The organism is Microbulbifer variabilis (genome assembly GCF_052467165.1).
Genome location: NZ_CP174301.1, coordinates 2,436,272 through 2,551,614, shown reverse-complemented (window position 1 = coordinate 2,551,614; position 115,343 = coordinate 2,436,272). Strand labels below are relative to the sequence as shown.

100 protein-coding genes, 1 tRNA gene and 1 pseudogene are annotated in these 115,343 nt (G+C 50.0%); 70 read left to right on the top strand and 32 right to left on the bottom strand.

Going from position 1 to position 115,343, the window contains the following annotated elements:
• Window positions 1-783: 783 nt before the first annotated feature.
• Genes ACJJIP_RS11285 through ACJJIP_RS11270 form a run of 4 tightly spaced genes read left to right on the top strand, consistent with a single transcriptional unit; the run spans window position 784 to window position 2,637 of the window.
• Window positions 784-1,359, top strand: coding sequence for a flavoprotein (locus ACJJIP_RS11285; RefSeq protein ID WP_444945131.1), 576 nt, complete (start codon window positions 784-786; stop codon window positions 1,357-1,359).
• A gap of 13 nt (window positions 1,360-1,372) precedes the next feature.
• The gene (locus ACJJIP_RS11280) at window positions 1,373-1,591 is read left to right on the top strand and encodes a hypothetical protein (protein ID WP_444945130.1); all 219 of its coding nucleotides are present in this window, start codon (window positions 1,373-1,375) and stop codon (window positions 1,589-1,591) included.
• Window positions 1,592-1,600: 9 nt separating this feature from the next.
• Window positions 1,601-2,107: a 2OG-Fe(II) oxygenase gene (locus tag ACJJIP_RS11275; RefSeq protein WP_444945129.1), complete on the top strand. Its 507-nt coding sequence runs from the start codon at window positions 1,601-1,603 to the stop codon at window positions 2,105-2,107.
• Window positions 2,104-2,637, top strand: coding sequence for a 2OG-Fe(II) oxygenase (locus tag ACJJIP_RS11270; protein WP_444945128.1), 534 nt, complete (start codon window positions 2,104-2,106; stop codon window positions 2,635-2,637). The genes ACJJIP_RS11275 and ACJJIP_RS11270 overlap by 4 nt, the downstream gene beginning before the upstream one ends.
• 442 nt (window positions 2,638-3,079) lie before the next feature.
• Here ACJJIP_RS11270 and ACJJIP_RS11265 read toward each other — a convergent pair.
• The 3 genes from ACJJIP_RS11265 to ACJJIP_RS11255 form a co-directional block, all read right to left on the bottom strand.
• Window positions 3,080-3,167: transfer RNA gene (locus ACJJIP_RS11265), tRNA-Ser, on the bottom strand.
• 165 nt (window positions 3,168-3,332) lie between these two features.
• Window positions 3,333-6,350, bottom strand: a complete 3,018-nt coding sequence (rne, locus tag ACJJIP_RS11260) for a ribonuclease E (RefSeq protein WP_444945127.1) — start codon at window positions 6,348-6,350, stop codon at window positions 3,333-3,335.
• 625 nt (window positions 6,351-6,975) lie between these two features.
• Window positions 6,976-7,155 (bottom strand): hypothetical protein, encoded by a 180-nt coding sequence (locus ACJJIP_RS11255; RefSeq protein ID WP_157533707.1) that lies wholly within the window; start codon window positions 7,153-7,155, stop codon window positions 6,976-6,978.
• Between ACJJIP_RS11255 and rluC the strand changes: the two genes are divergently transcribed.
• Entirely contained in the window at window positions 7,154-8,149 is a 996-nt protein-coding gene (gene rluC / locus ACJJIP_RS11250; protein WP_157533708.1) for a 23S rRNA pseudouridine(955/2504/2580) synthase RluC, read from the top strand. The genes ACJJIP_RS11255 and rluC overlap by 2 nt on opposite strands.
• A gap of 13 nt (window positions 8,150-8,162) precedes the next feature.
• A complete protein-coding gene (locus ACJJIP_RS11245) occupies window positions 8,163-8,807 on the top strand; it encodes an HAD-IA family hydrolase (protein ID WP_020415198.1) in 645 nt (214 codons plus the stop codon).
• Here the strand turns inward: ACJJIP_RS11245 and ACJJIP_RS11240 are convergent.
• Window positions 8,782-9,396: a Maf family protein gene (locus tag ACJJIP_RS11240; protein ID WP_020415199.1), complete on the bottom strand. Its 615-nt coding sequence runs from the start codon at window positions 9,394-9,396 to the stop codon at window positions 8,782-8,784. The two genes, ACJJIP_RS11245 and ACJJIP_RS11240, sit on opposite strands and share 26 nt — an antisense overlap.
• A gap of 108 nt (window positions 9,397-9,504) precedes the next feature.
• Here ACJJIP_RS11240 and ACJJIP_RS11235 point away from each other — a divergent pair, with 108 nt between their 5' ends.
• From ACJJIP_RS11235 to ACJJIP_RS11135, 21 genes are all read left to right on the top strand, one after another.
• Complete coding sequence (locus ACJJIP_RS11235) at window positions 9,505-10,047, top strand: YceD family protein (protein WP_444945126.1); 543 nt, start codon at window positions 9,505-9,507, stop codon at window positions 10,045-10,047.
• A 74-nt stretch (window positions 10,048-10,121) separates the two neighbouring features.
• Window positions 10,122-10,316 (top strand): 50S ribosomal protein L32, encoded by a 195-nt coding sequence (gene rpmF / locus ACJJIP_RS11230; RefSeq protein ID WP_020415201.1) that lies wholly within the window; start codon window positions 10,122-10,124, stop codon window positions 10,314-10,316.
• Window positions 10,317-10,319: 3 nt separating this feature from the next.
• Window positions 10,320-11,366 carry a phosphate acyltransferase PlsX gene (gene plsX, locus ACJJIP_RS11225; RefSeq protein WP_282950751.1) on the top strand — a complete coding sequence of 349 codons (1,047 nt, stop codon included), beginning with the start codon at window positions 10,320-10,322 and terminating at the stop codon, window positions 11,364-11,366.
• A 53-nt stretch (window positions 11,367-11,419) separates the two neighbouring features.
• Window positions 11,420-12,364, top strand: a complete 945-nt coding sequence (fabD, locus tag ACJJIP_RS11220) for an ACP S-malonyltransferase (RefSeq protein WP_444945125.1) — start codon at window positions 11,420-11,422, stop codon at window positions 12,362-12,364.
• A gap of 46 nt (window positions 12,365-12,410) precedes the next feature.
• A complete protein-coding gene (gene fabG, locus ACJJIP_RS11215; protein ID WP_020415204.1) occupies window positions 12,411-13,166 on the top strand; it encodes a 3-oxoacyl-ACP reductase FabG in 756 nt (251 codons plus the stop codon).
• A gap of 223 nt (window positions 13,167-13,389) precedes the next feature.
• A complete protein-coding gene (gene acpP, locus ACJJIP_RS11210) occupies window positions 13,390-13,626 on the top strand; it encodes an acyl carrier protein (RefSeq protein WP_020415205.1) in 237 nt (78 codons plus the stop codon).
• Between the two features lie 191 nt (window positions 13,627-13,817).
• A complete protein-coding gene (gene fabF, locus ACJJIP_RS11205) occupies window positions 13,818-15,059 on the top strand; it encodes a beta-ketoacyl-ACP synthase II (protein ID WP_444945124.1) in 1,242 nt (413 codons plus the stop codon).
• A gap of 47 nt (window positions 15,060-15,106) precedes the next feature.
• The gene (locus ACJJIP_RS11200) at window positions 15,107-15,877 is read left to right on the top strand and encodes an aminotransferase class IV (RefSeq protein WP_353375327.1); all 771 of its coding nucleotides are present in this window, start codon (window positions 15,107-15,109) and stop codon (window positions 15,875-15,877) included.
• On the top strand, window positions 15,874-16,935 hold the full coding sequence (mltG, locus tag ACJJIP_RS11195) for an endolytic transglycosylase MltG (protein ID WP_444945123.1): 1,062 nt from the start codon (window positions 15,874-15,876) through the stop codon (window positions 16,933-16,935). The genes ACJJIP_RS11200 and mltG overlap by 4 nt, the downstream gene beginning before the upstream one ends.
• A gap of 5 nt (window positions 16,936-16,940) precedes the next feature.
• The gene (tmk, locus tag ACJJIP_RS11190) at window positions 16,941-17,564 is read left to right on the top strand and encodes a dTMP kinase (RefSeq protein WP_020415209.1); all 624 of its coding nucleotides are present in this window, start codon (window positions 16,941-16,943) and stop codon (window positions 17,562-17,564) included.
• Window positions 17,565-17,642: 78 nt separating this feature from the next.
• Window positions 17,643-18,665 (top strand): DNA polymerase III subunit delta', encoded by a 1,023-nt coding sequence (locus ACJJIP_RS11185; RefSeq protein ID WP_444945122.1) that lies wholly within the window; start codon window positions 17,643-17,645, stop codon window positions 18,663-18,665.
• A 126-nt stretch (window positions 18,666-18,791) separates the two neighbouring features.
• A complete protein-coding gene (locus tag ACJJIP_RS11180; protein WP_020415211.1) occupies window positions 18,792-19,145 on the top strand; it encodes a PilZ domain-containing protein in 354 nt (117 codons plus the stop codon).
• Window positions 19,146-19,152: 7 nt separating this feature from the next.
• A complete protein-coding gene (locus ACJJIP_RS11175; RefSeq protein ID WP_020415212.1) occupies window positions 19,153-19,929 on the top strand; it encodes a TatD family hydrolase in 777 nt (258 codons plus the stop codon).
• A gap of 28 nt (window positions 19,930-19,957) precedes the next feature.
• Window positions 19,958-20,584, top strand: coding sequence for a dUTP diphosphatase (locus ACJJIP_RS11170; RefSeq protein WP_444945121.1), 627 nt, complete (start codon window positions 19,958-19,960; stop codon window positions 20,582-20,584).
• Between the two features lie 131 nt (window positions 20,585-20,715).
• The gene (locus ACJJIP_RS11165; RefSeq protein WP_353375329.1) at window positions 20,716-21,696 is read left to right on the top strand and encodes a malate dehydrogenase; all 981 of its coding nucleotides are present in this window, start codon (window positions 20,716-20,718) and stop codon (window positions 21,694-21,696) included.
• Window positions 21,697-21,869: 173 nt separating this feature from the next.
• Window positions 21,870-22,391 (top strand): DUF2244 domain-containing protein, encoded by a 522-nt coding sequence (locus ACJJIP_RS11160; RefSeq protein WP_040629442.1) that lies wholly within the window; start codon window positions 21,870-21,872, stop codon window positions 22,389-22,391.
• A gap of 85 nt (window positions 22,392-22,476) precedes the next feature.
• Window positions 22,477-22,953, top strand: coding sequence for a thioredoxin-dependent thiol peroxidase (gene bcp / locus ACJJIP_RS11155; protein WP_444945120.1), 477 nt, complete (start codon window positions 22,477-22,479; stop codon window positions 22,951-22,953).
• A gap of 413 nt (window positions 22,954-23,366) precedes the next feature.
• A complete protein-coding gene (locus tag ACJJIP_RS11150; RefSeq protein WP_020415217.1) occupies window positions 23,367-23,813 on the top strand; it encodes a helix-turn-helix domain-containing protein in 447 nt (148 codons plus the stop codon).
• 111 nt (window positions 23,814-23,924) lie between these two features.
• Window positions 23,925-24,257 (top strand): preprotein translocase subunit YajC, encoded by a 333-nt coding sequence (gene yajC, locus ACJJIP_RS11145; protein ID WP_020415218.1) that lies wholly within the window; start codon window positions 23,925-23,927, stop codon window positions 24,255-24,257.
• A 338-nt stretch (window positions 24,258-24,595) separates the two neighbouring features.
• Complete coding sequence (locus ACJJIP_RS11140; protein ID WP_020415220.1) at window positions 24,596-25,621, top strand: D-cysteine desulfhydrase family protein; 1,026 nt, start codon at window positions 24,596-24,598, stop codon at window positions 25,619-25,621.
• A 109-nt stretch (window positions 25,622-25,730) separates the two neighbouring features.
• Complete coding sequence (locus ACJJIP_RS11135; protein WP_020415221.1) at window positions 25,731-27,389, top strand: alanine/glycine:cation symporter family protein; 1,659 nt, start codon at window positions 25,731-25,733, stop codon at window positions 27,387-27,389.
• 113 nt (window positions 27,390-27,502) lie between these two features.
• Here the strand turns inward: ACJJIP_RS11135 and ACJJIP_RS21815 are convergent, their stop codons facing one another.
• The 3 genes from ACJJIP_RS21815 to ACJJIP_RS11125 all read right to left on the bottom strand — a co-directional run bounded on the left by ACJJIP_RS21815 (window position 27,503) and on the right by ACJJIP_RS11125 (window position 31,394).
• Window positions 27,503-28,111, bottom strand: a complete 609-nt coding sequence (locus ACJJIP_RS21815) for a PPC domain-containing protein (protein WP_507015802.1) — start codon at window positions 28,109-28,111, stop codon at window positions 27,503-27,505.
• 14 nt (window positions 28,112-28,125) lie between these two features.
• On the bottom strand, window positions 28,126-29,634 hold the full coding sequence (locus ACJJIP_RS11130; protein WP_507015801.1) for a M4 family metallopeptidase: 1,509 nt from the start codon (window positions 29,632-29,634) through the stop codon (window positions 28,126-28,128).
• 425 nt (window positions 29,635-30,059) lie between these two features.
• A complete protein-coding gene (locus ACJJIP_RS11125; protein ID WP_020415223.1) occupies window positions 30,060-31,394 on the bottom strand; it encodes a glutamine synthetase family protein in 1,335 nt (444 codons plus the stop codon).
• A 228-nt stretch (window positions 31,395-31,622) separates the two neighbouring features.
• On the opposite strand from ACJJIP_RS11125, the gene ACJJIP_RS11120 reads away from it, so the two are divergent.
• The 3 genes from ACJJIP_RS11120 (at window position 31,623) to cysB (ending at window position 35,522) form a co-directional block, all read left to right on the top strand.
• Window positions 31,623-32,912, top strand: coding sequence for an NAD(P)/FAD-dependent oxidoreductase (locus ACJJIP_RS11120; RefSeq protein WP_020415224.1), 1,290 nt, complete (start codon window positions 31,623-31,625; stop codon window positions 32,910-32,912).
• A gap of 527 nt (window positions 32,913-33,439) precedes the next feature.
• Window positions 33,440-34,342 carry a 5'-nucleotidase gene (locus ACJJIP_RS11115; RefSeq protein ID WP_020415226.1) on the top strand — a complete coding sequence of 301 codons (903 nt, stop codon included), beginning with the start codon at window positions 33,440-33,442 and terminating at the stop codon, window positions 34,340-34,342.
• A gap of 208 nt (window positions 34,343-34,550) precedes the next feature.
• On the top strand, window positions 34,551-35,522 hold the full coding sequence (gene cysB, locus ACJJIP_RS11110; RefSeq protein WP_020415227.1) for an HTH-type transcriptional regulator CysB: 972 nt from the start codon (window positions 34,551-34,553) through the stop codon (window positions 35,520-35,522).
• Between the two features lie 37 nt (window positions 35,523-35,559).
• On the opposite strand, the gene ACJJIP_RS11105 is transcribed toward cysB, so the two are convergent.
• The 3 genes from ACJJIP_RS11105 to ppsR all read right to left on the bottom strand — a co-directional run bounded on the left by ACJJIP_RS11105 (window position 35,560) and on the right by ppsR (window position 38,255).
• Complete coding sequence (locus ACJJIP_RS11105; protein WP_020415228.1) at window positions 35,560-35,853, bottom strand: hypothetical protein; 294 nt, start codon at window positions 35,851-35,853, stop codon at window positions 35,560-35,562.
• A gap of 172 nt (window positions 35,854-36,025) precedes the next feature.
• On the bottom strand, window positions 36,026-37,354 hold the full coding sequence (gene pabB, locus ACJJIP_RS11100) for an aminodeoxychorismate synthase component I (RefSeq protein ID WP_444945119.1): 1,329 nt from the start codon (window positions 37,352-37,354) through the stop codon (window positions 36,026-36,028).
• Between the two features lie 73 nt (window positions 37,355-37,427).
• Window positions 37,428-38,255, bottom strand: a complete 828-nt coding sequence (ppsR, locus tag ACJJIP_RS11095) for a phosphoenolpyruvate synthetase regulatory kinase/phosphorylase PpsR (protein ID WP_020415230.1) — start codon at window positions 38,253-38,255, stop codon at window positions 37,428-37,430.
• Between the two features lie 204 nt (window positions 38,256-38,459).
• Here ppsR and ppsA point away from each other — a divergent pair, with 204 nt between their 5' ends.
• The 3 genes from ppsA (at window position 38,460) to rraA (ending at window position 42,435) form a co-directional block, all read left to right on the top strand.
• Complete coding sequence (ppsA, locus tag ACJJIP_RS11090) at window positions 38,460-40,823, top strand: phosphoenolpyruvate synthase (protein WP_020415231.1); 2,364 nt, start codon at window positions 38,460-38,462, stop codon at window positions 40,821-40,823.
• Window positions 40,824-41,253: 430 nt separating this feature from the next.
• On the top strand, window positions 41,254-41,823 hold the full coding sequence (locus ACJJIP_RS11085; RefSeq protein WP_245556727.1) for a L,D-transpeptidase family protein: 570 nt from the start codon (window positions 41,254-41,256) through the stop codon (window positions 41,821-41,823).
• 132 nt (window positions 41,824-41,955) lie between these two features.
• Complete coding sequence (gene rraA, locus ACJJIP_RS11080) at window positions 41,956-42,435, top strand: ribonuclease E activity regulator RraA (RefSeq protein WP_444901673.1); 480 nt, start codon at window positions 41,956-41,958, stop codon at window positions 42,433-42,435.
• 24 nt (window positions 42,436-42,459) lie between these two features.
• On the opposite strand, the gene ACJJIP_RS11075 is transcribed toward rraA, so the two are convergent.
• Window positions 42,460-42,633, bottom strand: a complete 174-nt coding sequence (locus ACJJIP_RS11075; protein ID WP_282950736.1) for a hypothetical protein — start codon at window positions 42,631-42,633, stop codon at window positions 42,460-42,462.
• A 283-nt stretch (window positions 42,634-42,916) separates the two neighbouring features.
• Here ACJJIP_RS11075 and ACJJIP_RS11070 point away from each other — a divergent pair, with 283 nt between their 5' ends.
• Window positions 42,917-45,208, top strand: coding sequence for an acyl-CoA dehydrogenase (locus ACJJIP_RS11070; RefSeq protein ID WP_353056929.1), 2,292 nt, complete (start codon window positions 42,917-42,919; stop codon window positions 45,206-45,208).
• A 6-nt stretch (window positions 45,209-45,214) separates the two neighbouring features.
• Window positions 45,215-47,440, top strand: coding sequence for an acetyl-CoA hydrolase/transferase C-terminal domain-containing protein (locus ACJJIP_RS11065; protein WP_444945118.1), 2,226 nt, complete (start codon window positions 45,215-45,217; stop codon window positions 47,438-47,440).
• A 24-nt stretch (window positions 47,441-47,464) separates the two neighbouring features.
• Here ACJJIP_RS11065 and pta read toward each other — a convergent pair whose 3' ends face one another.
• From pta to ACJJIP_RS11050, 3 genes are all read right to left on the bottom strand, one after another.
• Window positions 47,465-49,630: a phosphate acetyltransferase gene (pta, locus tag ACJJIP_RS11060; RefSeq protein WP_444945117.1), complete on the bottom strand. Its 2,166-nt coding sequence runs from the start codon at window positions 49,628-49,630 to the stop codon at window positions 47,465-47,467.
• 2 nt (window positions 49,631-49,632) lie between these two features.
• Window positions 49,633-50,841 carry an acetate kinase gene (locus tag ACJJIP_RS11055; protein ID WP_020415237.1) on the bottom strand — a complete coding sequence of 403 codons (1,209 nt, stop codon included), beginning with the start codon at window positions 50,839-50,841 and terminating at the stop codon, window positions 49,633-49,635.
• A gap of 259 nt (window positions 50,842-51,100) precedes the next feature.
• Window positions 51,101-52,699 carry an isocitrate lyase gene (locus tag ACJJIP_RS11050; protein ID WP_444945116.1) on the bottom strand — a complete coding sequence of 533 codons (1,599 nt, stop codon included), beginning with the start codon at window positions 52,697-52,699 and terminating at the stop codon, window positions 51,101-51,103.
• Between the two features lie 114 nt (window positions 52,700-52,813).
• Here ACJJIP_RS11050 and ACJJIP_RS11045 point away from each other — a divergent pair, with 114 nt between their 5' ends.
• From ACJJIP_RS11045 to ACJJIP_RS11005, 9 genes and pseudogenes are all read left to right on the top strand, one after another.
• On the top strand, window positions 52,814-53,749 hold the full coding sequence (locus tag ACJJIP_RS11045) for a LysR family transcriptional regulator (RefSeq protein WP_020415240.1): 936 nt from the start codon (window positions 52,814-52,816) through the stop codon (window positions 53,747-53,749).
• 189 nt (window positions 53,750-53,938) lie between these two features.
• Window positions 53,939-56,113: a malate synthase G gene (locus ACJJIP_RS11040; RefSeq protein ID WP_020415241.1), complete on the top strand. Its 2,175-nt coding sequence runs from the start codon at window positions 53,939-53,941 to the stop codon at window positions 56,111-56,113.
• Window positions 56,114-56,953: 840 nt separating this feature from the next.
• A complete protein-coding gene (locus ACJJIP_RS11035; protein ID WP_444945115.1) occupies window positions 56,954-58,486 on the top strand; it encodes a hypothetical protein in 1,533 nt (510 codons plus the stop codon).
• A 384-nt stretch (window positions 58,487-58,870) separates the two neighbouring features.
• Window positions 58,871-59,275: pseudogene (locus ACJJIP_RS11030) on the top strand (transposase); the annotation flags it as partial.
• Complete coding sequence (locus ACJJIP_RS11025; RefSeq protein ID WP_444945114.1) at window positions 59,262-59,648, top strand: hypothetical protein; 387 nt, start codon at window positions 59,262-59,264, stop codon at window positions 59,646-59,648. The pseudogene ACJJIP_RS11030 and the gene ACJJIP_RS11025, both read left to right, overlap by 14 nt.
• 383 nt (window positions 59,649-60,031) lie before the next feature.
• A complete protein-coding gene (locus ACJJIP_RS11020; RefSeq protein WP_444901671.1) occupies window positions 60,032-62,212 on the top strand; it encodes an FUSC family protein in 2,181 nt (726 codons plus the stop codon).
• 17 nt (window positions 62,213-62,229) lie between these two features.
• Complete coding sequence (locus ACJJIP_RS11015) at window positions 62,230-62,442, top strand: DUF1656 domain-containing protein (protein ID WP_169337146.1); 213 nt, start codon at window positions 62,230-62,232, stop codon at window positions 62,440-62,442.
• Window positions 62,443-62,444: 2 nt separating this feature from the next.
• Window positions 62,445-63,566, top strand: coding sequence for an HlyD family secretion protein (locus ACJJIP_RS11010; protein ID WP_444945113.1), 1,122 nt, complete (start codon window positions 62,445-62,447; stop codon window positions 63,564-63,566).
• Window positions 63,544-65,070, top strand: coding sequence for an efflux transporter outer membrane subunit (locus ACJJIP_RS11005; protein ID WP_444945112.1), 1,527 nt, complete (start codon window positions 63,544-63,546; stop codon window positions 65,068-65,070). The genes ACJJIP_RS11010 and ACJJIP_RS11005 overlap by 23 nt, the downstream gene beginning before the upstream one ends.
• A 96-nt stretch (window positions 65,071-65,166) precedes the next feature.
• On the opposite strand, the gene ACJJIP_RS11000 is transcribed toward ACJJIP_RS11005, so the two are convergent.
• Together ACJJIP_RS11000 and ACJJIP_RS10995 are read right to left on the bottom strand one after the other, a co-directional pair.
• Window positions 65,167-66,333 (bottom strand): alpha-hydroxy acid oxidase, encoded by a 1,167-nt coding sequence (locus ACJJIP_RS11000; protein WP_020415248.1) that lies wholly within the window; start codon window positions 66,331-66,333, stop codon window positions 65,167-65,169.
• A gap of 144 nt (window positions 66,334-66,477) precedes the next feature.
• Window positions 66,478-67,434, bottom strand: a complete 957-nt coding sequence (locus tag ACJJIP_RS10995) for a ribonuclease Z (protein ID WP_444945111.1) — start codon at window positions 67,432-67,434, stop codon at window positions 66,478-66,480.
• Window positions 67,435-67,624: 190 nt separating this feature from the next.
• Here ACJJIP_RS10995 and ACJJIP_RS10990 point away from each other — a divergent pair, with 190 nt between their 5' ends.
• The 3 genes from ACJJIP_RS10990 (at window position 67,625) to ACJJIP_RS10980 (ending at window position 70,189) form a co-directional block, all read left to right on the top strand.
• Window positions 67,625-68,512, top strand: coding sequence for an arylamine N-acetyltransferase family protein (locus ACJJIP_RS10990; protein ID WP_020415250.1), 888 nt, complete (start codon window positions 67,625-67,627; stop codon window positions 68,510-68,512).
• The gene (locus ACJJIP_RS10985) at window positions 68,509-69,129 is read left to right on the top strand and encodes a flavodoxin family protein (RefSeq protein ID WP_282950722.1); all 621 of its coding nucleotides are present in this window, start codon (window positions 68,509-68,511) and stop codon (window positions 69,127-69,129) included. The genes ACJJIP_RS10990 and ACJJIP_RS10985 overlap by 4 nt, the downstream gene beginning before the upstream one ends.
• A 451-nt stretch (window positions 69,130-69,580) precedes the next feature.
• The gene (locus tag ACJJIP_RS10980; protein ID WP_083922847.1) at window positions 69,581-70,189 is read left to right on the top strand and encodes a TMEM175 family protein; all 609 of its coding nucleotides are present in this window, start codon (window positions 69,581-69,583) and stop codon (window positions 70,187-70,189) included.
• A gap of 38 nt (window positions 70,190-70,227) precedes the next feature.
• Here ACJJIP_RS10980 and ACJJIP_RS10975 read toward each other — a convergent pair whose 3' ends face one another.
• The 6 genes from ACJJIP_RS10975 to ACJJIP_RS10950 all read right to left on the bottom strand — a co-directional run bounded on the left by ACJJIP_RS10975 (window position 70,228) and on the right by ACJJIP_RS10950 (window position 75,833).
• Window positions 70,228-70,668, bottom strand: coding sequence for a GNAT family N-acetyltransferase (locus ACJJIP_RS10975; protein ID WP_020415253.1), 441 nt, complete (start codon window positions 70,666-70,668; stop codon window positions 70,228-70,230).
• A gap of 1 nt (window position 70,669) precedes the next feature.
• On the bottom strand, window positions 70,670-71,824 hold the full coding sequence (locus ACJJIP_RS10970; RefSeq protein ID WP_020415254.1) for a cupin domain-containing protein: 1,155 nt from the start codon (window positions 71,822-71,824) through the stop codon (window positions 70,670-70,672).
• Between the two features lie 129 nt (window positions 71,825-71,953).
• The gene (purB, locus tag ACJJIP_RS10965) at window positions 71,954-73,327 is read right to left on the bottom strand and encodes an adenylosuccinate lyase (RefSeq protein ID WP_444945110.1); all 1,374 of its coding nucleotides are present in this window, start codon (window positions 73,325-73,327) and stop codon (window positions 71,954-71,956) included.
• A 15-nt stretch (window positions 73,328-73,342) separates the two neighbouring features.
• Window positions 73,343-73,978: a high frequency lysogenization protein HflD gene (hflD, locus tag ACJJIP_RS10960; RefSeq protein WP_020415256.1), complete on the bottom strand. Its 636-nt coding sequence runs from the start codon at window positions 73,976-73,978 to the stop codon at window positions 73,343-73,345.
• 9 nt (window positions 73,979-73,987) lie between these two features.
• On the bottom strand, window positions 73,988-75,133 hold the full coding sequence (gene mnmA, locus ACJJIP_RS10955; RefSeq protein WP_444945109.1) for a tRNA 2-thiouridine(34) synthase MnmA: 1,146 nt from the start codon (window positions 75,131-75,133) through the stop codon (window positions 73,988-73,990).
• Between the two features lie 97 nt (window positions 75,134-75,230).
• Entirely contained in the window at window positions 75,231-75,833 is a 603-nt protein-coding gene (locus tag ACJJIP_RS10950) for a pseudouridine synthase (RefSeq protein ID WP_020415258.1), read from the bottom strand.
• A 149-nt stretch (window positions 75,834-75,982) separates the two neighbouring features.
• Between ACJJIP_RS10950 and icd the strand changes: the two genes are divergently transcribed.
• The gene (gene icd / locus ACJJIP_RS10945; protein ID WP_020415259.1) at window positions 75,983-77,233 is read left to right on the top strand and encodes an NADP-dependent isocitrate dehydrogenase; all 1,251 of its coding nucleotides are present in this window, start codon (window positions 75,983-75,985) and stop codon (window positions 77,231-77,233) included.
• A 106-nt stretch (window positions 77,234-77,339) separates the two neighbouring features.
• Here the strand turns inward: icd and cspD are convergent, their stop codons facing one another.
• On the bottom strand, window positions 77,340-77,642 hold the full coding sequence (cspD, locus tag ACJJIP_RS10940) for a cold shock domain-containing protein CspD (protein WP_444945108.1): 303 nt from the start codon (window positions 77,640-77,642) through the stop codon (window positions 77,340-77,342).
• 280 nt (window positions 77,643-77,922) lie between these two features.
• Here cspD and clpS point away from each other — a divergent pair, with 280 nt between their 5' ends.
• Entirely contained in the window at window positions 77,923-78,303 is a 381-nt protein-coding gene (gene clpS / locus ACJJIP_RS10935; protein WP_020415261.1) for an ATP-dependent Clp protease adapter ClpS, read from the top strand.
• Window positions 78,304-78,437: 134 nt separating this feature from the next.
• Window positions 78,438-80,717 carry an ATP-dependent Clp protease ATP-binding subunit ClpA gene (gene clpA, locus ACJJIP_RS10930; protein WP_020415262.1) on the top strand — a complete coding sequence of 760 codons (2,280 nt, stop codon included), beginning with the start codon at window positions 78,438-78,440 and terminating at the stop codon, window positions 80,715-80,717.
• A 93-nt stretch (window positions 80,718-80,810) separates the two neighbouring features.
• On the opposite strand, the gene infA is transcribed toward clpA, so the two are convergent.
• The 5 genes from infA to ACJJIP_RS10905 all read right to left on the bottom strand — a co-directional run bounded on the left by infA (window position 80,811) and on the right by ACJJIP_RS10905 (window position 84,308).
• Complete coding sequence (infA, locus tag ACJJIP_RS10925) at window positions 80,811-81,029, bottom strand: translation initiation factor IF-1 (RefSeq protein WP_010130378.1); 219 nt, start codon at window positions 81,027-81,029, stop codon at window positions 80,811-80,813.
• Window positions 81,030-81,156: 127 nt separating this feature from the next.
• Window positions 81,157-81,876: an arginyltransferase gene (locus tag ACJJIP_RS10920; protein WP_020415263.1), complete on the bottom strand. Its 720-nt coding sequence runs from the start codon at window positions 81,874-81,876 to the stop codon at window positions 81,157-81,159.
• Window positions 81,869-82,561 (bottom strand): leucyl/phenylalanyl-tRNA--protein transferase, encoded by a 693-nt coding sequence (aat, locus tag ACJJIP_RS10915; RefSeq protein ID WP_444902641.1) that lies wholly within the window; start codon window positions 82,559-82,561, stop codon window positions 81,869-81,871. The genes ACJJIP_RS10920 and aat overlap by 8 nt, the downstream gene beginning before the upstream one ends.
• A 95-nt stretch (window positions 82,562-82,656) precedes the next feature.
• The gene (gene trxB / locus ACJJIP_RS10910) at window positions 82,657-83,601 is read right to left on the bottom strand and encodes a thioredoxin-disulfide reductase (protein WP_444945107.1); all 945 of its coding nucleotides are present in this window, start codon (window positions 83,599-83,601) and stop codon (window positions 82,657-82,659) included.
• Window positions 83,602-84,101: 500 nt separating this feature from the next.
• Entirely contained in the window at window positions 84,102-84,308 is a 207-nt protein-coding gene (locus ACJJIP_RS10905) for a hypothetical protein (protein WP_444945106.1), read from the bottom strand.
• Window positions 84,309-85,041: 733 nt separating this feature from the next.
• On the opposite strand from ACJJIP_RS10905, the gene ACJJIP_RS10900 reads away from it, so the two are divergent.
• From ACJJIP_RS10900 to ACJJIP_RS10870, 7 genes are all read left to right on the top strand, one after another.
• On the top strand, window positions 85,042-87,384 hold the full coding sequence (locus ACJJIP_RS10900) for a DNA translocase FtsK (RefSeq protein ID WP_444945105.1): 2,343 nt from the start codon (window positions 85,042-85,044) through the stop codon (window positions 87,382-87,384).
• 90 nt (window positions 87,385-87,474) lie between these two features.
• On the top strand, window positions 87,475-88,086 hold the full coding sequence (lolA, locus tag ACJJIP_RS10895; RefSeq protein ID WP_020415268.1) for an outer membrane lipoprotein periplasmic chaperone LolA: 612 nt from the start codon (window positions 87,475-87,477) through the stop codon (window positions 88,084-88,086).
• Window positions 88,079-89,422, top strand: a complete 1,344-nt coding sequence (locus tag ACJJIP_RS10890) for a replication-associated recombination protein A (RefSeq protein ID WP_444945104.1) — start codon at window positions 88,079-88,081, stop codon at window positions 89,420-89,422. The genes lolA and ACJJIP_RS10890 overlap by 8 nt, the downstream gene beginning before the upstream one ends.
• Window positions 89,423-89,441: 19 nt before the next feature.
• Window positions 89,442-89,816: a fluoride efflux transporter CrcB gene (gene crcB, locus ACJJIP_RS10885; RefSeq protein ID WP_444945103.1), complete on the top strand. Its 375-nt coding sequence runs from the start codon at window positions 89,442-89,444 to the stop codon at window positions 89,814-89,816.
• Window positions 89,817-89,872: 56 nt separating this feature from the next.
• Window positions 89,873-91,156, top strand: coding sequence for a serine--tRNA ligase (gene serS / locus ACJJIP_RS10880; protein ID WP_282950714.1), 1,284 nt, complete (start codon window positions 89,873-89,875; stop codon window positions 91,154-91,156).
• Between the two features lie 91 nt (window positions 91,157-91,247).
• Entirely contained in the window at window positions 91,248-92,633 is a 1,386-nt protein-coding gene (cysG, locus tag ACJJIP_RS10875; protein WP_020415272.1) for a siroheme synthase CysG, read from the top strand.
• A gap of 92 nt (window positions 92,634-92,725) precedes the next feature.
• Window positions 92,726-92,989, top strand: coding sequence for a hypothetical protein (locus tag ACJJIP_RS10870; protein WP_020415273.1), 264 nt, complete (start codon window positions 92,726-92,728; stop codon window positions 92,987-92,989).
• A gap of 34 nt (window positions 92,990-93,023) precedes the next feature.
• Here ACJJIP_RS10870 and ACJJIP_RS10865 read toward each other — a convergent pair whose 3' ends face one another.
• On the bottom strand, window positions 93,024-95,381 hold the full coding sequence (locus tag ACJJIP_RS10865) for a penicillin acylase family protein (protein ID WP_444945102.1): 2,358 nt from the start codon (window positions 95,379-95,381) through the stop codon (window positions 93,024-93,026).
• A 294-nt stretch (window positions 95,382-95,675) separates the two neighbouring features.
• Between ACJJIP_RS10865 and ACJJIP_RS10860 the strand changes: the two genes are divergently transcribed.
• The 4 genes from ACJJIP_RS10860 (at window position 95,676) to ACJJIP_RS10845 (ending at window position 101,168) form a co-directional block, all read left to right on the top strand.
• On the top strand, window positions 95,676-98,228 hold the full coding sequence (locus tag ACJJIP_RS10860; protein ID WP_444945101.1) for a TonB-dependent receptor: 2,553 nt from the start codon (window positions 95,676-95,678) through the stop codon (window positions 98,226-98,228).
• A gap of 189 nt (window positions 98,229-98,417) precedes the next feature.
• Window positions 98,418-99,701, top strand: a complete 1,284-nt coding sequence (egtB, locus tag ACJJIP_RS10855; protein ID WP_353375351.1) for an ergothioneine biosynthesis protein EgtB — start codon at window positions 98,418-98,420, stop codon at window positions 99,699-99,701.
• A gap of 2 nt (window positions 99,702-99,703) precedes the next feature.
• The gene (gene egtD / locus ACJJIP_RS10850; RefSeq protein WP_444945100.1) at window positions 99,704-100,672 is read left to right on the top strand and encodes an L-histidine N(alpha)-methyltransferase; all 969 of its coding nucleotides are present in this window, start codon (window positions 99,704-99,706) and stop codon (window positions 100,670-100,672) included.
• A complete protein-coding gene (locus ACJJIP_RS10845) occupies window positions 100,656-101,168 on the top strand; it encodes a DUF411 domain-containing protein (RefSeq protein WP_444945099.1) in 513 nt (170 codons plus the stop codon). Before egtD ends, ACJJIP_RS10845 begins: the two co-directional genes overlap by 17 nt.
• Window positions 101,169-101,242: 74 nt before the next feature.
• Here the strand turns inward: ACJJIP_RS10845 and ACJJIP_RS10840 are convergent, their stop codons facing one another.
• Complete coding sequence (locus tag ACJJIP_RS10840; protein ID WP_353375353.1) at window positions 101,243-102,487, bottom strand: SLC13 family permease; 1,245 nt, start codon at window positions 102,485-102,487, stop codon at window positions 101,243-101,245.
• A 114-nt stretch (window positions 102,488-102,601) separates the two neighbouring features.
• Here ACJJIP_RS10840 and ACJJIP_RS10835 point away from each other — a divergent pair, with 114 nt between their 5' ends.
• Window positions 102,602-103,057 carry a hypothetical protein gene (locus tag ACJJIP_RS10835; RefSeq protein ID WP_444945098.1) on the top strand — a complete coding sequence of 152 codons (456 nt, stop codon included), beginning with the start codon at window positions 102,602-102,604 and terminating at the stop codon, window positions 103,055-103,057.
• A gap of 293 nt (window positions 103,058-103,350) precedes the next feature.
• Window positions 103,351-104,340 (top strand): hydrolase, encoded by a 990-nt coding sequence (locus ACJJIP_RS10830; RefSeq protein ID WP_444945097.1) that lies wholly within the window; start codon window positions 103,351-103,353, stop codon window positions 104,338-104,340.
• 73 nt (window positions 104,341-104,413) lie between these two features.
• On the opposite strand, the gene ACJJIP_RS10825 is transcribed toward ACJJIP_RS10830, so the two are convergent.
• Entirely contained in the window at window positions 104,414-105,460 is a 1,047-nt protein-coding gene (locus ACJJIP_RS10825) for a methyltransferase domain-containing protein (RefSeq protein WP_444945096.1), read from the bottom strand.
• Between the two features lie 234 nt (window positions 105,461-105,694).
• On the opposite strand from ACJJIP_RS10825, the gene ACJJIP_RS10820 reads away from it, so the two are divergent.
• The 3 genes from ACJJIP_RS10820 (at window position 105,695) to ACJJIP_RS10810 (ending at window position 106,865) form a co-directional block, all read left to right on the top strand.
• A complete protein-coding gene (locus tag ACJJIP_RS10820) occupies window positions 105,695-106,315 on the top strand; it encodes an RNA polymerase factor sigma-70 (RefSeq protein ID WP_020415282.1) in 621 nt (206 codons plus the stop codon).
• Window positions 106,316-106,319: 4 nt separating this feature from the next.
• On the top strand, window positions 106,320-106,514 hold the full coding sequence (locus ACJJIP_RS10815) for a zf-HC2 domain-containing protein (RefSeq protein WP_020415283.1): 195 nt from the start codon (window positions 106,320-106,322) through the stop codon (window positions 106,512-106,514).
• 174 nt (window positions 106,515-106,688) lie between these two features.
• The gene (locus ACJJIP_RS10810; protein WP_020415284.1) at window positions 106,689-106,865 is read left to right on the top strand and encodes a hypothetical protein; all 177 of its coding nucleotides are present in this window, start codon (window positions 106,689-106,691) and stop codon (window positions 106,863-106,865) included.
• Between the two features lie 180 nt (window positions 106,866-107,045).
• Here the strand turns inward: ACJJIP_RS10810 and ACJJIP_RS10805 are convergent, their stop codons facing one another.
• Window positions 107,046-107,966: a DUF2092 domain-containing protein gene (locus ACJJIP_RS10805; protein ID WP_444946905.1), complete on the bottom strand. Its 921-nt coding sequence runs from the start codon at window positions 107,964-107,966 to the stop codon at window positions 107,046-107,048.
• Window positions 107,967-108,233: 267 nt separating this feature from the next.
• Here ACJJIP_RS10805 and ACJJIP_RS10800 point away from each other — a divergent pair, with 267 nt between their 5' ends.
• The 4 genes from ACJJIP_RS10800 (at window position 108,234) to ACJJIP_RS10785 (ending at window position 114,492) form a co-directional block, all read left to right on the top strand.
• Window positions 108,234-108,656, top strand: coding sequence for a hypothetical protein (locus tag ACJJIP_RS10800; protein WP_157533717.1), 423 nt, complete (start codon window positions 108,234-108,236; stop codon window positions 108,654-108,656).
• 76 nt (window positions 108,657-108,732) lie between these two features.
• Window positions 108,733-110,064 (top strand): TolC family protein, encoded by a 1,332-nt coding sequence (locus ACJJIP_RS10795; RefSeq protein WP_444946904.1) that lies wholly within the window; start codon window positions 108,733-108,735, stop codon window positions 110,062-110,064.
• A gap of 14 nt (window positions 110,065-110,078) precedes the next feature.
• The gene (locus ACJJIP_RS10790) at window positions 110,079-111,332 is read left to right on the top strand and encodes an efflux RND transporter periplasmic adaptor subunit (RefSeq protein WP_020415288.1); all 1,254 of its coding nucleotides are present in this window, start codon (window positions 110,079-110,081) and stop codon (window positions 111,330-111,332) included.
• Between the two features lie 13 nt (window positions 111,333-111,345).
• Complete coding sequence (locus ACJJIP_RS10785) at window positions 111,346-114,492, top strand: efflux RND transporter permease subunit (protein ID WP_444946903.1); 3,147 nt, start codon at window positions 111,346-111,348, stop codon at window positions 114,490-114,492.
• Window positions 114,493-115,343 lie beyond the last annotated feature (851 nt).

The following is a 115,343-nucleotide window of genomic DNA, read 5'->3' as shown; positions in this document are numbered from 1 at the left end:
ACTTGGGTGCCTGATAGTTAATTTAAGGGTTGCTTCTATATGTTTCGATATTTTCGCTGTTATATATCCTTTTGGGAAGCTCTCAAAGACTTACACCCTAGCGGCTTCTAAAGGGTGAATTGAAGGAGCTTCTCTTGACTTCGAGTGAAGAGTGGTAACAACAAGAAAACACAGAGCTTAGGCACATTTATGTAGGTGTATACAATTTTCATTTCTCTTCATTAGTTATGTAATTCTGAACGAACGTGCAAACTGAGTGGATGTACTTGGAAAGCCTCATAAAATTGCTGCTTACCCCTTAGGAAAATCTCTACTGACTATTATTTGAGCAGCAAACAGGGTCGCTAGTCACTCCTCCCCACGCCTGCCGATTTTTGGCATTCTTTTGATTGATGAAATGCAGGGTAGGGCCAAGATGTGAGTTATTGCGGGTTCCACAGCCGACAGTTGTTTCATAGAATGAAAGGTTTTGAAGCGCTCTGAAAAGATATTTCATTAACAGAGCATCAGGTTGCTGGAATCGACTAAAGGAGTAGATGGGCACTTAATTGAACTCTAGAAGGTAAAAGCATGCTGTTTAGCAGTCATATTCTCATGATCAGTTTGGGACTCATGCTACTTTAAAATTAAGAGAGAACATAAATTAATCTTGGGAAAGATGGTAACGAGAAGAGAGCACCGCATTTTTCTCACGATATCTAGTTTGATCTGTATGAATTGACTACATTCTTTATATACTCATAGTGGCCATCTTTTTATATGCGCGCCTATAGGAAAAAATACGTGGCTAGTTCTTACCTTAAGCCAATATCACACGTATTGCTGGGGATTTCTGGAGGAATTGATTGTCTGAACTCCGCCAAGCTTCTAATACAACTATGGAAGGTTGCTGATCGGGTCACGGTGGTCATGACTCCAGCAGCCATGAGGATGATGCCTGCGGATTCACTACGTGCGATTAATAGCACTGAAGTGTTGACTGATCCTCTGACGAATCATATGTCGTTACCTGACTCGATAGATCTGTTCCTTATTGCTCCTGCAACGGCCAACACAATCGCAAAACTTTCGTCAGGTATTGGAGATAATCTTCTGACGACCGCAGCAATAGCACTTTCATGCAGGCGCGTAGTAGCCCCGTCAATGTCGTCTAATATGTGGGAAAATACAATAGTCCAGCGCAATTGCAAATTCCTACAAGACTCTAATTTTCATGTAATCCCACCAACAGTTGGGACCGAAGTCTTAGAACTCAAAGAGTGCTATGGCGCGATGCCTAATGAGAAAATACTTGTGAAGCTTGTGCTAAAGCACCTACGGCAACAAAACACGAAAGAGTTTACAGCATTTCAACCTTAGAGAGAGATAGATTATGAGTGATGCATCAAATTGCGGCGCTGCAGTATTAAGAGCTAACATGCGTGGAAATATCCGATACCGATTTGAACTTCTTGCGGCAATATCCAGAATTTCACGAGAACATGGGGTAGAACTTGACGACGCCACTTTGTCGAACCTTGTGCTTGTTGACTCGTCTGAGGTTGAAGAGGAGCTCATGGGTCCAGACTTGCCAGGTGGAATTAACTGCTAAAACCTAGCAATGGCTAATGGACCTGTTTTATTCAAGTATCTCTTTTTGCCTGAAGAGTGCGCAGACATTGTTTGCGTACTCGAAGATTTGCCTGGTTGGCGATTTGCAGGCGCGGAGTGCGGAGACACTCGCGTAAATAATCTACCGGATAAACACGCAGTTACCAAAGTTCTCGCTCAAAGAATTGAGCAACTTATTCATGACACTTGGAAATTCACGAAACACTCGGTGCGTTTTAGTGAGGCCGCGATAGTGCGATATTGTCTGGGTGCTGTTGTACCTCCTCACTCAGATACTAACCGTACTAAGCGTTTGCGAGCGTATTCTTTCGTTGTTTACCTCACGGATAATTATCAGGGAGGAGAGCTTATCATTCCTAGCTTAAGCTTTCATTGCTCGGGAAAACTTGGACATGTTGTCGTCTTCCCTTCCACTGAGGTCCACTATGCGACTGCTGTAATTGACGGTGATAAGTCAGTGTTGGTGGGTTTTTTAGAGATGGCTACCCACTCATGATCCTAGAGCAATCGATGCCATCCCAGCTGCTTGACAATGTTACGGCAAAGTTGAAAACGAACGAAGATTGGGAGCAAGCGCGGATTTATAGTAGTCGAAATGGACGCCACCTGCTAGATAGAGCTAAACGCGCTGGAGGAGTTGCTTACCCAGCTGGATCTGAGTGGGGTGACGTGAAAGAATTTCTTTGGAAATCAACTGCACCACAGCTTGAAGGTATGTGCGGTATTGCATTAGAGGGACTTTCCGCTATTCAACTGCTCAAGTATGGAGTTGGCGATCACTTTCTGCCTCACCAAGATCTCGGCGGCCATTTTTGCAATGCGCTATTTACTGTTGTTGGTGGGCTCATCGAAGCCGATGTTGGCGGTATACTTAGAATTCATGACCCTACTATGCACTCTTACAAAATGTGTCCAGGGCGTATCGTGGCATTTCCATCCGAAGCTTGGCATGAATCAACGAGAGTGGAAAAAGGAATGAAAGTCGTTTTTGTTACATGGTTTCTTGGTAGAGCATCATTCAGTTGATCATGGATGAAATTTCGTCGAACAAGGGTTTCCAGCTAATGTTTCACTCTGTATTACTGAGGCCAAACGTTATAGTTCAGTGTGATTTCATATGCATAGCTGGTCGTTAATGTCTGAGTAGCTTATTGCTCATCTTCATAGTCGTCATTAGGGTCAATGATCACTCTTCCGCCTTTATCACTCTCACCTGACACTAAGGTATCAGTTTTTTTGATTTTACCTTCGCTTGCCCTCAGCTCTTGAGCCCAGCTTATGCCCACTAATAAATCGGCTGGAAGGGGGGAGTAGGAGGGATGTAAACAAGTGCATTTCTCTCCTCTCTGGCAGTAAGAGATATTTTTGCGTTGTCACTATGTCGACACCTGAACGAAAAAAGGGCGGTACCAAGGAAATTGGTACCGCCCTTTGATGCTTGTAAGTCTATGATTTACAAGACTTTATATGGCGGTGGGGCAGGGATTCGAACCCTGGGACCTGTTACAGTCAACGGTTTTCAAGACCGCCGCTTTCGACCACTCAGCCACCCCACCAAATTGTGCTGCGCATTATACATAGCTTCGTGCTACATACAAGCGCCATTGTGATTTTTTTTAATTAGTTCAATAGGTTAGGTGGTTTATTGACCAGTCCCGACAAATACGTCGGGCATAAATAGCCGCCAGTCCCAGAGGGGCTGGCGGCTCTAGTGGCTTTACTTAGCCAGCTTCTGCAGAATTGCGGTCGCTACCATCCTCGGTGGTTACCCGTGTCGTCTGGCGGGCCAGGCGCGGATCATTGGCCGGGCGGGACAGTGAGCGCGGGCTGTGAGAGATCGCTGCAGGTTGGGCGGTGTCCAGTGGTTGCTGGGAGCCTACCTGGCGGTGCTCAGTCACAATGGCAAGTTCAAGCAGAGGCTTGGGGTTGATGCGAGGGTCATTGCTGGCACGGCCTTGAGCGGCGGGAGTGGTAACTTTTTCAGAAGCTTCAGCTTCTGCGGCCACAACTTCTACCTGGTCCGTAACTTCGCTGGTTTCGCTGTGCTGCTCCAGTATTTCTGCTACCTCATTGGCTTCGGACAATGCGATTTCCTCGGCATCTTCCGGTTCGGCCTGGGTTGCTTCTGCTGCAGTCAGAGTTTCTGCGGTTGGTGTTGCCTCAACTGCCAGTTCTTCTCTGGCTGGAGCTGTGCTTTCTGTTTCTACTTGAGTCGCAGCAGGTCCTTCAGCTGGAACTTTTACTGCAGGTTCTGGCTTGGCAGCGAGAGTTGCTTGTTCTTTTTCCTTTGTGGGTGCCGGAGTCGCTTCCGCTGCAGGGGTAGAAGCCCTTTCAACTTTTGCAGTAAATGCAGCGTAGGGTTCAGCTCGCTTGGGCTCGATAGAGGCTTCCGCTGCGACCTCAGTTTTCACAGGCGCAGGTGAACGCTCAGGGATCTCTACTGCTGGCTTGGGTTGCGCCTGGGTAGATTTTGGTTTTTGTTCCCGGCGCTCGCTCTTGCGCATGGGTGTTTCGCCATGGTTTTCTGCAGTAAATTCCTTGGACTTCCTGGCTTCGCTTTCCGCTTCATCAATGGCTTCATTGACTTCGCGATTCAGCTCTTCCTGGCTCTGGGCTACGGCAGCTGCAGCAGTATTTTCTGTGCGGCGGCCGCGGCGGCGGGCCTGTGGGCGACCGCGTACATTGCTTGGGCGGCGCGCAGGGCGCTGTTCGCCGCTATCACCTGTCTGCTCAAAGGATTCGCTAGTGCTCTCGTTCTCAGCCACTACACTGCGGCTTTCATCCCGGCGGCGATTGTCATTGCTGCGACGACGGCGGCGGCGGCGCTGACTCTCGCCACGCTCGGCGCCGGTTTCGCGATCTTCAAATTGCTTGGTCTGTTGTTTCTCTTCCCGCTGATCTTCACGTTTGGAATCATCACGGCGATCGTCTTTGCGGCGCGTAGGGCGGCCATTGCGGTTACCGCGACCACTGCGTTGGTTGCGATTACGGTTGCGGTCGCGCTGGTAATCCTTGCCGCGGTTTTTAGATTTTTGGTGCTTTTTAGGCTCTGTCTCTTCGCTCTTGAAGAGAGAGGCAATTGCAGTCATCAGGCGGCTGAACAGGCCCGGCTCTGGCTTTTTCTCCGGAGTGGGGGCAGGTGCGGTGTGGGCAATCTGCTGTACGGCCGGCTGGGCTGGAGTGCGCTGCGGCTTCTCATCTTTTTTGGTGATGGTTTCTTCCACAGTACCGGAAATCTTGTAAGAGGTTTCCAGGGTTGCGGTGTCGTCATCACGCAGACGCTGCACTTCAAAGTGCGGGGTCTCGATATCCGCATTGGGTACTACAACTACACGGGTTTTATTGCGGGACTCGATTTGGGAAATAGCCTTGCGTTTTTCGTTGAGCAGGTAGGTGGCGACATTCACAGGGGTGATGGCGCGAATTTCTGCGCTACGCTCCTTTTTGGCTTCTTCTTCCACCAGGCGGAGGATAGAGAGAGCCAGGGATTTGGTGCCACGAATAGTGCCCTGGCCGCTACAGCGGGGGCAGACGCGGAAGGTCGTTTCCCCGAGGGAGGGGCGCAGGCGCTGGCGCGACATTTCCAGGAGGCCAAAGCGGGAGATGCGTCCAACCTGTACTCGGGCGCGATCCATGCTGAGCGCTTTTTCCATGCGCTTTTCAACTTCGCGCTGGTTGGATTTGCTCTGCATATCGATAAAGTCGATAACAACCAAGCCGCCCATATCGCGCAGACGCAGTTGTCGGGCGATTTCGTCTGCTGCTTCCAGGTTAATGCTGCGGGCCGTTTCCTCGATGTCTCCACCTTTGGTGGCACGGGAGGAGTTGATGTCGATGGAAACCAGTGCCTCGGTAACATCGATTACGATAGAGCCGCCGGAAGGTAGTTTCACTTCCCGCTCGAAGGCTGTCTCTATCTGGCTTTCAATCTGATAACGGTTAAAGAGTGGAATGGCATCTTCGTAGTACTTTACTTTATTTGCGTAGTGAGGCATTACCTGGCGGGCAAATTCTGCTGCCAGTTCGAAGGCGCCTTTGTCGTCAACAATCACTTCGCCAATATCGTCACGCATATAGTCGCGAATAGCGCGGATGATGACATTGCTTTCCTGGAAAAGAAAATGCGGTGCTTTGGAGGTGTCCGCCTCTTCTTTTATGGCTACCCACAGTTTCAGTAGGTAGTTGAGGTCCCATTGCAGCTCTTCACCGCTACGACCCACACCTGCGGTGCGCACAATTATGCCCATGCCTGAGGGCACCTCAACGCTGGCCAGGGCATCGCGCAGTTCCGAGCGCTCGTCACCTTCAATGCGGCGGGAGATACCGCCAGCGCGAGGATTGTTTGGCATCAGTACCAGGTAGCGCCCGGCAAGGCTAACGAAGGTAGTTAGGGCGGCGCCTTTGTTGCCGCGCTCTTCCTTGTCTACCTGTACGATAACTTCCATGCCTTCTTTGACGACATCTTTAATCTTGATGCGGCCTTCAATGTCTTTGGGCTGCTTGAGGAAGTATTCGCGGGAAATTTCTTTCAGAGGGAGGAAGCCGTGACGCTCTTCGCCATAATCAACGAATGCGGCTTCGAGAGAAGGTTCTACGCGGGTAATCTTGCCCTTGTAGATATTGGCTTTTTTCTGCTGACGTGTTCGGTTCTCAATATCCAGGTCATACAGCCACTGGCCGTCCACCAGGGCTACACGCAACTCCTCAGGCTGGGTTGCGTTGATTAGCATTCTTTTCATGCGTGTCGTTTTCCTTGCGTTGCGCAAAGGTTTGACACCGTTGTTCGCAGACTTGCTTGTTGGCCGCCTACCGGAGAGGACCGGAAAGCGGGGCAGGGAATTGGGTGGCACTGGCTCTGCCGCAAATTCGATCTACGCGGCTTTTTGAGACGAGTGTTCGCCCATTGTTCTCACTGCAAAAACTCCGGATAAGCCTCACGATGCTGCTATCCGTTGGCGCTATTGGTTAGCACCGTTCTTCCTTAAGTACCTTTTGCTAGTACCGCCCTGTACCTGTGCCATAGGCTTCCATGGCCGGGTTGGGCGCCACCCTTCGGTCAGTTTCTAGCTGGGTGGCAAGGTTTGCGTCATCAATACGGGCTCTGTAGTTCGGCTTTTGGCCGATCTGTGTGTTCTATATTTTGTTCACCGGGCACGTGGAAGCTGGAACACCCGGGTAGCCAGTGCGGTCGCTGGCATTATTTTCTACAAAGCGGGACGCAAGTTTATGAGTCGTCCTTTCAAGCGCTGCGGGTCACGGCCCGTCTTACCTTCGCGATATTTACCCACCTAACAGTGGGCTGTTTTGCTGCTGAGGCCCCCATAGGGTTCTCGTTTTGGGAGGCACTCATCAGCTAAGTTTCTATCAATGACGCGGCATTCCCGCGCACCGGCCGAACAGCGGTATTTTCTCTGAAGCCATGGCTGTCTCTTCATGTGGGAAGTTGCCAGTGGCCGAAAACCAGCGGAATTCAGGCCGGCCGAATATAGCACGGGCAGGAGGGTGCTTCAATTGTCCCTGCTGCGGCGCTATGATGCGCGTCATGCGAAGTATACCTCCCCAAAAACCGGCTGAGGCCGATAGCCCCTCTGATACCTGGAACCCTTCTGGCGGCGTGCAGTTTTTAACTGTGCCGGATGAGTTGGCAGGGCAAAGGATTGACAACTTTTTACAGGCGCGCCTTAAAGGTGTGCCCCGTTCAAGAATCTATCGAATCCTGCGCAAGGGTGAGGTAAGAGTAAATAAAGGACGGGTTAAGGCGGAATACAAGTTGGTGGCGGGGGATGTGGTGCGTGTGCCGCCAATCCGTGCAGCCGAGCAAACTCCGGCCCCTGTTGCAGGAGAGCAGCTGCGCCAGCTGGTGAAAGAATCCATACTATATGATGATAATGGGTTAATGGTGATCAATAAGCCTGCAGGCCTTGCGGTGCATGGCGGCAGTGGCGTGCGCCTCGGCTTGATTGAGGTGTTGCGGCAGATGTATCCGCAGAGTCGCTTTATAGAGTTGGTACACCGTCTCGACCGTGATACTAGTGGTGCCATTATGGTGGCGCGCAAGCGTGCCGTTTTGCAGCATGTGCAGTCAGAATTGCGTAACGGCCAGATAGGCAAGTCTTATCTGGCGCTGGCCGTGGGCAAATGGCCTCGAGGTCGGCGGTTGGTTGAGGCTCCCCTGCGTAAAAACACCCTAAAGAGTGGGGAGCGTATGGTGTCAGTACACCCTGAGGGTAAGCCCTCAGAGACACGCTTTCAGTTGCTTGAACGTTTCAAGGCGGCCACTTTGGTTTCGGCGGTGCCAGTGACCGGGCGTACTCACCAGATCCGGGTTCACGCACAGTTTGTGGGTTGCCCTTTAGCTGGGGATGCTAAATATACCCCAGATGACACAAACCGGGAGTTTCGCTCCCGCGGGCTAAAGCGTCTGTTTCTCCACTCCGCTTCGGTCCGTTGTTCGCTCCCCAGCGGTGAGAGGGTGCATGTTGAAGCGCCCCTGCCCGGCGAGTTAGAGGCGTTGTTGAAGAAGTTGCGGGAAGAATAGGTCTGCTGGTTGTATGTTGGTTATTCTCGATTGGGATGGCACAGTTTGTAATTCTGAGTCGCGTATTGTCGCTTGCATGTTGCGAGCGGCTGAGCGGGTAGGGTTGCCGGTCCTGGCACCTGAGGCGGTAAGCAATATTATCGGACTCGGCCTGCCAGAGGCTGTGGCAACACTTTTCCCTGAAGCTGTAAGTGAGGATAAGCTGGCTTTGCGGCAGTTTTACTCAGAGGAGTGGATGGCTGCGAGGGTGGAACCCTTGCCGCTTTTCAATGGGGTGTTGGATACCCTCGATAAGCTGCTTTGTGCCGGACATCAGCTGGCAGTGGCGACAGGTAAAAGTCGCCGGGGCCTCAATCGCGAGTTCAAAGAGCATGGAATGGGGCATTTGTTTGTCGCTAGTCGCTGTGCCGATGAGACTGCCTCCAAGCCTGATCCACTGATGCTAAGCGAGTTGCTGTCTGAAACCGGCCATAAGGCTGAGGAAGCTGTCATGGTTGGTGATACGGTTTACGATTTGGACATGGCAGCGGCTATTGAGATGCCGTCCATCGGTGTTAGTTATGGCGCCCATTGCCCTACCAGGCTGCAGGAATGTCGGCCCAAGGCCATAATTGATGAGTTCTCAGGCCTGCTTAGCTGGCCGCCTTTGGTTCCCTAGTTGCTGGTGCTAGTGGGCTGATGCCGAATTCACCAAGGAAATCTACCAGGCGAATCAGGGGGAGGCCCACCAGAGTGTTGATATCTGAGCCCTCTAGTTTTTCAAAGAGCGTGATACCTAGCCCTTCAACTTTGAATGAGCCCGCGCAATCGTAGGGCTCCTCCAGATCTATATAGCGCTCTATCTGCTCCATACCGAGCTGGCGGAAGTAAACGGTGTAGATTTCTACTGAGCTCAGTTGTCTCTTGGTCGTACTGTTAAGCACGGATAACCCGGTGAAGAAGGTAACTTTGTTGCCGGAGCAGGCGCGGAGTTGGGTGATTGCCCGTTCGCGGTTACCTGGCTTGCTCAGGATGCGGCCATTGCACTCTGCTACCTGATCGGAGCCAATAATCAGCGATTGAGGGTTCTTTGGCGCCAGTGCGTGAGCTTTTTCCTCAGCGAGCCTCAGGGCTAAAGCGTTGGCACTCTCCCCGGGTTTTGCCTCCTCATTTATCTGGGGTGCAATATGTTCAAAGGAGAGGTGCAATTGCCCTAGTAATGCTCTGCGGTAGGGGGAGCTTGAGGCCAGTATCAGTGAAAGAGACATTCCAGGGGGTGTTTCCGTAATTGATTGGTCGAAGTTTGTGACCGCGCGATACTGCAGCGCCTTAATTGTTTTGACAAGGGTAGAGTGAGTCCATAGAATTGCGCGCTTATGTCGATAGCCCCCTCAAAATCAGTATTACCAAAGAGCATTGATGCTCGGAAATTGGTGCAGCGTGAACAGTATTTAGACGGTATTTTGCCGTGGGAACCACTGGATCGACTGCGTACAGCCGTGGAATCTGTGGATGGGGAGGTCGTGTCTGAATTGCAATTTGGGCGCGATCTGCAAGGTCATCTCACTGTAAACGGCAAAGTGTCGTGTACTGTTGAGCTGCTGTGCCAGCGCTGCCTGCACCCAGTGCGTGAGCAGATTGAGGCACAGTTTTGCTGGGGTATCGTTTGGTCTGAGGAGCAGGGTAAAGCCCTCCCCAAGGATCTGGATCCGGTGATCCAGGAAAGCGAGGAGCTAAACCTGCACCAGATCCTTGAAGATGAAATTTTGCTCAATCTGCCGATGGTGGCTTATCACGATGAGGAATGCGTCTCCAGGGACAGTTTTCATGTCGGTGAGGAGAAAGCGGAGGCGGGTGAGCAACGAGAAAACCCCTTTAAAGTGCTGGGGCAGTTGAAGGGTTCTTCGGGTAAGTCCTAGATTTATCCGAGGAGTTTGGGCTCGCCGGTAGGCGCCCCGGTTCCAGTGAAATTTGTTTATTTTAGGAGCTAGCAATGGCTGTTCAACAAAACAAGAAGACTCGTTCCCGTCGCGGCATGCGCCGTTCTCACGACGCCCTGGGTGCTGGTGCAACTCTCTCTGTGGACCCTACCACCGGTGAGAAGCATCGTCGCCACCACGTGACCAAAGACGGTTTCTACCGCGGTCGCAAGGTGATTGAAATCGGCGGCGGCTCCGAAGAAGAGTAAGCCTTGTCCAGCCAATTGCGATTGGCCGTGGATGCAATGGGCGGGGACTTAGGTCCCCGCTCTGTCGTTCCGGCCTGTATTAGATTTCTTCAAAATTTCCCCAATGCGCAGCTGAAGTTATTTGGCCCTCGCGCGCAGCTTGAGACTCTGATCCTTGAGTTTCACAAAACCCGATTTTCTAACCGTCTTGAAATAGTCGATTGCGCCCAGGTTGTTACGCAAGAGTGTAATCCGCTGCAGGCCGTGCGACGCAAGCGTGGCTCCACTATGGCAGAGGCCTTGAAGGCGGTTGCCAGTGGTGATGCCCAGGCTATGGTTACCTCGGGAAATACCGGCGCGCTGTTGGCCCTGAGTCGTAGCATACTGGGTAATATTGATGGCGTTCGAAAGCCCGCGCTGGGCAAATCGGTCCCTTCCGGCCACGGCTCCTGCTATCTTTTGGACCTCGGTGCGAATGTTGGTTGTAGCGCGGAAGATTTGTTGCAGTTTGCGCGTATGGGTATTGAAGCTCAGCACATTCATACGGCTATCCCCCGCGAGAGTATTGAGGTCGCTTTACTGAATATTGGCTCGGAGGCACACAAAGGGACTGCTGAGATTCGTCGCGCTTCAGAGCTGCTTGAGGCGGATCCAGAGGTCAACTATGTGGGCTTTGTGGAAGGGCACGACATATTTACCGGTTCTGTCGATGTGGTTGTCTGCGATGGGTTGATGGGAAATGTGGCGATGAAGTCCGCTGAGGGTGTGATTCGACTAATGGGTCAAAAAGCGTTCACTATCGAGAAAAAGGGGTGTTTCAAGCGTTTTTTTGGCCAATTAGCCATAAAGCTGTTGCGAAAATGGCGTACACAGGTGGAACCCGCTCGCTATAATGGCGCCAGCTTTGTAGGGGTGAAGGGCAACGTGATCAAAAGTCACGGAGGAGCCAGTAGCGAGGCTTTTTACCGGGCAATGGTGACGGCGAAGGAATGTGCTGATGCCAACCTGGCCGCCAAGGTTGGTGCCGCTATGGCCCAGGCTGGCGAGCGAAACTCAAAGGAAATGGGGTAGGAAGTACGTTCCCCCTCCTACTGAAATTTGCCAAATAGGTTTAAGGATATCTTATGACCAATGCTGCGCTTGCATTTGTCTTTCCGGGGCAGGGATCTCAGAAGATCGGTATGCTTTCTGAGATTGCTCAAGAGGCTCCCGAAATCCAGGCCATTTTCGCCGAAGCTTCAGAGGTTCTTGGTTATGATCTGTGGGATCTCTGCCAGAACGGTGAGCAAGAGGCGATCAATCTCACTCAGCGCACCCAGCCTCTTCTTTTGACTGCCAGTGTAGCCCTGTATCGCCTGTGGCGTGCCCGTGGGGGAGCCCAGCCTGCTCGTATGGCGGGGCATAGCCTGGGGGAGTGGTCTGCCCTGGTTTGTGCTGGAGTGCTGGTCTTTAAAGATGCAGTGCATCTTGTTCGGGAGCGCGGTCGTTTGATGCAGGAAGCGGTTCCTGTGGGTACAGGTGCTATGGCTGCAGTGATAGGTCTCGAAGATGAGGCTGTGGAAGCTGCTTGTGCCAGTGCTGCAGAAGGTGAGGTGGTTTCCGCTGTAAATTACAACTCTCCTGGGCAAATAGTGATTGCCGGCAATAGCGCAGCGGTTGATCGTGCTATAGAGGCCTGCAAGGCTGCCGGCGCTAAGAAAGCAATGTCCCTGCCGGTAAGTGCCCCGTTCCACACAGAGTTGATGCGCCCAGCGGCGGAGAAGCTTGCTCCCCAGATTGAAGCGGCGGAATTTAACACACCTGAAATTCCGGTTGTGCACAATGTGCATGCGGGAGTTGAATCGGATCCTGCCGCAATTAAGGCTCTAATGATTGAGCAAATCTATCGCCCGGTACGCTGGACTGCATGTACCCGCAAGATTATCGCCGATGGCGCTGCGCAGTTGGTTGAGTGTGGGCCAGGCAAGGTGCTGGCTGGATTGACAAAGCGTATTGATCGCAGTGTTGCTTGCCACAACATCGACAGCCCCAGTAATTTCAATGAGGCACTGAGAGCTACAGCGGTCTGAGTAGTGTTTTGGCGACTGCCATTGGTTGAATAAGGATAAAGCGAGTATGAGCCTAATGATTTCCCTGGAGGGCAAAGTAGCCCTGGTTACCGGTGCCAGCCGCGGTATTGGTGCGGCAATTGCAGATATGTTGGGTAGCCTGGGGGCAACAGTGGTCGGCACTGCCACCAGTGAAGGCGGTGCTGAAAAAATTAGCACGCGCTTTGCTGAAAAGGGCATCAAGGGAGCTGGTATGGTGCTTGATGTTACCAGTGCGGAGAGTATTGCCGGACTTCATGCTGCCATAAAGAATGACTTTGACGTGCCAACGATTTTGGTAAATAACGCAGGTATCACTAAAGATAACCTGCTGATGCGCATGAAGGACGATGAGTGGGATTCTGTTGTTGAAACTAACTTATCTGCAGTTTTTCGTATGACCAAAACCTGCTTGCGGGATATGACCAGGGCTCGCTGGGGGCGAATTATTAATATCAGCTCTGTAGTCGGTAGCATGGGTAATGCCGGACAAAGCAATTATGCGGCTACTAAAGCGGGTGTTGCTGGTTTTGCGCGGTCCCTTGCAGCCGAGATTGGTTCTCGTGGAATTACCGTAAATACCGTGGCTCCGGGTTTTATTGATACAGATATGACCAAGGTGTTGCCAGAAGCTCAGCGCGAAGCGCTACTTGGTAAAATCCCCTTGGGCCGTCTTGGTCAGCCCGAAGAAATCGCATCTGTGGTAGCCTTCCTGGCAAGCGATGCCGGAGGATATGTCACTGGTGAGACAATTCATGTCAATGGCGGCATGTACATGACCTGATGTTTGTTTAAAAATACTTCTTTAACTCATTGATTTTAGGAGTATTTTGTTATTTGCTGATGGTGGTGCAGGGCCGTACATTACATCCCTAAAAACTTGGGGTACAATGGCCTCTGAATTATCCAAAAGCTGTGTGAGCCGGTCGTTATCACCGCCAATTAAGTTGGTGAAATAACAATAACGACTAAAACAGATTTTTACCCACTAGGAGTTAAATTGAATCATGAGCAGCATTGAAGAGCGCGTTAAAAAGATCGTTGCTGAACAACTGGGCGTGAAGGAAGAAGACGTAAAGCCTGAAGCCTCTTTTGTTGAAGATCTGGGCGCGGACTCACTCGACACAGTTGAGCTGGTTATGGCTTTGGAAGAGGAATTCGAAACTGAAATCCCTGACGAAGAAGCCGAAAAAATCACTACTGTTCAGCTGGCAATGGATTATATCAAGGACAACCTTGGTTAATTCCTGCTGGGTAGTTTAGGCGCGAACAGCATAGTGTCTGTACGTAGCCAAGCGATTCTGAGAGCCGTTCTATGTTACATAGCGCGGCTCTCTTTTTATGAGCACTATGGAATTGTGACTGCTGGCCGAATGTTGTTTCCCTCACCGTACGGGGGGAGTGCAGCGGCCGCAAGAGTTTCGGGGGGACCGCAGTGTCGCACAGAAGAGTTGTTGTAACCGGAATGGGCGTAGTCAGCCCGTTGGGTAACACCGTAGGAGAAACTTGGTCTGGCATTCTGAAGGGGGCCATTGGCGCAGCTCCGATAGAAACCTTTGATGTTTCAGCTTTCTCAACCCGCTTTGCAGCTACGGTAAAAGATTTCGATCCCACTCCTTATATGCCCGCGAAAGATGCGCGCAAGATGGATACTTTTCTGCAATACGGTTTGATTGCAGGTATCCAGGCTATGCAGGATAGTGGTCTGGAGGTGAGTGGCGAGGGTGCCCAGCGCATGGGGACCTGCATTGGCTCCGGAATGGGTGGCATTATGGCCATCGAAGACAATGCGATGTTAATTGCGGAGAAGGGACCTCGCCGCGTATCGCCTTTCTTTGTGCCTGGTGCCATTATTAATATGGTCGCTGGTAATCTGTCTATTAAGTACGGCCTGCGTGGGCCGAACCTTGCGGTGACCACGGCGTGTACAACAGGCACTCATGCGTTGGGCCTTGGCATGCGTACGATTCAGTATGGTGATGCCGATGTGATGGTGTGTGGTGGTGCAGAAATGGTGACCACTCCTGTCGGGCTCGGTGGATTCTGTGCAGCTAGGGCGCTCTCGACACGTAACGATGATCCCCAAACTGCCAGCCGTCCTTGGGACAAAGGCCGGGATGGTTTTGTTCTGGGTGAGGGGGCTGCAGTACTTGTGCTGGAAGAGTATGAGCATGCCAAAGCACGTGGTGCGAATATCTATGCGGAATTGAGCGGTTTTGGTATGAGTGGTGATGCCCACCACATGACGTCGCCACCGGAAGATGGTGCGGGTGCGGCGCTATCTATGCAGAATGCGCTCAAGGATGCAGGCATGAATGCTGATGAGATCCAGTATATCAATGCCCATGGCACCTCCACTCCTCTGGGGGATAAAGCGGAAATCGAGGCTGTTCAGAAGGTTTTTGCAGGTAACACTGAAAAACTAGCTGTTAGCTCCACTAAGTCTATGACAGGTCACCTTTTGGGCGCTGCCGGTGCGATCGAAGCGGTATTCTCTGTGTTGGCGCTACGTGACCAAATAGCCCCGCCCACGATGAACCTCTATGAACCAGATGAGGCGTGCGCCGATATTAATTTAGTGCCCCAAGAGGCGCAGCCAACAGCCATTGAGTCTGTGTTATCCAACTCCTTCGGGTTTGGTGGCACTAATGGCTCGCTGATTTTTAAGCGAATCTGACCCTGCCTGCCCGCCGTAGGGCGGGCAACTCTCGCCCCGAGGAGAGTATGTCCAAGTTGCCGCAGTTCTACCGAAAAGGGCGCCGGGCTAGCGAACTGGTGCCCGATAGTGACTATGCAAATGGAATCCTCGAAACCATGCGTTGTCACAACGGAAGTCTGCCGCTGTGGTCTCTACACCGATCTCGGCTGGTACGCAGCTCTGCCCTCAGCGCACTGCTTCTTTCTGATATTGACCGCTTTATTAAAAAATTGGCTGCTAAATGTAGTCAAAATGCAGCAGTTGCACGACTTCGTGTAGGGTTTGTCGATGGGCGTGAGTGCTGGGACTTAGCTTTCCTGCCCCTGATGCGCGGTCTTGAAGAGGAGCTTGGTGCTCGCCTGTATCCTTGCCACACTAGGCTGCTCAGCTCGGAAAGTAAGAACTTGGGCTGCAAATTTTTGGATCGCAGTCGATATAATGCTGCGAGAGCCGAGCTGCCTGATGGTGAACGCCTCGACGGTTTGATATTTGATGATTCGGGCCGAGTAATTGAGAGCCTGCGCTGTAATCTCTTGGCGAGATTTGGAAATACTTGGGTAACTCCAAATTTGACCAGGTGTGGTGTTCATGGGGTTATGCTGGATTGGCTTTCCGGTCATATCCGGTGGCAGGAGCAGGATATGAACATCGAGACATTTTGTGAGGCAGATGAAGTGGTCCTGTGCAACAGTGTTCGCGGAGTAATACCTGTTGTCGAGATTATTGGCTATAAAAGTTGGTCGATAGGACCTGGTGCGCGGAGGTTACAGCAGTTGATCGTGGAAGCATTGTGGTGAAGAAAAAGCGGGCCGGCGCCCTCGGTAAGTTATGGAAGGCCTTTTTTGCCAGCGTTCTCCTGGCGTGCGTGCTGGTGGCAGCTTCTGCATGGGTGCTGCAGGCAGCCTTGGCGACACCGCTTCAGCTGCAGGAAAGCGGTTTACAGTTGCAGGTAGAAAAGGGCGGTAGTCTTTCGAAAACCCTCCGGGAGTTGAAGACCGAAGGTGTAATCAACTGGCCGCGCCTGGTTCTCGCCTACGCCTACTGGGAAGGTAAAACCGATATTCACTCCGGGGAATATCTGGTGCCCCACGGTAGCACTGCTATGGATCTGATTGCGCGCCTGAATAGAGGAGAGGTCACCAGTTACCGGGTGACTCTGGTTGAGGGCTGGACGTTTCGACAAGCCCTGGAAAAAATCAGGTCCGGGCGGAATATTGTAAAATCTGAAGCGGGCAGAACTGTCAGCGCTGCAGCTAAAGCACTGGGGCTTGACGAAGGCGCTGTGGAAGGGTGGATCTTCCCGGATACTTATGTTTACCGATCCGGTACTACCGATATCGAACTCCTGCGAGAAGCTTATGAGCGTATGCGGCAGGTTCTTGAGGAAGAGTGGCAGGCTAAAGGGGATGACCTTCCTTACAAGTCCCCCTACGAGGCACTGATTATGGCTTCGCTGATAGAGAAGGAAACCGGGCAGCCTTCCGAGCGCAGCGAGATTGCGGGGGTTTTTGTTCGCCGGTTGCACAAGGGAATGAGGTTGCAGACAGACCCCACCGTGATTTATGGGCTGGGAGAGGATTATGATGGTAATCTCACCCGCGCCCATTTGCGCCAATCGACTCCTTACAATACTTATGTAATCGATGGGCTTCCACCTACACCGATTGCTTTGCCTGGACGTGCAGCTATTAGGGCTGCATTAAACCCGAAGCCGGGCAGGAGTCTTTACTTTGTGGGGAAGGGGGATGGCTCCCATCATTTTTCGACAACTCTGACAGAGCACAACCGTGCAGTGCGAGAGTATCAGCTGAAGCGACGAGCGGATTACCGCTCCAGTCCAGCAAAAGGAAATTAGTTACAGTGTCGCGCGGAAAATTTATAACCCTGGAAGGGGGTGAAGGTGTTGGTAAATCTACCAACCTGAAATTTATTACCCAATGGTTAACAGACCGTAATATTCCGTTTATTCAAACCCGTGAGCCTGGCGGTACGCCTTTGGCAGAACAGTTGAGAGAATTGCTCCTGGCGAAGCGTGAAGAGCCTGTGAATCCGACCGCTGAGCTGCTGATGGTGTTCGCAGCACGTGCCCAACATCTGGCCCAGGTTATCCTACCTGCGCTGGAGCGTGGTGAGTGGGTAATCTGTGATCGCTTTACAGATGCCACTTATGCGTACCAGGGTGGTGGTCGCCAACTGGACCGGCCACTGATTGAACAACTGGAAAATACTGTACAGGGTACATTGCGTCCCGACAAAGTATTGCTTTTGGACCTCGATCCGGAGATTGGCTTGCAACGAGCAGCGAATACCGGTGCTGCCGATCGTTTTGAAAGTGAGCATTTGGGCTTCTTTCAACGAGTGCGTCACGCCTATCGCAAACGTGCCGAGGCTTCACCTTCCCGCTACGCCATCATTGACGCCGGACAGCCCCTGCAGCAGGTCCAGCGGGATCTTGGTCAGGAGCTGGAGCGCCTGCTGATTTGATTCGGATATCCGCTTTCTTTGGCAAAGTGGGCGTGTTCATTTAAAAAAATTTCCTGGATCTAAACTTGGCAATTGTCAGTGTCTGAAACATTTCAACATATACCTATCCCCGAGCTGTTGCCCTGGCAGGCCTTGCAGTGGCAGCGCATTGGAGCCCAGTGGCGGGCAGGGCGCTGCCCACATGCTTTACTGCTAACAGGGCAGGCTGGCCTGGGTAAACGCGCATTTGCTGAAGCTTTTTCTGCGTTGGTGTTGTGTGAACAACCGCAGGGTGGCCAGGCTTGCGGAGGCTGTAAAGATTGCCGCTTGTGGCAGGCTGGTTCCCACCCAGACTTCCTGAGAATAGAACCGGAAAAAGCCGGTTCTCCACTTAAGGTGGAGCAGGTTCGCCAATTGGGTGATTTTGTCTCGCGAACTAGTGGCCGCGGTGGGGCGCGGTTGGTCTGGCTGGCACCGGCGGAAGCGATGAATATCAATGCTGCTAATGCCCTGCTAAAAAATCTTGAAGAACCGGCGGCATCGGTTATTTTTTTGCTGATTAGTGATTCTCCTGCTGGGCTGTTGCCAACGATCTGCAGCCGTTGTCAGTCGATTACTTTTCCCTCTCCAGCAGAGGAAGTGGCTTTGCAATGGCTGCACAATCAAGGCCTGGAAGAACAGCTGGCACGGCGTGCGCTGGCTCTGTCTGGTGGTGCGCCCCTGTTGGCGGCTGAGTTGGCTGAGCCCCAAGCCCGTGAAGTACGTGAAAAGTTCCTGCGGGAGCTCACGTGTATTGCTGAAGGGCGCACCAGTGCTGTTGCAGTTGCCGGGCGTTGGGAGGCTCCTCCGGAGTGCACAGAAATAGAGCAGCTTCTGCAGTTTTGGCAGCAGTGGATCTCGCAAATGGCCCAGGTACGCAGTTGTGATTTGACCGGTGATGCCCAATTAATGGCGCTTTTACAGCGTTTACCTGGTGGTGGGGAGGAGGGTTTGCGTCCTCTCTTTGGGTTCTATGATCACCTACTTCAAGCGCGCAAAGGGTTAAAGAGCGGGGCTAACCCCAATCGTCGCCTGCTGCTTGAGGAGTTGATGATTCGCTGGGCAAGGCTCTTTACTGTCTAGTGCCGCTTTTCAGTAGGTTGCAAATTTATAATTACAGGTGCGAAAAAGATGAAAAAGCGCTGTTTCTGGACAGAATCAGTACGCTCAGATAAGTTAGCGCATCATTGAAGAACATTGAGGTTGAGCATGAAAGCCATGGGAGGCGGTGCCCGCAACGGCATCCTATCGCTGAAGATTCAAGACAAGTCAGTTCTCTACGCGGCTTATATGCCCTTTGTGAAGAATGGTGGCTTATTTATCAGTACCGATAAATCTTACAGTCTTGGCGATGAAGTGTTCCTGCTGCTGAGCCTAATGGATGAGCCGGAAAAGATCCCGGTGGCAGGTAAGGTGATTTGGATTACTCCGAATGGAGCCCAGGGTAACAGAACTCCCGGGATTGGGGTTCAGTTTGGCGATAAAGATAATATTGCGCAAAACAAGATAGAAACCTATTTGGCCGGTACGCTTGAGTCCAGCCGACCCACTCATACGTTGTAACTTACACATGCTCGTAGATTCTCACTGTCACTTGGACAGGTTAAAGCTCGATAAATTTGATGGTGACCTCGATGCGGTGCTTGAATTGGCGCGCGATCGTGGTGTTGGTAAGTTCCTTTGTGTTGGCATCAGCCTCGATAATGCCGACGCAGTTGTTGAAATCGCTTCTCGCTACCGCGATGTTGTCTGTTCGGTAGGTATCCATCCGCTCGATGTGGAATCTGGTTTGGCCGGTGTTGACAAGTTGATAGCAATGGCCGAACGTCCCAATGTGGTAGCGTTGGGAGAGACCGGCCTTGACTACTATTACAGTACAGAAACCAAAGATGTTCAGCAGCAGAGTTTTATCGCCCATTTACAGGCTGCAGGGAGTGCGCAATTACCGGTAATTGTGCATACCCGCGATGCACGTGAAGATACTATCGATTTGATCCGTACACATGGAAACCTGGAAACAGCTGGTGTACTGCACTGTTTCACCGAAAACTGGGAGATGGCAAGATCCGCCTTGGATCTTAACTACTACATCTCTCTGTCTGGTATTGTCACCTTCAAGAATGCTGGGGAGCTGCGCGATGTTGCGCGTAAGCTACCACTGGACCGCTTGCTGGTGGAGACTGATTCTCCTTACTTAGCGCCGGTTCCCTACCGGGGCAAAGCCAATATTCCAGCTTATGTGCGTGAGGTGGCAGAATTTATTGCCGAGTTGCGTGGCATCCCCTACGAACAGCTGGCTGAAATAACTACAGAAAACTTTTTCAGATTATTCCCGCGGGCAGCCTAGCCTGATCCCGACTATAGGAAGTACCCGAATGATGAAGCAGCAGTTGCAGGTCATGCTGACCCTGCAAGATGAAATTAATACCATGGTCAATGAAAATTGGCGGGCCCAGAATTTTGCCTGGTACCGGGCGATCTGGGTAGAGAGTGCAGAGTTACTTGATCACTATGGCTGGAAGTGGTGGAAAAAACAACAGCCGGAAATCGACCAAGTAAAGCTTGAGCTGGTAGATATTTGGCACTTTGGTCTTAGCCTGGAGTTGCAGCAGGGGTCACCTGAGAAAGTGGCTGAAACTATGCTGGGTGAAATAGAAAAGGGATTGCGGGCCCCAGGTGATTTTCGCGAGAACCTGGAGTCTTTCACGCTCAATACTTTGGCCAGTAAGCAGTTCGATCTGGGTGGTTTTGCACAATTACTTGCAGATGTGGCAATGCCCTTTGCTGAACTGTACCAGCGATATGTTGGCAAAAATGTACTCAACCGTTTTCGTCAGGATAACGGTTATAAAGAAGGCACTTATATAAAGAACTGGGCTGGTCGAGAAGACAATGAACACCTGGCAGAAATTGCCGGGCAGCTCGATCCTTCTGCGGCGGATTACAGTGACCAGGTCTATTGCTCTCTACAAGAGCGTTATCGAGAAATTGCACTGGCATAATCGTTCTTTTAATGCGTTGGTTGGACGATAAAGAAATTCACCAAGAAATTGAGCCAGTAATTCTATCGCTTGAGGTGAAATTTGCACACGAGGCCCTATAATGCGGCCGCTTACAAACGAGGAGAACTATCGTGAAAGCACCTGTTCGTGTTGCTGTTACCGGCGCCGCCGGTCAGATCAGCTATTCGCTGCTGTTCCGTATTGCTTCCGGCGAGATGCTGGGTAAAGATCAACCAGTTATTTTGCAGCTGTTGGAAATCACTCCGGCATTGGAAGCGCTAAAAGGCGTTGCCATGGAGCTCGAAGACTGTGCTTTCCCGCTGCTCGCGGGTATTGTACAGAGCGATGACGCTACTGTTGCGTTCAAAGACGCTGACTACGCTCTGCTCGTAGGTGCGCGCCCCCGTGGACCGGGTATGGAGCGTAAGGACTTATTGGAAGCCAACGCTGCAATTTTTTCCGCGCAAGGCAAGGCCCTGAACGATGTTGCCTCTCGCAACGTAAAAGTTCTGGTTGTTGGCAACCCGGCTAATACCAATGCCTTGATTGCCCAGCGCAATGCGCCGGACCTGGATCCACGCAATTTTACCGCTATGACCCGTCTGGACCATAATCGCGCATTGTCGCAACTGGCCAATAAGACTGAGTCCAGTGTTAATGACATTACCCACATGACCATCTGGGGCAACCATTCCTCCACTCAGTATCCAGACCTTCACCAGGTTAAAGTATCTGGCACCCCGGCAATGGATAAAGTGGAGCAAGACTGGTACGAGAACGACTTTATCCCAACCGTGCAGCAGCGCGGTGCCGCTATCATCAAGGCACGCGGTGCATCTTCTGCCGCTTCCGCCGCTAACGCCGCTATTGACCATATGCGCGATTGGGCGTTGGGTACTGCTGAAGGCGATTGGACCAGCATGGCTGTTTACAGCGATGGTTCCTACGGTATTCAAGAAGGTTTGATTTACTCCTTCCCTTGCACCTGTAAAGGCGGCGACTGGGAAATCGCGCAAGGCGTAGAAATCAACGAATTCTCCCGCGAGAAAATGGCTGCTACAGAGCAGGAGCTGGCGGAAGAGCGTGATGCAGTAGCTCACCTGCTGCCATAATCGCAATGAATTGACAGCCTGTCGTTAGACAGGGTGGCATTAAAAACCCGCACAGTTAGTGCGGGTTTTTTTATGGCGTGACTTAAAGGTTGAACCAATGAGTCGCCCGCCGGATGTGGGCTTGGGATGCTGGCACTACACTGATTGTTAAGTGTTTGTCGGAAGCGTTTGCTATGGTCACAGAAGTCGGCCGCCACTCCTCCCGCTGTGCCTGTATTCTCTTACAGCCGAATCAATCCCTGTCGGTTTCCGGCAACTTATGGGTGTTTTTCTCTCTTGTTGCAGTCTCCTTGGGCATTAGCTTTGCCTTTGCCTTTGCTGGAGCCTGGATGATCCTGCCATTTGCCGGCCTTGAGATCCTGCTGTTGGGGGTTTTGTTTGCCTACGTGTGCATGGAGGGAACACGTCGTGAGGTTATACGAATTAATAATGAGCAGGTGGTTTTTGATTGCTGTAAGGGCTTTAGGCAGCAGAGTGTTTACCACCGCGAGTTTTCCCGAGATAAGCTGGCCCTTCTTGTTCGTATGGGGGCGAGCTCCGCTGAACCGGCCAAAGTGAGCTTCAGTGGGCCTGAGGGCTGCCTGGAAGTGGGGGAGTTCCTCACTGATGCGGAGAAGGCTGAGCTGGTACAGAAGCTGGGTCGGATCGGTATCATTGCTCGCAAGGAGCAGGAGTTTCACTTGCGTCAATTCTGATTTCTCAGCAGTACTGGCGTCCTCCCTATCCACTTTTCGATATAATCCCCGACATTATTTGTAACTACTCCCCAGGGGATTTCTTATGGCTTTTCCCAAAATCGGCAATTTAGCACCGGCTTTTACTCTTACCAACCAAAGTGGTGAGAAGGTTTCTCTTAAAGACTTTTGTGACAAAAGTAATGTTGTGCTTTATTTCTACCCGAAAGCTCTGACGCCAGGTTGTACCACCCAAGCCTGTGGTATCCGCGATAGTAGTAGTGACTTTGAAAAACTTAATACTGTGGTTCTCGGAGTCAGCCCGGATCCAGAAGCCAAGCTGCAACGTTTTATCGACAAGCACGAACTCAATTTTGACCTCCTGTCTGATGAAGATCATAAGATCGCGGACAAGTATGGCTGCTGGGGCTTGAAGAAATTTATGGGTAAGGAATACATGGGCTTGATCAGAACTACCTTTATTATTGATCAGACCGGCCGCTTGCGTCATATCATTGATAAAGTCAAAACCAAGACTCACAGCGAGGATGTCCTTAACTGGATTGGGGAGAATCTTGATTAGTTAATTCGGCGCAAGTGATAGTTTAGCGGGTGCTCTGGGTGCCTCTGGGCCCTGCTTTTTGGTGTTTGGCATGGAAAACGAGCACTGCAGCCATGTATTTCTGCCCTATACAGCACAATAAGATGAAAAAAACCGCTGTCGTCCCTTGCATTCTCAATTCTTGGTCTATACTGGTCGTTGTAAAGGAAAGGTGCGCCGGCGAGAGAGTGTGTCTCTGTGGGGTATTGCCGGAGCGGTTAGTTTAAAAATTGTACATCTCTGTGAAGGATTCGATGTCTGTTTTTGGTGCATCCCGCATCGAGTGGTAGCCCGCTGAAGAAGTTGGTGTTGGAGTGGGCAGGGGCAATCGGGATTCGCTTGATGCGGACATAGAAAAATAACTGCGGCTCACGGAACTCAAAAGGAGCAGCTCGATGAACCATACTCAGCCCGACCAGACTTCGCTCTCTGAAGATAAATCCCTTCAGCAGGCTAGGATATCCGGTGATCCGAATATCCTCGACCAGCTGCTGGCTCCCCCCGAGGCTACCAGCTTTGGCATTGCTGCCAGAGTGATCGATGTGCTTGAGCAGCGCATCGGTAAGGCCTCTCTCGCAATTCGCCCCGTTGCTTCCGACTTAAGCATGTCTACCCGGACACTGCAGCGTCGTTTACAAGAGCACAATCTGAGCTTCGCCTCACTGCGCGATCATGTGCGTTTTCGCCATGCAGTGCACTTCCTGAAGGATACTGCGCTCAGTGTTGATGGAATTTCAAGGATTCTGGATTTCTCCGACAGAACCAGCTTTACCAGCGCTTTTAAACGTTGGACCGGTATGTCGCCTACTGGCTATCGACGCCAGGTTCGCCAGCGCTTTTAAGTGGAAATTGGTTTGGCCGATCTTGCTCTGGTCGGCCCGATCCGTTGCCTCGACGGGGTAAACCCGTTAGAGTTGGCGGCAATTTTATAGGCTGACTCTTTGAGGTTTTGCATGAGCTTTTTTATTCCCTCTGCGATGGCACAGCAGGCAGCGCCGGCACCACAAGGTAATCCAATGATTACCTTGCTGATGTTTGCAGGCCTGTTCGCGTTCATGTGGTTTTTTATTATTCGCCCTCAACGCAAGCGTCAAAAGGAGCACCAGGAGCTGGTTGGTGCCCTGAAAAAAGGTGATGAAGTGGTGATGAGCAGTGGTATGCTCGGTCGTGTTGATAAGGTGGATGAGGACTACATTGTTCTGGAAGTTGCGGACAACATGTCCTTGAAATTCCAGAAAGTGGCAGTTCACGCTGTTTTGCCAAAAGGCACAATTAAAAAGATCTGATAGCCTTTTGGCTTGATCTTACAATTGTCCAGTTGAGAAAGCCCGGCGATTGCCGGGCTTTCTCGTTTCTGTGAGATTGATTCTTTGCACTCTATGTTATCCCTTATAGAAAAAATCTTTTGGAAGAGCAGTGCAAGCTAATAGTCAGCGTGAATCGAAGCCCGCGATAATCCAAAAAATAATGGGCTTTTCAGAATTATACAAAATTCAGGTGGGTACTCGAATTATGACGAAGGCTGTTTTCGTCTTTAAGTAACCCTTTCTACGACCGCAATTTTGTAAAAACAGACAGAGCAACGACGCCAATATTAGCCCTGTCCATAGAAAAGGAGTCTCTTGTGCCCAAAAGCCTGCCTGTCGAGTTGCCTGAGCGCCTTTGTCTTGGCAACCTGCCAACACCACTGCAGCCTCTTGATCGAATCAGTGAGCGTTACTCCCTTCCTTTTGGTGGCCCCAGAATCTGGGTAAAAAGGGACGATCTGACTGAATTTGGGATGTCTGGTAACAAGCTGCGAAAGCTGGAGTTTGTAGCGGCAGAGGCACTCAGCCGGGGTTGTGACACTTTGATTACCTGTGGGGGGATTCAATCCAACCACTGTCGAACAACGGCACTTGTCGGTGCGCGCCTAGGGCTTGGAGTACACCTTATTTTGCGGGGAGAGCCTGATACTTTAGTGGATGGGAACTTGCTTCTGGACCATCTCGCTGGTGCAAAAGTATCTATCTATCCGCCCAAAGAATATACAGCTGAACTTGGAAGGAACTTTGCTTATTGGCAAGAGGAATATCTGGGCCTGGGGCATCGCTCCCTTTGTATTCCCACTGGCGCTAGTGACGGGCTGGGGATTTGGGGGTACCTGTCTGCTTCGCAGGAGCTAATAGAGGATTGTCACAGCCAAGGCTTTGAGCCAGAGTATATTGTAAGTGCCACCGGCAGTGGTGGAACTCAGGCAGGTTTGACCCTGGGTTGCCAGTTGCTTCAAGTTAAAACGAAGGTCACCGGGTACGCAGTATGTGATAGTGCAGCCTACTTCGAGGACAAAGTTCGCGAGGATATCTTTCACTGGAGCCGCTTGACGGGAAACGAGATCAATCTTTCATCTCTCGAGGTTGATGTAAATGCGAATTTTATCGGGCCTGGGTATGGAGCAGCCGGTCCTGAGGTCTACCAGACAATCAATGAGGTGGCCAGCCTCGAGGGAATTTTGCTTGACCCCGTCTACACCGGCAAAGCCTTTCACGGGCTTTTACATCAGTTGCGCAATGGTAGCTATGAAGGTTGCAGCAATATAGTTTTTGTTCACACTGGCGGACAATTTGCTTTGTTTCCCTACCGGCAAAACTTTTCATTTCAAACGGTTTAACGCCCCTTTACTGTTCTAGTGCTGCGTAAGCTGCTAACCTGCGCAACAAATTACGGCTGTTGCTGTATATAAAACAATCAGAATTAATTCAGAGGAGTGGGGGGTTAGCTTGGATTCCTTTAATCAACTGCTGCTGTCATTGGACGGCATGCTCGGTTCGGCACCTTGGTTTCCCTGGGTGTTGCTCGGGGTAGGTTTCTTTTTCACCATTTATCTTGGGTTCCCGCAAATTCGCTATTTCGGGCACGCAATCAAGATCGTCCAGGGTAAATACGATAAACCTGGTGATCCGGGTGATACCTCGCACTTCCAGGCTCTGGCTACCGCGCTTTCCGGTACCGTGGGTACCGGTAATATTGGTGGTGTAGGTCTTGCTATTTTCCTGGGTGGTCCGGCCGCACTGTTCTGGATGTGGATGACCGCCTTCCTGGGTATGACAACCAAGTTTGTCGAAGTAACGCTCTCCCATAAGTATCGTATTAAAGCCGCAGATGGCTACTACGCTGGTGGCCCCATGTTCTATATGGAGCGCCGCCTCAATATGAAGTGGCTGGCAGTCTTGTTTGCCATTGCTACAGTGATCTGCTCTTTCGGTACTGGAAGCCTGCCTCAGGTGAATAATATTGCTCAGGCAATGCATGACTCCTTTGGTATTGAAAAAGCCCTGACCGGTGGTGTACTCGCCATCCTGTTGGGTATGGTGATTATTGGCGGCATTACCCGAATCGCCAAGGTGACTTCCACTATTGTTCCTGCAATGGCGCTGATCTATGTGATTGGTGCACTGGGTGTGATTTTCTACAACATAGAAAATATCGTTCCCTCCTTTGTGGCCGTTTTCCGCGATGCCTTTACTGGCAGCGCTGCAGTAGGGGGCTTCTTGGGAGCCAGCTTCGCCTATGCCTTTAACCGTGGTGTAAACCGTGGCCTCTTTTCCAACGAAGCGGGGCAGGGCTCTGCGCCGATTGCTCACGCCGCTGCGCGTGCCGATGAGCCTGTTTCCGAGGGCATGGTCTCCCTGCTCGAGCCATTTATCGATACCATCATTATCTGTACCTTGACCGGCCTGGTAATCTTGTCTTCCGGTGTCTGGAGCGAAAAACATGAAAACCTGTTTGAGGGTGCGGATACTTATGTAGTGGAAGGGCGTTATGACGAAGGTAACCCCGAGGAGGTGAAGCAGTTATTTAACTACCTCAGTAGCCAGCCCAGCGATGTGAAACCCTATAATGGCTCGGTGGTTGTAACCGATGGTCGCCCGCTAAACGCTCAGGATTTTACCTTGATCCATGCGCGCTCTATCGCTGAAGACTTGGATTTCCGGGTGGGTGAAGATGAATTCAGCGGTGTACTTAATGTGGTGGATGGTAAGTTTGCCAATGAAGATGTGGATATTTGGGGGAAATCCCTGGTGCACTCAGTAGCGCTTACCAATAAGGCTTTCCAGCGCGGTTTCTTCGGTGAGTATGGTGGCTTGATTGTTACCCTGGGAATTTTGCTGTTCGCTTTCTCTACCGCAATCGCATGGTCTTACTATGGTGATCGTTCCATGATCTACCTATTTGGCCCCAAAGCGGTTATGCCATACAGAATTGTGTATGTTATCGCCTTCTTCTGGGCGGCAATTGAGGATACGACTGTTATTTGGAATCTATCCGCTGTAGCCATTGTCATAATGACTCTGCCCAACTTGTTCGGTATTACCGTATTGGCGAAAGAGATGAAGAATACGGTGAAGGATTACTGGAAGGATCCCAGCCACAAATAGTGTGGTTCTTAGGGACTCTAACCTGAAGCGAAAAAAGGCAGCCTGATGGCTGCCTTTTTTATTGTTCGGTTCCGCTGGTATGGCAAGGGAATCGAACTCCTCAGCAGATATATTTACTCTGCTTGAGCACTCAGGGTGACACCGGAGTATGACTGATAGCCACGAATGCTGATATGCCAGGTACCGCTTTGCGGGTTGCTGATGCTGCAGCTTTCATCATTGCCCCACTTGTATGGACGGCAATCCCAGGTATTGCGAGTTGGTGCTGAACCATGGCGAACATAGAGATCTGCGTCACCACTACCGCCTGACATCGTTGCATTCAAGGTTGATGCACCACTGCCTACCTCCAGGGTGAAGTGCTGCCATGCATTCGCAGAGCCGGAAAGGTTAGTTTCCTCCCAGCCGTCTGAGTTGCCACCTCCGTCGTCACCTGTGAAGCTGCCTACCAGGCTGACACCGGAGAAGGAACTATAACCGCGTACCATGACGTAATAGGTACCTGCTTGCACGTCTGCATCGTCTATATCACAAGTCTCATTATTGCCCCCGCTGAAAGGACGACAGTCGTAACTGGAAGTAGTTGGAGCAGCGCCGAAGCGTACATAGAGATCTGCATCTCCACTTCCGCCAGACATAGCAAAGCTCAGGCCAGTAGCTCCTGCTGGAACCTCTAGAGTGTAATGAAGTTCATCACCAGAGCTGCCGGATAGGCCATCCACAGACTGACCATTTTCTAATTCACCGGGAGGGGGGGAGGAGTATCGTCACAGGTAACACCGACAGTATTGAAGGCTGCAGTAACGTCAGCCTTGGTGTATCCCAAGTCAACAGCCGCTTGCTCAACGCCACAGGCAGCTTCGTCATAGTCAGAGTTGGTTCCCCAGTACATCTGATTGGCAAGGACGAACACATCAAACGCCGTGCGGGTATTCCAGCCAGAGGTGTTGGCTATCAGGTAGAATGCGCGGTTGTAAACCCCGGAGCTGTAATGCACATCCATGCCGTTATAGTAGTCATCGGCATGGCCGATGGAGCTTCCATCCTGGGTGGGGTCTTCAAAATAACGCAAGGCTCCACTGGACTTGAAAATCTGGGCTCCAACCAGCCAGTCGTTGCTACCGGTCATGAAGTACTCGGCGGCTTCACCTGAAATATCAGAGAAGGCTTCGTTGATACCGCCCGGCTGACCACTGTAAACAAGATTCGAGTTCTGCTCGGTGAAACCGTGGCTGACCTCGTGTGCTGTTACATCCAGGCTGACTAATGGGTAGAAGGTGTTACGGCCATCCCCAAATGTCATTTGGCTGCCATCCCAGAAAGCGTTTTCGTAATTGTTGCCATAGTGCACACGTAAACGCAGCTTCTGGGTCAACGGTGAGGTGTTATACCAATCGTTGAACATATTGAAGACCACACCTCCAAAGAAGTGGGCATCGTTCAGCGGTGAGTAGGCGCCGTTGATTTCCTTGTAATCATTATAAGGGCAGGTGAACTGGTGAACGCTGCCGCCGCTGGTACCGTGGTTCAAATCCACAGTTTCCACGTTAGTGGTATCCATGCGGCAGTTGGCATCCACTTCCATAGAGGGGAAGTCAGTGCCGTATTCATAGCGGCCAGTCTTTTGGTTGCCACCAGGGCCCTGAGCATCCTGGAACGTAAGGCCGTCCCAGTGCTTGATTACTTCGCCAGTCATGGCGTCAATGAAGTAGAAGGGGCGCCTGGGTTCTTCGCCGTATTCAACCCAGTTCACCAGATAAGCGAGACGAGCCTCATCTTGCTCATTAATGTAAACAAACAGCTCTTTTTTCTGGTTCTTGGCTTCCAGCTTCAGAACTGGCAGGGATAACGCTCCCTGCATAATTCCTTGTTGGGCTCGTTGAGTAATCTGGTGGTTCATTGCGCGATCGAGGGCGTTATCACCGTCAATAGATGCGCGGACAGTCGGTACTTCGATTTCCAGTCCTGTCAGAACGTCGCCGTGAACTTCAGTAATTAAACCCTGGCCTGAACTGGTTACGGTCTGTCCCCAAACCGGTATGCCTTTATGTGTCTGCTGATAGCGGGCAACAGTTTTTCCGCTTCCGAGGGTCCGCTCACGGACTTTTACCAGAGCCATATCGGACCCTGCGGCAGCGGTTAGCGTCTGCGGCGAGAGCATATCCGGTGTAGCGGGGATGCGATCGGCAGCCTGGGCACTTATAGCCAAAGCTAAAGTGCAGGTAACTCCTATTAGATGTTTCATTGCTAGCTTTCCCTTTATAACTTTTTATATGAAACCGGACGTCCGGGCCGGGAGATACCCTTATGGGTTACTACAAAAAAATGGCTGGTCGGTACGGGCCGGTCTTTTAGTGCGGTAAGACAGCAGAAGATAACCAGACGTCAGAGGTGGGACCGCACATGCGGTAATGACGTACGCTTTCTCAAACCTGTTACCCGATTTTAACGGGCAACCTGAGATTACCTTGCGTACGCATAGTGGCAACAAAAAGGTGATGATAAACCTATATATTTGAATTGTTTTCGATATTTTTGCTCAGGTAGTCACAAATCAGCAATTAATATCCTGCCGGAGAAATCCGAAAGATACGCCTAATTATTCCTGCTGAATGAGTGGGGTGCCAGTTAAATATTATTTTTAAAAAAATAATGTGATCATTTTTAAGGTTAAACATTTAGAAGGAGGTACTCCCTCTCCCATGAGCTAATTACCCTGTTGAACTCCTCGTATTCATCGCGCTTAATTGCACTCCATGCTTTTACGAATTTCCTGCCAAACATTTCTGCTGCTTCTTCACACTCCAATAAAAGATTTAGGGCATGTTCTTGCGTGCGGGGTAGGGTGATGGGCTCCATGGAGCAGTCGCCCTGGTAAGGTGCGCTGGGTGCCACTTTATTGATCATCCCTAAATAGCCACAGGCGAGAGAGGCGGCAATGGCTAAATATGGATTGCAGTCAGCTCCTGGAAAGCGATTTTCCAGTCTTTTTCCTTGAGGGGAGCTGTCGGGAACTCGCAATCCAGTTGTGCGGTTGTCATAGCCCCAGTGCAGGCTGGTCGGTGCAGCCATTTCCGGAGTAAAACGTCTATAGGAGTTTACATTCGGGGCAAAAAAGCTGATAAATCCAGGTGTATATTTCTGCATGCCGCCAATAAAGTTTAAGAATGTTTCATTTTCTTTTTCATTTTTGTCAGTGAAAATATTTTTTCCGGTTTTTTCATTAATGACGCTTTGATGTAAGTGTAGTGCGCTGCCAGGCTCATCCTCCATCGGTTTCGCCATAAAGGTTGCATAAATTCCATGGCGCAGTGCAGTTTCCCTTACTGTCCGTTTAAAAGTGAAAACCTGGTCAGCGAGTCGTAAAGGGTCTCCATGCAGAAAATTTATCTCCATTTGCGCGGTGCCAGACTCATGGATAAGCGTGTCCACATCCAGGCCTTGTGCCTCACAGAAATCATACATATCCTCAATGATAGGTTCGTATTCGTTGGCCGCATCGATGCTATAAGATTGCCGGGTTTTTTCTGTGCGGCCAGAGCGACCAACGGGTGCGGAAAGTTTTTCATCCGGGTCTAAATTTCGTTTCACCAGGTAGAATTCCACTTCAGGGGCAACAATCGGCTTCCACCCTTTAGCTGAATATTTTTCTAGAACAAATTTGAGAATATTGCGTGTACTAATCGGATGGGGTCGACCATCGCGTGTATAGCAATCATGAATAATTTGAGCAGTGGGATCATTGGCCCAGGGGTTTAGGCGAACTGAATCGGGATCGGGTACCAAAAGCATATCCGTATCGGCCGGGTCTACCAGTTCGTTATGTTCATCGACGTAGTCGCCGGTCACAGTCTGAACCAGAATGCTTTCCGGAAGGCGGCTGTCCTGGGTGAGGAATTTGTCGGTTGGGGTGAACTTTCCTCTGGCATTGCCCGACATATCAGGTACCAGGCACTCCACCTCGGCGATTTGGTGCTCTGCAAGCCAGTTTGTAATCTTCCGCATCTTAGCCCCTTAGGTAAAATGACCTCTCCCTGTGGTGACTTCAGTATACGCTTGGGCGCCTGCTTGCGTTGTTGTGAGCGAGGGCTGGGGAAAGGGCGCTGCAGATTAATGTGTAGGGTTGACTATGATTGTGACAAAAAGCCTGAGTTAGTATTCAGGAGTGTGTTGTTGCTAATCTTATAAGTTAGTGCTTTTCGGGCGCTCTTATCAGCTCAGGGAATTATTTTAATGAAAGTGCTGAGTGGACATACAGAATCGTACTACGCTGCGAGTGCCAATATGGCTCTCGAATACCCCTTGCTAAATGGGGATATAGAGGCGGATGTCTGTGTGATTGGCGCTGGATACACCGGTCTATCTACGGCACTGCACTTGGCTGAGAGAGGCTATAAGGTTGCGGTGCTTGAAGCTGAGCGAATATCCTGGGGCGCTTCTGGGAGAAATGGTGGTCATGTTGGGGTGGGCCAACGCCGCTGCCAAAGTGATCTGGAGGAAATGTTTGGCGCCGATATTGCGGCCCGGCTCTGGAAGTTCAGTATCGAGGCGGTGCAACTAGTTGAGCGGTTAATTGTTAAGCATAATATCCCCTGTGATCTCAAACGCGGCATTATGCACCTGGCAGCCAAGCCCAGTCATGATAACTATCTGCGTAAGGAAGCGGAGCTGTTGCGGGATCGCTATGGCTACCAGGGGGTGCGATACGCGGATGAGCAGGAAGTACAGGAGCTGGTTGGCTCCACGCGTTATCTCGGAGCTCAAATTGATAGCGATTCGTTGCACCTGCACCCACTAAACTATGCACTGGGGTTGGCAGCGGCCTGTGTTGGGATGGGGGTAAAACTTTTTGAACACAGCAGAGTGCTGCGTTATCGAGGTGGAAGTCCCTGTGAGATCGTAACTGCCAAGGGGCGAGTCAGGTCACGCAATGTGGTGCTGGCTTGTAATGCTTACTTAGGTAAACTCGAACCGCGCATGGCAGGCAAGATAATGCCTATCAATAACTTTGTAATCGCCACCGAGCCTTTGCCCGATTCACAGGCACAAGAGTTGATTGCCAACGATCACGCGGTACAGGACACGCTTTTTGTTATCAATTACTGGAAGCTCTCAGGCGATAACCGCTTGATCTTTGGCGGTGGTGAGAATTACACGACTCGCTTCCCAGCTGATATTCGCAAGTTTGTGCGTAAAAACATGCTGAAGGTATATCCGCAGCTGGAGAGGACTCACATTGAGTATGGCTGGGGAGGGGCTTTGGCAATTACTTTGAACCGCATGCCACACATGGGCAGGCTGGAACCCCATATTTATTACAGTCAGGGGTATTCCGGGCATGGGGTCCCCACGGCTACGTTTGCAGGTAAGGTCCTTGCTGAGGCAATTGCTGGGATCGAAGAGCGCTTCGATATTATGGCCAGGATACCAACAGATACCTTTCCTGGCGGCACCCTGTTACGTTGGCCGGGGCTTGTGTTGGGTATGTTCTATCACAGTATGATGGATAGGTTTGGGCGGTAGTTGCTACCTCGGCATTTCGGAGCCTTGTCTTGCCACCAGCGAGGATGACCAGGACAATTATCTCCTTGGTGGATATCTCTATAGTCTTCTGCTCGTGAAATGCCCCTGTATACATCTCGACTCCCGAAGAGATCGGTCTATGTCTCTAACTCTGGCTGTGCTTGTAATGGGGGTTTCCGTAGGCTCTCCCTAGCATTGTTTTTTTCAATAATCATGAGACACTCCATTGCAGGCTTAAGTTATGCGGGATGGAGCTCAATCCTATGAGTTGGATTGGCGGCGCGGCGGGCTGTTTATCGGTCATTTGGTGGAAATTTATCAGCGTATAGAGGCTGCATGCCCACCGAATGAGTTGAACGGTCTTCTAAAGTTTGTTTTGGAAGTTAGCGATGCCCAATTGCTGGTGGCGAGCCAAGAGGTATGTCTAAGTGTACTCTGGAAGATTTACGGCGGGTGCTGGGTGCCCTGCTGGAAAAGTGGTATGGCAACAAAAGGCCCGCTGGGCATGAGTATGTGGAGGGGCCTTGATGGATGCTCGACCCGATAAGTTGGTAATTGCAATTTCTTCGCGTGCATTGTTTAACCTGGGTGAGAGCCACCAGGTATTTGAGGAGCAGGGGTTGCAAGCCTTTTCCCGTTACCAGATTGACCGGGAGAACGATGTGCTGGATAAGGGAGACGCTTTTCCTCTTGTTGAGAAGTTTTTAAAGATTAATGAGCTGCTAGAGGGAGAGCCCCGGGTTGAAGTGATATTACTTTCCCGCAACAGTGCTGATACCGGCTTGAGGGTGTTTAACTCCATCGAGCACTATGGTTTGGATATTACCCGTGCAGCTTTTTGTAATGGCGAGAGCCCTTACCGCTATATCGGCCCCTTTGGCTGTAATCTGTTTCTGTCTACAGATGGGCTGGATGTCCAGCGTGCACTGGAGCAGGGGGTGGCTGCGGCTACCTTGGTGGCAGGTGGGAGTCGCGAGTATCGGGATGACGTGCTGCGTTTTGCATTTGATGGCGACGCCGTTATTTTTTCTGATGAGGCTGAGAGAATTTATAAGCGCGATGGCCTTGCCGCTTTTGCGAAGGCGGAGCGGGCTTCAGCCCAGGAACCACTTGGCGGGGGTCCATTTAAAGGGTTCCTTGAGGCCCTGCAAAAGCTCCAGTCGGAATTCGGCCTGGATTCCTGTCCTATTCGTACTGCCTTGGTTACTGCGCGATCTGCGCCGGCTCATGAGCGAGTGATTCGCACCCTGCGGGCCTGGAATATTCGTGTAGATGAGTCGGTGTTTCTGGGTGGGTTGCCAAAAGGCGAGTTCCTGCGTGCTTTTGGGGCCGATGTCTTTTTTGATGATCAGCCGACACATTGTGCCTCAGCCGCGGAGCATGTTGCCACGGGACATGTGCCCCACGGTATTGCCAATGCTGAAGCCTGATCAAAGAATCCCGCCAGAATGGGATTTATCTCTCAAAGTCGATTGACACTAGCTCCTCTTCACCGGATATTCATCTGTCTGTTGGCCCGGGCTCTAATTCGCTGCTATTCTTTTCGCGCATAACTCAATGTGTTTTTTATAACAAACAATTTATCTGTCAGGGTTGCGCTCGTTCTGGGGCGGGGTGATTGATAGTAAGGGAGGACCTATGAAGCTGCAGCAGTTGCGATATATCTGGGAAGTGGCGCATCACGATCTCAACGTTTCTGCTACTGCGCAGAGTCTCTACACTTCTCAGCCGGGTATCAGTAAACAGATCCGCTTGCTTGAAGATGAGTTAGGTGTCGAAATCTTCGCTCGCAGCGGCAAGCACCTTACAAGGGTCACCCCTGCTGGTGAGGCAATTCTTAAGACGGCCGGCGAAATCATGCGCAAGGTTGAGAATATCAAGCAGGTTGCGCAAGAGTTTAGTAATGACAAGAAGGGCAGTCTGTCTGTTGCCACCACTCACACCCAGGCTCGCTATGCATTGCCCCCGGTTATCAAGCTGTTTATTTCCCGTTATCCGGAAGTGTCCCTCCATATGCATCAGGGCACTCCAATGCAAATTTCAGAAATGGCAGCGGATGGCACTGCGGATTTTGCAATTGCCACTGAAGCGTTGGAATTGTTCAGTGATTTAGTGATGATGCCGGTTTATCGCTGGAATCGCTGTGTACTGGTGCCGAAAGACCACCCCCTGTGCCAGGCCAGCAAACTGGATCTTGAGGAGGTTGCAAAGTACCCAATAGTGACTTATGTATTCGGCTTCACTGGTCGTTCAAAACTAGATGAGGCCTTTCTGGAAAAAGGACTGTCACCGAAAGTCGTATTTACTGCTGCTGATGCGGATGTGATCAAGACCTATGTGCGCCTTGGCTTGGGGATTGGTATTGTGGCGGATATGGCAGTGGATGGAGAGGATGAGGATCTGGTAGCGCTGGATGCCAGCAATTTGTTTGAACCCAGCGTGACAAAGATTGGTTTCCGAAAAGGAATTTTTCTACGCGGTTTTATGTATGAATTTATCCAGCAATTTGCCCCGCATCTAACCCGTGAGCTGGTTGATCAAGCGGCACATGCTGGGAGTCGTGCAGAGGTTGATGCGCTGTTTTCTGGCATGGAACTGCCAGTTTACTAGTCCAGCTATTTAAGAGGCCATGCTTTAAAGGTAGAGGCTAGGAGGCCTCTACCTGAATCATTGGTTGCAGTACTTCTTTGGCGAACTTGAAATAAACGGTATAAATCACCGCTTCCTGGCCTTCCCGCTCAACGACAAAAAAGGGTGCGCGCTCTACTTTGTATTGCTGGGCGATTTTTATTCCGGCGCTCTGTGGGTCGCGCACATCGGCTATCAGCGTCTGGTCGATAAACTTGAGCTGATCATTTCCCTCCAGCTTTTCCTGCACGTCGCGGCACTTGGCGCAGGGAGAGCCATCGGCGAGTACTTTTTTGACCAGTGTGATCTTCACAATAAATTCCTTGATCCGTTATAAGCACCGAAATTGGAGCTATTAACCACGAATTTATCAGAAGGTCTAATAACATTGAAATATCGATCCAGGATAGGGCTATAACCAAAAACTGTAGTCTCACTACAGGAATTGGTGCCAAACGCGGAATTGTCAGCTTCCCATAATCCTATTAGCGTAAAAACTGCTCAGTGGTATCTAAAAGCAGGCGCACCTTGGCTAAGCATTCGCGATGTTCTGCCGCAGGATCCGAGTCTGCGACAATGCCACCGCCCGCTGCGCAGGTTATGCGCCCATTGCTAGCACTGAAAGTGCGGATAGCAATATTGGTGTCAGCTCGGCCACAGCTACTGACGTAGCCGATGCTACCGCAATAAATGCCACGGGGACTGGACTCAAGCTCGCGGATGACTTCCATCGAGCGCCTTTTAGGTGCTCCGGTAATCGAGCCTCCAGGGAAGCAAGCTGCGAGGAGGTCACTGTAAGCAGAGTCCTCTGGCATCTCGCCGGTAACAACACTAACGAGGTGGTGAACATTCGCGAAGCTGGCTAGCTGAAACAACTCTGGTACACGCACACTGCCTTTACGACACAACTTACTAAAATCATTGCGGAGTAGATCTACGATCATTAGGTTCTCGGCGCGATCCTTGGGGCTCCTCTGCAGGGTGAAGGCTGCTCTCTGGTCCGCTAGCGGGTCGGCAACCCGGGCAGCAGTGCCTTTGATTGGTTCTGTGCGCAAGCTGTCGCCATCTGCGCGGATAAAACGCTCCGGCGACATGCTCAGTAGGCTTCCCTGAGCTAGTTCCATATAGGCAGAAAAGGGACCCGCGACCCGTGTGCGTAGGGCCAGGTAGGCACTGAAGGGGTCGCCTTCATAGGGGGCGCAAAACCTTTGCGTGAAGTTTGCCTGGTAGACATCTCCTGCGGCGATATATTCGAGAATGCGTTCAATCCGAGCGCGATATTCCTCAGCGCTGAACTCATGTTCAAATGGGGCCAGCAGGCGGAACTCCGCCGTGTTCAAAGGCTTTTCCCAGGTTATCGAGTTAAAACGCTCGGTCAATTCTTGCACTTGTCGAGGTGGGCAGGCTGGGTGGAATACCAGGTGGCAGCTGCCTAATTGGTGGTCTGCGATATAAGCCCAGCCATAGAGACCAAAAAAGCCTGCCGGTAAATCGGTAGGGCGGGTGTCCGATGGAAGATAGTTGCCCTCTACCCCAAGTTCATATCCCGCATAGCCGATCACTCCGCCGCAAAAAGGCAATTGCGAGTCCCGCTCCTGTGGGCACAGCTCGCAGGTCAAGTCATCCAGCTGTGAAAAGGGGGCTGGGCTATTTGCATGCAACTCGAGGGTGCTGAGGGGGTCGGCGCTGATGATGTCATAGCGGCCTCCACCAATGGGTCGGCCACTGTCGAGCCATACCGGTGCGGGTAGGTCGGCCACTGCGGCAAAGGCCGCTGCTGTGTTCAGGGAATAGGGCAGGGAGACAATTTGCATATCAAAACATGGCTGTCCGGAAGACGGCGCACACTACACATTTTGTGGCGGCGTGAAAAGTCCGCGTGGTTCTTTAGTCAATTCTGCGTTCGATACCGGCTTGTGACATTAAGCGCGTCGCAAGCTCCTCCACTGAAAGCTGTGTGGCATTGAGAAAAGGCACTTGTGCCCTTCGCAACATCTGCTCCACTTGGCGCACTTCGAATTCACATTGCTCCTTAGAAGCGTAGCGGCTATTGGCGCGTCTTTCCTGCCTAATTTGCATCAGGCGCTTGGGATCTATGGTCAGACCAAATAACTTGCGGCGATAAGGGCGCAAAATCTTTGGCAGTGTGGTGGAGTCCATGTCCTCCTCGGTAATGGGGTAGTTGGCAGCACGTAGCCCAAACTGCAGTGCCAGGTACAAGCAGGTGGGCGTTTTGCCGGACCGGGATACGCCGAGCAGTATCACGTCAGCCTGCTCAAACTCACTAACCCTGCGTCCATCATCGTTGTCGATAGCAAAGTGCACCGCATCAATGCGCTCACTATAGCGGCGGTTGTCGGCAATGCCGTGGGAGACATTGACGGTCTGTGCCGGGTCTCTACCGAACAGGTTGGCTAATGGTGTCAGGTAGTTTTCGAAAACATCCAGCATCAAGGCGGGACTTTGGTGTAACTGATCGCGGATCTGGTCAGAAACGATACTGGTAATAATGATCGGTTGGAGGCCCGATTCTTTAGCAGCTTTTTCAATCCGCTGAAGTGCTAGCTGTACCTTCTCGTTAGAGTCGATATAAGGCAGGGTTACCTGTTCCACATGCTGGTCCTGGAACTGGGCCAGAAGGCTGTGACCGATAGCTTCCACAGTGAGACCGGTTCCGTCGGAAATGAAAAAAGCGGTGCGCTTGTCTTTTGCCATGATTCTTCTCTATCTGTTGGCAGGTTGCCGGGCGGCGAAAAGGCGCCCAGTATAAAAGGGGTGGGACAAAAGGTCTTTTATTCCGTGATACTGAAATTTTTGTAGAAAATTTACAACATTTTCAACGTATTTTACGGGCTATTTTTTACAAGACTCATCCTTATAATCAGCGCCCACTAATACCTGATTTCAGAGGGGCTTCACTTGACGAACTTCACCATCGACTTCGCAAAACTGGGTATGGACGATGTCGACAAGGTCGGCGGTAAAAACGCATCACTCGGTGAGATGATCTCTTCACTTGCCGGTGCCGGCGTGAGTGTACCGGGCGGCTTTGCAACTACCGCGGAGGCCTTCCAGGCTTTCCTCGCCCACGAACAGTTAGAGCAGCGAATCGCCGAGCGTTTGAAAGGGCTGGACGTTGGTGATGTTGTGGAACTGGCGAAGGCCGGCGACGAAATTCGGAACTGGATTCTGCAAACGCCATTCCCCGCTCAGCTTGAAAAAGAGATTCGTGATGGATACGAGGCTTTGGGCGGTGGTGAGACGGCTGTCGCTGTGCGCTCCTCCGCAACAGCAGAAGACTTGCCGGATGCCTCTTTCGCAGGCCAGCAGGAGACTTTCCTAAACATCCGCGGAGTTGATGCGGTTTTGCAGGCGGTTAAGGAAGTTTTTGCTTCTCTCTATAACGATCGCGCTATTGCTTACCGGGTACATACGGGTTATGCGGATGTGGGGGTAGCCCTGTCTGCTGGTATTCAGCACATGGTGCGCAGTGAAACTGGTGCTGCCGGTGTAATGTTTACCCTGGATACAGAGAGCGGTTTCCGCGATGTAATCTTTATCACTGCTGCCTTCGGTTTGGGCGAGACAGTGGTGCAGGGTGCGGTAAACCCTGATGAATTTTATCTGTACAAGCCTGCCTTGGATACTGGTCGCCCTGCGATTTTGCGCCGCAACCGCGGTAGTAAAGCAATCAAGATGGTATACGACCAAAGTGGTGAGTGCGGCCGTTCTGTTAAAACTGTTGAGGTGGCAGAAGAAGATCGCCAGCGTTTTGCTCTGAATGATGAAGAGTTGACCAGCCTGGCTGTGCAAGCTCGCAAGATTGAAGAGCACTATGGTCGGCCGATGGATATCGAGTGGGCCAAAGACGGTGACACCGGTGAGTTGTTTATTGTTCAGGCTCGTCCAGAGACAGTTCGTTCTCGCGATCAGGGTACCAGTATTGAGCGTTACAGCCTGCAGGAGCGTGGAGAGGTATTGTGTGAGGGCCGCGCGATTGGCCAGCGCATTGGCGCCGGCCGGGTGCGTAAGCTGAAGTCTGTTGAAGATATGGCGGCGATGCAGGATGGTGAAGTCCTGGTGACGGATATGACCGATCCAGACTGGGAGCCAGTGCTGAAGAAGGCCAGTGCGATCGTTACCAATCGTGGCGGCCGTACCTGTCACGCGGCCATTATTGCTCGTGAGCTGGGTATTCCCGCGGTGGTCGGCTGTGGCAATGCTACCGAGCTGCTGGAAAGCGGCACTCCGGTGACCGTATCCTGTGCTGAGGGGGATACTGGTTTCGTTATGTCTGGAGAGCTGGATTTCCAGCGTGAGGAAACTGAAGTTTCCGAAATGCCGGATCTGCCATTTAAGATTATGCTCAATGTAGGCAACCCGGATCGCGCATTTGCTTTCAGCCACCTGCCCAATCAGGGCGTAGGTCTTGCACGCTTAGAGTTCATCCTCAACCGCATGATCGGCATTCACCCAAAAGCTCTGCTGGAGCTGGACAGCCTGCCGGAGGACCTGCAACAGAATATCCGTGAGCGCATTGGTGGCTATGCTTCTCCTGAAGACTTTATTGTTGAGAAGCTGGTTGAAGGTATCGCCACCTTGGCCGCTGCTTTCGCGCCTAACCGTGTCATTGTGCGTTTGTCAGATTTTAAATCCAATGAATACGCACACCTGGTTGGCGGCCAGTTGTATGAGCCTAGTGAAGAAAATCCGATGCTTGGCTTCCGCGGTGCTGCCCGTTATCGCTCTGAAGATTTCCGCCAATGCTTCGCTCTCGAATGTCGCGCATTGAAAAAAGTACGCGATGAGATGGGGCTGACCAATGTTGAAATTATGGTGCCCTTCGTACGTACACCGGAAGAGGCTGAGGAAGTTGTTGGCCTGCTTGCAGAGAATGGCCTGCGCCGCGGGGAAGGTGGACTCAAAGTCATTATGATGTGTGAGCTGCCTTCAAATGCCCTGCTGGCTGAGGAGTTCCTGCAGCATTTCGATGGTTTCTCTATCGGTTCAAATGACCTGACTCAGCTCACCTTGGGACTGGACCGAGACTCCGGCCTGGTGGCTGATCTATTCGATGAGCGCAATCCGGCAGTAAAGGCTCTGCTGTCCCGCGCTATCCAGGCTTGTAAGAAAGCCGGCAAATATGTGGGCATTTGCGGTCAGGGCCCTTCTGACCACAAAGACTTTGCCCGCTGGTTGATGGATGAAGGGATAGACAGTGTTTCCCTCAACCCGGATACCGCTGTAGATACCTGGCTATTCCTGGCGAACGAGGAAGCCTAATTTCCTCGCCGATGCGGCCCTTATTGGGCCGCTTTTCTATTTTTCAGTCTAAAACCTGGCTAAAATTTTTTTGCACAAACGCAAAGCGCCCCTGGCCAAAAATTAGGCTTCTGTTGCTGCTTCTCTCGATATCCTCGAAATTTGTCCTGTATTCTTTGTGTGAGACTTGCAGATCACACGCTACCTAAAAAATTCAAACCTCTATGCTTTTTCACCCAGAGAATTATTCATTCTAAGGCTTTGTATTTACCTCAATAGAATCGGAAGAGTCCTGAGGCAGCGCGTTAACCGGAAAAATTCGCGTATTTTGCTTTAGCACTGATTCACCAAATTGGGGATTATCCCCGGGTTGAGCTTGAAAGTGGATTCGGTTGGGCTGTTTCCCTTTCCATCCACTTCAGCAAAGCAGATAAAGTTGTTGAGGTGAGCTATGCAGTTAAGCAGACAATTAAAGATCCCCATTTTGCACATCTTCCTGATGTTATGTCTTTTGACATTGTTGGCGGTGCCCCCTGCAATAGCGAAGCCACGTGGTGGTAACTGGTTTGATGACCGAGCTGCCGCGAGGGGAGGAAGCCCGTCAATCAGGATTGATTTAAGTGAACAGCGAGCTTACTTGTACAAAGGTGGCAAGTTAGTAGGGGTATCCAGGATATCCTCAGGTAAACGCGGTTATAGCACACGCCCTGGACACTTCCGCGTTCTTTCCAAGCACCCCTATCACCGATCTTCGATTTACGGTAGTTATGTCGACAGGCGCTCGGGCCGCGTAGTGCGGTCTAATGTTAATACCCGTAAGCATCGTCGTCCTGCAGGTACTGTGTATCGTGGGGCCAGAATGAATAATTATATTCGTTTTAATGGTGGAATCGGCTTGCACGCCTCAGGCAGTGTACCCAGATACCCGGCATCCCATGGCTGTGTGCGTATGCCCCCGCATATGGCGAGAAAGTTTTATCGGCATGTGCGTGTTGGTACTCCGGTTAGGGTAACCCACTAGATGAATTTGTAACAGCGAAGGCTTGGCCGGGTATTATCAACAGTGGTGATACCCGGTATTTTTTTGTTTCCCTGCCAGCATTGCCCCAGTATCGCTATCATTCCTCTTTTCCCAATAACTGTGAGATAGCTGATGCCAATTTCTACTCCTGATCTGTGCGATGCCCATGGCGACGAGGTGCGAGTGGTTGAGCCGATGTTTGTAAATTACGGAGGCCGAGAGCGTTTCGGTGGAAAAATTGTAACCATTAAGTGTTTCGAGGATAACTCATTGGTGCGTGAACTGGTGACGGAGCCGGGCCAGGGAAAAGTATTGGTGGTGGATGCGGGAGGTTCTATGCGTAGAGCCTGTTTGGGGGATATGTTGGCAGAGAAGGCCGTGGCAAATGGCTGGGAAGGGATAGTGATGTATGGGTGTATCCGAGATGTCGATGAAATATCTGCGTTGGACCTGGGTGTTCAGGCCCTGGGAACCCACCCGATGAAAACTGAAAAGAAAGGTATTGGCGAAAGAGATCTTGCAGTTACTTTTGGCGGCGCTACCTTCCACCCTGGAGAATATCTCTATGCTGATAATAACGGCATTATCATTGCCGGTAAGTCACTAACCTGAAGTCAGATTCTCTGATTGAGCAAGTTACACAGCGGCGTTATAGGCAACGATTGGCGATATGTGTAGCCCTTTTTCTGTGGGAAAGGCAATTGCCTGCACTGGAGAGCGTGTCCTAGCGACTATCGGCCTGGTCTGCATGGAGTTTTGGGGGAATACGAGCCCTACACTGATAGGTGTTGTTGTCACAATAACTTCCATAAGAACTTCCTAAATCTACTTTTTGTTATCGGTCTTTGGCGCACAAATATATATCCTTTTGGTGAACTTTTTTTTCGCGGAACTTGTTGAATTGTTTGTTTGCCAGGGTTGCTCACCCCGTTTAGAGCGACTGAAGGATAGGTAGACTTTCCTGAACAATGGTGTCAGCTGGCGCATATCTTTACCTCCCTGCTTTCAACGTTCTCCGGCGGGTCATCCATTTCCTCAGGGCGTGGCTCCCCAGCGGAAAACGTCACCTATCATTGTGCTTTGGTAATCCTCGATATCCCGTTGGAAATGGCAGGGTATTTCGCCGTTACTGCCAGTATGGAAGGTAAAAATGAGTGAATGGCGTAAGAAGTTCTTTACCAGGCCTCTTCTCAAAGTCATTAAGCGGGTTCTTCCGCCAATTTCCGAGACTGAGCGCGAGGCGATGGAAGCCGGTGAGGTTTGGTGGGATGCCGAACTTTTATCGGGAAAGCCTGATTGGAAGCAGCTGCTGGACATGGGGCCGCCAGAGCTGAGTGAGGAAGAGAAGGCATTCCTGGATGGCCCCACAGAAGAACTCTGCCAAATGGTAAATGACTGGCAGATCAGCTTTGTCGATCACAATATCCCGGAGCATGTTTGGGACTTCCTTAGAAAAAATCGCTTTTTTGGCATTATCATTCCCAAGAAATACGGTGGTCTTGGGTTCTCCCCCACAGCACATGCCGAGATAGTCACCAAAATTTCCACCCGCAGCAATTGTGTGGGAGTGACGGTGATGGTGCCAAATTCCCTGGGCCCGGGAGAATTACTGTTATCCCATGGTACTCAGGAACAGAAAGACTATTATCTGCCTCGACTTGCGGACGGGACAGATATCCCATGTTTCGCCTTGACCAGCCCCCAGGCAGGCTCAGATGCTGCAGCCATGGTTGACCGGGGTGAGGTTTGTTATGGGGAGTATAAGGGCGAGAAAGTCCTCGGCATGCGTGTGAACTGGCACAAGCGGTATATTACCTTGGGACCGGTAGCCACGGTATTGGGACTAGCTTTCAAACTCTACGATCCAGAGCACATTTTGGGAGACAAGGAAGCGCTGGGAATTACCGTTGCACTAGTACCCACCGATACTCCCGGAATCACAATTGGACAGCGTCATTTACCAGCCATGCAATCTTTCCAGAACGGACCTAATTGGGGAAAGGATGTTTTTATTCCCATGGATTGGATTATTGGTGGCGAGGAAAATGTCGGGAAGGGTTGGGAAATGCTGATGAGTGCCCTGGCTGCAGGGCGCGGTATTTCTTTACCCTCACTGTCTACTGGCGGGGCCAAGATGGCGGCGCGTACCACAGGTGCCTATGCGCGTATTAGAGAACAGTTCAATGTGCCAGTTGGGCGTTTTGAAGGAGTACAGCGACGCCTGGCAGAGATTGCTTCTATCGCCTTCGTGCTCGATAGTGCCCATAAAACCACAACCCGAGCCCTTGACCATGGACGAAAGCCAGCGGTAATTACAGCCATAATGAAGGCTAATGCCACCTCTGGATTGCGTCATGCAGTTAATGATGCAATGGATATCCATGCTGGCAAGGCGATAATGGATGGCCCCCTGAATTACCTGGGGAATGCCTACCGTGCCGTACCGGTAGCGATCACTGTAGAGGGTGCAAATCTACTGACCCGCAGCCTGATGATTTTTGGTCAGGGTGCAGTTCGTTGTCACCCCTACTTACTGGATGAAATGTTAGCGGCGGAGAATCCAGATGAAGAAGAGGGCTTGGACCAGCTGGATAAGTTATTGCCCAAGCATATGTGGTTCCAGGTAAAGACTCTGTTACGAGGGTTTTTCCATGGCTGGACAGTAGGGCTTTTCGCCAGCAGTCCTCGCAATGTCGGCGGGGCAGCAAAATACTATCGACAATTGAATCGCTATTCGGCAGTGCTCACTTTAGTAACAGAAATTTCTTTGATGAGCCTGGGTGGAGAGTTGAAAAGAAAAGAACTGATTTCCTCGCGCTTGGGAGATGTTCTCAGCCAGCTCTATTTACTCAGCTGCACTTTGAAGCGCTTCTACGACGACGGAAACCCCAAGGATGATTTACCCCTGTTGGAATACTCCATGCGTGATGGACTACACAAGATAGAGGTGAATCTTCTTGAAGTTTTTCAGAATTTTCCTCGACCATTCCTCGGCCAGGTGATGCATTTTCTAACCATGCCCTGGGGACACAGTGTACATACCGCATCAGATCGCCAGGCTCATGCTTGCGCGGAATTATTGCTGACTCCCTCTAAAACCCGGGATCGTCTCACTAGAGGTGTATTCCTGGGCAACCCTGGTGATGGGGTGGATATTGTCGAGCAGGCATTTATAAAAGTTTGCGCGTCAGAGAGAGCTAGGGAAAAGCTCAAGAAAGGGGGAGTGCGTACCCTGAGCCGTGAGAGTGTGGATGAGGGCTTGCAGCGTAATTTGATTAGTGATGAAGAGGCTGATGCTTTGCGTGATGCTGCTGATGCCGTGGATAAGGCAATCCAGGTCGACCACTTTGAGCATTTGGGGGAGGAGTCTGGAAAGATAGAATAACGCTACGTGGAACAAAAAAAGTCCATGGAAGGCTCTTCCAAAGAGGCTCCAAGACGCTTCGCCAGTGTCGAGGAGTGTATTGATGCTCTGTTGGCAAAAGTTGGCAAGAAGGTTGTACTGGGTTTACCTCTTGGACTTGGTAAGGCCAACCATTTTGCCAACGCTCTTTATGCCCGCGCTGTTGCCGATCCCTCAATTTCCCTGACCATATTTACGGCTCTCACACTGGAACGGCCTCAGGGGGACAGCGATATCAGTCGTCGTTTTATCCAGCCATTACTGGATCGTTTATACAGTAGTTACCAGGACCTGGGGTATGTCTCACCACGCAGAAAGGAACATCTACCAAAAAATATTAATGTTATTGAATTCTTTATGGAGCCAGGTGCACTGTTGGGAAATCACTATGCCCAGCGACATTATGTAAGTGCGAATTACACCCAGGTGCCTGAAGATCTTCTGCGCTTTGGAGTGAATGTTATTGCCCAGATGGTGGCACCGATGGAGGGGGGAGGGCGTTACAGCTTGAGCTGTAATCCCGATTTGACTTTACCTTTGTTGAAACTGACAGCCAATCGGAAAGATCATCGGTTGTTCTTAGTGGGGGAGGTCAATCCGCAGCTGCCTTATATGACCGGTAGCAGTGAATTGGAAGAGAGTGAGTTTGACCTGCTGCTAGAAGGAGAGGTTTTTGATACCCCTTTATTCGCGGCCCCGGCTATCCCGGTCAGCTTTACCGAATACAGTATCGCATTCCATATTGCTAGCATGGTCGCCGATGGAGGAACCTTGCAAGTGGGTATTGGGGCTTTGGGAGATGCGGTCTGCCATGCACTGCGTTTGCGGCATAAAGAAAATGCCCATTACAGAAGTATCATTGAAAAGCTGGTTGATCGTGAATCACTCCATTACCGGAAAGATCTTCCGCTGCTTTTGGAAAGTTTTAAGCAGGGTTTGTATGGCGCAAGTGAAATGGTGCCCCATGGTTTTCTGCACTTGCGCAGGGCGGGGGTTTTGTCCCGGGAGGTTTATCAGGATGCTGGGCTGCAACAGTTGTTGGATGGGGATGAAATCACCCATACCGTAAATGAGGAAACCTTGCTCGGATTGAAGAATGCAGGTCGTATCAGTTGTCCTCTCACTCCCGAAGATACAGAATTCTTACAACGCTTTGGTATAGTCGACCCCAGCTACAGTTGGCGCGGGCACAAGCTATTAACGCCTGACGGTGAGGAAGAAGAGTGTGACCTGCACAGCGAGCATGGCCGCAGACGTCTGATTGGCAGCTGCCTGAATAAGAAACTGCGCGGCGGGATCTGGTTGCATGGAGGTTTCTACTTGGGGCCGGAATTAATGTATCGGGAGCTGCGGGATCTTTCTCCTGATGAGCGCGCGGGAATTGATATGACCGCCATTGACTTCACCAATGATCTGCAGTCCCAGGGAGAACTGAAGCGCGCCCAACGTAAACAGGCTCGCTTTATCAATTCCGCCATGATGGTCACGCTGGGGGGCGCAGTGGTTTCAGATGCGCTGGTGGACAACCAGGTCGTCAGTGGCGTGGGTGGCCAGTACAATTTTGTTGCTCAGGCATTTGCGTTGCCGGGAGCACGCTCGGTGATTGCATTACCCAGCACTCGTGTGCGCGGTGGTATATGCGAGAGCAATATTGTATGGGAGTACCCCCATGCCACTATTCCCCGGCACCTTCGCGATGTAGTGGTTACTGAATATGGCGCAGTGGACCTGCGCGGAAAAACCGATCGGGACGTAATGGTTTCCATGCTGAGTATTTGTGATAGCCGTTTCCAGGCAGTATTGTTGGAGCAGGCAAAATTCGCCGGCAAAATCGAAAAGAGTTTTGTCATCCCGCAGTCTTTTAATAACAACACCCCGGAACATATCACTGAAATTTTCTCCGTCGAAAGCACACTGGCGATATTGCCTTATTATCCCCTGGGTACAGATTTCACTGATGAGGAGGCCCTGCTTGCAGTCTCATTGCAGCAGTTGCGTGCGGCGGATCGCAGCTGGTGGCGAATGCTGATGGCAGTGATCCAGGGACGTAAAGTGTGGCATGACAAGTCGACAGGCACTGAGTGGTTACAGCGTTGTTTGGCGCGAATGGGTTACGATCATACCGAAACTTACGAGCACCGCCTGGAAGCTTACATTGTTGCCGCTGCATTACGGAATCACATCGACAGGCGCCGCCCACTGCGTTGGGAGTAAGTCGTTGCCTGCTTAGTATTGTTTTTAACCCTGATAATCACGTTGTTGCGCCTGAATTGCCGTGAGTGCGATGGTGTAGACAATATCGTCGACCAGGGCACCGCGGGATAAATCATTCACCGGTTTGCGCAACCCCTGCAGCATGGGGCCAATACTGACCAAGTCCGCACTGCGCTGCACAGCTTTATAGGTTGTGTTGCCTGTATTCAAGTCGGGAAAAATAAATACCGTTGCACGTCCAGCAACAGGGCTATGTGGTGCTTTCTGAGCGGCTACATTTTCGGTAACGGCCGCATCGTATTGTAGGGGGCCATCGATGATCAGCTTGGGCCTTTTGCGTTTGGCAATTTCGGTTGCTTCGCGAACCTTGTCTACATCTGAGCCACTGCCTGAGGTTCCTGTAGAGTAGCTGATCATGGCCACACGAGGCTCTACGCCAAATGCTTTCGCTGAATCGGCGGACTGAATAGCAATCGCTGCCAGTTGCTCTGCGTTTGGGTCGGGGTTAATCGCGCAGTCCCCATAAACCAAAACTTGTTCGGGCAGCAGCATAAAAAATATAGAGGAAACCAGCTCTTCACCCGGTGCGGCTTTTATTAGCTGCAGAGCGGGACGGATGGTATTGGCGGTGGTGTGAATAGCCCCGGATACCAGTCCATCGACCTCATCCAGAGCCAGCATCATAGTGCCGAGTACTACATTGTCATGGAGCTGCTCCTTTGCGACCACTTCTGTCAGGCCCTTGCTCCTACGCAATTCCACCATGGGCTCAATATAATTGTCACGCACAGTTTCCGGATCGGTAATGTGAATTTTGTCAGAGAGTGTTAGACCTTGCTGCTCTGCGACCCTGGCAATGGTTTTTGTATTGCCGAGCAGAATAGGTTCGGCAATATCGCGCTCGGTGCAAATCAATGCTGCCCTGATGGTGCGTGGCTCTTCACCTTCGGGAAGTACAATACGCTTTTTTTTTCGGCGGGCCAGTTCCGTCAGATGATATCGGAAGGCTGGAGGGGAAAGTCTCCGGGGGCGGTTGGAAACCTGGCTCAAAGAATTCACCCAGTTTTCATCCAGGTGACTGGCAAAAAAATCTTGCACCCGGTTCACCCGCTCACGGTCATCTGCCGGTGTACGCAGGTTGAAGGTCTGTAAGTCCACTACAGTGCGCCAAGTATTGCCACTTACCAGCATTACTGGCAGGCCGGTCTCCATTGCTGGTGTGCAGAGTTTATGGACTTCACGATCCAGCCGATAACCCCCAGTTAGCAGCAGGCATCCGATTTTTACCCCGTTCATAGCTGCCAAGCAGGCCGCGGTGACTACATCAGGTCTATCGGCAGAAGTAACTAACAAAGCCCCGGGCTGAAATCGCCTGAGCATATTGGGGAGTGAACGGGAGCAGAAAGTTACATTGTGTAATCTCCGGGTCTCCAATTCTCCCCGGTTGATAAGTTGAGCATCGAAATGCCGCACCAGATCTAATGCGCGGGGAGCCAGAAGATCTGCATTCCAGGGTATACAGCCGACAATACGTAGAGGGGTTTGCCGGTAGAGGGATTCCCTGGTGATTGTGACTTTGTTTTCTGCGGGATCTTCACGTCCGGCACGCATACCTGCCGGTTGAGCACCGGGAGTATCAGTTTGCTCTTCAGGGGCTCCAACCTTATTGATAATGCAGCCCACTACACGGTTGGATTTTTCTCCGCCGAAGGAGTGAACAGCGAACTGTAACCGCTCTCGCAATTGCCTGATATCTCCACCATGAGGGCAGGCTACCAGTACTACTTCCGCATCCAGTGTCTTGGCAATCTGGTAATTGAGTTGGTTGGCAAACTGATTTTCACTGCTGGGTAGTACGCCTTCGATGACGGTCACGTCTGCATGCTGGCCGCCGCTTTGATATCGGGCCAGTATTTCTTCTAACAGATCTGGCATTTTCCCTGTAGAGACCATGGACTCAACATGTTTGGCACTGAAGGAGCGTGGAATATCCAGGTTGGAAACCTGCCGCAATATTTCGTTGGTCCGTTCAATGGTACCGTCTGGAGGCGGCGGCTCGGCCACAGGCTTGTAGAATTTAACTTCCACCTGGATACGCTCCAATGCCCGAATTAAGCCCAGGCTTACGGAAGTAATTCCGACTCCAGCGGCAAGGGGAACGAGCATCAGTGTGCGAGTGCGATGAGACATTTCTAGCGCACCTCAGATGCGAGCCTTGCGGCATCCCTGGCGATTACCCAATCCTCCCTGGTTGGGATTACAAAGATATCCAGCGTACCCGCCTTGGATATGAGCCCCTCGGCACCGAAGCGGGTTGCCTCATTGCGCTCCTGATTCAGTTGATAGCCGAGTGCGCTAAGCCAGCTAATGGTCCTATGGCGTACCCAGGAGGAGTTTTCTCCAATGCCCCCGGTAAATGCCAGGGCGCTGACCCTGCGCAAGGGCACAGTGTAGGCAGCGATATATTTAGCCAATCTATAACAGAATACCTCCAGGGCCAGGCGGGCTCCCTCGTGGCCGTTTTCCATTGCCTCTTCCAGTTCGCGACAGTCATTACTCAAACCGGATAGGCCGAGCAGGCCGCTCTCTCTATTCAGCAGCTGTTCCAGCTCGGCCAGGGAATAGTCCAGGGATTCTCCAAGGTGCAATAGCAGGCCTGGGTCCAGGTCGCCACAGCGGCTACCCATTACCAGTCCTTCGAGGGGCGTGAGTCCCATACTTGTATCCACACTGTGCCCGCCTTTGATAGCGGCAATGGAAGCGCCGTTACCCAGGTGTGCGGAAATTACGTTGGCCTCAGTAGTTGGTTTTCCCAATAGCTCGGCGCTGCGCTCGGCAATATAGCGGTGGCTGCTCCCATGCATGCCGTAACGTCGAATATGGTGATCCTGGTATAGCCGGTAGGGCAGTGCGTAGAGGTAGGCATAGTCCGGCATACCCTGGTGAAATGCTGTATCGAACACGGCAGCTTGGGGTACTTGGGGAAAAGCGATCAGGGCAGTCTGGATCCCTTGCAGAGCAGCCGGGTTGTGCAGTGGTGCCAATTCGCAGCAGGAGCGAATTGCGGTCAGGACCTGCTGGTCTATCAATACTGAATCTGCGAATAACTCGCCGCCGTGGACCACCCGGTGGCCAATGGCGAGCAGACGGGCTTTTAGTCCGAGCCAAGTCCCATCAAACCGCTCAACCAGCCAACCAATCACACTTTCGCAGTCATCGCTTGGGGAGAGCGGCTGGCTGTTGTCCTCACTGCAATAACGCCAATTGAGAACTGCCCCGGAACTTCCCAGGGCATCGGCTTGACCTGATAAGTATTCCTCTCCACTGAATGGATCGAGTGCGGCAAACTTCAGTGAGGAGCTGCCACAGTTCAGAATTAGTACTAAGCCGGGGTTGGGCATAGGATGGGTGTCCCTGCGTATATACCCTAAGGCTAGCCAAGTTGGCGCAAAAGTCTTTTGAAAACATGGCTGGGGGTGAGAATAAAAAAGGGCCGCGATTGCGGCCCAAATTTAAAATGCAGAGATTAAAGCGCAGTTTGCTTCAACTGTACTTCTTCAGCAGAAACTTAACTCTCAGGCTGAGAGAAATCGTCAGCTTTTATCAGAAGAAGGCGGCTGGCGCCGCCTTAAACATACCTTTTGGGTATATAAAGAGGGCTTAGCCGAACTGGTTCATGGTGTTGTCTTTACCAGCAGCCTTCAGGGCAGCTTCACCAGCGAAGTACTCTTTGTGGTCGTCACCGATGTCAGAACCTGCCATGTTCTGGTGCTTAACACAGGCAATGCCCTGACGGATTTCTTTACGCTGAACGCCTTTCACGTAGCCCAGCATGCCTTGCTCACCGAAGTACTCCTTGGCCAGGTTGTCGGTAGACAGGGCTGCAGTGTGGTAAGTTGGCAGGGTGATCAGATGGTGGAAGATGCCTGCTTCGCGAGCCGCGTCGGCTTGGAAAGTACGGATCTTCTCATCAGCTGCTGCAGAAAGGTCAGAGTCGTCGTACTCGGCGCTCATCAGGTTGGCGCGGTCGTAAGCGGATACGTCTTTGCCTTCTTCACTCCAGGTATCAAAAACCTGCTGACGGAAGTTCAGTGTCCAGTTAAAGGATGGGCTGTTGTTGTAAACCAGTTTCGCATCGGGAACGACTTTACGGATTTCATCCATCATGCCGCCAATCTGGCCGATATGGGGCTTCTCGGTTTCGATCCAAATCAGGTCAGCACCATTTTGCAAGGAAGTGATGCTGTCCAGGATGCAGCGAGCTTCGCCGGTACCTTTGCGGAACTGGAAAAGGTTGGAAGCCAGGCGCTTAGGACGCAAAAGTTTGCCTTCGCGGTTGATTACAACGTCACCGTTAGCCAGTTCAGAAGCGTCGATTTCTTCGCAGTCCAGGAAAGCGTTGTACTGATCGCCCAGGTCGCCAGGCTCTTTGGTCACAGCGATCTGCTTGGTCAGGCCGGCACCCAGGGAGTCGGTACGGGCAACAATAACTCCGTTATCTACGCCCAACTCCAGGAACGCGTAACGAACAGCCCGGATCTTGGCCAGGAAGTCCTCGTGAGGAACGGTCACTTTACCGTCCTGGTGGCCACATTGCTTTTCGTCGGAAACCTGGTTCTCGATCTGGATACAGCAAGCACCCGCTTCGATCATTTGCTTGGCCATCAGGTAAGTGGCTTCCGCGTTACCAAAACCGGCATCGATGTCAGCGATGATTGGTACAACGTGGGTTTTATGGGTGTCGATCTTGTCCTGTACAGCCTTCTCGGCAGCCTTGTTACCGGCCTCGCGGGCAGCATCCAATTCGCGAAACAGGTCGTTCAGCTCGCGAGCATCTGCTTGACGCAGGAAGGTGTACAGCTCATTGATCAGGTGTGCAACAGAGGTTTTCTCGTGCATGGACTGGTCGGGCAGCGGACCAAATTCACTGCGCAGTGCAGCTACCATCCAGCCGGACAGGTACAGATAGCGGCGGTCAGTATTGCCTTCGAAATGCTTCTTTATAGAAATCATCTTCTGCTGGCCGATGAAACCGTGCCAGCAACCCAGAGACTGAGTGTACTTGGAGGTGTCCTTGTCGTAATTCTCCATGTCAGCGCGCATGATATTGGCAGTGTACTTGGCAATATCCAGGCCGTTCTTGAATTTGTTCTGGGCGCGCATACGGGCAACAGATTCGGGATTGATAGCGTCCCAAGTGCCGCTTTTGCTGTCACGGAGCTTAGCTACCGCGTCGATGTCTTGAGTGTAGGTGGACATGACAGTGTTTCCTTAAAACGGTGACTGCGATTAGGTGTTGAGTATCTTAGGAGGAGTGGCATAATTTGCCTAATTTATTGATTTTATTTTCACTATCGATCTGGCGAATGATGTATGCAACTGGAAAGAGCTGACCTGAACCTGCTGGTGTATCTTGATGTACTGCTGCGAGAACGTAATGTAACCCGTGCGGCAAACTATCTAGGCCTATCCCAGCCAGCTATGAGTAACGGCCTTAAGCGTCTGCGAGAGCTGTTCGATGACCCCCTTCTGGTACGCACTCGCGAGGGCATGATGCCCACCGAGCGTGCCCTGGAGTTGCAGCCGATGGTGCGAGAAGCCCTGTCCAGTATCGATCGGGTGATTCAGCCTAATCGGGATTTTGATCCGGCGAATACACGCCGAACATTTCGAATCATGGCCAGTGACTATGCAGAATCCACTTTGATTCCGCCGCTACTCAAGCAGCTGCGTGATGATGCTCCTGGAATCAGCCTGGATATCATGACCCCCAGTGATGTGAGTTTCGTTGATGTGGAGCAGGGCAAAGTGGATATGGTAATCAACCGCTTTGACAGCATGCCGCAGAGCTTCCATCAGGCTACTGTGTGGCGAGACAGTTTCTCCTGTGTGATGCGGGCAGATAACCCCATGCTTGAAGACTACAATCTGCAAAGCTATTTGAAGGCCCAGCACATCTGGGTCAGTAAAACGGGCATGGGGGTTGGGGTAGGGGTAAACCCAGAGGATGTTCAGAGGCTAGGCTGGGTGGATGAGGCTATCGGGCGCTTGGGGGAAAAGCGCGATATTTCCGTGTTTACACGCCACTATCAGGTAGCCATGCTATTGGCAGAACAGAGCGATTTGATAGTGACAGTTCCCACCCGGCTGGCGCAGCTGGCCAGCGATAATCCGAGGGTTGTGCGAAGGGATCCCCCCCTGGATATTCCACCTCTGGAACTGAAAATGGCTTGGAGCCCCTTATTGCAGCAGAGTGCGCCGCACCGCTGGTTACGCCGCCTGATCTTGGATATCGGTCGGGCTCTGTAAGTGACTGGTGAGTAAGGAAGCATGCGCCTTGTAGGTGAATGCGTAGTTTTACTGGTAAGGTTTCACGCGCCAACCGCATTCATAAAAATTTGATCTATGAATAGTGGAAATTGCGCCTATAAATTAGCGGTATGTCGAAATGGCTGTTTAGAATGCCGTAATTCCAACAATTAGCGAGAGGCCCAGGGTATGACGGAACGAGTCCAAATCGGTAATCTGCAAATCGCACCGGAACTATACAATCTGGTTAGCGAGGAGGTGATTCCAGGAACCGGGGTCGATGCCGATAAATTCTGGGGTGGGCTCGATGCCATCGTCCGTGATCTGGCGCCAGTTAACCGCGAATTACTGCAAAAGCGTGATGAACTCCAGGAAACCCTGGATCGTTGGTACACAGAGAACCCCGAGGGTGTTCGCGACCTGGAAGGGTATCGTGAATACTTGCGTGAAATTGGCTACCTGGTAGATGAGCCTGCTGATTTTGCCGCTACTACCGAAAATGTCGACGAAGAGATTGCCACTCTTGCGGGGCCACAGTTGGTGGTGCCGGTGATGAATGCCCGTTACGCACTCAATGCAGCCAATGCCCGCTGGGGCAGCTTGTATGATGCCCTGTACGGAACTGACGTGATCAGCGAAGAGGGCGGTGCGGAAAAAGGCACCGAATACAACCCTGTACGGGGTGCCAAAGTTATTGAGTTTGCTCGCAACTTCCTGGATCAGTCTGCTCCACTTACCTGCGGCAGCCACAAAGATGCTGTGCAGTACCGCGTAAATGGCTCCCTGCTGGAAGTGGTACTGGCGAATGGTGATATCGCCACCGTCAAAGATGGTAAACAGTTTGTCGGTTATCGCGGTGACAGCGAAGAGCCCAGTTGTATTCTGCTTAAACAGCACGGCTTGCACTTTGAAGTTCAGGTAGATCGGGAAAGCCCTGTCGGTAAGACTGACGATGCTGGTGTAAAAGATGTGCTGCTGGAATCTGCTTTGACCACCATTATGGACTGCGAAGATTCCGTTGCCGCGGTCGATGCCGAGGATAAGGTTGTCGTTTATCGTAACTGGCTCGGCCTTATGCGAGGAGACCTGAAAGAAACCATTAATAAAGGTGGCAAGACCTTTGAGCGTAATTTGAATGCCGACCGTGAGTACACTACTCCAAATGGCAATCAGTTAACTTTGCCAGGTCGCAGCCTCATGTTTGTACGCAATGTCGGCCACCTGATGACTAATGATGCTGTTTTATTTGGTGATGGCCAGGAGATTCCTGAAGGCATCCTTGATGGCATGATTACCAGCCTGATCGCGCTACACGATCTACGCGGCGATGGAGAGATTAAGAACTCCCGTACCGGTAGTATCTATATCGTGAAACCAAAGATGCATGGTCCGGAAGAAGTGGCTTTTGCCAACATCCTGTTCAATCGTATTGAAGATGTCCTTGGCCTACCGCGTTTCACTGTAAAAATGGGCATTATGGATGAGGAGCGTCGTACCACGGTAAACCTGAAATCCTGTATTGCCGAAGCTAAAGAGCGTGTGGTATTTATCAATACCGGCTTCCTCGATCGCACTGGCGATGAAATCCATACCTCAATGCTTGCTGGTCCGATGATTCGTAAAGGCGATATGAAACAGTCTACCTGGATCAATGCCTATGAAGAGTGGAATGTAGATGTTGGTTTAAACTGCGGCTTAAAGGGCCGGGCTCAAATCGGTAAGGGAATGTGGCCAATACCTGACCAAATGTCAGCTATGATGCACGCCAAGCTTGCCCATCCCATGGCCGGTGCCAATACTGCCTGGGTTCCCTCTCCAACTGCCGCGACACTGCACGCATTGCATTACCACAAGGTAGATGTAAACCGCCGTCAAGAAGAAATCCAGCATCGCCATCACGCCAAGCTGGAAGATATCCTTACCGTACCCGTGGCTAATAATACCAATTGGAGCGCCAAAGAGATTCAGCTAGAGCTGGATAATAACGCCCAGGGGATACTTGGTTATGTTGTACGTTGGGTAGAACAGGGTGTAGGTTGTTCCAAAGTACCGGATATCAACGATGTTGGCCTGATGGAAGACCGCGCAACTCTGCGTATTTCCTCCCAACATATTGCCAACTGGTTGAAACATGGCATCGTGAGTGAGAAGCAGGTGCGAGAAACCATGGAGCGTATGGCAGCGATAGTAGATCGCCAAAATGCGGGTGATTCCAACTACAATAATATGGCCCCTGACTTCGATAAAAGCATTGCCTTTCAAGCTGCTTGTGAATTGGTTTTCGAGGGTTGTGCGCAGCCTAATGGTTATACTGAGCCGGTTCTGCATCGTCGCAGGCGGGAATTTAAGGCTCTAAATGCATGATGATTTTGCTGCAAGACCCCTTAAGGGGTCTTTTTACTGGTCAAATCATTATGAAATCAAATCTAGCGCATACTTTAACGAGCTAAGGCGGTCGTCAGTACCCTCCTCTCTATGGGGAAGTTGATAAGAAATACCTACTAGACAAGGAAAGGGGTGCAGAGGTAATTGACGTAAGATCGTATATCCCGGGAATCTAGCAATTAGCCTTCCGGGAGACATTTACTAAAATACTGAATGAATTAGTATTTTATTTGACATATATAGATCTTGGAGACAGTGATTATAAGTTGGGTAAGATATAGTTATTCTATAATTTTGGGATAAAAACAGTTCCGTAATTTTAAAACACCCAAATAATAAGAGAGCCTTCAATTTATTTATCTGTAATATATACATATAGAATACCTGCTAACCGAAAAAATCACATTTCATTAAGGTCAGCTGAATTAGAGTTACGAAATAGTTTCCAACAATATCAGTTTAAAAAATGATATCTATCAAAGTTGGTGTGTTGTTCAAGACACCAAGTAATCTTTAATGAAATGCTTTAAGCTATCAAGTATTATGAAAAGCTTAAGGAGCTACTTGTAGAGAATAATAACCAGGACTATATAATCTTTCACATTGAATTCAAGTGGTTTTCTTTATAGTATATTTCAGTTTCTGTTGCAAAAAGAGGGGCGCCTCTATAAGTTGCACTTTCCCTAAATTTAGTTTCCTCGTAATATTGGCTAGAGGATGCTCGAGCAATATTTTGTAGAGAAGCCAAGCCTTAAGGAGGGGTTTCGGAGTTCTTAGTGTTTTATTTTCCCTGCTTTATAGTTAGGTGTTTAATTAAACATGGAGGATGTTTTGATGTTTCCTGGATTGATTCGGTGTTTAAGAACCGCATTTTTAATTAATTTTTTTTCTGCATCTATTTTTTTCAATATAGCAATTGCGGAGTCGATTATTGATCCACCAAAGAACCTATTCTTGGCTGATTCTCCCTGGCCGATGAGCCATAGAAATCCCTACAACCAGGGGTCTTCATATTTAAAAGGTATAGAGTTAGATGATATTGCAAGCCTTCAAAAGGAGCTCTCTGAAACGATACCTGTTCCAATTATCCTTGCTTACTCTCCAATCTATGAAGTAAATGGTAAGAGAGTGGTTTGGGGAAGTACACTTGGATCTGTTTTTAAAATGGACATGAGTGGAAACCAGATAAATAGGATTGATACAAAGTTAAAAGATGAAATGACAGGAGGGCTCTCTGGTGCATATGTCCTTGTGGATAAAGATTACAAATTTTATGTGCCGGATGGCTCAAGTTTGTTGGTTTATGGGGATGCAATAAAGGGCGACCCAGGATCGGGTATAAATCTATATAAAAAGTTTGATATACCTGAGGAGCTTTTGACTGCTGAGAGTGAAGTAATTGTTGGGGTGAATATGACTTACGATGGTTATATTTGTCTCGCAACTTCCAAAGGGTTGGTATTGGTAATCAATAGAAGCCTAGATAAGTTCTATCATACAAAGGTTGATGAAGGTGAGGAGGTATCAAACTCAATCTCTATAGATGAAGAAGGAGGTATCTATGTTGTTTCCAGTAAAAAGATGTATCGATTTCAGTGGTCTGGAGATAGGGTGAGCGCCGACGAAGGAAAAGGAGCCTGGAAGGCAGCCTATGAAGCTGGGGGAGAGACACCTTGGCCGGGTCGACTGGGAATTGGTTCCGGCTCCACGCCCACATTAATGAATGCGGGTAATGATAAGCTGGTAGTGTTTACTGATGGTCAGGAGCTTATGAATCTGGTGGTGATGTGGCGAGACCAGATACCGATGGATTGGAAACCGATTTCTGAAGAGAAAGATAGAAGAATTGCAGCGGAAATTCCTATTACTTTTGGTAATCCCAATGCGACAAGGAGTATATCTGAGCAATCGGTCTTGGTTCGAGGTGATCGAGCATTTGTTGTTAATAATGACTATGGCTGGGATTTTTCGCGATTGCCGGGTGTTCCCCAAAGGCTTACGGTGTTGTTTTCTAATTTCCCTGAAAATGCCCCCTATGGTATCGAGCAATTTCATTGGAATTCTTACAGTCGCAGTTTGAGTAGTCTTTGGGCGAATAAAGAAATAAGCTGTCCTAATGGCGTGCCGACCATGAGCGAATCCTCTAATTTAGTTTACTGTTGGGGGCAGCGACAGGGTATATGGACACTAGAGGCTGTGAATTGGGATACGGGTGACAGTGTGTTTCATATTCCGTTAGGATATCGAGAGAAATATAATAGTGTTTATTCGGCTGCTCAAATTGGGGGTAAGGGCGAAATAATATCGGGTACTTTTGGAGGTGTAGTTCGTCTGCAAACTTCTAATTATTAAAGTGCTGATCAGCCCCACTTCCTCTTAAAGTAAGTAGGGTTGATCTTATCTCGTAAATACACATTTATGTAGATAAAGCTGGCCTTAATATCACATTCCCATTAAGTATAGTGGTTTAGAGTTGATCTGACATTTATCGGTTTTTCAGGAAGTGCTCTGTCAGGCCAAATTCAGTTTACAACCCTCTCCCCAGATGCTTTTCCACCTTCAAGTGTGGCTATCGGTATGCGGCCATTACACTTTTTACTCTGGTAGTGCAATCATTATAATAATGTACTAGAGGCTGCTTCATAACTAGCAATCGACTATTTTCGCACACTCTCGGAGTAAAAAGACGAGTAGTTGTGAGCCGATTCAAGTCAGAGTTGGCCCGACGATCAGTGGAAAGTGATTCATCCTTGCCTTCCCCAGCTAAAACGTGGGAAGGGTGGCCCGAAACCCATTGATAACCGAGCCTGTTTTGAAGATATTTTATGGGTTTTGAGCTTAAGCGCAAGAAGGAAAGAGCCTCCCTCTTATTATCTATCATCGAATGCTTGCTGGAGATGGCTTCAATTTTGGGAAGAGCAAGTAGCTTGGTTGCAAGCCTTGAGCCAGCAACACTTGGCCGGTGTATTTTCCATTAGTCTAAGGATTGTGCAGAGATTAGAGAAGACCGAAAGTGCTTCCCGGGGGTCAGAAAAATCCATAGCTTCGGCATTTTCCATGACGCCAGAAAGTATTCTTTTGGTTGAGAAGGAAAAAGAGCCTGATAAGGAAAAGAGAACGAGGATTGGTGGGTGTATATAAGCATATAGAAATTGCTATTGTGGTTGTTATGTCGACATTTGTATATGCATTATTTAGCACTGCATCACCTATGGTGCTAAAAGTAGATACAATCCCCAATGGTGCTAAATTGGCCTCTTTACACCTGCTAAATGAAGGGGATGTAGAAAGTGAAATACATTTAGATAAATTAATTAAGCTCCAATTATTAGAAGAACAAACACCTGAAGGCCAGCTTCGTGTAGTCGCAAGTATATATGAGTATCAAGAAAGTAATGGCTATGTGAATTTGGCGACTCCTACACTAATTACCTCTTATAATGCCCCGGCAGAAGTTAAGTTTATAGATTCTAGTGGCATACCATTTAAGGTGGTAATTACGCCGGAGATCTGAGCTGAAAAAGGGGAATATATATTTTGAATGGGTTTAGTCGTCATTGTATTTTAATTTCTCTCATCCCATTGCCTAAGAGTTATATGTCCAATGTTTGCTCTCAGGATTGCATGTCATTATTTATATTGGCATACCTTTTCACCAATCAGTCATAGAGTATTGAAGTATAAAATTCTGACGCTCTTTGATGACAATCAACCCCCATTGACACTTTATAATACAGTCCATACTCGCCATATCTATTTATAAATCCCTGATTTTATTGCTTCCTTATATGCCATACTTCTTCCTGTCAAATAAACAATCCCGTAGTTAATTAGTATTTTGGCGTCATTGAATAAAAAGGCGTAACCGCTATATCGTGAAAATTCTCGGAGATAAAGTTGCACCTGTCTCGTAATGCGAAAGAGTCGATAAAAATTGCGCTGGCTCTGGTAATTGTTTATGCCATTGCAATGGGTATTAATTGGGAGAAACCTTTTTGGGGTGGATTTGCAGTTATTGTGTGTAGCCAAGCAAATCTTGGGCAATCCTTAAATCGCGCCATTTTGTGGATCTTGGGGACTCTTTTTGCGCTATTAGGCGGCTGGATAATCGTTGCGTTGTTTCCCCAGGATCGCTGGCTCTTTATGATTGCCCTTTCTACTTGGGTTGCAAGCTGCGTATATTTTCTGCAGAGATCAAAGCACCAATATTTTTGGATGACTTGTGGCTATGTCATCTTATTGTTATGGGATGCGACAGGAGGTGACTTATCAATTTCCTATGAGGAAGGCATTTTACGTATCCAGGAGTCATTGCTTGGTATTATCGTCTATGGCCTAGTCGCTGTGCTGATATGGCCGAATTGTAGCCGTGAAGAACTACATCAAGCCGCGGTTTCCCTACTAGATGCTCACCGCGCATTTGCAGATAGGTGTTTTACAAGGATTCTAGATCGAAAAAAGGTGAAAATTCGTAGAGAAAAGAGAGTTGAACTGTTAAAAGCAGATGCACGCTTACGTACTGCAATTAATGATGCCAGTTCTGACAGTTACGAAATCTGGGAATGCCGTAGGCAGTGGAATCATTTGGGATGTCGTGCAACAGCGGTTACCCAGTCGTTGCTTAAATTAGAAGAAGGTCTGGCTCTATCCAGTGATCTGGGAATAATGAAGTTTCTTCTGGGAATGAAAGACTATTTGGAGGATATGAAGAGCCGATTTAAGAGGTTGCGCTTCGCCATTGCTGAAGACCAGTTAGCAGGCAGTGCTCAGGAGAGAGTGATTAGAGGAAATATTGATAAGGTAAAGGAGCTATCAACCTCAGAGACCGCGGCAATAGCCGTGACACGACGTTCATTAAATGATCTAGAGGTTGAAACTCGAGCACTAATAAGCTCTGTCAATGATATTAAAAGTTTAGGGAGTTCGTATTTGAAATTCCCTGGTGAAGAGGGCGCATATTGGTTTGGTTTGCTGATGCCTGATCCGGATAGGCTTGCCAATGTTGTTCGTGTGCTTGTTGGTATATGGATTTCCTATCTGGCTTATTTGTTTGTTCCGGATATGATTGGCGGATTGCTAGTTGTATTGTTGATTACAATCATAGCAATCATTGCTGCTGTTAGTCCACAAATTAGATTGTTTGAAACTTGTGCCTACACGATTCTAGTTTGTTTAATGTCTGCGCCATTGTACTTTTTTTTAATGCCCAAGCTTCCTGGGTATTATGCTTTGGGGTCGATGATCTTTGTCTGGACTTTTGTTATCTCTTACTTTGCGAATAAGTATTTTGGCGCTCAATCTATGATAAGGACTTTGGTTCTTATTTTTCCGCAGATCATATTCAATTTTAATAATGATCAAGTTTATAGTTTTGTTGTATATACAAACTATATATTTGTCTTGGCGATAATTTTTTGCATACTAGCTATATCAAGAAATATTCCCTTTTCCTCACACCCAGAGAGAAACTTCAAGAAAAATATAGATAGGCTTCTTGATAGTGCTGCTCGTCTCGTGGTTGAGGGCGATATACAACGTTTAAAAGATCGGTCGATATTCCATCGGCTATATGTCTTATATCATCTTAATATCGTTATGATTTCACATAAGAATATCCTCTATTGGAAAGAGGGAATCAATGAAAAGGCTATTAAGGGTATGTCTACTGATCAAATGCGGAGGATTATTGATTTGCTTATGCTGGTCGCCAATCAAGTAAAAATTTTATATGGAATTGATAGGTCAAAAATGAATTTAGTGGCGACAAAAAGAATGCTCCGAGAAGCATTCATATGGCGGTGTCTAGCAGGAAAAATATTTTTTTATTTGTCAGGTAGAAAACGAAGGATTCATATCGACTCATTAAAGAGAGGGTATAGGCGGATATTTGATAGGGCCAACGTCGATGTCGGCGAACTAATGGAGCTTAGAGAGTGTAGCGAACAGTCAAAAGAAGGAGTGTCTAATTTCTTGTATTTTTTGGGTGTTACGCATTGTATAAATAACTATCTGGCTGAATTTTTTCGTTTGTCAGAATCAGTGGACTGGAAATACTTCTGTGAAGAGAGATGCCTCTGAACCGAATAGGTAAAAGTATGGAAAAGGTACCTCATGATGTATCTATAGGTGGGTTTTTTATTTCTCCTGTTCTGGTTGCAGGCGTACTTGGAGTTATGGCGGCATTACTTACTGCTAGGGTTCTGGATCGTTATCGTCTCTCTAGATACTTTGCAAATCCGCCAATTGTAGTTATTTCGTTGAGCATAATTTACTCAGTCTTTATTGGGTCGGTATTTGTGGGTATATGAGGGTGAAAAAGCATAGAAAATACATACTGACGGGAGGTATGGTTTTCCTTGCTTTATTTTCGTTGGTTCTCCAGTTCTGGAAATACCTTAATAATCCGTGGACAAGAGATGGGAAAGTCCAAGCGGATATAATTCAGGTTACTCCCAGAGTTTCTGGTCAAGTAGTAGAATTACCAATTCGAGATAACCAGTTTGTCAATGCTGGCGAACTCCTATTCCAAATAGATCCAAGAATCTATGAGGCTGCCTTGGCGGAAGCCCGGGCTCAATATGAAGAGGCAATTGATACCTATAACGCACAAAGGGAAAATATTCTGGCTTATGAAGCCAGACTGCGGGAATCCTCTGCAGCAATAGACCTGGCTCAGAGTAATATCAATGCTCTGGATGCGGAAATCATGAAATCCAGAGCAGAGTTTGAGCGTCAACAGGAATTACTTCCTCAACGTGCCACTTCGGTGCGGTCCCTTCAGGCTGCGCAAGCTGATTATGAATCCTCTGTGGAGTATCGTGCGGGTGCAGAGGCCAGCCTCGCTGAGTCCTTAGCTGTTTTAGAGCAGTCACAAGCAGATTTGGCGAGAGTCCGGGCGCAACTTGGTGCTCTTGGAGCGGATAATCCAGGTGTGCGTGCAGCTCTTGCGATGGTGCGACAAGCTGAACTCAATCTTGAGTACACAACTGTTACTGCGCCAGTTTCGGGTTATGTAACAAATCTGGACTTTCGCTATGGTGATCAAGCTGTAGCGAACCAACCGGCACTATCAATAGTAGATGTTAGTACTTACCGAATAGAGGGCTATTTTCGAGAGACCTTTATCCGTCGAATTTCGCCAGGGGATAAGGCAATTGTAACATTGATGGCTTATCCCCATAGGCCCCTCAAGGGTTATGTAGAGAGTATTGGCTGGGGGATAGCGCAGGATGATGGAACTTCTGGTAATGACTTGCTGCCAAGGGTAAACCCAACATTTGAATGGATTCGTCTAGCACAGCGGATTCCTGTGAGAGTTCACTTGACGGAAAGGCCTGAGTCTGTTGATCTTCGTGTTGGGTTTACCAGTTCAGTGCTCATATTGAGCGATACTGCGAGCGCCGAACAAGATGAAGCGGCGCACTCTCCATAACTCCAGCTATATAAGCTCTATAAGCCAACGATTGGCTCTGGGCATTATTTATCTATTTATTGGCAGCGGCTGTATGCTGGGCCCAGACTATGTACCACCCCCCGTAACCATTGAGGATTCATGGGTTTACCAAAATGATAAACGCCTAGATATCCTGGAGGCGGTCAATCCCTTTTGGTGGCAATCGGCTTTCTCTGACCCGGTACTGGATGAGCTTGTAGCCCAAGCAATAGAAAATAATCTGGAGTTAAGATCTGCTGCTCTCAGGGCACTGCAAGCGCAACAGCTTTTGGCTATCGCAATTGGAGATCAATATCCACAAATACAGCAAATTGAAGGGCTTGTGGATCGTTCAAAATACGTTCGCTCGGGAATAACTGGAAACCTACAAAGTGAATATTATCTTAACTTTAATTTAACTTGGGAGTTGGATATGTGGGGGCAGCTGAGGCGTTTGGTGAACTCGGCTGCAGCGGATCTTGAAGCTAGTATGGCTGAATATGATGGGCTACTCATTTCTATCATTGCGCAAGTAGCTCAGACATATATCAATATACGCACCGTCAAGCGTCGAATTGAAGTAGCAAGAGAAAATATTCGTATACAGAGAGAAGGTTTAAGAATTGCAGAAGTGAAATTTCAAGCAGGTGAAGTTAGTGCATTGGATGCTGAACAAGCACAAACTTTACTGAGTAATACAGAAGCTACTGTTCCCGGATTGGAAATTATTCTCCAGCAACTAAAAAATACCTTGGCAATACTGCTTGGTATGCCTCCGCATAGTCTGAACGATATACTTTCCGTATCGCCAACGGTACCTCATGTACCCGCAATCACAGCTATTGGTATGCCTCAAGATCTCTTAAGGCAGCGCCCGGATATCCGACAGGCAGAGCGCCTACTTGCTGCTCAGGGGGAACTGATTGGCGTTGCGAGAGCTGAGCTTTACCCAAACTTTTCGATTGGGGGGTTGATCGGAGCGATCGATATCAGAGGGGGGCAGCTTAATGGTAGTAGCGATGCATGGGATATATTTTTGGAATTTGATTGGAATATCTTTAATTATGGACGACTGCGTAATAATGTCCGGTTACAGGATGCAACCTTCCAACAGCTTGTTTCAGACTACCAACAAGTTGTTTTACAAGCGCAGGTGGATGTAGAAAATGCAATAGTTGCTTATCTTAAATCACAAGAGCAACAGGTTTTCTATGAAACGGCTGCTCAGGCATCGAGGGAATCTGTAGACCTCTCATTTACACAATATATAGGTGGAGAGATAGAATTTAATACGGTCATTACAACCTTGGTTTCCAACCTTAATCAGCAGGATATACTTGTTGTCGCACAGGGTGCAGTGGCAACAAGTCTGGTGCAGGTATATTTGTCTCTTGGGGGAGGGTGGCAAATAAATGATGGACTTATGCCTTTAGAATTACTACCAGAGGAAACTATAGAGGATATGCTTAGACGTACTCATTACTGGGATAAGCTTTTAGATTAACTCATTACTATTAATCCAGATTCAGTTGTTTGATTATTCAATTGAGAATGGGCTCACTAACTTTAAAATATAAGATATGTATTCTTGATTATTAATTTAGAAATTTTTAAGCTTGGCTTTTCCGGGTAGTTCTGAGATTTTTTTTGCTCCGACCTGTTGCATTATCTGTGTTAGCTGTGCTTTCAATAGGTAAATTGCATGATCTGCTCCCTCTTTACCTAGTGCACAAACACTGTACATAAAAAAACGACCCAGAAAGCTGAATTGTGCTCCAAGAGAAAGGGCACTTGCTACATCTGCGCCCGACCTAAGCCCACTGTCTATAAGAAGTGGAATCTTACTCTGGTATGTCGTTTTAAGCTCCTGAACTAAGGGTAATGTAGCTTCTCCTTGGTCTAGTTGACGTGCGCCATGATTCGAAATAATCACTCCATCGACACCTAATGCGATTGCTTTATCAACATCGGGTTTGCTCATAATACCTTTGATGATTAGTTTGTGTGGCCAACGATCTCGAATACTTTTTAAACTGTCAAAATCCAGTGGCCCCATAGTAGCTGTATTCATAAACTCAGTGAGTTCCAATTTCTTGCTCTCTTTGCTCATATATGGAGTAAGGTTCTTGAACTGGGGCAGCCCGTGCACGAGAGTGGCTAAACTCCAATGAGGCCGGATGGCTGCTTGATAGATGTTTTTTAGTGTAAGCTTTGGAGGCATAGCAAGACCATTGTGGAAGTCCCGCGGCCTTAAACCGAAGGTGGGTACATCAACGGTAATTGCTAGATTTTGATATTGAGCTCTCTCCAAGCGCTTGAGAAGATCGGTTAGGATGGAAGGTTCAGTGGGATTATATAGTTGGTACCACGCCATTCCCTGGGTTACTTCCGCTATGCGTTCTAGTGATTCAGAGGATACGGTACTGAGAATGTAAGGAATTTCATGTCTATAGGCAGCATCTGCCAGTATGACAGGAGCATCTGGCCACATTAGTCCCTGGAGACCTACGGGTGCAATTCCAAATGGTGCGCTGTAATGGTAATCAAACAGTTTGCAGCTTATATCCGGCTCAGTCGGCCGCTTGATGTATTGCGGTGTGAATTCGACAGATTTAAAGGGAATTCGATTTCGGCTAAGGCCTATATCATCCATACAGCCTTCAGTGAGGTAGTCATAGGCAAACTTCGGAATTTTCTTTTTAGCTTTCTTCCTTAATCTTTGGCTGCTTGCGAAGTGCCGATTAAATAGTTCATTGATTTGTACCATTTGGTATTTCCTGCCCGGTTATTTCCTTCAGGTTAGCAGTTGAAGTGTGAAGTATTAGTTCTTATTGAATTGCAGGAATCTTGGAGAGTATTAATTGTATCCAGGCTTCCTGTTCTGCTTTCGGTGAAAACATAGAGCATAACTTTAAATGTGCGACCTCAGTTTTCCAGTTTTATCTAACTCGAACCGTTTAAAGTCAGAAGCTAGCTGTAGATTGCCTCTGTATACAGATTGAGCTTCGAGGTATATGTCATTAATTGAGGGAGTTATATCAGCTCTTGATTGGTATCGCGGACTGAAATGGGTCAAAATCAGGTTGGGTACAGTTGCTTGCTCTGCAAAAGATGCCACCTGCTTGGCACAGCTGTGTCCGACCTTTACAGCTTTTTCAGCCATATCATCAGTAAAAGTAGACTCATGAACGAGAAGGTCACACTCTACGCAGGCTTTTTTTAACAATTCTGGGCTGTCATTATCTCCACAGATCACAATTTTTCTTGGCTTTTGCTTTCGGTGAAGAAACTCTGTAGAAGAGTATTCCCGGCCATTATGGATAATATTAATTCCGGCTCTCAGTTTGCCCCATAAGGGCCCTTGGGGGATGCCTGCTACACACAATTTTTCGATATCTAAGGAAGCCCGTATTTTTCTCTCGGTAAAACTGTAAGCGTACGAGGGCACCCTGTGGGAAAGTTTAGTCAGGGAAATCATAAACTGTCCTTGGTCCAAGGTAGGTAATTTCTCCGAAGGAAAAAAATTCAACTCAAATGGTAGGTAGAGTTCAGTGCATGCCTGCGTAGATATAAGCCAGTCACGTATAGCCTTTGGTGCTACTACAGTCAGTGGTTTAGCTCTGCCTTGCATCCCCGCACTTGCCAATAGCCCTGGTAGTCCATAGCAATGATCACCATGGACATGGGTGATGAAAATTGCGCTTAGAGAGTTTAAGGACAGGGGAGTATGAAGGATTTGATGTTGAGTTCCTTCACCGCAGTCGATCAGGTACCAGCTTTTACCTTGACTTTCTATTAATGCGACAGCGCTTACGTTTCTGTCCTTTGTGGGAGTACCGGACGATGTACCCAAAAACAATAGTTCCAATGAGCATTTACCTCTGTTGTTGCCCCCCCCCAATCATACACACGATGCCAAGTCGGGAAGAGGGAGTCATAGTTAGTATATTTGGCGATATCACAGTAACCAAGAAGCTGGGTAATCGGTGTTGACCTAAAGTAAAGTTGAGGTATTAAACTACTTTGCAAAATTGATTGGCAAAGAGGAAATGAGACAAATGACCGCAGAAACACAAAGAATCAACTTGCGAGGTTACTTGGAGCGTATCGGCTATAACCGCATGCCTGCTGTTGATTTACCGACGCTCAAGGGTCTCTTATCCCATCATGTGCGGACAATTCCTTTTGAGAATGTGACATCTTTTTTAGGGGGGGCAGTAGATATTGAAATTTCCGCTATCGAGGATAAGCTCGTACGCCACTTGAGGGGGGGATACTGTTTCGAGCAGAATGCTCTCTTGCGCGCTGCTTTGCAGCAGATAGGCTTTGCAGTTATCGGCCTTGCCGCGCGTGTCCTTTGGCAAACCCCTGTGGGACATCAACCTGCACAATCACACATGATACTGTTGGTAGAAGTAGATGAAGTCCCTTACTTGTTGGATGCAGGGTTTGGCAGTAATACACTCACTGCGCCGATGCGTTTGGATTCCACAGATCTCCAGACTACTCCCCACGGCACTTATCGTTTGACCCGAACAGATAATAGAGATTACCTGTTACAGGTAAAGGTCGAGGGGGTTTGGCAAGCTATGTATAGCTTTGATTTGAGCCCCCGTACGGCTGGTGATTATAAAATCGCCAATTGGTATTGCTGCACCCACCGGGAATCCCGCTTTGTAGAACACTTGATTGCAGCGCGGGCATTTTCCGAGGGGCGACATGCTTTGATCAATCGTCAATTGAGCTACCAGCCGATTATTGGCCCCAAAAGCGTAATAATGCTCGCCAATGTTAAGGAGCTTCGCCAAACTTTGTTGGATGTATTTGGTATTGAGGTGCCGACAGGTGCCGAAGTTGATCGGAGGCTGGCCAGTATTTTTCAGGGGCAGCCTTTCCATCAAGGTACAAAAAACGTCGGTGCAACAATCAGCAGAGTAGCCTCATGATTAAGGTGGGAGTTGTTTACCATTCAGTTTGCGGCACTACCAAGGCACTCGCAGAAGCTGTTGTAAAGGGGGTTAATAATCTAACCGGGTGTGAGGGGATAGCCTTGGCTGTTGAGGGACAGCATATACGGGCAGGGCGCTTCGATAACCAAAGAATAATGGCTCAGTTGGACGAGTGTGAGGCGATTGTGCTGGGTTCGCCAACTTTTATGGGGAATGTTTCAGCGCAATTTAAGTCATTTATAGATGCTGCCAGTGATCGTTACAGTGAGCTTAAATGGGCGGACAAGTTGGCTGCGGGTTTTACTATTGGCAGCAACTACAGTGGAGATCAGCTTAATACCATCCAGGCCCTGCAGATATTTTCCTCCCAAATGGGAATGCTCTGGGTCCCTCTCGATATCTTACCTAGTCGGGATATACAAGGGAGAAATCGAGGTGGTTGCCAGTTGGGTTTGATTGCCGTAGAGGAGAGTGGGGGTGGTATTCATGAGCTGGATCGGCTAACTGCAGTATATTTGGGAGAGCGGGTCGGGCGTGTTGTCTCTAGAGGAAATTATACCGCCAGTATTTCTACGGTCGCTACCCTGCAAAGAGAGGAGGTGGAGAGAGTTTAGAGCCAATTAATTTGGCAGTCTTCTCCTGGGAGTAGTGCTTGAATTTTGGCTACTTGTTACTCATCTATCGACCTACCAAGTGCGAAGGGTTCGTAAATACCTGTGGCGCCATATGCAATTGCAAGTGAACAGCAACCTTTCGCTGCTGGATGCTTCTCCCGCAGCGAAAGGGCTGGGAATCGATTGACCCACCAATAGCATTAGCATCAAGTCTTTTATCTTTTGAATACAGCTTGGGGACTGCATATTTAGCCAACAGTAAATGTAAAAACTATACACTTACAAAGTCGTTATCATATTGTTTAACTAATTAATTTAAAAATCCGAGTATTCGGTAATCAGAAGGTAAGGTTGAAATTATATAGCGAACAAAGGGCGACTATTTGCGCTAGCAGCGGCTAAAAGAAGGGTTTGGACTTAACTTAGTAATAGCTAGCTTTGCGCGATAGAAATGATGCAACACAAGTCCTTTTTGTCTAGTCGTATCAATGCACTCAGTGATGGCGTTTTTGCTATCGCCATGACCCTGCTGGTGTTTAACATTCAAATTCCTGACTTGGTAGATATTAAGCCGGGCGAGGATTTTCAAACCAAAATGCAGCAACAGATTCCTCATATATTTTCCTGGCTATTGAGTGTTGCAATCCTTTGTCGTTTATGGCTCAACCACAATCACTTGATGGCTGATCATGAGTCTAAGTCTGTGGGCTTTACCAGCCTTAACTTTCTATTACTTGGTGCGGTTGCTTTTATTCCTTTTCCATCGGCTTTGTTGGGAGAGTATCCAGATCAAGCCTGGTCGGTAATTTTATTGTCCATCAGTTACGCAGTTGCTGCGCTGGCAATTGCAGGAATGTGGTTTATTGCTCCAAATAGAGCGAGTGTGAGTGGGAAAAGGGTGCTATTAGTGAGCATGGTCATGTTGCTGACCAGCATTTTGGCATGTCTCTTAACAATCTTTAATCCCTATTGGGGATTGGCGCTTTGGATAACGTACGTTGTGGGTATAGCTCCATTAGCTTACCTAATGGAGCGTTATGTCTTTGTCGAGGCTGATTAGTCTCTGATGGGAAAGGCCTGTACAGTGTAATACTACGGTTAACTCTTTTGTAAGGGGCAGCCGAACTCTTGCAACATTTTAATATGAGGGATTCCGGCTTCATAAAAAACAGGCCCCTCCGTTGTAAAACCAGCTTTAGCATAAAAGCCTTTGGCATGTTGTTGGGCGTGAAGGTAGACTTTGCGATAACCATGCTGTTTAGCATGATTACAGATTGCTATTAGTAGTTGAGCACCGAGTCCCAGGCCACGGGCAGCTTTGCTAATCGCCATGCGGCCAATCTTACCATCTGTTGTCAACCGACCAGTGCCAACTGGAATGCCTGTACGAAAAACCAGGAAGTGTTGTGCGCTTTCTTCTTGATCATCCCACTCCAATTCCATGGGAACATTTTGTTCTCGCACAAATACGGCTTCTCGAATTGCCCGAATTCTCTCCCTTTCACTATTCCATTCAGCTGGGCGAATGAGAGTGTCCATTTCAGAAGTCCTCAGGTGGATAGATCAATGTGCCCTGTGCAACCAGTTGATCGAGAAGGCCGCTGACTTCGGCTATTTCCGGGAAAGCTTCGATATCATTCCAGGTTACTTCATGGGAGTCAGCGAACTGTTCGGCAAATACCAGTGGGCAGGGGAAGGCCTCACCATCAACAAACAAAGTGGCTGGTTCGCGGCAAAAGGCAGCGCGGGAGGCGGGGTTTAATACCAGTTGTACTCCCTTGGGCATCTGCTCGCGCCAATCTACTGCGTCATCTGCATCCAATGCCACTGTGTCCGGGTATTTTGCTTCAGTCATAACCGCGCCAAACCACTGGGCGATTTTTTCCGGTTGCTGCAGCCACTCGCCGAGCTGTTGTTGCAGGCGGGCAACAGAGGCGGGATCAATTTCCGCTGGGTTTTTCGCCACTTCAGCACCGGCATCGGTGTAGCGCTGGCTGTCCGGTAAATCCATAGCGATTTCAGCGGCGAGATCTTCGAGGATCGCGGCGGCGGAAGGGGCGCGGAAACCAATGGAAATTGTGGTGCATCCGCCTTCGGCTATTCCCCAGTGGCTGTATTGGGGCGGCAAGTAAAGCATATCGCCGGGCTCTAGTACCCAGCTGTTTTCTGCTTCGAATTCTTTCAGGATATTGAGGGACGTTCCTTCAAGGCGAGGATTGCTTTCATCCACCTTGGGGCCTTGTTGCCACAAACGCTTGCCTTCGGCCTGGAGAAGAAACACATCGTAGTGATCGTAGTGGGGACCAACGCTGCCCTTATCGGCGGCGTAACTGATCATCACATCATCCAGGCGCCAGTCGGGGATAAAGCGGAAGAAATCTTTCAGTTCAGCAATTTCTGACATCCACTGATCGACAGCTTGTACCAGCAGGGTCCAGTGGGTTTTAGGGAGGGAAAGAAAATCTTCTTCAGTGAATGGACCTGTGCGCAGCTCCCAGGGACCGCTCTTGCCATTCTCCAATACCAAGCGAGATTCGACCGCTTCCTCCAGGGCCATACCTGCGAGTTCTTCCCCGGAAATGGGCGACTCAAAATTGGCGAAAGCATTGCGTATCAGCAGGGGTTTCTGCTGCCAATAGTCACGCATAAAAACTTCGATGGGCATGTCGCCAAGGTGGGTAAGGGGGCTGGCCACGGTAACTCTCACTGTCAGAAGGCTGGGGTTTGTGTCTGGATATTCTGAGGCTCGGAAACTATCCAGCGTACTTTTGTATTTTTTAAAAGATGACCAGCCGCACCAGGTGCGGCTGGTAGCCGGACTCGTTTAAATTTTACGAGCCTGTTCCACGGCATTACCGATATAGGATGCCGGAGTCATTTCCAGCAGATCGCTCTTGGCCTCTGCGGGAATCTCCAGGTTCTCGATAAATACTTTCAGGGTTTCACGGGTGATACCCTGGCCACGGGTGAGGGCCTTCAGTTTCTCGTAAGGCTCTTCAATGTTGTAGCGACGCATAACCGTTTGGATCGGCTCTGCCAATACTTCCCATGAATTATCCAGGTCTTCCGCCAGGCGCTCGCGGTTGATTTCCAGTTTGCCCAGGCCTTTCATGGTGGCGGCATAGGCAATGGCGGAATAGCCCGCACCCACCCCCATATTGCGCAGTACGGTGGAGTCTGTCAGGTCGCGCTGCCAGCGGGATACTGGAAGTTTGGCTGCCAGGTGCTGGAATACGGCGTTGGCGATACCCAGGTTGCCTTCGGAGTTTTCGAAGTCAATGGGGTTAACTTTGTGCGGCATGGTGGAGGAGCCAACTTCACCGGCAACGACTTTTTGCTTGAAGTAACCCAGGGAGATATAGCCCCACACATCGCGGTCAAAATCGATCAGGATGGTGTTAAAGCGGGCAACAGCGTCGAACAGCTCAGCAATGTAGTCGTGGGGCTCGATCTGGGTGGTGTAGGGGTTCCAGGTAAGGCCCAGGGAAGAAATGAATTCTTCAGCATTTTGCTCCCAATCAATATTGGGATAGGCGGACAGGTGAGCGTTGTAATTACCTACCGCGCCGTTAATTTTACCCAGTAGCGGTACCGCTTTAATCTGTGCTACCTGGCGGCGCAGGCGCGCGGCCACGTTGGCAAGTTCTTTACCAACAGTAGACGGGCTGGCTGTCTGGCCGTGAGTACGGGACAGCATGGGTACGTCGGCAAAGTCCTGGGCCAGGTCTACGATAGCGTCAATCAGGGCTTCCATCGCAGGCAACATGACGTTGTCGCGACCGGCGCGAAGCATCAGGGCGTGGGACAGGTTGTTAATGTCCTCAGAGGTGCAGGCAAAGTGTACGAATTCGCTCACTGTTGCCAGCTGGGCATTGCTGCTGATTTTATCCTTGAGGAAGTATTCAACCGCTTTTACATCGTGGTTGGTGGTGCGCTCGATTTCCTTGATGCGCTCAGCATCTTCCAGGGAGAAGTCGGCCACAATGCTATCGAGCAGCTTGTTGGCAGCTTCGTCAAACTGCTCAACTTCGGCGATCTCTTTATGTGCGGAAAGTTTTTGCAGCCAGCGTACTTCCACTTCAACGCGGGCGCGGATCAGGCCGTATTCACTGAAAATTTCACGCAGGGGGGCAGTCTTGCTCTCGTAGCGACCATCAATAGGGGATACCGCTGTGAGTGCGGAAAGCTCAACTGTCATAGTAAATCTCCGGGATTAGTGTTCTATAGATTCGATATGTGCGATCCATTCGTCGGTCGCACGCAAAAGCTTTTTGCGTTGGAACAACAGGTGTAGGCGACGCCCACCCAGCTGTCGCCATAGTGTCGCCGAGCGAACACCGGCAAACAGCATTGAGCGAATTTGATTGGCGATACGTTGCTGTTGCAGGTAGTTAAAATCGCCAAGAACCTGAATACGAAAGCGGAAGGTGCCGAGGGTGTCACTATAGGTGCTGGCCAGATTGGAAAAGATATTTTCGTGAGTCAGTGAAAAGTGTTCGGCTTGACCCTTGGCTTTCTCCAGGCGGCTGCCGATAACGGAAAGCAGGTCCTTTTTCTTGCTCAATTGTCGTTGCAAGTAGAGGACGGAGAGTGTGTAGCGCAGGCAATCTGTGTACTCGGGATGTTGCCGGGACTGCAATATTTGTTTGGAGACCTTAAGGCCGGGCAGCAGGTGCTTTGCCCCTGCAAAAATATCCTCAGTGCGGTCGGGGTTAATCTGGAAGAGGCTGTACACCCCCGTTTCCAGTTGCGCCTGGGGCGCCGTGCCAGTTTTGGCAAGGCGCTCCACCAGAGTTGCGGATTGAAAAATTCCGGCCAGTGCCAATGCCTGATCCCGCCAGTTATTCAAAATTGCTCCTTAGTGCTTCTTGTATTTTTCCGGTATGGCGGAGCCGATGCCTGTGGCTCGCTCAATAACCGCGCCACCGAGGCAAACCTCGCCATCATACAGTACCAGGGATTGACCTGGCGTGATGGCACGCTGTGGCTCATCAAACGCTACGACCAAGCTCCCATTTTCCTGTACATGCACTGTGCAGTCCTGGTCTGGTTGGCGGTAGCGGGTTTTAGCCTGGCAGCGGAATGTTTCACCTGGTGCGGCTGCGTTAATCCAGTGCGTCTGGCTAGCCTCTAAGCCAGTTGCGTATAGCAGGGGATGATGTGCGCCTTGTGCGACAATTAATACATTGCGCTCCAGGTCCTTACCCACAACATACCAGGGTTCTTCACCGGCGCCTTTTACGCCGCCGATACCCAGGCCTTGGCGCTGGCCAATGGTGTGGTACATCAGGCCCGCATGACGCCCCATTGTTTCACCTTCCGGCGTTTCCATATCCCCGGGTTGTGCGGGCAGATATTGCTCAAGAAAGTCCTTGAAGCGACGCTCACCGATAAAACAGATACCGGTGCTGTCCTTTTTATTGTGAGTAATAAAGCCATTTTCCTCGGCAATACGTCGGACTTCCGGTTTCTCCAGCTCCCCCAGCGGAAAAAGGGAGCGGGCAAACTCTTCTTCTCCAACGGCGTGCAGGAAATAGCTTTGATCCTTGTTGCCATCGAGTCCTTTGAGTAGATAGGTGCGGCCATCTATATCACGGCGGCGAGTGTAGTGCCCGGTAGCAATCGCATCAGCCCCGAGAACCTCGGCATATTCAAGGAAAACCTTAAATTTGATCTCCCGGTTACAAAGGATATCCGGGTTGGGGGTGCGTCCTTCTTTATACTCTGCCAGGAAATATTCGAATACGTGGTCCCAGTACTCTGCGGCAAAGTTAGCGGTATGTAATTTGATACCAAGCTTTTCACAGACTGCCTGGGCATCCGCCAGGTCTGCCTTGGCGGTGCAGTATTCTGTGCCGTCATCTTCATCCCAGTTTTTCATGAACAGGCCTTCCACCTGGTAGCCTTGCTGGATCAGCAGGTGTGCGGCTACAGAGGAATCCACACCGCCGGACATACCGACGATGATGCGCTTTAGCTGTTTGTTGAGGGTGGAATCAGGCATAAGAAGAACAGTCACTACTTCACTGGCATGAAAGGGGGGCGAATTTTACCTGCGAACGCCCCATTTGACCAAGACCGCTTTGATCTTCCGTTATAGATTATCGCTTTCGGCGCGGTCGATTGCGGTTGAGTGCTGGTTTTGTTCGGGGTTTGGGGGCGCCAAAAACCTCTTCTGTTCGATACTCGCCAGGCTTTAATGAGTCGAGCTTCCAGCTGCCTATCGCCACCCGGATTAGCCGCAGGGTAGGGAAGCCGACCGCTGCAGTCATCCGCCTTACCTGGCGATTCCGCCCCTCGGAAATAGTCAGCTCCAGCCAGCTGGTTGGAATCGACTTGCGTTCGCGAATTGGCGGTGTGCGGGGCCAGGGCTCCATATCAGGCAGGCGCCTGGCCTTGGCAGGTGCGGTTCGGCCATCCTTCAGGTCTACCCCTTGCCTGAGCATATAAAGAGCATCATCAGTAATTTCACCCTCCACCTGGGCCCAATAGGTCTTGGGCATCTTCCGCTTGGGGTGGCTGATTTGATGTTGTAGCGCTCCATCATCAGTCAGCAGTAGTAAACCTTCAGAATCGTAGTCCAGGCGGCCCGCCGCATAGAATCCCTTGTGCTGGATATAGTTAGCCAGAGTGGCGCGATCCTGATCATCTGTAAATTGGCTTAATACGCCAAAAGGCTTGTTGAGGAGAATAATCTTTGCCATAAGAAAAATTGAGTATTGTAATCCAACTACAAAAATTAACCGAGGCTGCTATAATCCCGCCGTTTTTTATCCCCGCCCAATGGTCCCGGGGGAGCGGTGCAAGCAACGCTGGACCTAAAAAGTCATAGAATTTTGGGAGTTTACGCAATATGGGTCATATCCAAGTGCCGGCAGACGGCGAAAAAGTTACAGTCAATTCCGACGGTTCGCTGAATGTTCCGAATCGCCCGGTTATTCCTTTCATCGAGGGTGACGGCATCGGTGTGGATATCACCCCGGTAATGCGCAAGGTGATCGACGCGTCTGTAGAAAAAGCTTTCGGCGGCGAAAAGAAAATCGAGTGGATGGAAATCTACTGCGGTGAGAAAGCGGCAGAGACTTACGCTGGCGACTGGTTCCCGGCTGAAACCCTCGAAGCGATCAAAGACTACGTTGTTAGCATTAAAGGCCCTCTGACCACTCCAGTAGGTGGAGGCTTCCGTTCCCTGAACGTTGCCCTGCGTCAGGAGCTGGATCTGTACGTATGTCAGCGCCCGGTGCGCTGGTTCAGCGGTGTACCTTCTCCGGTTAAAGAGCCGAACAAGGTAGACATGGTTATCTTCCGTGAAAACTCCGAAGATATCTACGCTGGTATCGAGTGGAAAGCCGACACTGACGAAGCTAAGAAAGTTATCAAGTTCCTGCAGGACGAGATGGGTGTTAAGAAGATCCGTTTCCCTGAGAACTGTGGTATCGGTGTTAAGCCGGTTTCTGCAGAAGGTACCAAGCGTCTCGTGCGCAAGGCTATCCAGTACGCTGTGGACCAGGATCGCGATTCTGTAACCCTGGTACACAAAGGCAACATCATGAAGTTTACCGAAGGTGCCTTCGCTGATTGGGGTTACGAGCTGGCTCGCGACGAGTTTGGCGCTCAGCCGCTGGACGGCGGCCCCTGGCACAGCTTCAAGAACCCGAAGACTGGCAAGGAAATCGTTGTTAAGGACGTAATTGCTGACGCAATGCTGCAGCAGATCCTGCTGCGTCCGGCGGAGTACGACGTAATTGCTACCCTGAACCTGAACGGTGACTACCTGTCTGACGCACTGGCTGCACAGGTTGGTGGTATTGGTATCGCTCCGGGCGCAAACCTGTCCGACGACGTTGCCCTGTTCGAAGCGACTCACGGTACTGCGCCCAAGTACGCTGGCCAGGATAAAGTTAACCCGGGCTCCCTGATTCTTTCCGCTGAGATGATGCTGCGTCACCTGGGCTGGAACGAAGCTGCTGACCTGGTAATCAAGGGTATGGAAGGTGCTATCGAAGCCAAAACTGTAACCTACGATTTCGAGCGTCTGATGGACGGTGCTGAGCTGAAGTCCTGTTCTGCGTTTGGTGACGAAGTTATCAAGCACATGGCATAAGGTGCCAAATTGGATGCCGGGCTTTGAGGCTCAGCTCCGATAGTAAAAAGGCCCTTCACTGTGCAGTGAAGGGCCTTTTTTTGCGTGCGAACTTGCCGCAATAAGGCTAGTCGAGAGCCTCCGCTTCCTTTTCTCTCACGCTCTCGGCATAGGCCGGTTCGGAGTTTGGAATGGAAGGTTTGCTGGCAGTGGGCATATCGCCCGAGGGCACAGTAGAAATATTGGCGGCGTGGTAGCCTTTATCGCCCCTGACGATATCAAAGGTGACTTGCTGACCAGCTTTCAGGGTTCGGTAGCCTTCCATCTGAATGGCGGAATAGTGCGCGAACAGATCCTCCCCTCCTTCATCTGCAAGAATAAACCCATATCCCTTTGCGTTGTTGAACCACTTCACGGTACCGGTAGGCATAACGAATTCCCTCTAATTGCCTGAGTGACCAGTTGGCCACCTTACAGAGTTTTTATATTTATTTGACCTGCGGATTAATCGACTGCGATCCTATCTGCGATTAACGGCTGTGAACGTGCAGGCACTAACTCTTGTAGTCAACTGGTATGGGAATGTCAAGAAACGCAGGTGGACTCTGTGATGTCTCTGTGTCGTTGGTCAAATAAGGTTACAATGGCAGGTTGTTGATGGTTGCGCAGGTTGCAACATCGAGGCTTTAAAAAATTCATTGATAATTGTTATGAGTATTCCGCAGATCATTACACTAAGCTCCGATATGTCAGAGGGAGACAGTTACGACTTGGAGGATTCCGATGGCGGGCTTGCACTGGAGGAGGCGCCACCCAAGTTAAAGCAGCCTCCCATGTATAAGGTCATTATGCTCAACGATGACTACACCCCCATGGACTTTGTTGTAGAGACTTTGGAACTGTTTTTTTCAGTCAACCGGGAGCGCGCCACGCAGTTGATGCTGCAAGTACACACGCGGGGAAAAGCAGTGTGCGGTGTCTATACTCGGGATATAGCGGAGACAAAGGCCGCGCAGGTCAATCAATTCGCCCAGGAGAATGAGCACCCCCTGTTATGCGAAATTGAGGCGGATGAAAGTAAAGAAGATTGATCTTGAATAGAGCTGCTTTTAAACAAGGGTCCCGTCACCTGAAGGGAATCAGCCAGGATATAGACGCCGGCAAAGGGTGCGCGCCTACCAGCGGAGTCGGCGGGAAATATTGGCGATTAGGGTTTGAGGTTTAGATGCTCAGCAAGGACTTAGAGGTAACGCTTAATCTGGCGTTCAAGGGTGCGCGCGCTAAACGGCACGAATTCATGACCGTAGAGCACCTATTGCTGGCGCTTTTGGACAATGAATCTGCGGCTGATGTGTTGCATGCCTGTGGAGCCGATCTAAGCGCGTTGCGACGTGAGTTGCTGGAGTTCGTAGACTCCACAACGCCATTAATTCCAGAGGCTGATACAGACCGTGAGACTCAGCCCACACTCGGGTTCCAGAGGGTCCTGCAAAGGGCCGTTTTCCATGTCCAGTCATCCGGTAAAAAGGAAGTCACAGGGGCTAATGTCCTCGTTGCTATTTTTTGTGAGCAGGAAAGTCAGGCTGTTTACTATCTGAAACAGCAGAGTGTTGCTCGTATTGATGTGGTGAACTACATCACCCATGGCATTTCCCGCGTAGGATCCAGTGGTAATAATCACCACCATGGCTCCGATACGACGCCTGAACAGGTTGATGAAGAGATCAGCGGGGGTGCAGAGCCAGGTGGCTCCGATCCACTGGAAAGTTATGCGACCAACCTGAACCAAGAGGCTATCCTCGGCCGCATTGACCCCCTGGTAGGGCGTGGGCCCGAAGTGGAACGGGTAACCCAGGTTCTGGCCAGGCGCCGCAAAAACAACCCGCTGCTTGTTGGTGAGTCTGGTGTTGGTAAGACCGCCATTGCTGAGGGGCTTGCTCGCCGTATAGTGGACGAAGATATTCCTGAACCGCTCAAAGACAGCACTATTTATTCCCTTGATCTTGGCTCCCTTCTGGCCGGGACAAAATACCGGGGAGATTTTGAAAAGCGCTTTAAAGCATTGTTGGCTGAATTAAAAAAGCGCGAGCACGCAGTACTGTTTATTGACGAAATTCACACGATTATCGGTGCGGGTGCGGCTTCCGGTGGAGTGATGGATGCCTCCAATCTGCTTAAGCCACTGCTTTCCAGTGGCCAGCTGCGCTGTATAGGCTCAACGACATTTACTGAGTACCGTGGGATTTTCGAAAAAGATCGGGCACTTTCCAGGCGCTTCCAGAAAATTGATGTCAGTGAGCCTTCGGTTGAAGAAACCATCCAAATCCTGCAGGGGTTACGGAGTTGTTTCGAAGACCACCACAAGGTGCGTTTTACCGATGCGGCCCTGGATGCCGCGGCACAGCTTTCCAGTCGCCATATCACCGAGCGATTCCTGCCGGATAAAGCAATTGACGTTATTGATGAGGCCGGCGCCTACCAATCCCTGCTACCTGCGGAGACTCGGAAGGAAGTAATTGGAGTTGGTGAAATTGAGTCCGTGATTGCGAAAATGGCCCGGATTCCAGCCAAGAGCGTATCGGCATCGGATAAGGAACAGTTATCCAAATTGGACGACAACCTGAAGATGGTTGTGTTTGGCCAGGATAGTGCCATTGAGGCGCTGAGTACGGCGATCAAGCTTAGCAGGGCGGGTCTCGGTGCGGAGGAGAAGCCCATAGGTTCCTTCCTCTTCTCGGGCCCAACCGGTGTCGGGAAGACTGAGCTGTGTCGCCAGTTGGCTAAAGTGATGGGAATCGAGTTGATTCGTTTCGATATGTCCGAGTATATGGAGCGCCATACGGTTTCCCGTCTGATTGGTGCTCCGCCGGGCTATGTCGGTTTTGATCAGGGCGGACTGCTGACTGATTCTGTGACCAAGCATCCCCACAGTGTTGTGTTACTGGATGAAATTGAGAAAGCACATCCAGAGGTGTTTAACCTGTTATTGCAGGTGATGGATCACGGTACTCTGACTGACAATAACGGCCGCAAGGCTGATTTCCGCAACGTTATTCTCATCATGACCACCAATGCAGGTGCTGAGCTGATGAGTCGGCGTTCTATTGGCTTTTCAAATCAGGATCACTCCACCGACGGCATGGAGGAGATCAAGAAAATGTTCACGCCGGAATTCCGCAATCGCTTGGATAGCATTATCCAGTTCGGGTCATTGCCGCTGGATGTGGTGAAGACGGTGGTGGACAAGTTTATTGTTGAGCTGCAGGCGCAACTTGATGATTCCCGCGTAACCTTGGCTGTAGATGATGAGGCCCGCGAGTGGCTGGCAATTCGTGGTTATGATGAAAAAATGGGTGCGCGTCCAATGTCACGCCTGATTCGTGACAAGCTGCGCAAGCCCCTGGCCGAAGCTGTGTTGTTCGGTGAATTGGCAGAAGAGGGTGGGCGTGTTGCGGTCACTATCGAGGGTGATGAGCTGGCGATAAAAACTGCGGTTCCAGCCTGACTTTACCTCAGGTTCAACCGAAAAAAGCCACCTTGCGGTGGCTTTTTTTTGTCTGGACAAGCGGCCCGTAAGGCACTTCCCCAGGCGAGCAGTTTAACGGGCGCGGTAAGTAATGCGGCCCTTGCTCAGGTCGTAAGGGGTGAGTTCCACCTTGACCTTATCGCCAGTGAGGATACGAATGTAGTTTTTGCGCATTTTTCCAGAGATGTGCGCAATTACCACGTGTCCGTTTTCCAGCTTTACGCGGAAAGTGGTATTTGGCAGGGTGTCAATCACCTCGCCTTCCATTTCAATATAATCGTCTTTTGCCATGCGGCAGCAACCTTCAAATAACTTGATCAGACCATTTACCCCGGTGGCGCTTTGGCCTAGCCGCGGCTTGACGGGCGAGCATTTTGCACGAAAAGGCTGAATAGAGCAAAGGGCGTGTGCTAGTGCTTTAGAGAGACTTCAGGCTCCAGCGGTTTTCCTTAAGCATTTCAATCGGTCGAAACTGGCTTTTGTAGGCCATTTTGTGGCACTGCTCTATCCAGTAACCCAGGTAGAGATTGGGGAGTCCGAGTCGCCTGGCCCATTCAATCTGGTAGAGAATGCAGTAACTGCCCAAGCTGCGCTTGTCCTCATCCGGGTCGAAGAAAGTATAGATGGCAGAGAGGCCAGCAGTGAGCAGGTCAGTAACAGCTACTGCAACCAGCTTGCCCCTAGCGCGCAACTCAATATAGCGGGTGGCTCCCCAAGCCTGGCTCAGGAAACTTCGGTATTGCTCCCGGCTGGGTGGATACATCTCTCCGTCGGCATGGCGTTGCTCAATGTAGCGAGCATACAACTCGTAGTGCTCGTCAGTATCAATAGACTCGATGTGGAAGATATCCAGGTCTCGATTGCGTTTCCAGCAGCGGCGCTGGTTGCGATCTGGTACAAACAGGTTCACCGGCACCCTTGCCGGAATGCAAGCCCTACATGTGGCACATTGTGGGCGGTATAGGTAGGCGCCACTGCGGCGGAAACCCAGCTCGGACAGACGGTTGTACAGGCGTTGGTCCACCTCTGTCTGGGGGTCCACAAATACCGTGGTGGCCTCCCGGTCCGGCAGGTAGCCGCAGGGGTGGGGCAGCGTGGCCAGCAAGCGTACAGAATCCAGTTGCGAATATTTACCCATAAGTCCAACAAAGCTTCCAAGGCTGTGGAAATGCGGGCTGTCTAATTCCGCTTTCCAGCAATTGTTCGAAATCCCTACGGCACAATTCAATGGCCCCCAGGCTGGTCAGGTGCGGGTTACTAACCTGGCAGTCGACGAGCGGGCAGCCCCACAATTCTAATTGCCGAATGAGGTGGACAAAAGCGACTTTGGAAGCGTCTGTTTCTCTGTGAAACATCGACTCGCCAAAGAACACTTTGCCAATGGCCAGTCCATAGAGTCCTCCAACAAGCTTGCCCTCTCGCCACACCTCTACAGAGTGGGCATGGCCGAGATGATGCATATCTACGTAGGCCTGGCACATCTCATCAGTGATCCAGGTGCCATCTTCGCCGGACCTGGGCGCGCGGCAGGCATCGATGACCTCCTCGAATGCCTGGTCAAATGTAACCTGAAAGGCTCCGCGGCGCAGTACTTTGCGAAGGCTTCGCCCGATCTTAAAGTCGTGGGGAATAACTACACAGCGTGGTGAGGGGCTCCACCAGAGAATGGGTTGCTCGTCGGAGTACCAGGGGAATATCCCGCGTCGGTACGCTGCGAGCAGCCAGTCTGGTGATAGGTCACCGCCAACTGCGAGCAAACCGTTGGGATCATCCAATGCCGCTCTAGTAGGGGGGAAGTCGATATGGTTTTCATCGAGCCACATCAAGCGGCTTTGGGTATTCCTTGCCACAAGCTGACTCCTGTCCGAGGAGATGGCGGGGGTCCGGGCGGAGAGATTCCACCCGGAGTGGGAGGGTGTTACTGGGCGTCCAGGAAGCGCTCGGCGTCCAGGGCTGCCATACAGCCGGTGCCGGCAGAAGTTACAGCCTGACGGTAGATATGATCAGAGACGTCACCGGCTGCAAATACGCCGGGAATGGATGTTTGGGTGGCATTACCCTCCAGGCCGCTTTGAACGATGATATAGCCACCATTCATTTCCAGCTGACCTTCAAAGATGCCGGTATTTGGCTTATGGCCAATGGCGATAAATACACCGGACACATCCAGCTCTTTGGTGGAGTCGTCCTGGGTGCTACGAACCCGCAGTCCCGTTACGCCGTTGTCATCGCCCAAAACCTCGTCCAGAGTGTGGTGCCAGCAAACCTTGATGTTGCCGTTTTCCACTTTTTCCATCAGGCGGTCCTGCAGAATTTTCTCCGCACGCAGTTCATTGCGGCGGTGAATCAGGGTTACTTCACTGGCGATATTGGACAGGTAAAGCGCCTCTTCAACGGCGGTGTTACCACCACCTACAACTGCTACTTTTTGATCGCGGTAGAAGAAACCATCGCAAGTTGCACAGGCGCTCACACCGCGCCCCTGAAAGGCTTCCTCGGACGGAAGACCTAAGTACTGGGCTGAGGCGCCAGTAGCGATGATCAGTGAGTCACAAGTGTAAGTCTCATTGCCCTTGAGGGTGAATGGGCGCTGGTTGAGGTCAACAGATTCAATGTGATCGAAAATGACCTGGGTGTCGAAACGCTCTGCGTGTTGCTGCATTTGTACCATCAAATCTGGGCCCTGTAGATCAGGGATGCCGCCCGGCCAGTTTTCAACTTCGGTTGTGGTGGTCAGCTGCCCACCTTGCTGCATACCGGTGATAACTACAGGATTCAGGTTAGCGCGGGCAGCGTAAATGGCGGCAGTGTAGCCTGCGGGGCCCGAGCCGAGAATGATCAGTCGATGATGATTTTTGCTCATGAAATTCTCTTTAAGACTGTCGGTGTGCAAAGTTTCCCAGGCGAACCGGGTTTCACAAGTCTGGCTACTTTTTGATCAGCCGAGACTATCAAGTTGGCGGATATAATAGGCGATAGTTACAAATGGGCGAAATAGTTTGCCTTAATTTGTTCCATTGGAAAGTGCTATCTGTGAGAGAGGTGTGTGACAGAGGCTCCCCCGACAGTGGTTAAATGATGACAGATCATGTGAATAAATTACCTTAGAAAGATAAGCTAATTCATTGATATATATGAAATTATATTTAATCAAAGTTAATTCTTGGAACGGAACAAGGTTGTGCCTAAAGGTTAGGCGCCAGCCAGTTTTATATTGGTTCAGATGTTGCCCTTGGATTTTAGGTAGAGGCAGGTGGGGGCCTGAGACTGTCAGCAGCAGGATAGGGCACCCCGCCCTTATTTCAGTTTGAATGAGGCAGTCCAGACCTTCGCATCAGTGAGAGATAGTGGATGACGTTTTTTCTATCCGGCCACTTTTTGTTTTGAAGCCCAGTGGACACCATCGTGCAAGCCAGCACGACCACCGGACTTGGCGGAGATCGTATCGCTCAGCCTTAAAGCCAGGTGCGATATTGTTGCGGATGGGTACAATGTCTGCACTGTGGATGTTCTTGGCGCCACAAAGATTTCCCCGGAAGTGTTGAAGTCTTCGTTAAAGACGCCAGGCATTGCCCTCCAAAAGGGATCTTTTGATGCGGTGGTGCACAAAATGGGCTTGCACTAGGTGATTAGTGTTGATCAGCCAATAGTCATTCAGGGGGCTTATTGAGATTGAAGCCTGGAGGACGGCTCATAGTTTGGGGGTTATTGCCTGGTACTGGCATTCTGCAGGCTGCTTTTATAGATTTTGTACAAAAATTCAGCATGCCAGTTCATTGTGAGTGCCAGGCGTTTGATCGCTAATTTCTCTGAGAGAATCAGTTGCTATGGCACTTCAAGAGTGCTGACTTTGATGAAGTAGTACAAGTTTCTGTACTGTCTATCGTTTTAGTATGGAAGCCATACTGGGTGCTGAATTGGCCGAAGACCGCAGTAAATTGGTTGCTTTGAACCGGTTTGCGCGAAATAGGATACCGGTGAGCTTAAGACATGGGGCATCCTGGAAGGAAAGTGGGGAGGATCCATCTATCAAGGTATCTACTGCTTCTTTCGCGCATATAAGCCAAGTTGGCGAAAAACAAATGTGCACAATCCGCGAGCGAACTAACTGAATGTTACTCATAAAAAGACTAGGGTAGAGAGCTGGATAGAAAACTGGGTCAAAGTTAGATGGTAAGGCTGGCCCCAGCTGAGCTGAAAAGCTTTATATTTAGCCAATCTTCAAAAAATCGGCATAAATTTTAGACAGGTGCCGGTTTTGCTAATCATTCTACAAACAACAAATTAGTATTGAGGTAAGCCATTGAAGGCCGAAAGTGCTACTGAAGAGACCTCTGACAAGAGCGGTGCTTTGCCGGATTCACTGATCGCCCGTTTGATTCGCGAAGGCGCATTGATCAGTTTACTAGCTGGGGCGTTATTACTCGCGATCAGTCTGCTGAGTTACGACTCTCAGGATCCCGGTTGGTCCCATACCGGGCAGTCCAGTCAAATTCACAATGCTATCGGCCCAGCTGGCGCTTGGCTTGCGGATGTATGTTTGTCATTGCTTGGTTGGATGGCTTACATATTTCCATTGCTGATCGGCTTGCGCGCATACCGTATTTTGCGTGATCGCAATGCTCGCTTCCATGGTCCTCTCTTTGCCCTCAGGGTTTTTGGATTAATCCTGGTGTTGGTCAGTGGCGCAGCGTTGGCGACATTATGTTTTGCTCCAGCGGACAACCCGTTACCGTTTTCCAATGGTGGAATTATAGGTGCAGCGCTTTCCAGTGCTACCGGTGCAAGCCTTGGTTATGTGGGAGCCACAATTTTATTACTGGCGATATTTGCTATTGGCATTACCGTGTTTACAGGCTTGTCCTGGCTAAAATTGGCGGAATCTATTGGGCGCAACGTGCTGGGATTGTTTGCTCTGCTCATTAGTTTTTATAAGCGCTGGCGCCAAAAACGAACCGAGGTGCGGGTAGCGCGTGAGGCCATAGTGGTGCGCAAAGCTGCGGTAGAAGAAGAAAAGCAACGTACAGCGAAGCGAATCCCGCCGAAGATTGAAGCCACAGCACCCAAGCCCAAGCAAAGCCCGCGTGCAGCCAAAGAGAAACAGGGAGAGCTTTTTAAAAGTGGTCCTGTTACCGGTACTTTGCCGCCTCTGGGATTATTGGACCCTGCCGACCAAAACAAGAAAGCAGGCTTCTCACGAGAGTCTTTGGAGGCCCTATCCCGGCTGCTTGAGTTAAAGCTAAAGGATTTCGGAGTGGTCGCTGAGGTGGTATCTGTTTTACCTGGTCCGGTGGTAACTCGCTTTGAAATCCAGCCAGCTCCAGGAGTGAAAGTCAGTAAAATTTCCAACCTGGCCAAAGACTTGGCGCGCTCCCTGGCGGTGATTAGTGTGCGCGTTGTGGAGGTAATTCCTGGCAAGTCAGTGGTGGGAATTGAGATTCCTAATGAGAATCGCCAGATGGTGCGTCTTAGTGAGGTGTTATCGGCAGATGTTTACGATAATGCCAAGTCGCCATTAACCCTGGCCCTGGGCCACGATATTTCCGGGCAGCCTGTAGTGGCTGATCTTGCGAAGATGCCACACCTTCTTGTAGCCGGGACTACCGGCTCCGGTAAGTCGGTCGGCATCAATGTAATGTTGCTCAGTCTGCTCTACAAGTCGACTCCTGAAGAGGTCCGCCTGATTTTGGTAGATCCAAAGATGTTGGAGTTGTCTGTTTATGAGGGTATCCCCCACCTTCTTACACCGGTTATTACTGATATGAATGATGCAGCCAATGGTCTGCGCTGGTGTGTTGGTGAAATGGAGCGCCGCTATAAGCTGATGGCTGCGATGGGTGTGCGCAACCTGGCAGGTTTTAACCGCAAGGTGAAGGAGGCGGAAGAAACTGGGGAGCCACTTCTCGACCCATTGTGGCAACCGGATCCTGCTCTGAGCGTGCCCGAAGAGGATCAGACCGCTCCAGCGCTGAAATCGCTTCCCGCTATCGTGGTGGTTATCGATGAATTTGCCGACATGATGATGATTGTCGGTAAAAAAGTGGAGCAGTTGATTGCGCGCATCGCGCAGAAGGCCCGTGCCGCAGGAATTCACTTGCTACTCGCGACCCAGCGCCCCTCAGTAGATGTGATTACTGGTTTGATCAAGGCAAATGTGCCTACCCGTATTGGTTTCCAGGTTTCTTCTAAAGTGGATTCTCGCACTATTCTCGATCAGGGTGGTGCTGAGCAGCTACTCGGGCACGGTGATATGTTGTACCTGCCCCCCGGCAGTGGTGTGCCTGTGCGGGTACATGGTGCTTTCGTGGATGACCATGAGGTGCATAAGGTAGTTGCAGATTGGGGGCGTCGCGGACAGCCAGATTATATTGATGGCATCATTGATGACAGCAATAACAGTATCCCAGTACCCGGCCTGCAATCTGAGGGAGGGGAGGATGAAGACCCAGAGGCTGATGCCCTCTATGATGAGGCGGTAGCCTTTGTAACAAAATCCCGGAAAGCCTCTATATCTTCTGTGCAGCGCCAATTGCGTATCGGCTACAATCGGGCCGCGCGAATTATCGACGCCATGGAGGCTGCTGGTGTTGTTTCCCCTGCGGGGCATAATGGCAACCGAGAGGTATTGGCACCGCCTCCCGCTTAAGCTGAAGAGTCCAAGGGGAGGTGGGGGTTAAGCTACAGTTCACTTGGCTGCGGCTAACCTTTAAGGAAATCAACACACTGGAATTCAATTATGAAAAGTGTTCTGCGCAACTTATTACTAAGTTTGACCGTTGCGACCAGTGCCGCCTGGGCCGATGCTACCGATGATCTCAGCAAACAGTTGCAGCCACTGGCGGCGCTGTCTGGAAACTTCAAGCAGACCCTTATTGATGAGCGCGGGAAGGTAACCCAGGAGAGCAACGGTAACTTCTCTGTGCAACGGCCGGGAAAGCTCCGCTGGAAAACAGGGGAACCCTATGCGCAATTGTTGGTTACCAACAATAAAACCCTGTGGCTTTACGACCCGGACCTGGAGCAGGTAACCGTGCGGCCGGTTGACACCCGCATTAAGGAAACTCCGGCGTTGTTGCTTGGAGGCAAAGTAGAAGAGATCCGTAAATCCTTTGATGTAAATCTCAAAGATGGTGTTTATCACCTGACTCCCAAAAACCCCAAAGCCCCTTTTAAGGCAATGGAAATCCACTTTGCTAAGGATGGCTTGCCTGATTCCATGACTGTGCGTGATGGAATGGGGCAGACCACCAAAATTAAATTTAGCGGTATGAAGGCAAACCCGAAATTGTCCGATTCTATATTTAACTTTAAACCGCCAGCTGGTACCGACATTATCAAAGATGAGTGATCTGTTTCATTCCCCTCAAAGACACCAACCCCTGGCTGCTCGTATGCGGCCTAACTCTCTGGCCTCTTATGTGGGCCAGTCGCATTTATTGGGGGAGGGAAAACCGTTGCGCGAGGCGGTGGAGCGTGGTCAGCTGCACTCAATGATTCTTTGGGGGCCACCGGGAGTGGGTAAAACTACTTTCGCCCGATTACTCGCCCAGGAGTGTGATGCTCGCTTTGCCACACTTTCTGCCGTACTGGCTGGAGTAAAGGATATTCGCCAGGCAGTAGCGGAGGCCGAGCAACACAGGATGCAATCCAGCCGCGGCACTATCCTTTTTGTGGATGAGGTTCATCGTTTCAATAAGGCCCAGCAGGATGCGTTTCTTCCCTATGTGGAGGAGGGCACTGTAACTTTCGTTGGCGCCACCACCGAGAACCCCGCTTTCGAGTTAAATAATGCGCTCCTATCGAGGTGCCGAGTTTATCTGTTACGCAGCATTCCCGAAGATGATCTAGCGGGCCTTTTGCAGCGTGCATTGAGAACCGATCAACAGTTGCTCGACCGCAATACCTGTGTACCAGATGAGTTGTTGCTCAAGATTGCGCGTGCGGCCGATGGCGATGCGCGCAGTGCGCTCAATCTACTCGAGGTGGCCTGTGACCTCGCCAAAGAGCAGTCGGGACAGTTGGTTGTCGATGAAAGTGTACTTGCTGAAGTGCTCAGCGCTGATGTGCGTCGTTTCGATAAAGGTGGTGATTATTTTTACGATCAGATTTCTGCCATGCATAAGTCTGTACGTGGTTCCGATCCAGATGCTGCACTTTATTGGTTTATACGGATGCTGGATGGTGGTTGTGATCCACTTTACGTCGCCCGCAGAGTGGTGCGTATGGCCAGTGAGGACATAGGCAACGCAGACCCGCGCGCATTACAGTTAGCTCTCAACGCCTGGGATGTGCAGGAGAGACTTGGCAGCCCAGAGGGGGAATTGGCAATCGCCCAGGCGATTACGTATCTCGCTGTGGCAGCGAAAAGCAATGCAGTCTATTCGGCTTATAAGCGCGCAGTTGCAGATGTACGTCGCGAGCCTAGCTACGATGTGCCGGTCCACTTGCGCAACGCGCCCACCAAGCTGGCAAAAAGCTTGTCCCATGGAGCTGAGTATCGCTATGCACATGACGAGCCCGATGCCTTTGCCGCGGGAGAAAACTATTTTCCAGAAGAAATTGCGGATCGCCAGTATTACCAGCCTGTCCCGCGGGGGCTGGAATTGAAGATCGCTGAAAAATTGCAGATGCTGCGCCGTCTCAATAGCGAGAGTGGCCAGCAGCGCTACAAATTCAAGCCATAGGTATTAGGGGGAAGCAGTAATGCAGTGGCTGGCTATTGCCGTTGGCGGTGCTCTCGGGGCAATCTTTCGCCACTTGGTTACTATATGGTGCTATCCGGTATTCAACGGTAAATTCCCCCTGGGTACCTTGGTGGTTAACCTTGTCGGTTCATTTTTAATCGGAATTGCCTATATATTGATCACTCACCGTGCAATGCTCGGGGAGGAATGGCGACTCCTGTTAATGACCGGGTTGTTTGGTGCCCTAACTACCTTTTCCACTTTCTCCCTAGAAAGCTTGATACTGTGGCACAATGGCCAGCCATTGGTGGCAATTGGCTATGTTGTCGGCAGCCTGGTGAGTTGTCTGTTAGCCACTGGAGCCGCTGTCGCCTTGGCGACACGCTATTTTTAACCCAAGTTTATTTAATTTTAAGTTGTAGGAGCCTGATAGCAGGCGAACTGGAAACGATGCTCGATCCCAAACTGATTCGCACGGATATGGACCAAGTGGCCGCAGCTCTAAAAAAGCGTGGTGTAGAACTGGATACTGCCAAACTGGAAGCCCTTGAGGAGCGCCGCAAAGAATTGCAGGTGCGCACTGAGAGCTTGCAAAGCGAGCGCAATAGTAAATCGAAAAATATTGGCCGTGCTAAGGCCAATGGTGAAGATATTGCGCCCTTGCTGAAAGAAGTGGAGTCCCTTGGGGGGGAGCTGCAAAATGCCAAGCATGCATTGACTGAGTTACAGGAAGAACTCGATGCGATCCTGTCGGCAATCCCGAACCTGCCAGATGCATCTGTGCCTGAGGGCGAGAACGAAGATGATAACGTTGAGGTTCGTCGCTGGGGGCAGCCACGCGCATTCGGCTTCGAAGTTAAGGATCATGTGGATCTTGGAACCCAGTTGGGTGGCTTAGATTTCGAAATGGCCGCAAAGCTGACAGGCTCACGTTTTGCCGTAATGTCTGGCGAGGTCGCACGTCTGCACCGAGCCTTGGCGCAATTCATGCTGGATACCCATATCGAAGAGCATGGTTACCAGGAAACTAATGTACCGGTAGTTGTGAACAGTGACTCCCTCTACGGTACTTCTCAGCTACCCAAGTTTGAAGAAGACCTGTTCAAGCTTAAAGATGAACGTGGTTTCTACCTGATTCCAACTGCGGAAGTCCCACTAACCAATATGTACAGAGATCATATTGTTGAGGATGCAGAAACCCTGCCGCACAAACTGGTTGCTCACACGACTTGTTTTCGGTCTGAAGCAGGCTCCCACGGTCGTGACACCCGCGGCATGATTCGCCAGCACCAGTTTGAAAAAGTGGAACTGGTTTGGGTAACACGTCCGGAACAATCTGAAGAGGCTCTGGAAACCCTTACACAGAATGCAGAAACCATTCTGCAAAAACTCAATCTGCCATATCGCACTGTAGTGTTGTGCGGTGGCGATATTGGCTTCGCCGCCCGCAAGACCTACGATATCGAAGTTTGGATACCTTCCCAGGATAAATACCGCGAGATTTCCTCCTGTTCTCTAGTAGGTGATTTTCAGGCCCGCCGTATGAAAGCCCGCTGGCGCAATCCGGAAACTGGTAAACCGGAGCTGGTGCATACCCTGAATGGATCAGGGCTCGCAGTGGGACGAACCCTGATCGCGGTTTTGGAAAACTACCAGCGCGAGGATGGCAGCATTGAGATTCCTGAAGTGCTGCGTCCCTATATGCGCGGCCAGGAAGTTATCTCAGCTTCCTAAGGGCAGTTATCTGAAAGGGTGGGCTTTGTGCTTGCCCTTTTTTGTTGCCGGAACTTATTTTGCTCCGCCTGCTATTTGATGGAATAAAAAGTTGCGCTATTTACCCCTCGCATTTGATGTCAGACAACGCCCCTGCCTAATAGTTGGCGGTGGTTCTATTGCCACCCGTAAAGCGCGTTTGCTCAGTAAAGCTGGTGCGCGCTTGTTAGTGGTTTCCCCAGATATTACCGATGAGCTTCGCCAACTGGTGACAGATTCAGCTGGGGAATGGTTTGAGGCTGGTTATTCTGCTGAATATTTGCAGCGAACAGAACTGGTTGTGGCGGCATCTGACAGTACGGAAGTCAATGCGCAGGTTTCTGCCGATGCGCAGGCCGTACGCTTACCCGTTAATGCAGTGGATGCTCCGGATCTGTGTACTTTCACTTTCCCGGCAATTGTGGAGCGCGGGGATCTATCTATAGGGATCAGCAGCGGAGGAGCTGCCCCGGTCCTGGCACGAAGAATTCGTGCCCAGCTTGAGGCCTTGCTATCGCCGAGTGTCGCGTCCTTGGTGGACTTAGCTTCCCGGATGCGCGCTAAAGTTAAAGCGGCACTGCCAGAAAGCCGGCGTAAGAATTTCTGGGAGTGGGTATTTGCCGGGCCCGTCGCCAGTCGAATGGAAGCAGGCCAGCTGGCAGATGCAGAGAGAGAGCTACTTGAAGCGTTACAAGAGTGGCAAGGCAGCCCCAACCCAGTAGGAGAAGTTTACTTAGTGGGTGGGGGACCAGGAGATCCCGATCTTCTTACTTTTCGTGCATTGCGCCTGATGCAGCAGGCGGATGTTGTACTTTACGATCGTTTAGTATCTCCAGAGGTACTTGAGTTGGTACGTCGGGACGCCGAACGCATTTACGTTGGAAAAAGGAAGGCGTTTCACTCGGTGCCCCAGGATGATATCAACCAGCTACTGGTTGACTTGGCGAGTAAGGGGAAAAAGGTGTTGCGCCTGAAAGGCGGGGACCCCTTTATCTTTGGTCGCGGCGGCGAAGAGATCGATAGGCTGGCTGGAGCGGGAATCCCATTCCAGGTAGTACCGGGTATTACTGCGGCTGCGGGTTGTGCGAGCTATGCGGGTATTCCCTTGACGCATCGAGATCATGCCCAGTCGGTACGATTTGTCACCGGACATTTAAAGGAGGGCAATCTCGACCTGCCTTGGAGTGATTTGGCGTCGCCAGGCCAAACATTGGTTTTCTACATGGGCCTGACAGGGCTGCAGACAATTTGTACCGAGCTGACCCGTCATGGGTTGCCACCTGAAACACCTGCAGCTCTGATTGAAAAGGGGACTACGCGGGCGCAGAGAGTGACTGTGGGAGACCTCTCCACATTGCCAGCGCTGGCAGAAGAAAAAGCTGTGCGCGCCCCAACCCTGACCATTATCGGTGGAGTCGTCAGTTTGCATGAGAAGCTGAACTGGTACCAGCCTGGCTGAGAAAGTAGCCTGGAAGACCTGCGTGGGTTAGGGTCCAGCTGAGTTTGGCACAGAACCTATACTGAGAGTAATTTTTCAGTGGGGTTTGTGGCATGCTGCTGGCGATCCTTTGCTTTTATTGCACTAATATTGTGCGCTTTTTCCTTCCGCAACAGCGGGAGTTTCCATTAGTTGATCCAGCTGACTACTATTCCCGCCGTTACACTTATCATTACCGGCAAAAGAAAGAGTTGGTGAAATGGCTGTGGATAGGGGTTTCACTGGTGATGCTATGTTTCCCACTATTGCCTTTGGTGCTTGGGCTCAGCTTCTTCACCCTTTTCCTGTCTTTTGCCATTCTCGATGAAACGGCGTGACACCCCTGTAAGAGGTGTCCTTGCAATTTTTACTTTAGTGAAGTGTGAGCTTGTAGTGGGTTTCCTGTTCAATCAGGGGGGAAGGGTTTCCCTCTACCCAGTCACGATGTCCGCTGTCGAAAAATGGGGAGAGGGGATGGCCACTCTGCCCGGTTGCCATATGGAATATTCCCAAGTCTTCACGTCCAGGTGAAATCACCATGCGCTCAGATGCCCCATGAGTGGGCGACTGGAACCGGGGCATATGTGTATCCCCCGCCAGTGCATCGCTGGGCATTGCAGCAAACCAGTTTATGGCAGGGATAGCTCTTGCAAGTGGGTGGCGAATAGTAGCCGTATTTTGAGCGCCCCAGGTTTGCTGCTGTAAAGGGCTTCCTGTTGCAGCCATTTTATCCAAGACCTGGTTCAGTGCTGCGAGTTTGAGGGCTGTCCAGGATTCAAAATCTGGATTAAGCAATTGCTGTGGTTCCTGCTGAGCCAGTGCCCAGATAGGATACTCAAATTGTCTTTTTAATTGGCCAAAAGAAAACTTGGGGTCAAACTTGCGCATGTAGGCCAGGATAGGAGCAGTGCTAAGTTCCATAAATTTAAGGCGGTAATTGCGCACAATTCGGTAGCCCACTGAATCGGCACTGGCGCGAGCGCCCCAATCCTGAACCTGCTGGTAAACTTCGCTATAGCCCTCCTGATTTTTTAAAAAACCAGCCAGGTGCTCTTGCCACCGTTGCAGGAATATAGCGCGGTCATCGAGTTGGATATTTAGTAAGCTTTGTTCGTCGAACTGCTCAAGAGCGAGCAACCCATCGCGAATTTGCTGCTGGCGGGCACCGAGGGCATAGCCGTGGTCACCCATCAATTTCAACCAGTCTCCGTCGGTTGTGCGGGCATTGGCGGTCCAGATACGGTGAGTGGGTGGATTGTAAATGCGTGGCTGCTCTTCGGTTGAAAGGTATCCATTCCAGTAGGCTTCTCCATCAGCCCAGCTGACTGAGCGACTACCATCAAAGCCAACACGACGGGGGATAGCCCCAGCCACAGTCCAGCCGATATTGCCATCCCGGTCACCGACAACAAAATTCTGGTGGGGAATGCCAATTTCTGGTCCAAGATCCAGAGCCTGTTGTGTGGTGGTGGCTGACTCAATGCGCAACAGGTTCATGTTGCCACCTCGAATATCATGGGCTATCCAGCGGTAGGCCAGCGGGACTCCACGATAGTTTTGGCCGATGACCGGCCCCCAGATTGTTTTGCGGACCTCTAGTGTCTCATCCTCTTTACCCTTAATTGCAATAGTTTCTTTCTCGAAGGTGAAGTCCCGCCAGCCATCCGGGGTTCGATATTTGGTAGCGCCCTCATTTAACTCCAGTGGGATAAGATCGCCCCAGTCACCGCCGGTATTGGTGAACCCCCAGGCTACCGCACCGTTACTGCCAGCCACAATAATTGGGCCGCCGGGTAGGGTGACGCCGCGTATTTTTCTATCGCTCCTGGGAATATTCCAACCGGCGCGATACCAGATGTTCGGAACACTTAACCCTAGATGCATATCATTGGCTAAGATGGCACTGCCATGCTCGGTCAATTTTCCACCAACTACCCAATTGTTACTGCCGTAAACTTTATCGTCGCTCTCCATCTCCTGATAAACAATAGGATCGTCCGCTTTCAGCAGTGTAGATATGGGGGTTTGGGGAACAGGGATCTCGGCTTCATTTGGGCCGAAAAGAGGGGCATCCCAAGTCCCGCCTGCAGGGAAAAAGAAAGCGTATAGGTCTTCAGGCAGGAGTTCGGCTAGCGCAGTATCGCGACGTTCAAAATTTCCTTCCTCACTTTGTAACGTCAAGTACATGCTGTAAGTTGCCAGCAAGCTGTCGGCGGCATTCCAAGGGCGGGGTTCTTGTCCCAGTAATAAATACTCCCAAGGTTTTGCTCCGAGTTGAGTCAAGCCGAAATTGACCCCTTGTACATAGTGATCGAGCAACTCACGTTGATCAGAGGGCATGACAGCAATATTTCGCTCTGCCCGCTTGCGAAATTGGTGCCTTCTCACCTTTCTATCTTTTTTCAAGGCGGCTTGGCCCAGTAACTCGGATAGTTCACCTGCGGAGTTGCGGCGCAACAAGTCCATCTGGAAAAAGCGCTCCTGTGCATGCAGAAAACCCAGGGCGAAGGCGGAGCTGTTTCGGTCCTGGGACTGAATCATGACCACCCCTTGGGCATCGCGCTGGATTACGACGGGCTCCTCAAGTGAGCCAGTTTCAATTTCGCCACTCAGAATTGGCAGGCTTGATCGCCACCAGGCCCAAATGGAAACTGCAGCCAGAACAAAAATGACTGCCAAAATAATTGGTAAGCGGAACTTCCAGCTTTTTAGATAGGACGTGCGCGCCATAATTCTTCCTGCAAAATATTATTTTATTGGGTCTTGGCCATATCGGGTTAGATTACCATTCGACTTGTGCGAGTTACTACAGAACACACATTGGTAACTTTTCGTGACGTTACTTTGTACACAATTTCCCACATTAACCTGTCTTTTCGCACATTCCTTCGCAAAACTGACCAGTCACCAGAAAAAGGTCATATCGGGGTTTTAAATCCGAAAATGCGATCGTAAGATGGCGTGGAATAACAAAAATAATAAACCGAGATCATCACGCTGTATAACAATAAACGCGAGGACGCGATGATGCACGATGTTGGTAGAACCGCAAAAACCCGTCAATTTAATCTATCTATCCTCTCTGGAGCCGTTGCCTTCATTACCGCTGTCAGTGGTAATGTGCAGGCTGCTGAAATTGAAGAGGTAGTAGTTACTGCCCAGAAGCGCGCGGAAAATCTACAGGAAGTTCCAATCGCGATTACCGCTTTTACTGGAGATAATATAAAAGAGTCAGGTGTCAAAAATCTGACTGACCTGGGGAGATATACGCCAGGCGTTGAAATGCACAATGATACTGCGCTGCAGCCTACTTACAGTGTGCGTGGCATCCAAACCAATGACTGGACCGTGGGATCAGATCCCGCTGTTGCTGTTTATGTGGACGGAGTTTATACCGGTCGTGGAGCTGGTGCCGAAATACCCCTAACCGATATCGAGAGGGTTGAAGTACTTAAAGGGCCACAGGGTACTTTATTTGGTCGCAATGCAACCGGCGGTGCGATCCATATCATCACCACTAAGCCGCAGGCAGATGACTCCACACAATTGAGTCTCACTGCAGGTAATTATGGGCGCCAGTCATCGGACTTACTGGTGAACCGCCAATTTACAGATAATCTGTATGGGCGCTTTTCTGCGTCGACCAATCGCCGAGATCCTTTTGCAGACAACTTAGCTGGCGGCTTCTCCGTAGGTGACCAGGATACCCAGACCTACCGGGCTTCTGTGTTATGGGAGCCTACTCAAGATACTGAAGTGTTGTGGCGTGCTGACTATGGCGTGATGGATCAGGGCAGTGCTTTACGTACGACTATAGTGCCCAGTCTACAGGGTGAAACAGACGTATTTGGCGATTTTGCCCTGGATACACCAACTATTGAGGATCGTGACTCTTTTGGTACCTCGCTGACAGTCACAAGCAATTTCGACAACTTCACTTTTACTTCGATCACAGCATATCGTGATTTCGATGCGCACCTCCAGCAGGACGAAGACGGCACTGCAAACCCGGATTATATGTTTGGCTCGGCCAATACGGACGATCAGAGCCAGTTCTCCCAGGAATTCAGGTTGAATGGAGCCACAGACAACATTAAGTGGACTTTGGGTGCTTCTTATTCCCAGGAGGAGGTAGACCATACAACTTATGCTTACTTCACCACCGGTTCAGTAGAATCCTTTGCTGTGTATGAGGGCGTTAAGGCCGCTTATCCTGACCTCACTCAAACAGAGCAAGAGGATATGGCGGTTATTACACGTCAACTTCTTCAGCAAGCTGGGCGTGAAGGTGTTGCCAGTGCCACTTTTGTGTATGACTTGATGCTCCAAACTGGGCAAGTAGATGCTCTACTTGCCGCCCTAGGAGCACCGAGTACGGTAACGGGAAGTATGCTGCAGGCTGATGCCGTAGTGGCGCAAATGATGGCTGGCTTTCAGCCTTGGGTTGCTTCAGATACGCCATGGAATGAGAGTGTTCGTAACACCGGGGATTATCGCTCAAGTGCCATATATGGAGATATGACTTGGAGTATCACCGACAAAATGGACCTTACGGTAGGTGCACGTTATACCTACGATCAAAAGGATTTCACGATTGAAACAGCCTATGGCAACAGTATTCCACTGTCACTTTCTGGTGGGCCAGTGCCCCTAGTCGATGGTGATGGAAATGTTATCGATGTAATCACGTTCCCAGAAATAGACCTGGGCTCTCAGCTATTTGGTATCGCCTTCTTTAATAATGGCCAGCCAGTTCTAGACTCCAAGTTGAGTGATAGCTGGAGTGATATTTCCGGTCGTATCGTGCTGGATTATCGTTGGACTGAGGAGATGATGACCTATATCTCTCTGGCTGATGGCTTTAAGGCCGGTGGGTTTAACAGCCTCAATTTTGGACCGGGCGTTGAACCCTCTTTTGATCAGGAGGATGTTGTTAACCTGGAGGTGGGTCTTAAGAGCAGCCTGTTTGACAATCGGGTACGCCTGAATGCTTCACTGTATAGCTATGAATACAAAAACTTACAGGAACTGGACCTGGTCGGTACTCCCATTCCCAGTTATAACCTGAGGAACTCCGATGCGGAGGGTACAGGTGCTGAGATAGAAGTGCAGTGGGCTGCGACAGACAACCTGTTCATTGCCGGTAATTACTCTTACTTGGATACCGAATTCACTGATTATCAAATCATCGAGGCTATTGGTGAAACGGAAGAAGACTCAAAAGTGGGTCAGGCAAGGGTTTCCACTCCAGAGAATAAATTTAATCTAATGGCAGAGTACACCGTAAACCTTGCCAGCGGGGGAGAATTTATTTTCCGTGGTGATTACAACTGGACCGATGAGCGGATTGGTTCGATTACTGATCGCACTCGTATCGTTGATGATTACCAGTTGTTTAACTTGCGAGCCGCCTGGAATAGTGCTTCGGATAATTATTCTGTAGCTCTCTGGGTACAGAACCTTACCGATGAGGAGATTGCCGGTGGCTATGGCGGCACAGGTGCGGCCATTGGCGCCAGTCCAGCGTGGCGATTTATGCCGAGAATGTATGGGGCTGATTTCACTGCACGATTTTAATTGAATATTTAATGTTAACATGATGAGAGTGCGGGCCGGTTTTACCGGCCCTTTTTTTTGCATAGTTCTGTTTCTGTAAACAAACTGGCGTGATTTCATTCATGTAGGCCTGCAAGCTCGTGGGAATACACCTAAAACTGCGTATGATGATTTCAATAGAACAGAAATGTGGTGTAACCGATTATTGATATGGCAATTTTTGCAGGCGAAGTATCTTTAGAAGAAGTACAGCAGCAAATTCTTACAGCATATCGAAGAGTTCGGGGGGAGACAGAGCGTCTTGCTGAGCCTTTGTCCGCTGAGGATATGCAGCTCCAATCCATGCCGGATGCCAGCCCTACAAAGTGGCATTTGGCCCATACCAGTTGGTTTTTTGAGACCTTTGTGCTTAATTCCCGTCTACCGGGATACAGGACTTTCGATCAACACTTTCATCATCTTTTTAACTCCTATTACAACAGCTTGGGAACACCATTCACGCGATCGCAGCGCGGCTTGATTTCCCGTCCGGATATTGATCGAGTTTACGCCTATCGCAAGTCTGTAGATACTGGGATTGAGAAGCTGTTAAAAGATTCCCCGTGCTCATCAAACTTGGCGTCACTCATAGCTCTGGGCCTCAATCATGAGCAGCAGCATCAGGAGCTTTTACTAACAGATATTAAGCACGCTCTGTCGCTGAACCCTTTGGCTCCTGCTTATAGTGATGGGATACCGGAAGAGGAATCTGCAACTGCTGAGCCACTGCGCTGGTTGGAGATTCCAGGTGGCTGCTATGGCATTGGTAGTGAGGGTGAGGACTTTTTCTTTGATAACGAGGGTCCTGCCCATCAGCAGCTTGTACAGGAATTTTCCATAGCATCCCGCCTGGTAACTAATGGGGAATACCTCGCATTTATTGAAGATGGTGGTTATCAGCAACATCGCTTGTGGTTGTCGGACGGCTGGGCTTTGGTTCAACAAAATCAGCACAGACATCCTTTGTATTGGAGGGAAACTGAGAACGGTTGGCAACAGTTTAGCTTACACGGATTACAGCCATTGAATGAGGCAGAGCCTGTACATCATTTGTCGTTCTATGAGGCTGATGCTTTTGCCACATGGGCCGGTAAGCGCCTACCCACAGAATTTGAGTGGGAGGCTGCTGCTTGTCACTTGCGCCAGCTTGATCAACTTGCTACTGCCAATCTGCTGGAAAAACGCTTCCTCAAACCTCTGCCTGCCCGTCGAGGGCAAACCCAATTCCTGGGGGATCTATGGGAGTGGACTTCCAGCTCCTACCTGCCGTATCACGGTTTTAAGGCTCGTGAAGATGCTGTAGGTGAATATAACGGCAAGTTTATGTGTAATCAGAAAGTTCTTCGAGGCGGTTCATTTGCTACGCCATCGGATCATATCAGAATCAGCTATAGAAATTTCTTTTATCCACATCAAGCGTGGCAATTTACCGGGGTCCGTTTAGCAGGAGACTAAATGTGAAAGCAGCCTTATCGTCCGTTCCAGAAAAGCAGCAACAGGATAGCGAATTTCTCAGGGATGTTCTGGAGGGGTTGGGAGGAAAAAGAAAAACATTGCCCTGTAAGTATTTGTATGACGAAGTAGGCTCTCGCCTTTTCGAGGACATCTGTGAGGTTTCGGATTATTACCTGACCCGTACAGAGGCAAGTATATTTGCCACTAATCTTAAGGATATAGCCGATAAAATTGGACCTGAAGCGCTGCTAATCGAACCCGGTGCAGGTAATTGTGAAAAAATCGAAGCACTACTTGCTCAATTGGAATCCCCAAAAGGTTACTACCCGATTGATATATCCCCAGAGATACTTCTAAATGCTGAGCGTAGAATCAAGGCGAATCAACCCGAGATGCAAGTCTGGAGTGCGGTTGGTGATTTCACTCAGCCGGATGTATGGGACCAGTTAACCCAGCTTCCCTCTCGCAAGAGAGTCGTCTTCTTCCCTGGGTCAACAATTGGAAACTTCGAGCCGGATAAGGCTGAGCAGCTACTGGAACTATTTGCTGCGAACTTAGGAGTCGGTGATGGGTTGCTTATTGGTACTGATTTGGTCAAGGATTCGGTGAGGCTTGAGCGAGCCTACCATGACAGCGAACATGTTACCGAGAGGTTCAATAAAAACCTTCTAAATCGTATCAATACAGAGCTTGAGGCAGATTTTGACCTTTCCCTGTTTGCCCACCGTGCTTTCTACCACCAACTTCGCAAACGGGTTGAAATGCACTTAGTTAGCCTGAAGGATCACAGTGTATCAGTAGCTGGAACGCGTGTGGACTTTTCCGAGGGGGAAACAATACATACGGAAAATAGCCACAAGTATTCCATCAGTGATTTTAACCAGCTGCTTGCCAGGGGTGGATTCAGGCCAATCTGTCACTGGAAAGATGCTGCTGCATCTTATGCGATTCACTATGCCCAGGCCATTTAACGTTCTGGTAAAGGTTTTTTCATTATTTGTAGTAACAGCCCTCTTTGTCAGTGCTGCTATCGCTGAGCAGGACGATGATAAAATCATCGTCTATAAGCATCCGCTCTGCTTTTGCTGCAAAAAGTGGGTTAGCCATCTGAGAGAGAATCAATTGCAGGCATCATCTGTCTTCAAAGTAGATATGCAAGCAGTAAAAAAGCAATGGGGAGTACCCAAAGGTATGGAGGGGTGTCATACGGCTGTGTGGCAAGGGCGGTATGTATTCGAGGGGCATGTGCCCGCGCAATTCATACAAAAGTTCCTGACATCGCCCCCTAAAGATAGTGTTGGCCTGATGGTGCCGGGGATGCCGATAGGCAGCCCCGGTATGGAAGCCAAAGATAAATTTGAGCCTTACAACATCTACTTGTTGTTGCAAGATGGGGATTACCGGCTCTATGCGCGCATAGAGGACCCGAGAGCTATTCAGTTAATGGATAGTAAACCTGCAGAATAAATGTCTAGATGTTTTTCCTTGGTTGTTTAAAGCCTTTCCAGATATTTAATATAATTATTTTATTGCAGCTTACTTTATTTGGATGCGTACCATAGAATCCAAAAATAGCTAATCAGTACACTGGAAATGCTCACCGGCAGCATTAAGAAGAAGAACTGCCAAAAGTTAAATGCCTTGATGCCAAATTTCTCAGCCTGTTGCAGCACAATAACATTACTTGCGGCACTGATGATAAATAGATTGCCAGCTACAGTGGAAATTGCAGAAAGTATCATTAGTGTTTGGGTTTCATGTTTGTGCAATAAATTGAGGTATATCTCAACTACAGGTACATTGGAAAACAATTGGCTGGCAAAAAAGCTAACAAAAGCAACAGTTTCTGGTTCAGCCAGATTGATGCCGCTTTCTTTAAGGAAAAACTGTAGTGACCCTGATTTTAAAAGAGAGCCTGTAACCACAAACATCGAAATAAAGAAGAAGAGGGTGGGCCAGTCGACTTCGCGTAAGATTTGCCGTCTTTTCCTGCTGGTTATGTAAATAGGTAGGCATGCAGCCAATCCGACCTGGCCTATAGTAGGGTGGTAAATGCCTTCCACATTATGCAGTACACTTCCCAAAACAATAAATACTAATAGCAGCACAGCAGATAATAGAGCGGGCCACTTTTGAGTGATCTTATTCTCCTCCCGGTACTCCCTGCTTGCCTCATAGTTGGCGATATCACTGGTTCTAAGAAAGCGTTTAAGCCATAGCATAGAGGTTAGCAGGGTTATAGCTGCAGGGATCAATATCCATTGGGCAAAGACAATAAACATATTATCGAAATTACCCGCACCGGCAATCAATATATTTTGTGGATTTCCTACTGGCGAGATCATACTGCCAATCGTTACCGTAGCACATAGAATAATAAGCAGTGGAATCAACCCCCAGTTCATATTGCGTGCCAGCATAATTGCAATAGGAACACCGATCACTGCGGCTGCGTCGTTAGTGAGTATTGCTGCACATATCGCCATGGTGATGACATAAGCTGCTAGCACCATATTGGGACTCTGAAAAGACAGGATACGCTTGCTGATTTGGGTGGATATTCCCGTGTCGTACAAAGCGGAGGCAATTGAAAAAACTGAAAACAGGTAAAGAATAAGATCCCAATCTATGGCAAAAAAAGCTTCCCGTAGGGTGATTTGCCGCATCAATAGCAGTGCTACAGCGCCAAGGGTCATGATATGCCAAATGCGAATAATAGATGGAAGCCACTGACGTGCGGCAATCAATAGAAAAATGATTGCTGAGACAAAGAGGCTTATCGACATGAGTACGGGTCCGGGCTTAGCCCCTTATAGTTGCTACGCTGGAGTCGATACTCGCCATTTTCGACAGTTCCAAAGCACCAGTCCAGGCGAAAGATTTATAAATAAGACTTAATTATGAGTTTAAACAAACCTCTTCTCTTTACGAATTTCTTCGCAGGAGATGTGGTTGCTGGTTATTTGCTTTCTGCCATACATTGGAAGGCTGGTGAAACAGGTATTGTCCTAGAGATAGGCGGGATTACCATTGTACTTCTACAAACACCTGCTGGTGCTTTTATTGATAGCACTCGTTTCAAGTATGGACTGGTTGCTAGTTGCGGCATAATTATTACTGCTGTGTCAGTTTTAATTGTCATGCTGATCAGCCGTAAACCGATTATTTACACGTCCCAGATTTTGATGGGAGTCGCGATAGCTTTTGTTGCGCGCTCAACTGTGGCGATTACTTTGGAGGTTTGCACAGAAAAGACATTTGCCCTGCAAACCAGGCGGCCAATCATGATGGTAATATTTGCGCTGCTGCAACTGCAGCTGTATAGGCATCGCCGCTGGCGCAGCTATTTTTTGTAATTTTTGTTCCAGAAACCATGCGCAAATCAGCTAAGTGCTAGTGGGTGAATGACAGCCTTAACCTCATAGATTGTCTCAATGGTAGCCGAGTCTTGACGCGCAACACCACTCCTCAAGCAGTCGTCGGTAGTTATATACTGAAAGTACCCGTATAACCTTTGTACGATACCCAAGGCGCTCAAGGCCTGATCTGATGTCGGAGGCGGTGAATTCCCGCCAGGGCCAGGGTTAGCCACTATGGATAGTGAGTTAAAAGTGTGTGGGGGATTCATTCCGCCAGTTGGACCTGATGTATGACTGAAAAGTTTACGCCTGCAACAGGCCTTGGGAACTGCCACCTTCAAACTGTATTTGGCCGCCTGCACCGGCCTTCCCCGTGGATTAATACCAGCCGTCGCTGGTATGAAACCCCTGATGGCGACTGCCTCGCTATGCACTATCCTCGTCCACTGGTGGATGATCCAGATCTTCCTTTGGTTCTGATACTCCACGGCTTGGAGGGGTCAGTAGCCTCTCCTTATGTGCAGGGGCTGATGCAATCTTTGTTGGAGCGGCACTACCAGGTAGCGGTAATGCACTTTCGCGGTTGTGGAGGTATTCCTAATCGATTGCCTCGAGCCTATCACAGTGGTGATAGTGAAGATCCTCGTTGGATGGTAGAGCAGCTGAGAGGGCAGTTGCCATCTACCCCGATTCTTGTGGTCGGTTATTCACTTGGTGGTAATGTGTTGCTGAAGATGCTGGGGGAGGACGGTATCTGCAGTCCGGTGATAGGTGCAGTAGCTGTATCTTCCCCAATGGATCTACATGCGTGTAGCCGCAGAATCAACACTGGCCTATCCAAGCTTTACCAGCGGCACTTGCTCAGTTGTCTGCGCCTCACTCTTAAGCAAAAGGCGGAAGACCCTGGTATGGCAGCTGCTTTACCGAATTTGGACGATGCTACTTACTTTGTAAACTTTCGCCGGTTTGACAATACATTTACCGCACCCCTGCATGGCTTCCGTGATGTCGATGACTATTACACCCGAGCTTCCAGCAAACGGCTGCTCAAAGAAATTCGGGTGCCAACAATGATTATTAATGCTGTAGACGACCCATTTGTGTGTCCGACTGCAATCCCACAGCAGGGTGAAGTCAGTGCGATGGTCAATCTTGAAATCAGTGAGCACGGTGGGCATGTAGGGTTTGTCGGGGGGACACTATGGAATCCGAATTATTGGCTGGAGCAAAAAATTCCCGCCTTTTTGGACTCTGCCCTAGGGCGTGGCAGATCTGGCTAAGGTTGCCGGCCCCCTATTCATTTTTAGATGTTTAGGAATACCGGCCAAATTCGGATTAGCGAATTAAGTACCCCTAGCAGCATTGTCCCTTGTTTTCGTTGCTTTGCAGCGCACGAGTAGAAAATGGCATCTCACGGCCACAGCCGGGAAATAGGCCGAAATGTTGGGAAAAGTCGCCAATATACTCAAAGTGGGGTGCCATTCGCGTCTCTGCCAGCATTCTCCATGTATTTCCACAGACAGGGAAAACGCGGCCTTTCTCAATCACGTGATGCCCATCCAAGATAAATTCGTGTGGGCAACTTGGGATGGTGCCTTTGTATACAACTGCTTGGCCATAGTCTTCACAATCCTTTTCCAGCTGTGCCAGCTTGAACAGACGGTAGGTTGCGGAATAAAAGCGCACAGAACCACAGCGTGCGGAGAGGGTCGTATTTGTAACCTCCAGCGGGCGGCTTTCCATCAAGCGACTATCGCGAAATCCACTGCTTTTTGCCAGTTCCAGGAAGTCATTCCAGTAGAGGGCGCCACCGAGACACTCTCCCACTAGCTCGGGATCGGTGCGCAGGGTGTCTGGTACACGGCGGTCTGCGTAGACGTCGGAAAAATAAAACTCCCCGCCATCCTTGAGTAGCCGGTGGAGGCCGCGCAGTACGGCTCCTTTATCAGTGGACAGGTTCACAACACAGTTCGACACAATCACATCAAAACTGCCGGGCTCCAGATTAAGGTTTTCTAACTGCTCAATGTAACCATGCAGGAAGGTGACGTTGTCATAGCCAAATTTCTCCGAGTGGTAACTCTGGTGTTCGCGGGCAATTTGTAGTTGCTCATCAGTCATATCGACACCGACTACTTCGCCGCTTGGTCCAACCAATTGAGATAGTAGGTAGACATCGCGGCCGGAACCGCAGCCCAGGTCCAGCACCCGGCATCCCTCCAGCAGGGGTGGGCACACAAGCCCACAACCGTAATAGCGCGATAGGACCTCCGGGTGAATATTGGCCAGTAAAGGCTTCAACCACTCCGGGACAGTGCTGGCATCGCAGCAGGCATCAGTCTTCAAGTCCGATGAGCTTTTCAGTTGACGTCCGTAGTAGTCCTGTACAATGTCGTGCATCGGATTTTTACCTTTCGCAGAGTTGTTTTCCTATATGGCACCAAAGCGCCTTCGCTGGGATCTTTTTACCTGTGTAAGAAGTCTGTAACAAGTGCAGGATTCGCGCGACCAAGTATTAGTAACTGGCAAATGGTTAAAGTTGCCTTTTGATGTCAGTGGGAGCTGGTTGTTAGATAATCTCTGCTTTTTGGTTAATATCCCCAGTTTCCGCGTTGACATTATGAGGGAACGTAATTGAGCGATTACCTTGTCCCGGGCGCCTCCACAGAAGAAGGTGCTGAAGACTCCCTGCAAAATTCACAGTTTCTTGTGGATTTGCGCCAGCAAATGCTTCGTTTTGCCAGTTTGCAGCTGCAGGATACCCAGCTAGCTGAAGATGCTGTACAGGAGGCCCTGATGGGGGCCCTGAAAAACTCTCGCAGTTTTAATGGCCGTTCAGCACTCAAGACCTGGGTTTTTGCCATCTTGAAAAACAAGATCGCCGATGTACTACGCCAGCGTCAGCGCTTTGTGGATGCAGACCAGCTTGTACACGGCGACAGGGAGGAACATGATCATGATGAGTTATTCGATCAGACAGGTCACTGGCAGAAGGATGAGCGCCCCAAGAAGTGGGCTGATCCCGAGTCGGCGATTCACGATAAGCATTTCTGGCGAATCTTTGAAGCCTGCCTTAATTACCTGCCATCCCGCCAGGCCCAGCTATTTATGATGCGCGAGTTCATAGAGCTGGAAAGCCACGAGATTTGTGCCGCTGCCGAAGTGTCGGTGAGCAACTTGAATGTGACATTGCACCGAGCGCGCCTGCGCTTGCGTGAATGTCTGGAAGATCACTGGTTTGGCGTGGAGGGGTGAGCTGATGAAATCGTGCCGGGAAGCTACACGCCTGATGTCCGAATCCCAGGAGCGAAACCTGAATTTACGCGAGCAGGCGAGCCTAAAATTACACTTGGCAATGTGTACGCCTTGCAGGAATTTTGGCAAGCAAATGCAAGTTCTTCGTCGTATTAGCAAATCTTATGCTGAAGGCGGGCCGGAGAAATCGGAAGATTAGCCCCACCATATATTTATGGTGGGGCCCTTCCAAACTACCTGACAATTGCCCGCCTTGGGGGGGGTACATGTCGGTAGGCAATATGACCAGCCACAAAATGGGGCTGATACCAGTAGGCCCCGCAGTGCTCATAGGTCACAATACCAATTGTCACCCTTACACAGCTGGGTGGTAATGTGTACAGCCAACCGCCTACTCCAACCGCAGTCACACCCCAATATGCCGGCCCTGGGTAGGGCCAGTGACGTGGCCGCCAGGGTGGAGGATAGGGCCGGTGATGAGGGTGTATCGGTCGTACTGGGTGAAATGGTGGATGATTGGGAAACCTGCGCTCAAATTCCCCGGCCCTGAAATCGCCGTGAAAACGACCTTCAGGCATTGGTCTAAAGGTATTGAAATGCCCACCTACATTAAAATGAGCCCCAGCCCCACCAAAGTGACCGCGCGCCTCTGCGGGGGTGCTGAGTGCCGACATGAACAACCCGCCCGATAGGAGTAGCAGTGCCGCCAGCCTCGCAAAGTTAACACTGATCATTGTGCACCCTCCATTTGCTTATTTGGCTCCGCCTTCTTCAGTGGGATCTTCTTAAGTTTCTCCGTAGCTGGCTTGTACTTGCCTGTTGCCCCTGGCTTGGCCTCCATCCACTTTAAAGTGGCGAGGAAGCGGGGCTTGGATGGGTCCCGGGTATTCACTGTGGAGATACGCAGGGGTAGAGGCTGATCTCCAACCCTTATCCAGATTTCCCAGTCGAGGTTCTCCGACCGAAAAGCCCAGTGTTTGGTGCGCTGGCCATTTACCATAGGTGAGTTCACCAGAAATCCCTCTTTGATTCCGGCCCAGGCATCTGGCTTGCGTCCCCACTCAAGTAAATCGGCGAATGGTATTTCAATGCCGTAGTCCTTGGCTGCCTGGGTGAGCACCTCCGGTGTCGGTTGGGAGGCCTCTATTTCGGCAAAATAGCCATTACGAGGAGCCAGCATCGTGAACTTATTGTCGCTATGGAAGAATTGACGGGTTATTGAATCGGTGGTCAGGTCGACACGTAACTGATCGGGAGGTGTCGCCATATACATGACTTTACCGCCAATTAAGAGCTTCTGCTTATTATCCAGTACCACTTCAGTGAATATGCGGGCATTGAACATCAGCGTTTTCATACTTGCCAGGTATTTCCCCATTTGCTGCAAAGCCTCCATGGCCTTGGGGTCAATCGATTGGTTGGACTCGGCACTCTCCATTTGATTGGTTGGTGTCTGTGGCGAGTCTTTCTGACCTGGTGGCGGAGAGGGCTTGGGCACCGAGCCATTGGGTTCGGTTGTTTGGCTCTGGCTCTCTGCAGTTTCTGATGGGGGGGGGGGAGAGGGCTGGGCGGTTGCGGCAGGAACAGATATTACCAGCACTGCAAGGATCAGGGCACGAGTTAGGCCACCTAAAGGTTTCGGAGCGAGCATTTACCGGTACCTCTCAAGTCATACTCATGGCATTTAAATCAGTGTAGAGGACTTACCGGGTGGCGCAGAAAGGTGTGCTATGAGGCTGACAGGTGCAGGAGTAGCAGTGGCCTAATTTGAAAAAACGTACCAGTCAGTTTGATGGGCAGCTTTAATAAAGTGACCCATTAGGCATTTTATCCTTAAAAATGAATAGCTTGGGACGAGCCTATTTGAGCTATCCTGACTTGTTTGCTAGAGTCGAGCGTAAGATTATCCAGTTTCTTTATGTCCATGAATGTTGTTCGACTGTCTTTTTTGCTGATTGCACTGCTGGTCTTCCAGACCGCAGGTGCTTTCTATGACAGTCACGATGAACTCCAGGATATCGCCAGTCACCTGCCTCTTCATCATGATGTGGACCATGAAGAGGCCTCAGGGAAGATTCCATTTCCCAGTGCTCCAAGCAACCCCGCTCTTGATAGAGATACCCTGGTATCTCAAGCCGGGGAAGAGCCTGACCAATCTGCTCCGCTGCTGGATTTTTGTAATCACTGTTGCCACTGCCATGGGAGCTCTATCACCGGGCTACTTGGCCAGGCATTCCAATCAATTTTAACGGGCAGTATCACATACCGGGAGTTGGCAAGCGCCGCGGTTCCCAGTGGTTACTTCTCACCTTTACTACGCCCACCTATAACCCAAGTCTGACCTTTCTATTGCTGCGCGAGTAAAGAGAGTCGAAAGACCCAACTCGCGTGTACGAGATGTGACTTGGGAGATATCCATGGATTTGTTTCACACGCTCATTGCGAGTGTGGTTTGTCGCCGTGCCGCCTGGCCATTGGCGGTGGCGATATTGTGTTTACCTACGCAGTCAGTATTTGCGCAGAAGGGGGAGTTGCTGACACTACCAAATGCGGTTGGGCTTACGCTCGCGCAGAACCCAGAACTTGCAATTTTTCCATTACAAAAAAGAGGGCTGGACGGTGCCGGGCAGACCGCAGCCCTAAAACCGGAGATGGAGCTGGGTGTCGAGACTGAGTACAAGCACTTCAATAACGGTGACTCGGATAATGCTCCAGATCCGGAAGACGATGCTGATAATGAGTTTGAACTGACGGTAACTCTCTCTTCTGTTGTGGAGCTGGGGAATAAGCGGCAGGCTCGAATAGATGTTGTCAATGCGCAGCGGGACCTGCTCATCGCTGATGAGCAGGCGATGGCCTTAGATCTGCTGGCGGAAGTTATCCGCCGCTATGCCCAGGTATTGGCTGCTCAGGAACTGGTGGTCTTGGCGGAGGAGAAAGTCTCGCTTGCACGTGAGGCATTGAGTGCCGTTAGTGCGCGGGTCAGCGCTGCGGCCAGTCCTGTGTCAGAGCGAATGCGTGCGGAGTCCTCCCTGGAAAAAGCCATCCTCGCCGAACAGACCGATCAAAGTATGTTGGTGTATTACAAACATGCACTCTCGGCGCTATGGGGGCAGCCGGCCCAGAACTATTGGGTGGATTCCGCCGAGCTTTATCGCTTTGAGTCGGGTGCCAGTTTTGAAGTGTTGTATGAAAGAGCCCAGGAAAACCCTGTGATTGCACGCTTTGCCTCTGAAGAGCGTTTGCAGGCTTCAAGGCTACGGTTGACCCAGGCTAATTCAAGGCCGGATGTTGGTTGGTATGCTGGCCTTCGTGTGAATCCGGCAGTGAACGAAACTGCTGTCCTGGCAGGCTTCAACGTTCCACTTTTAACAGCCAAGCGCAACCGCGGTGCCGAACTAGAGGCAGTGGCAGAGCTAGATCAAGTCATGCTGCGCCGTGAGGCTGCCCTGTTGCAGCTCTATCCTCAGCTTTTTCTTGCCGTGACCAGCCGTGAGCAGGCTCTCGGCACTGTCTCCACATTGCAGGACTTTATTATTCCCAAACTTCGCCAGGCTTTGAATGAAGTGGATCGCGCTTACCGTCGCGGTAGGGATTCTTATGTAGACCTTATTTCCGCAAGAGAAGAATTGCTAAATGCCAAGCGTGCGCGAATTGAAGCAGCGCGATCTGTACTTCTTTTTGGCGCAGAGATCGAACAATTGACCGCCAGGCCCCTGGGGCCCATGGGCGCCGATAGCAGTAAATAATTTTGGATTGAGAAATGAGTAAATCAACTTATGTGATTCGGTTGGCAATACTATTCTTTTCCCTCATTTTTTCGGGGGTTTGGCTGGTATCCCAAAGCTATGCAAGCGGCAGTCATGGTGATAGCCATGGAGGACACGAAGAGCACGAAGAAGCAAAAGGCCCAAACGGAGGCCGATTATTAGAAAAGGGCGATCTCACAGTAGAGCTCCTGATTTACGAAAGCGGTGTTCATCCGGAATTCCGTGCTTGGGTTACCCGTAATGGTAACTCTCTGGAAAATGCCAGCCTTTCCGTTGAGCTGGAAAGGCTTGGCGGCCAAGTGGATCAAATCTCTTTTAGCTGGGACTCCAGCACAGCGTTCTATCGTGGTGAGGGTATGGTAAAAGAACCGCACTCTTTCGATGTTTTAGTTTCTGTTTTCCTCAATGGTGAGCGTACCGAGTGGAAATATGAATCCCATGAAGGCCGCGTACAGATCTCTGAGCAAATAGCAAAAAAGGCTGGTATTAAAACCGCAGTTGCTGGTCCAGGCTCTATTAAAGAAAGCGTCACCTTATATGGTAAAACTGCGATTGATCATCGTAGCCTAAGCCATGTGCGGGCCCGCTATCCGGGAACCGTAATTACCATAAAAAAAGCGCTTGGTGACTTGGTAGAGAAAGGGGAAGAACTCGCTACTATCGAATCCAATGATAGCTTACAAACTTATCCATTGGTTGCACCGATTAGTGGCCAGATTATCGACAAGCAGGCCAGCCGCGGTGAATTCAGTGGTGAGCGAGTGCTGTTTACCATAGCAAACTATGATCAACTGTGGGCCGAGCTCCAGGTGTTTCCCACTCGTCGCGGCCAGATTAGCCGTGGCCAGAAAGTTTCCATTACTGCTGGTGACCGCACTTTCGAGTCAACGATTACCAGTCTTGCTCCCGGTGGTAATGGCCAGCCCTTCGCGATTGCAAGGGCAGTGATTGAAAACTCAAATGATCTCTGGACAACAGATCTGATGGTGCAGGGGCAAGTTGTAACCAGTGAAAATCCTGTGCCTCTAGTGGTTGAAAACCAGGCCTTGCAGCCTTTGCGCAATTGGACAGTGGTATTTGTCAAAGTAGGGCAAGCCTACGAAGTTCGTCCGCTCAAGCTTGGACGTACGGATGGCAAGGTGACAGAGGTGCTGAGTGGCCTCAATGTGGGTGATCGCTATGTCACGGAGAACAGCTACCTGATTAAAGCGGATATCGAAAAATCCGGTGCTGCGCATAACCACTAATTGAGGCGAGAAGATGATTGAAAGCATCCTGCGCTTCTCAATTGAGCGGCGCTACTTCATTCTATCCCTGATTTTTGTGTTGGTGGGGCTAGGGATTTGGAGTTACCAGAAGTTACCGATTGATGCGGTCCCCGACATTACCAATGTTCAGGTTCAGATTAATACCGAGGCTCCTGGTTACTCGCCATTGGAGGCAGAACAACGGATTACTTATCCTGTGGAGGCGGCACTCGCCGGCCTTCCCAACCTGGAATACACCCGTTCGATTTCCCGCTACGGACTTTCCCAGGTCACTGTAGTTTTTAGAGAGGGCACAGATCTCTATTTTGCGCGTAATTTAATTAACAGTCGCCTTGGTGCGATTAAAAGCAAATTACCACCTGAGCTGGAACCAGAGATGGGGCCCATTGCCACCGGGCTTGGTGAGATTTTTATATACACCGTGGAGGCAATGCCCGGTGCCACCCAGCCAAATGGGCAGCCCTACGACGCCACAGCATTACGGGAAATCCAGGACTGGATTATTAAACCACAACTGTCTTTGGTGCCCGGTGTTACTGAAGTGAATACCATTGGCGGCTATAACAAGCAGTATCATGTCACTCCAGATCCTCGGCAGATGCTCAATTTCGGCGTATCCATGGAGGATATTGCTGAGGCTCTACGTCGCAATAACGAAAGTCGCGGTGCCGGCTACCTGGAGACTAACGGTCGCCAACTGCTGGTGCGCTCACCGGGGCAGCTGCAGAATATTGCCGAAATTGAAGGTGTGGTGATTACCAGCCGCGCTGGGGTGCCGGTCAAAATTTCGGATGTGGCCGAAGTAGCTATCGGTAAAGAACTGCGTACCGGTGCCGCCACTCGCGATGGCGAAGAAACCGTACTGGGCACCGCGATGATGCTGGTGGGGGAAAACTCCCGCGAAGTGGCCCTTAATGTTGCGGATGCTTTGGAGCGTGTAAAATCTACGGTGCCAGAAGGTATCAAGGTGGAGGCGGTTTACGATCGTACAACACTGGTAGATAAAGCCATCGCTACAGTGCAGAAAAACCTTATCGAAGGGGCTCTGCTGGTTATCGTCGTGCTGTTTCTTTTGCTGGGGAATATTCGAGCGGCCTTTATTACTGCAGCAGTGATTCCGCTTTCCATGCTTGCCACCATTTTCGGCATGGTGCAAACCGGTGTTTCTGCCAACCTGATGAGTCTCGGCGCACTCGATTTCGGCCTGATTGTCGATGGGGCCGTGATTATCGTGGAGAATGCCATTCGCAGGCTTGCGGAAGCTCAGAATCGCAAAGGTGGCAAGCTGCCCTTGCAGGAGCGGCTGGAGCTGGTATTTCAAGCCACTAATGAAGTGATTCGCCCCAGCTTATTTGGTGTGCTGATTATCACTGTAGTGTATATACCGCTGTTCACACTGACCGGCGTGGAAGGCAAGATGTTCCACCCCATGGCTGCCACTGTGGTGATGGCCTTGCTGGCCGCATTGGTGCTTTCACTGACTGTTGTGCCCGCAGCGGTTGCTGTTTTCCTTACCGGCAAAATCAGTGAGAAAGAAAACAAGGTAATCGTTGTTACCAAGTCTCTGTATAAGCCACTGCTAATCGCTTCGATGAAAGTGCGCTGGCTGGTGCTTTCCGGTGCTCTTGCGCTGGTACTTTTTTGTAGCTGGCTCGCCACTACCTTGGGCTCGGAATTTATTCCTCAGTTGAATGAGGGAGACATCGCACTGCACGCTTTGCGGGTTCCTGGCACCGGTTTGGAGCAATCGATCGAGATGCAGCGCTTGCTGGAACAGCGGATTAAGGAGTTTCCCCAGGTAGATAAAGTATTTGCAAAAATTGGTACCCCGGAAGTGGCGACGGATCCAATGCCGCCTAATGTAGCCGATAATTTTGTAATCCTGAAATCCAGGGATCAATGGCCCAACCCGAAACTGTCCCAGGAACTATTGGTGGCGGAAATTGAGGAAGCTGTACGTGAGTTGCCGGGTAACAACTACGAGTTTACCCAGCCAATCCAGATGCGCTTTAATGAGCTGATTTCTGGTGTGCGTGCAGACTTAGGTATTAAAGTGTTCGGTGATGATTTGGATCAGCTGGTGACCTCCGCCAATGAAATCCTCGGCGTACTGAATGGGATAGAGGGTGTTGCCGATGCGCGAGTAGAGCAGGTGGAGGGGCTGCCAGTTCTCTCCATATTGCCGAAGCGTATTGCGCTAGCGCGCTACGGCATAGACCTACAAACCTTGCAGGATCTGGTTTCCACCGCTATTGGGGGTGAAGAGGCCGGATTGATTTACGAAGGCGACCGCCGTTTCCAATTGGTTGTACGCTTACCGGAAGAGCTACGCAGGGACTACAAGAATCTCGGTGATTTGCCTGTACCTTTACCTGCAGGCAGCCCATTGGGTAGTTACGTCCCCTTGTCTGAAGTCGCCAGTCTGGAAATGACTCCAGCCCCAAACCAGATCAGTCGTGAAAACGGCAAACGCCGTATAGTAGTAACAGCAAACGTACGTGACCGTGATCTGGGGTCTTTCGTCGAAGAGGCGAGGGCAGGTATTGAGCAGCAGGTCTCCCTGCCTGCGGGCTACTGGTTAGTATATGGAGGCACTTTCGAACAACTGGAGTCCGCGAGCACCCGTCTTTCTATCGTGGTCCCGTTAACACTCTTGGTAATCCTCGGTTTACTGGTAATGGCCTTCGGCTCGTTTAAGGATGCTTTGATTATCTTTACCGGAGTCCCTTTGGCATTGACTGGAGGTGTTTTGGCTCTATGGCTGCGGGATATGCCGTTGTCAATATCTGCCGGAGTCGGTTTTATCGCACTTTCCGGTGTGGCAGTCTTGAATGGCTTGGTAATGCTCTCCTTTATACGGCAACTGCGCCAGCAAGGAGGAGAGCTGCTTACCTCCATCATTGATGGCGCTATGATCAGACTACGCCCTGTTTTGATGACTGCACTGGTTGCTAGTCTTGGCTTTGTGCCTATGGCACTGAACGTGGGCACCGGGGCTGAAGTCCAAAGACCGCTAGCTACTGTGGTGATTGGGGGAATTATCTCTTCGACACTGCTAACTCTATTTGTATTGCCGTTACTTTATCGGATTGTGCATGGGAGAGAAGAGGTCATTAAAGAAAGTATAAAGTTGACTTAATTTTTCGTGTATCTGCCTACTTCACCTAATAAGTGGGAGGTAGGCAGAGCATTCTTGGAAGAATCTATTTTTTCTCCAAGGTTCTTCTCATGTGCCATTCTGATTAATACTTAGACTGGTATTGATATAGACTAGGAAATTGTGACCGGGATATACACTCTTAAACTGCATATAATCATTGATCATATTCTTCACAGATGTATTTATTAGAGTGTTAAAAATAAATTTGGGTATTTAACCCTATGTCTGATTGCTAAAATTCAGATATCATGTCTAATAAATACCATTAATAATTTTAAAAGTGGTTTAAATGTGAGGTGGTATATTAGACAGCTTTCTGTTGGTACTTATTGTTAGATGTAAAATGGCTTTCTGAGTGGTTTAATTTCTGGATCTCAGTGTCAAATATATTTTGGTGTGCTAAAAGTAGGCTTGTATCTTCTTTACTATGCCCCTCTAATCGATATTCTACTTCTTGTCATTGCGGTCGTTGATGTTAGAACTGCTGTAGCACCAACTTTCTTCTATAGTCTTACTGTAGCTTCTATTGGAGTTTTAGTTGTTTTGGTCATGATCTGATTCGCTGGGTGGATACTTAATTCGCTTATTATTTTACAGGTAGATTTAAGCCGGCCAATCCTGGCTTAATTTGAGATGTGGACTTATTGTGTTCTTAAAAGCGGTATTGGCCTGTGTTATTTCTCTGGTACGCGCTATTTGGGTGGTAGAGGATATGAAAAAAGCCTTGCCACTTTCTGTGGGAATATACTGTAAAAATATTGGCATCCTTTTGATCCTGGCTGGAGTTTATTAGTTTGTCAAAAGGGAAAGAAAATCCTGTCATTAGGATC

Coding starts and splice junctions, on each gene's coding strand:
- ACJJIP_RS11280 (WP_444945130.1), top strand. CDS start 1,373: ATGAGTGATGCATCAAATTGCGGCGCTGCAGTATTAAGAGCTAACATG.
- ACJJIP_RS11275 (WP_444945129.1), top strand. CDS start 1,601: ATGGCTAATGGACCTGTTTTATTCAAGTATCTCTTTTTGCCTGAAGAG.
- ACJJIP_RS11270 (WP_444945128.1), top strand. CDS start 2,104: ATGATCCTAGAGCAATCGATGCCATCCCAGCTGCTTGACAATGTTACG.
- rne (WP_444945127.1), bottom strand. CDS start 6,350: ATGAAAAGAATGCTAATCAACGCAACCCAGCCTGAGGAGTTGCGTGTA.
- rluC (WP_157533708.1), top strand. CDS start 7,154: ATGCGAAGTATACCTCCCCAAAAACCGGCTGAGGCCGATAGCCCCTCT.
- ACJJIP_RS11255 (WP_157533707.1), bottom strand. CDS start 7,155: ATGACGCGCATCATAGCGCCGCAGCAGGGACAATTGAAGCACCCTCCT.
- ACJJIP_RS11245 (WP_020415198.1), top strand. CDS start 8,163: ATGTTGGTTATTCTCGATTGGGATGGCACAGTTTGTAATTCTGAGTCG.
- ACJJIP_RS11240 (WP_020415199.1), bottom strand. CDS start 9,396: ATGTCTCTTTCACTGATACTGGCCTCAAGCTCCCCCTACCGCAGAGCA.
- ACJJIP_RS11235 (WP_444945126.1), top strand. CDS start 9,505: ATGTCGATAGCCCCCTCAAAATCAGTATTACCAAAGAGCATTGATGCT.
- rpmF (WP_020415201.1), top strand. CDS start 10,122: ATGGCTGTTCAACAAAACAAGAAGACTCGTTCCCGTCGCGGCATGCGC.
- fabD (WP_444945125.1), top strand. CDS start 11,420: ATGACCAATGCTGCGCTTGCATTTGTCTTTCCGGGGCAGGGATCTCAG.
- fabG (WP_020415204.1), top strand. CDS start 12,411: ATGAGCCTAATGATTTCCCTGGAGGGCAAAGTAGCCCTGGTTACCGGT.
- acpP (WP_020415205.1), top strand. CDS start 13,390: ATGAGCAGCATTGAAGAGCGCGTTAAAAAGATCGTTGCTGAACAACTG.
- ACJJIP_RS11200 (WP_353375327.1), top strand. CDS start 15,107: ATGTCCAAGTTGCCGCAGTTCTACCGAAAAGGGCGCCGGGCTAGCGAA.
- ACJJIP_RS11180 (WP_020415211.1), top strand. CDS start 18,792: ATGAAAGCCATGGGAGGCGGTGCCCGCAACGGCATCCTATCGCTGAAG.
- ACJJIP_RS11175 (WP_020415212.1), top strand. CDS start 19,153: ATGCTCGTAGATTCTCACTGTCACTTGGACAGGTTAAAGCTCGATAAA.
- ACJJIP_RS11170 (WP_444945121.1), top strand. CDS start 19,958: ATGATGAAGCAGCAGTTGCAGGTCATGCTGACCCTGCAAGATGAAATT.
- ACJJIP_RS11160 (WP_040629442.1), top strand. CDS start 21,870: ATGGTCACAGAAGTCGGCCGCCACTCCTCCCGCTGTGCCTGTATTCTC.
- bcp (WP_444945120.1), top strand. CDS start 22,477: ATGGCTTTTCCCAAAATCGGCAATTTAGCACCGGCTTTTACTCTTACC.
- ACJJIP_RS11150 (WP_020415217.1), top strand. CDS start 23,367: ATGAACCATACTCAGCCCGACCAGACTTCGCTCTCTGAAGATAAATCC.
- yajC (WP_020415218.1), top strand. CDS start 23,925: ATGAGCTTTTTTATTCCCTCTGCGATGGCACAGCAGGCAGCGCCGGCA.
- ACJJIP_RS11130 (WP_507015801.1), bottom strand. CDS start 29,634: ATGAAACATCTAATAGGAGTTACCTGCACTTTAGCTTTGGCTATAAGT.
- ACJJIP_RS11125 (WP_020415223.1), bottom strand. CDS start 31,394: ATGCGGAAGATTACAAACTGGCTTGCAGAGCACCAAATCGCCGAGGTG.
- ACJJIP_RS11120 (WP_020415224.1), top strand. CDS start 31,623: ATGAAAGTGCTGAGTGGACATACAGAATCGTACTACGCTGCGAGTGCC.
- ACJJIP_RS11115 (WP_020415226.1), top strand. CDS start 33,440: ATGGATGCTCGACCCGATAAGTTGGTAATTGCAATTTCTTCGCGTGCA.
- cysB (WP_020415227.1), top strand. CDS start 34,551: ATGAAGCTGCAGCAGTTGCGATATATCTGGGAAGTGGCGCATCACGAT.
- pabB (WP_444945119.1), bottom strand. CDS start 37,354: ATGCAAATTGTCTCCCTGCCCTATTCCCTGAACACAGCAGCGGCCTTT.
- ppsR (WP_020415230.1), bottom strand. CDS start 38,255: ATGGCAAAAGACAAGCGCACCGCTTTTTTCATTTCCGACGGAACCGGT.
- ACJJIP_RS11085 (WP_245556727.1), top strand. CDS start 41,254: ATGCAGTTAAGCAGACAATTAAAGATCCCCATTTTGCACATCTTCCTG.
- rraA (WP_444901673.1), top strand. CDS start 41,956: ATGCCAATTTCTACTCCTGATCTGTGCGATGCCCATGGCGACGAGGTG.
- ACJJIP_RS11075 (WP_282950736.1), bottom strand. CDS start 42,633: ATGGAAGTTATTGTGACAACAACACCTATCAGTGTAGGGCTCGTATTC.
- pta (WP_444945117.1), bottom strand. CDS start 49,630: ATGTCTCATCGCACTCGCACACTGATGCTCGTTCCCCTTGCCGCTGGA.
- ACJJIP_RS11055 (WP_020415237.1), bottom strand. CDS start 50,841: ATGCCCAACCCCGGCTTAGTACTAATTCTGAACTGTGGCAGCTCCTCA.
- ACJJIP_RS11050 (WP_444945116.1), bottom strand. CDS start 52,699: ATGTCCACCTACACTCAAGACATCGACGCGGTAGCTAAGCTCCGTGAC.
- ACJJIP_RS11045 (WP_020415240.1), top strand. CDS start 52,814: ATGCAACTGGAAAGAGCTGACCTGAACCTGCTGGTGTATCTTGATGTA.
- ACJJIP_RS11040 (WP_020415241.1), top strand. CDS start 53,939: ATGACGGAACGAGTCCAAATCGGTAATCTGCAAATCGCACCGGAACTA.
- ACJJIP_RS11035 (WP_444945115.1), top strand. CDS start 56,954: ATGGAGGATGTTTTGATGTTTCCTGGATTGATTCGGTGTTTAAGAACC.
- ACJJIP_RS11015 (WP_169337146.1), top strand. CDS start 62,230: ATGGAAAAGGTACCTCATGATGTATCTATAGGTGGGTTTTTTATTTCT.
- ACJJIP_RS11005 (WP_444945112.1), top strand. CDS start 63,544: ATGAAGCGGCGCACTCTCCATAACTCCAGCTATATAAGCTCTATAAGC.
- ACJJIP_RS11000 (WP_020415248.1), bottom strand. CDS start 66,333: ATGGTACAAATCAATGAACTATTTAATCGGCACTTCGCAAGCAGCCAA.
- ACJJIP_RS10990 (WP_020415250.1), top strand. CDS start 67,625: ATGACCGCAGAAACACAAAGAATCAACTTGCGAGGTTACTTGGAGCGT.
- ACJJIP_RS10985 (WP_282950722.1), top strand. CDS start 68,509: ATGATTAAGGTGGGAGTTGTTTACCATTCAGTTTGCGGCACTACCAAG.
- ACJJIP_RS10980 (WP_083922847.1), top strand. CDS start 69,581: ATGATGCAACACAAGTCCTTTTTGTCTAGTCGTATCAATGCACTCAGT.
- ACJJIP_RS10975 (WP_020415253.1), bottom strand. CDS start 70,668: ATGGACACTCTCATTCGCCCAGCTGAATGGAATAGTGAAAGGGAGAGA.
- purB (WP_444945110.1), bottom strand. CDS start 73,327: ATGACAGTTGAGCTTTCCGCACTCACAGCGGTATCCCCTATTGATGGT.
- mnmA (WP_444945109.1), bottom strand. CDS start 75,133: ATGCCTGATTCCACCCTCAACAAACAGCTAAAGCGCATCATCGTCGGT.
- ACJJIP_RS10950 (WP_020415258.1), bottom strand. CDS start 75,833: ATGGCAAAGATTATTCTCCTCAACAAGCCTTTTGGCGTATTAAGCCAA.
- icd (WP_020415259.1), top strand. CDS start 75,983: ATGGGTCATATCCAAGTGCCGGCAGACGGCGAAAAAGTTACAGTCAAT.
- cspD (WP_444945108.1), bottom strand. CDS start 77,642: ATGCCTACCGGTACCGTGAAGTGGTTCAACAACGCAAAGGGATATGGG.
- clpS (WP_020415261.1), top strand. CDS start 77,923: ATGAGTATTCCGCAGATCATTACACTAAGCTCCGATATGTCAGAGGGA.
- clpA (WP_020415262.1), top strand. CDS start 78,438: ATGCTCAGCAAGGACTTAGAGGTAACGCTTAATCTGGCGTTCAAGGGT.
- infA (WP_010130378.1), bottom strand. CDS start 81,029: ATGGCAAAAGACGATTATATTGAAATGGAAGGCGAGGTGATTGACACC.
- ACJJIP_RS10920 (WP_020415263.1), bottom strand. CDS start 81,876: ATGGGTAAATATTCGCAACTGGATTCTGTACGCTTGCTGGCCACGCTG.
- aat (WP_444902641.1), bottom strand. CDS start 82,561: ATGTGGCTCGATGAAAACCATATCGACTTCCCCCCTACTAGAGCGGCA.
- trxB (WP_444945107.1), bottom strand. CDS start 83,601: ATGAGCAAAAATCATCATCGACTGATCATTCTCGGCTCGGGCCCCGCA.
- ACJJIP_RS10905 (WP_444945106.1), bottom strand. CDS start 84,308: ATGCCTGGCGTCTTTAACGAAGACTTCAACACTTCCGGGGAAATCTTT.
- lolA (WP_020415268.1), top strand. CDS start 87,475: ATGAAAAGTGTTCTGCGCAACTTATTACTAAGTTTGACCGTTGCGACC.
- ACJJIP_RS10890 (WP_444945104.1), top strand. CDS start 88,079: ATGAGTGATCTGTTTCATTCCCCTCAAAGACACCAACCCCTGGCTGCT.
- crcB (WP_444945103.1), top strand. CDS start 89,442: ATGCAGTGGCTGGCTATTGCCGTTGGCGGTGCTCTCGGGGCAATCTTT.
- serS (WP_282950714.1), top strand. CDS start 89,873: ATGCTCGATCCCAAACTGATTCGCACGGATATGGACCAAGTGGCCGCA.
- ACJJIP_RS10870 (WP_020415273.1), top strand. CDS start 92,726: ATGCTGCTGGCGATCCTTTGCTTTTATTGCACTAATATTGTGCGCTTT.
- ACJJIP_RS10865 (WP_444945102.1), bottom strand. CDS start 95,381: ATGGCGCGCACGTCCTATCTAAAAAGCTGGAAGTTCCGCTTACCAATT.
- ACJJIP_RS10860 (WP_444945101.1), top strand. CDS start 95,676: ATGATGCACGATGTTGGTAGAACCGCAAAAACCCGTCAATTTAATCTA.
- egtB (WP_353375351.1), top strand. CDS start 98,418: ATGGCAATTTTTGCAGGCGAAGTATCTTTAGAAGAAGTACAGCAGCAA.
- ACJJIP_RS10845 (WP_444945099.1), top strand. CDS start 100,656: ATGCCCAGGCCATTTAACGTTCTGGTAAAGGTTTTTTCATTATTTGTA.
- ACJJIP_RS10840 (WP_353375353.1), bottom strand. CDS start 102,487: ATGTCGATAAGCCTCTTTGTCTCAGCAATCATTTTTCTATTGATTGCC.
- ACJJIP_RS10835 (WP_444945098.1), top strand. CDS start 102,602: ATGAGTTTAAACAAACCTCTTCTCTTTACGAATTTCTTCGCAGGAGAT.
- ACJJIP_RS10830 (WP_444945097.1), top strand. CDS start 103,351: ATGACTGAAAAGTTTACGCCTGCAACAGGCCTTGGGAACTGCCACCTT.
- ACJJIP_RS10825 (WP_444945096.1), bottom strand. CDS start 105,460: ATGCACGACATTGTACAGGACTACTACGGACGTCAACTGAAAAGCTCA.
- ACJJIP_RS10815 (WP_020415283.1), top strand. CDS start 106,320: ATGAAATCGTGCCGGGAAGCTACACGCCTGATGTCCGAATCCCAGGAG.
- ACJJIP_RS10810 (WP_020415284.1), top strand. CDS start 106,689: ATGTGTACAGCCAACCGCCTACTCCAACCGCAGTCACACCCCAATATG.
- ACJJIP_RS10805 (WP_444946905.1), bottom strand. CDS start 107,966: ATGCTCGCTCCGAAACCTTTAGGTGGCCTAACTCGTGCCCTGATCCTT.
- ACJJIP_RS10800 (WP_157533717.1), top strand. CDS start 108,234: ATGTCCATGAATGTTGTTCGACTGTCTTTTTTGCTGATTGCACTGCTG.
- ACJJIP_RS10795 (WP_444946904.1), top strand. CDS start 108,733: ATGGATTTGTTTCACACGCTCATTGCGAGTGTGGTTTGTCGCCGTGCC.
- ACJJIP_RS10790 (WP_020415288.1), top strand. CDS start 110,079: ATGAGTAAATCAACTTATGTGATTCGGTTGGCAATACTATTCTTTTCC.
- ACJJIP_RS10785 (WP_444946903.1), top strand. CDS start 111,346: ATGATTGAAAGCATCCTGCGCTTCTCAATTGAGCGGCGCTACTTCATT.